This is a genomic window from Hyphomicrobium sp. DMF-1 (assembly GCF_027886585.1).
Classification (GTDB): domain Bacteria; phylum Pseudomonadota; class Alphaproteobacteria; order Rhizobiales; family Hyphomicrobiaceae; genus Hyphomicrobium_C; species Hyphomicrobium_C zavarzinii.
Genome location: NZ_CP115706.1, coordinates 2,220,990 through 2,334,263 on the forward strand (window position 1 = coordinate 2,220,990; position 113,274 = coordinate 2,334,263).

The 113,274-nt window shown below is 64.6% G+C and carries 101 protein-coding genes and 3 tRNA genes (2 of these 104 running past the window's edge); 52 read left to right on the forward strand and 52 right to left on the reverse strand.

Features of this window, described 5'->3' with window-relative positions; all coding sequences use genetic code 11:
• Positions 1–207, reverse strand: partial view of a TIGR01459 family HAD-type hydrolase gene (locus PE058_RS10160; protein ID WP_271030529.1) — the 5' end (the start) only. It extends 666 nt beyond the left edge of the window; only the first 207 of its 873 coding nucleotides appear in the window; its start codon is at positions 205–207; the stop codon falls past the left edge of the window.
• A gap of 93 nt (positions 208–300) precedes the next feature.
• Entirely contained in the window at positions 301–2,094 is a 1,794-nt protein-coding gene (locus PE058_RS10165) for an EAL domain-containing protein (protein ID WP_156827494.1), read from the reverse strand.
• Between the two features lie 347 nt (positions 2,095–2,441).
• On the opposite strand from PE058_RS10165, the gene PE058_RS10170 reads away from it, so the two are divergent.
• A complete protein-coding gene (locus PE058_RS10170; protein WP_020087181.1) occupies positions 2,442–3,191 on the forward strand; it encodes an SDR family oxidoreductase in 750 nt (249 codons plus the stop codon).
• A 28-nt stretch (positions 3,192–3,219) separates the two neighbouring features.
• Here PE058_RS10170 and PE058_RS10175 read toward each other — a convergent pair whose 3' ends face one another.
• The 4 genes from PE058_RS10175 to PE058_RS10190 all read right to left on the reverse strand — a co-directional run bounded on the left by PE058_RS10175 (position 3,220) and on the right by PE058_RS10190 (position 10,059).
• Positions 3,220–6,288: an efflux RND transporter permease subunit gene (locus tag PE058_RS10175; protein ID WP_020087182.1), complete on the reverse strand. Its 3,069-nt coding sequence runs from the start codon at positions 6,286–6,288 to the stop codon at positions 3,220–3,222.
• The gene (locus PE058_RS10180) at positions 6,288–7,451 is read right to left on the reverse strand and encodes an efflux RND transporter periplasmic adaptor subunit (protein ID WP_020087183.1); all 1,164 of its coding nucleotides are present in this window, start codon (positions 7,449–7,451) and stop codon (positions 6,288–6,290) included. Before PE058_RS10180 ends, PE058_RS10175 begins: the two co-directional genes overlap by 1 nt.
• A gap of 267 nt (positions 7,452–7,718) precedes the next feature.
• Positions 7,719–8,762: a polysaccharide deacetylase family protein gene (locus PE058_RS10185; RefSeq protein WP_020087184.1), complete on the reverse strand. Its 1,044-nt coding sequence runs from the start codon at positions 8,760–8,762 to the stop codon at positions 7,719–7,721.
• 127 nt (positions 8,763–8,889) lie between these two features.
• Positions 8,890–10,059, reverse strand: coding sequence for a polysaccharide deacetylase family protein (locus tag PE058_RS10190; protein WP_271030530.1), 1,170 nt, complete (start codon positions 10,057–10,059; stop codon positions 8,890–8,892).
• Between the two features lie 275 nt (positions 10,060–10,334).
• Between PE058_RS10190 and mgtE the strand changes: the two genes are divergently transcribed.
• Both mgtE and PE058_RS10200 read left to right on the forward strand, forming a co-directional pair.
• Positions 10,335–11,711, forward strand: coding sequence for a magnesium transporter (mgtE, locus tag PE058_RS10195; protein WP_020087186.1), 1,377 nt, complete (start codon positions 10,335–10,337; stop codon positions 11,709–11,711).
• 118 nt (positions 11,712–11,829) lie between these two features.
• Positions 11,830–13,470: a hypothetical protein gene (locus PE058_RS10200; protein ID WP_040498760.1), complete on the forward strand. Its 1,641-nt coding sequence runs from the start codon at positions 11,830–11,832 to the stop codon at positions 13,468–13,470.
• Positions 13,471–13,489: 19 nt separating this feature from the next.
• Here the strand turns inward: PE058_RS10200 and PE058_RS10205 are convergent, their stop codons facing one another.
• From PE058_RS10205 to PE058_RS10225, 5 genes are all read right to left on the reverse strand, one after another.
• Positions 13,490–14,182 (reverse strand): MgtC/SapB family protein, encoded by a 693-nt coding sequence (locus tag PE058_RS10205; protein WP_271030531.1) that lies wholly within the window; start codon positions 14,180–14,182, stop codon positions 13,490–13,492.
• Positions 14,183–14,201: 19 nt separating this feature from the next.
• Positions 14,202–15,023, reverse strand: coding sequence for an HAD-IIB family hydrolase (locus PE058_RS10210; RefSeq protein WP_020087189.1), 822 nt, complete (start codon positions 15,021–15,023; stop codon positions 14,202–14,204).
• Positions 15,024–15,228: 205 nt separating this feature from the next.
• Positions 15,229–16,578 (reverse strand): hypothetical protein, encoded by a 1,350-nt coding sequence (locus PE058_RS10215; RefSeq protein ID WP_245257702.1) that lies wholly within the window; start codon positions 16,576–16,578, stop codon positions 15,229–15,231.
• A gap of 110 nt (positions 16,579–16,688) precedes the next feature.
• The gene (locus PE058_RS10220) at positions 16,689–17,477 is read right to left on the reverse strand and encodes a hypothetical protein (RefSeq protein WP_271030532.1); all 789 of its coding nucleotides are present in this window, start codon (positions 17,475–17,477) and stop codon (positions 16,689–16,691) included.
• A 17-nt stretch (positions 17,478–17,494) separates the two neighbouring features.
• The gene (locus PE058_RS10225; protein ID WP_020087192.1) at positions 17,495–17,980 is read right to left on the reverse strand and encodes a methyltransferase family protein; all 486 of its coding nucleotides are present in this window, start codon (positions 17,978–17,980) and stop codon (positions 17,495–17,497) included.
• Positions 17,981–18,224: 244 nt separating this feature from the next.
• Here PE058_RS10225 and PE058_RS10230 point away from each other — a divergent pair, with 244 nt between their 5' ends.
• Both PE058_RS10230 and PE058_RS10235 read left to right on the forward strand, forming a co-directional pair.
• A complete protein-coding gene (locus tag PE058_RS10230; RefSeq protein ID WP_020087193.1) occupies positions 18,225–18,521 on the forward strand; it encodes an SH3 domain-containing protein in 297 nt (98 codons plus the stop codon).
• Between the two features lie 71 nt (positions 18,522–18,592).
• Complete coding sequence (locus PE058_RS10235) at positions 18,593–19,393, forward strand: YdcF family protein (RefSeq protein WP_271030533.1); 801 nt, start codon at positions 18,593–18,595, stop codon at positions 19,391–19,393.
• On the opposite strand, the gene PE058_RS10240 is transcribed toward PE058_RS10235, so the two are convergent.
• Positions 19,394–19,837, reverse strand: coding sequence for a hypothetical protein (locus tag PE058_RS10240; RefSeq protein ID WP_271030534.1), 444 nt, complete (start codon positions 19,835–19,837; stop codon positions 19,394–19,396).
• Positions 19,838–20,152: 315 nt separating this feature from the next.
• Here PE058_RS10240 and PE058_RS10245 point away from each other — a divergent pair, with 315 nt between their 5' ends.
• The 4 genes from PE058_RS10245 (at position 20,153) to PE058_RS10260 (ending at position 22,924) form a co-directional block, all read left to right on the forward strand.
• On the forward strand, positions 20,153–20,614 hold the full coding sequence (locus tag PE058_RS10245; protein WP_271030535.1) for a hypothetical protein: 462 nt from the start codon (positions 20,153–20,155) through the stop codon (positions 20,612–20,614).
• 85 nt (positions 20,615–20,699) lie between these two features.
• Entirely contained in the window at positions 20,700–21,140 is a 441-nt protein-coding gene (locus PE058_RS10250; protein ID WP_020087197.1) for a DUF1489 family protein, read from the forward strand.
• Positions 21,141–21,214: 74 nt separating this feature from the next.
• Positions 21,215–22,327: a pyridoxal phosphate-dependent aminotransferase gene (locus PE058_RS10255; protein WP_020087198.1), complete on the forward strand. Its 1,113-nt coding sequence runs from the start codon at positions 21,215–21,217 to the stop codon at positions 22,325–22,327.
• A 192-nt stretch (positions 22,328–22,519) separates the two neighbouring features.
• On the forward strand, positions 22,520–22,924 hold the full coding sequence (locus PE058_RS10260) for a hypothetical protein (RefSeq protein ID WP_020087199.1): 405 nt from the start codon (positions 22,520–22,522) through the stop codon (positions 22,922–22,924).
• Positions 22,925–23,011: 87 nt separating this feature from the next.
• Here PE058_RS10260 and PE058_RS10265 read toward each other — a convergent pair whose 3' ends face one another.
• The gene (locus tag PE058_RS10265; protein WP_271030536.1) at positions 23,012–23,785 is read right to left on the reverse strand and encodes a DUF4846 domain-containing protein; all 774 of its coding nucleotides are present in this window, start codon (positions 23,783–23,785) and stop codon (positions 23,012–23,014) included.
• Between the two features lie 104 nt (positions 23,786–23,889).
• On the reverse strand, positions 23,890–24,267 hold the full coding sequence (locus tag PE058_RS10270) for a c-type cytochrome (RefSeq protein WP_020087201.1): 378 nt from the start codon (positions 24,265–24,267) through the stop codon (positions 23,890–23,892).
• A gap of 967 nt (positions 24,268–25,234) precedes the next feature.
• On the opposite strand from PE058_RS10270, the gene PE058_RS10275 reads away from it, so the two are divergent.
• Positions 25,235–25,543: a hypothetical protein gene (locus PE058_RS10275; protein ID WP_020087202.1), complete on the forward strand. Its 309-nt coding sequence runs from the start codon at positions 25,235–25,237 to the stop codon at positions 25,541–25,543.
• A 96-nt stretch (positions 25,544–25,639) separates the two neighbouring features.
• Here the strand turns inward: PE058_RS10275 and glnA are convergent, their stop codons facing one another.
• Both glnA and PE058_RS10285 read right to left on the reverse strand, forming a co-directional pair.
• On the reverse strand, positions 25,640–27,046 hold the full coding sequence (gene glnA / locus PE058_RS10280) for a type I glutamate--ammonia ligase (RefSeq protein WP_020087203.1): 1,407 nt from the start codon (positions 27,044–27,046) through the stop codon (positions 25,640–25,642).
• 54 nt (positions 27,047–27,100) lie between these two features.
• The gene (locus tag PE058_RS10285) at positions 27,101–27,439 is read right to left on the reverse strand and encodes a P-II family nitrogen regulator (protein ID WP_020087204.1); all 339 of its coding nucleotides are present in this window, start codon (positions 27,437–27,439) and stop codon (positions 27,101–27,103) included.
• A 399-nt stretch (positions 27,440–27,838) separates the two neighbouring features.
• Here PE058_RS10285 and PE058_RS10290 point away from each other — a divergent pair, with 399 nt between their 5' ends.
• Positions 27,839–29,293, forward strand: a complete 1,455-nt coding sequence (locus PE058_RS10290) for an NAD(P)H-hydrate dehydratase (RefSeq protein WP_271030609.1) — start codon at positions 27,839–27,841, stop codon at positions 29,291–29,293.
• A 5-nt stretch (positions 29,294–29,298) separates the two neighbouring features.
• On the opposite strand, the gene PE058_RS10295 is transcribed toward PE058_RS10290, so the two are convergent.
• Positions 29,299–29,868: a thioesterase family protein gene (locus PE058_RS10295; RefSeq protein ID WP_271030537.1), complete on the reverse strand. Its 570-nt coding sequence runs from the start codon at positions 29,866–29,868 to the stop codon at positions 29,299–29,301.
• Positions 29,869–30,042: 174 nt separating this feature from the next.
• On the opposite strand from PE058_RS10295, the gene PE058_RS10300 reads away from it, so the two are divergent.
• The 4 genes from PE058_RS10300 to PE058_RS10315 all read left to right on the forward strand — a co-directional run bounded on the left by PE058_RS10300 (position 30,043) and on the right by PE058_RS10315 (position 35,057).
• On the forward strand, positions 30,043–31,788 hold the full coding sequence (locus tag PE058_RS10300; RefSeq protein WP_271030538.1) for a tetratricopeptide repeat protein: 1,746 nt from the start codon (positions 30,043–30,045) through the stop codon (positions 31,786–31,788).
• Between the two features lie 118 nt (positions 31,789–31,906).
• Positions 31,907–33,355 carry a cryptochrome/photolyase family protein gene (locus PE058_RS10305; RefSeq protein ID WP_020087208.1) on the forward strand — a complete coding sequence of 483 codons (1,449 nt, stop codon included), beginning with the start codon at positions 31,907–31,909 and terminating at the stop codon, positions 33,353–33,355.
• Positions 33,356–33,545: 190 nt separating this feature from the next.
• Positions 33,546–33,971 carry a L,D-transpeptidase gene (locus tag PE058_RS10310; RefSeq protein ID WP_020087209.1) on the forward strand — a complete coding sequence of 142 codons (426 nt, stop codon included), beginning with the start codon at positions 33,546–33,548 and terminating at the stop codon, positions 33,969–33,971.
• A gap of 114 nt (positions 33,972–34,085) precedes the next feature.
• Positions 34,086–35,057 carry a L,D-transpeptidase gene (locus tag PE058_RS10315; RefSeq protein WP_020087210.1) on the forward strand — a complete coding sequence of 324 codons (972 nt, stop codon included), beginning with the start codon at positions 34,086–34,088 and terminating at the stop codon, positions 35,055–35,057.
• Between the two features lie 91 nt (positions 35,058–35,148).
• Here the strand turns inward: PE058_RS10315 and PE058_RS10320 are convergent, their stop codons facing one another.
• From PE058_RS10320 to PE058_RS10330, 3 genes are all read right to left on the reverse strand, one after another.
• Positions 35,149–36,558: a DUF1134 domain-containing protein gene (locus PE058_RS10320; protein WP_271030539.1), complete on the reverse strand. Its 1,410-nt coding sequence runs from the start codon at positions 36,556–36,558 to the stop codon at positions 35,149–35,151.
• Positions 36,559–36,693: 135 nt separating this feature from the next.
• Positions 36,694–37,641, reverse strand: coding sequence for a polysaccharide deacetylase family protein (locus PE058_RS10325; RefSeq protein WP_271030540.1), 948 nt, complete (start codon positions 37,639–37,641; stop codon positions 36,694–36,696).
• Between the two features lie 128 nt (positions 37,642–37,769).
• Positions 37,770–38,186, reverse strand: a complete 417-nt coding sequence (locus PE058_RS10330) for a thioesterase family protein (protein ID WP_271030541.1) — start codon at positions 38,184–38,186, stop codon at positions 37,770–37,772.
• Positions 38,187–38,358: 172 nt separating this feature from the next.
• On the opposite strand from PE058_RS10330, the gene PE058_RS10335 reads away from it, so the two are divergent.
• The gene (locus tag PE058_RS10335; RefSeq protein WP_156827498.1) at positions 38,359–38,613 is read left to right on the forward strand and encodes a hypothetical protein; all 255 of its coding nucleotides are present in this window, start codon (positions 38,359–38,361) and stop codon (positions 38,611–38,613) included.
• Positions 38,614–38,720: 107 nt separating this feature from the next.
• Here the strand turns inward: PE058_RS10335 and PE058_RS10340 are convergent, their stop codons facing one another.
• The 4 genes from PE058_RS10340 to PE058_RS10355 all read right to left on the reverse strand — a co-directional run bounded on the left by PE058_RS10340 (position 38,721) and on the right by PE058_RS10355 (position 41,649).
• Positions 38,721–39,938 carry an OmpA family protein gene (locus PE058_RS10340; protein ID WP_271030542.1) on the reverse strand — a complete coding sequence of 406 codons (1,218 nt, stop codon included), beginning with the start codon at positions 39,936–39,938 and terminating at the stop codon, positions 38,721–38,723.
• Positions 39,939–40,071: 133 nt separating this feature from the next.
• The gene (locus PE058_RS10345) at positions 40,072–40,674 is read right to left on the reverse strand and encodes a Spy/CpxP family protein refolding chaperone (protein WP_020087216.1); all 603 of its coding nucleotides are present in this window, start codon (positions 40,672–40,674) and stop codon (positions 40,072–40,074) included.
• 121 nt (positions 40,675–40,795) lie between these two features.
• A complete protein-coding gene (locus tag PE058_RS10350) occupies positions 40,796–41,062 on the reverse strand; it encodes a hypothetical protein (protein WP_020087217.1) in 267 nt (88 codons plus the stop codon).
• Between the two features lie 221 nt (positions 41,063–41,283).
• A complete protein-coding gene (locus tag PE058_RS10355) occupies positions 41,284–41,649 on the reverse strand; it encodes a hypothetical protein (protein WP_271030543.1) in 366 nt (121 codons plus the stop codon).
• A 166-nt stretch (positions 41,650–41,815) separates the two neighbouring features.
• Between PE058_RS10355 and PE058_RS10360 the strand changes: the two genes are divergently transcribed.
• The gene (locus PE058_RS10360) at positions 41,816–42,352 is read left to right on the forward strand and encodes an SRPBCC family protein (protein WP_271030544.1); all 537 of its coding nucleotides are present in this window, start codon (positions 41,816–41,818) and stop codon (positions 42,350–42,352) included.
• A gap of 14 nt (positions 42,353–42,366) precedes the next feature.
• Here PE058_RS10360 and PE058_RS10365 read toward each other — a convergent pair whose 3' ends face one another.
• The gene (locus PE058_RS10365) at positions 42,367–43,209 is read right to left on the reverse strand and encodes a DUF72 domain-containing protein (protein WP_271030545.1); all 843 of its coding nucleotides are present in this window, start codon (positions 43,207–43,209) and stop codon (positions 42,367–42,369) included.
• A 269-nt stretch (positions 43,210–43,478) separates the two neighbouring features.
• On the opposite strand from PE058_RS10365, the gene PE058_RS10370 reads away from it, so the two are divergent.
• Positions 43,479–44,480, forward strand: coding sequence for an energy transducer TonB family protein (locus PE058_RS10370; protein ID WP_040498780.1), 1,002 nt, complete (start codon positions 43,479–43,481; stop codon positions 44,478–44,480).
• 69 nt (positions 44,481–44,549) lie between these two features.
• Here the strand turns inward: PE058_RS10370 and PE058_RS10375 are convergent, their stop codons facing one another.
• Together PE058_RS10375 and PE058_RS10380 are read right to left on the reverse strand one after the other, a co-directional pair.
• Entirely contained in the window at positions 44,550–46,622 is a 2,073-nt protein-coding gene (locus PE058_RS10375) for a TonB-dependent receptor domain-containing protein (RefSeq protein WP_271030546.1), read from the reverse strand.
• Between the two features lie 211 nt (positions 46,623–46,833).
• Positions 46,834–47,700, reverse strand: a complete 867-nt coding sequence (locus PE058_RS10380) for a MurR/RpiR family transcriptional regulator (RefSeq protein WP_271030547.1) — start codon at positions 47,698–47,700, stop codon at positions 46,834–46,836.
• 126 nt (positions 47,701–47,826) lie between these two features.
• On the opposite strand from PE058_RS10380, the gene PE058_RS10385 reads away from it, so the two are divergent.
• The 3 genes from PE058_RS10385 to PE058_RS10395 all read left to right on the forward strand — a co-directional run bounded on the left by PE058_RS10385 (position 47,827) and on the right by PE058_RS10395 (position 51,691).
• Positions 47,827–48,132 (forward strand): DUF2218 domain-containing protein, encoded by a 306-nt coding sequence (locus PE058_RS10385; RefSeq protein WP_020087224.1) that lies wholly within the window; start codon positions 47,827–47,829, stop codon positions 48,130–48,132.
• 169 nt (positions 48,133–48,301) lie between these two features.
• The gene (locus tag PE058_RS10390; RefSeq protein WP_271030548.1) at positions 48,302–49,912 is read left to right on the forward strand and encodes a sensor domain-containing protein; all 1,611 of its coding nucleotides are present in this window, start codon (positions 48,302–48,304) and stop codon (positions 49,910–49,912) included.
• Between the two features lie 255 nt (positions 49,913–50,167).
• Positions 50,168–51,691: an MFS transporter gene (locus PE058_RS10395; protein ID WP_271030549.1), complete on the forward strand. Its 1,524-nt coding sequence runs from the start codon at positions 50,168–50,170 to the stop codon at positions 51,689–51,691.
• Between the two features lie 87 nt (positions 51,692–51,778).
• Here the strand turns inward: PE058_RS10395 and PE058_RS10400 are convergent, their stop codons facing one another.
• Positions 51,779–52,540 (reverse strand): DUF2147 domain-containing protein, encoded by a 762-nt coding sequence (locus tag PE058_RS10400; RefSeq protein WP_271030550.1) that lies wholly within the window; start codon positions 52,538–52,540, stop codon positions 51,779–51,781.
• Between the two features lie 215 nt (positions 52,541–52,755).
• Here PE058_RS10400 and PE058_RS10405 point away from each other — a divergent pair, with 215 nt between their 5' ends.
• The gene (locus PE058_RS10405; RefSeq protein WP_020087228.1) at positions 52,756–53,016 is read left to right on the forward strand and encodes a hypothetical protein; all 261 of its coding nucleotides are present in this window, start codon (positions 52,756–52,758) and stop codon (positions 53,014–53,016) included.
• A gap of 87 nt (positions 53,017–53,103) precedes the next feature.
• Here the strand turns inward: PE058_RS10405 and PE058_RS10410 are convergent, their stop codons facing one another.
• From PE058_RS10410 to PE058_RS10420, 3 genes are all read right to left on the reverse strand, one after another.
• Complete coding sequence (locus tag PE058_RS10410; RefSeq protein WP_271030551.1) at positions 53,104–53,568, reverse strand: FKBP-type peptidyl-prolyl cis-trans isomerase; 465 nt, start codon at positions 53,566–53,568, stop codon at positions 53,104–53,106.
• 87 nt (positions 53,569–53,655) lie between these two features.
• On the reverse strand, positions 53,656–54,228 hold the full coding sequence (locus tag PE058_RS10415; RefSeq protein WP_020087230.1) for a TIGR00645 family protein: 573 nt from the start codon (positions 54,226–54,228) through the stop codon (positions 53,656–53,658).
• Positions 54,229–54,488: 260 nt separating this feature from the next.
• A complete protein-coding gene (locus PE058_RS10420; RefSeq protein WP_333780422.1) occupies positions 54,489–54,779 on the reverse strand; it encodes a PsiF family protein in 291 nt (96 codons plus the stop codon).
• 389 nt (positions 54,780–55,168) lie between these two features.
• Here PE058_RS10420 and PE058_RS10425 point away from each other — a divergent pair, with 389 nt between their 5' ends.
• A complete protein-coding gene (locus PE058_RS10425) occupies positions 55,169–55,498 on the forward strand; it encodes a hypothetical protein (protein WP_245257703.1) in 330 nt (109 codons plus the stop codon).
• Between the two features lie 137 nt (positions 55,499–55,635).
• Here PE058_RS10425 and PE058_RS10430 read toward each other — a convergent pair whose 3' ends face one another.
• Positions 55,636–55,866 (reverse strand): hypothetical protein, encoded by a 231-nt coding sequence (locus tag PE058_RS10430; protein ID WP_020087233.1) that lies wholly within the window; start codon positions 55,864–55,866, stop codon positions 55,636–55,638.
• Between the two features lie 218 nt (positions 55,867–56,084).
• On the opposite strand from PE058_RS10430, the gene PE058_RS10435 reads away from it, so the two are divergent.
• A complete protein-coding gene (locus PE058_RS10435; protein ID WP_271030553.1) occupies positions 56,085–56,435 on the forward strand; it encodes a hypothetical protein in 351 nt (116 codons plus the stop codon).
• Between the two features lie 84 nt (positions 56,436–56,519).
• Positions 56,520–56,861 carry a hypothetical protein gene (locus tag PE058_RS10440; protein ID WP_271030554.1) on the forward strand — a complete coding sequence of 114 codons (342 nt, stop codon included), beginning with the start codon at positions 56,520–56,522 and terminating at the stop codon, positions 56,859–56,861.
• A 213-nt stretch (positions 56,862–57,074) separates the two neighbouring features.
• Here PE058_RS10440 and PE058_RS10445 read toward each other — a convergent pair whose 3' ends face one another.
• From PE058_RS10445 to uvrA, 5 genes are all read right to left on the reverse strand, one after another.
• On the reverse strand, positions 57,075–57,344 hold the full coding sequence (locus PE058_RS10445; protein WP_271030555.1) for a hypothetical protein: 270 nt from the start codon (positions 57,342–57,344) through the stop codon (positions 57,075–57,077).
• Positions 57,345–57,726: 382 nt separating this feature from the next.
• The gene (locus PE058_RS10450; RefSeq protein WP_271030556.1) at positions 57,727–57,957 is read right to left on the reverse strand and encodes a hypothetical protein; all 231 of its coding nucleotides are present in this window, start codon (positions 57,955–57,957) and stop codon (positions 57,727–57,729) included.
• Positions 57,958–57,960: 3 nt separating this feature from the next.
• Positions 57,961–60,822, reverse strand: a complete 2,862-nt coding sequence (locus tag PE058_RS10455) for a class I SAM-dependent DNA methyltransferase (protein WP_271030557.1) — start codon at positions 60,820–60,822, stop codon at positions 57,961–57,963.
• Positions 60,823–60,965: 143 nt separating this feature from the next.
• Positions 60,966–61,310, reverse strand: a complete 345-nt coding sequence (locus tag PE058_RS10460; protein ID WP_271030558.1) for a zinc ribbon domain-containing protein YjdM — start codon at positions 61,308–61,310, stop codon at positions 60,966–60,968.
• A gap of 256 nt (positions 61,311–61,566) precedes the next feature.
• Complete coding sequence (gene uvrA / locus PE058_RS10465) at positions 61,567–64,536, reverse strand: excinuclease ABC subunit UvrA (protein WP_083929237.1); 2,970 nt, start codon at positions 64,534–64,536, stop codon at positions 61,567–61,569.
• A 288-nt stretch (positions 64,537–64,824) separates the two neighbouring features.
• On the opposite strand from uvrA, the gene PE058_RS10470 reads away from it, so the two are divergent.
• A complete protein-coding gene (locus tag PE058_RS10470) occupies positions 64,825–65,280 on the forward strand; it encodes an MEKHLA domain-containing protein (RefSeq protein WP_051113867.1) in 456 nt (151 codons plus the stop codon).
• Positions 65,281–65,338: 58 nt separating this feature from the next.
• Here PE058_RS10470 and PE058_RS10475 read toward each other — a convergent pair whose 3' ends face one another.
• Positions 65,339–66,208 carry an AraC family transcriptional regulator gene (locus PE058_RS10475; protein WP_198011221.1) on the reverse strand — a complete coding sequence of 290 codons (870 nt, stop codon included), beginning with the start codon at positions 66,206–66,208 and terminating at the stop codon, positions 65,339–65,341.
• A gap of 474 nt (positions 66,209–66,682) precedes the next feature.
• On the opposite strand from PE058_RS10475, the gene PE058_RS10480 reads away from it, so the two are divergent.
• Positions 66,683–69,286: an autotransporter outer membrane beta-barrel domain-containing protein gene (locus PE058_RS10480; RefSeq protein WP_271030559.1), complete on the forward strand. Its 2,604-nt coding sequence runs from the start codon at positions 66,683–66,685 to the stop codon at positions 69,284–69,286.
• Between the two features lie 19 nt (positions 69,287–69,305).
• Here PE058_RS10480 and PE058_RS10485 read toward each other — a convergent pair whose 3' ends face one another.
• From PE058_RS10485 to PE058_RS10495, 3 genes are all read right to left on the reverse strand, one after another.
• A complete protein-coding gene (locus tag PE058_RS10485) occupies positions 69,306–71,387 on the reverse strand; it encodes a hybrid sensor histidine kinase/response regulator (protein ID WP_020087249.1) in 2,082 nt (693 codons plus the stop codon).
• 793 nt (positions 71,388–72,180) lie between these two features.
• Positions 72,181–72,489, reverse strand: coding sequence for a hypothetical protein (locus tag PE058_RS10490; protein ID WP_020087250.1), 309 nt, complete (start codon positions 72,487–72,489; stop codon positions 72,181–72,183).
• Between the two features lie 244 nt (positions 72,490–72,733).
• The gene (locus PE058_RS10495; RefSeq protein WP_425337470.1) at positions 72,734–73,222 is read right to left on the reverse strand and encodes a c-type cytochrome, methanol metabolism-related; all 489 of its coding nucleotides are present in this window, start codon (positions 73,220–73,222) and stop codon (positions 72,734–72,736) included.
• A 330-nt stretch (positions 73,223–73,552) separates the two neighbouring features.
• Between PE058_RS10495 and PE058_RS10500 the strand changes: the two genes are divergently transcribed.
• Positions 73,553–74,164 (forward strand): hypothetical protein, encoded by a 612-nt coding sequence (locus PE058_RS10500; protein WP_156827502.1) that lies wholly within the window; start codon positions 73,553–73,555, stop codon positions 74,162–74,164.
• 91 nt (positions 74,165–74,255) lie between these two features.
• On the opposite strand, the gene PE058_RS10505 is transcribed toward PE058_RS10500, so the two are convergent.
• Positions 74,256–74,756 carry a hypothetical protein gene (locus PE058_RS10505; RefSeq protein WP_020087253.1) on the reverse strand — a complete coding sequence of 167 codons (501 nt, stop codon included), beginning with the start codon at positions 74,754–74,756 and terminating at the stop codon, positions 74,256–74,258.
• Positions 74,757–74,969: 213 nt separating this feature from the next.
• Positions 74,970–75,329, reverse strand: coding sequence for a YkgJ family cysteine cluster protein (locus PE058_RS10510; protein ID WP_271030560.1), 360 nt, complete (start codon positions 75,327–75,329; stop codon positions 74,970–74,972).
• A 327-nt stretch (positions 75,330–75,656) separates the two neighbouring features.
• Here PE058_RS10510 and PE058_RS10515 point away from each other — a divergent pair, with 327 nt between their 5' ends.
• Entirely contained in the window at positions 75,657–77,711 is a 2,055-nt protein-coding gene (locus tag PE058_RS10515; protein WP_020087255.1) for a pentapeptide repeat-containing protein, read from the forward strand.
• A gap of 323 nt (positions 77,712–78,034) precedes the next feature.
• Positions 78,035–78,577 (forward strand): single-stranded DNA-binding protein, encoded by a 543-nt coding sequence (locus PE058_RS10520; protein WP_020087256.1) that lies wholly within the window; start codon positions 78,035–78,037, stop codon positions 78,575–78,577.
• Positions 78,578–78,778: 201 nt separating this feature from the next.
• Here PE058_RS10520 and PE058_RS10525 read toward each other — a convergent pair whose 3' ends face one another.
• Positions 78,779–79,909, reverse strand: a complete 1,131-nt coding sequence (locus PE058_RS10525; protein ID WP_271030561.1) for a cation diffusion facilitator family transporter — start codon at positions 79,907–79,909, stop codon at positions 78,779–78,781.
• Between the two features lie 134 nt (positions 79,910–80,043).
• The gene (locus tag PE058_RS10530) at positions 80,044–80,709 is read right to left on the reverse strand and encodes a PRC-barrel domain-containing protein (protein WP_020087258.1); all 666 of its coding nucleotides are present in this window, start codon (positions 80,707–80,709) and stop codon (positions 80,044–80,046) included.
• Between the two features lie 368 nt (positions 80,710–81,077).
• Between PE058_RS10530 and gyrA the strand changes: the two genes are divergently transcribed.
• The 3 genes from gyrA to PE058_RS10545 all read left to right on the forward strand — a co-directional run bounded on the left by gyrA (position 81,078) and on the right by PE058_RS10545 (position 87,218).
• Positions 81,078–83,852, forward strand: coding sequence for a DNA gyrase subunit A (gene gyrA, locus PE058_RS10535; RefSeq protein ID WP_040498718.1), 2,775 nt, complete (start codon positions 81,078–81,080; stop codon positions 83,850–83,852).
• 254 nt (positions 83,853–84,106) lie between these two features.
• Positions 84,107–86,677 (forward strand): HWE histidine kinase domain-containing protein, encoded by a 2,571-nt coding sequence (locus PE058_RS10540; protein ID WP_271030562.1) that lies wholly within the window; start codon positions 84,107–84,109, stop codon positions 86,675–86,677.
• Positions 86,678–86,939: 262 nt separating this feature from the next.
• The gene (locus PE058_RS10545; protein WP_020087261.1) at positions 86,940–87,218 is read left to right on the forward strand and encodes a hypothetical protein; all 279 of its coding nucleotides are present in this window, start codon (positions 86,940–86,942) and stop codon (positions 87,216–87,218) included.
• Between the two features lie 85 nt (positions 87,219–87,303).
• Here PE058_RS10545 and PE058_RS10550 read toward each other — a convergent pair whose 3' ends face one another.
• Positions 87,304–88,008 carry a Crp/Fnr family transcriptional regulator gene (locus PE058_RS10550; protein WP_020087262.1) on the reverse strand — a complete coding sequence of 235 codons (705 nt, stop codon included), beginning with the start codon at positions 88,006–88,008 and terminating at the stop codon, positions 87,304–87,306.
• 388 nt (positions 88,009–88,396) lie between these two features.
• Between PE058_RS10550 and PE058_RS10555 the strand changes: the two genes are divergently transcribed.
• The 5 genes from PE058_RS10555 to PE058_RS10575 all read left to right on the forward strand — a co-directional run bounded on the left by PE058_RS10555 (position 88,397) and on the right by PE058_RS10575 (position 91,558).
• The gene (locus PE058_RS10555) at positions 88,397–89,131 is read left to right on the forward strand and encodes an OmpW/AlkL family protein (RefSeq protein WP_026868227.1); all 735 of its coding nucleotides are present in this window, start codon (positions 88,397–88,399) and stop codon (positions 89,129–89,131) included.
• A 194-nt stretch (positions 89,132–89,325) separates the two neighbouring features.
• Positions 89,326–89,829: a pantetheine-phosphate adenylyltransferase gene (gene coaD / locus PE058_RS10560; RefSeq protein WP_026868228.1), complete on the forward strand. Its 504-nt coding sequence runs from the start codon at positions 89,326–89,328 to the stop codon at positions 89,827–89,829.
• Positions 89,830–89,948: 119 nt separating this feature from the next.
• A complete protein-coding gene (locus tag PE058_RS10565) occupies positions 89,949–90,572 on the forward strand; it encodes a peptidylprolyl isomerase (protein WP_333780423.1) in 624 nt (207 codons plus the stop codon).
• A 97-nt stretch (positions 90,573–90,669) separates the two neighbouring features.
• Complete coding sequence (locus PE058_RS10570) at positions 90,670–91,146, forward strand: peptidylprolyl isomerase (RefSeq protein ID WP_020087266.1); 477 nt, start codon at positions 90,670–90,672, stop codon at positions 91,144–91,146.
• 22 nt (positions 91,147–91,168) lie between these two features.
• Positions 91,169–91,558, forward strand: coding sequence for a DUF423 domain-containing protein (locus PE058_RS10575; protein ID WP_271030563.1), 390 nt, complete (start codon positions 91,169–91,171; stop codon positions 91,556–91,558).
• Here the strand turns inward: PE058_RS10575 and PE058_RS10580 are convergent.
• Positions 91,555–91,728: a hypothetical protein gene (locus PE058_RS10580; RefSeq protein ID WP_271030564.1), complete on the reverse strand. Its 174-nt coding sequence runs from the start codon at positions 91,726–91,728 to the stop codon at positions 91,555–91,557. The two genes, PE058_RS10575 and PE058_RS10580, sit on opposite strands and share 4 nt — an antisense overlap.
• A gap of 92 nt (positions 91,729–91,820) precedes the next feature.
• Between PE058_RS10580 and queA the strand changes: the two genes are divergently transcribed.
• Both queA and tgt read left to right on the forward strand, forming a co-directional pair.
• Positions 91,821–92,939 (forward strand): tRNA preQ1(34) S-adenosylmethionine ribosyltransferase-isomerase QueA, encoded by a 1,119-nt coding sequence (gene queA / locus PE058_RS10585; RefSeq protein ID WP_271030565.1) that lies wholly within the window; start codon positions 91,821–91,823, stop codon positions 92,937–92,939.
• Positions 92,932–94,077: a tRNA guanosine(34) transglycosylase Tgt gene (gene tgt / locus PE058_RS10590; RefSeq protein WP_020087269.1), complete on the forward strand. Its 1,146-nt coding sequence runs from the start codon at positions 92,932–92,934 to the stop codon at positions 94,075–94,077. Before queA ends, tgt begins: the two co-directional genes overlap by 8 nt.
• A 24-nt stretch (positions 94,078–94,101) precedes the next feature.
• Here the strand turns inward: tgt and PE058_RS10595 are convergent, their stop codons facing one another.
• Positions 94,102–95,043 (reverse strand): DMT family transporter, encoded by a 942-nt coding sequence (locus tag PE058_RS10595; protein WP_271030566.1) that lies wholly within the window; start codon positions 95,041–95,043, stop codon positions 94,102–94,104.
• 399 nt (positions 95,044–95,442) lie between these two features.
• Between PE058_RS10595 and PE058_RS10600 the strand changes: the two genes are divergently transcribed.
• Positions 95,443–95,517, forward strand: a tRNA-Lys gene (locus tag PE058_RS10600).
• A gap of 112 nt (positions 95,518–95,629) precedes the next feature.
• On the opposite strand, the gene PE058_RS10605 is transcribed toward PE058_RS10600, so the two are convergent.
• Both PE058_RS10605 and PE058_RS10610 read right to left on the reverse strand, forming a co-directional pair.
• A complete protein-coding gene (locus tag PE058_RS10605) occupies positions 95,630–96,067 on the reverse strand; it encodes a hypothetical protein (RefSeq protein WP_020087271.1) in 438 nt (145 codons plus the stop codon).
• Positions 96,068–96,215: 148 nt separating this feature from the next.
• Positions 96,216–96,500 carry a hypothetical protein gene (locus PE058_RS10610; RefSeq protein WP_020087272.1) on the reverse strand — a complete coding sequence of 95 codons (285 nt, stop codon included), beginning with the start codon at positions 96,498–96,500 and terminating at the stop codon, positions 96,216–96,218.
• A gap of 360 nt (positions 96,501–96,860) precedes the next feature.
• Here PE058_RS10610 and sseA point away from each other — a divergent pair, with 360 nt between their 5' ends.
• Both sseA and PE058_RS10620 read left to right on the forward strand, forming a co-directional pair.
• Positions 96,861–97,754, forward strand: coding sequence for a 3-mercaptopyruvate sulfurtransferase (gene sseA, locus PE058_RS10615; RefSeq protein ID WP_051113863.1), 894 nt, complete (start codon positions 96,861–96,863; stop codon positions 97,752–97,754).
• 110 nt (positions 97,755–97,864) lie between these two features.
• Positions 97,865–98,554 (forward strand): vWA domain-containing protein, encoded by a 690-nt coding sequence (locus tag PE058_RS10620; RefSeq protein WP_271030567.1) that lies wholly within the window; start codon positions 97,865–97,867, stop codon positions 98,552–98,554.
• 9 nt (positions 98,555–98,563) lie between these two features.
• Here the strand turns inward: PE058_RS10620 and PE058_RS10625 are convergent, their stop codons facing one another.
• Positions 98,564–100,180: a glucan biosynthesis protein gene (locus PE058_RS10625; protein ID WP_020087275.1), complete on the reverse strand. Its 1,617-nt coding sequence runs from the start codon at positions 100,178–100,180 to the stop codon at positions 98,564–98,566.
• A 273-nt stretch (positions 100,181–100,453) separates the two neighbouring features.
• Between PE058_RS10625 and PE058_RS10630 the strand changes: the two genes are divergently transcribed.
• The 9 genes from PE058_RS10630 (at position 100,454) to PE058_RS10670 (ending at position 113,151) form a co-directional block, all read left to right on the forward strand.
• A complete protein-coding gene (locus PE058_RS10630) occupies positions 100,454–101,602 on the forward strand; it encodes an efflux RND transporter periplasmic adaptor subunit (protein ID WP_271030568.1) in 1,149 nt (382 codons plus the stop codon).
• A 101-nt stretch (positions 101,603–101,703) separates the two neighbouring features.
• A complete protein-coding gene (locus PE058_RS10635; RefSeq protein ID WP_271030569.1) occupies positions 101,704–104,880 on the forward strand; it encodes an efflux RND transporter permease subunit in 3,177 nt (1,058 codons plus the stop codon).
• 238 nt (positions 104,881–105,118) lie between these two features.
• A tRNA-Leu gene (locus tag PE058_RS10640) sits at positions 105,119–105,203 on the forward strand.
• An 83-nt stretch (positions 105,204–105,286) separates the two neighbouring features.
• Positions 105,287–106,642, forward strand: coding sequence for a trigger factor (gene tig / locus PE058_RS10645; RefSeq protein WP_020087278.1), 1,356 nt, complete (start codon positions 105,287–105,289; stop codon positions 106,640–106,642).
• A 438-nt stretch (positions 106,643–107,080) separates the two neighbouring features.
• The gene (locus PE058_RS10650) at positions 107,081–107,728 is read left to right on the forward strand and encodes an ATP-dependent Clp protease proteolytic subunit (protein ID WP_020087279.1); all 648 of its coding nucleotides are present in this window, start codon (positions 107,081–107,083) and stop codon (positions 107,726–107,728) included.
• 425 nt (positions 107,729–108,153) lie between these two features.
• On the forward strand, positions 108,154–109,407 hold the full coding sequence (clpX, locus tag PE058_RS10655) for an ATP-dependent Clp protease ATP-binding subunit ClpX (RefSeq protein ID WP_020087280.1): 1,254 nt from the start codon (positions 108,154–108,156) through the stop codon (positions 109,405–109,407).
• 290 nt (positions 109,408–109,697) lie between these two features.
• A complete protein-coding gene (gene lon, locus PE058_RS10660) occupies positions 109,698–112,121 on the forward strand; it encodes an endopeptidase La (protein ID WP_026868232.1) in 2,424 nt (807 codons plus the stop codon).
• A gap of 273 nt (positions 112,122–112,394) precedes the next feature.
• Positions 112,395–112,775, forward strand: coding sequence for an HU family DNA-binding protein (locus tag PE058_RS10665; RefSeq protein ID WP_198011223.1), 381 nt, complete (start codon positions 112,395–112,397; stop codon positions 112,773–112,775).
• A 301-nt stretch (positions 112,776–113,076) separates the two neighbouring features.
• Positions 113,077–113,151 (forward strand) — tRNA-Val (locus tag PE058_RS10670).
• A gap of 4 nt (positions 113,152–113,155) precedes the next feature.
• On the opposite strand, the gene PE058_RS10675 is transcribed toward PE058_RS10670, so the two are convergent.
• Positions 113,156–113,274: the end of a hypothetical protein gene (locus PE058_RS10675; protein WP_271030570.1), read on the reverse strand. The gene runs 244 nt beyond the window's last position; only the last 119 of its 363 coding nucleotides appear in the window; the start codon falls outside the window, past its right edge; it ends in the stop codon at positions 113,156–113,158.

Consider the following 113,274-nt stretch of genomic DNA (forward strand, 5'->3'; position numbering starts at 1 on the left):
GGGGCGGGGCGCGTTGGAGAGCAGCAGTACGGTGCCGCCGGCCAGCCGGAAGCGCGTGCAGGCTTCGCAGGCGGATGCGAACGGCTCGACGCCGTTGTGAATGACGCCCCAGATGTCCGTCAGCCAGACGTCCCGGCCTGCGGCGAGGCCGGTGATCGAGGGGACGATGGGGATGGCGCGGGCGATGCGTTCAGCGGGTGTTTCCATACCCGCATGGGTAAAGGCTGGCACCTCATTCGGCAAGCGGCGCGCGGGGGTGCCGCGCGCCGCTTGGGCCGTAAAACTCAGACTTGACGGCGATCAGGCCGCAGCCGTCGTGTTGGCGCGGGTGTTCACCACGTCGGCACGGACGGGGCGGGCGCCGCCGAAGAGCTGGCCCTGGCCAAGGAGAACGCCGAAGCCGAACACGCGGGCAAGCTGCTCGTCGTTGTCGATCCGCTCGACCACGAGCGTGAGGCCGTGGGCGGCGAGATGGCGGCAGACGTCGCTCGACGGGATGCGGCCGCTGGGGGCCGGCAGGCCTTCCAGGAACACGGATGCATCAAGCTTGACGAAGGCGAAGCCCTGCTCGGCCAGCTCCTCGAAGTCCATGTCGAGATCGGTGATGGCGGAGAGTGCGAAGCGGAAACCGAGCGCGCGCATGTCGGCGAGGGAATCCCACTCCGGCGTGGAGAAGCCGCGCACGTCGCTCTGCGTGAACGAGAGGACGAGTTGCGTGGCAAGGCTCGCGCGCTGGTGCAGGGTCTCCGCCAGCTCACCGAGGAAGTGCTCGTCGGCGACGGACTCGCCGCTGAAGGACGAGAACACGGAGCCGCCCTTGCCGCGCTCTTCCAGGCGGCGGGCTACGGCGGCGGTGCGCGTGATGCGAACGCCGTCGAACAGCGGAAGCAGGCCGGTGCCGCGCAGGTCAGGTCCGCCGGAAACGTTGAGCGGGTTGCCGTCAACGTCGCGCAGGCGAACGGTCACCTCGTAGTGGCGCGTCTGCTGATCCTCGAGACCGAGGATCGGCTCGAGCGCGACGTCGATGCGGCCGGCCGAGATGGCGTCCGCCATCAGACGCGCGCGGGCATCGGACGGAGAAGACGGGCGCTGCGGAGCCGCGCCGCGCACGAAGGGCGGGAGCGGGGGCGGCTGCGGTGCCGAAGCGCGGGGCGGCGGCGGGGGAGGCGCGCTCATGCGCGGAGCCTCGCGCTCGCCCATTGCGGCGCGCATAGAGCCTGCCGTCATGCGGAGCGCGTCGATGGAATGCTCGACACCCATCTCGGGGGCGGCCGGCGCGCGGGGCGCCTGCATGGGTGCAGGTTGGGGAGCCGGCTGAGCGGCGGCCGCGCGTGCTTCCTGCTGCTCGGCGGCGTTGACCTCTTCCAGCAGCCTCTTGATGGCGTCCTGAATGATCTCGACGTCGGCTTCGCGCGGCGCGGAGGCCTGCTGGGGCGCGGCGTGCCGCGCGGGAGCAGCCTGTGGTGCCGCACGCGAACGGGCGGGCTCTGTCTGCTCGGCGCCGCGGCCGGAGACGCGCCCGGTCACGAACGGCGGCAGCTCCTGCTGGCCCGCGGTGGGACGGAAAGACCAGAAATCCTGGAGATCCTCTCCCTGTGCCACGGCCTCGGCGGACGGGGCGAGGGGGGTCGCCGGCAGCGGCGGCGGAGCCGGGCGCTCCGCCTTCAGCGGCGGCTGGCCCGGATGGGCGGCGTCAGGATAGGAGGGGGCCGCGCCGTGAGGACGCGGAGGCGTGGCGGCGCGCTGCGGCTGGGGCATCGGCGGCGGCGGGACAGCCGGACGGGCGGCACGTGCCGCAGCCGGGGCGGGCGCTGCAAGCCCGGCCGCGCCGGGGGCGGGACGCGGCTCGTCCTTCATGCGGCGAAGCTCCTGCTCACGCCGGTCGAGGATGCGCGCGGGCTTGAAGCCCTCGCGTCCCCCGCGCCAGATGAAGGTGTGAACGGTGAGCAGAAGCAGATAGGCCGCAAGAGCCGCCGTCGCGGCCACCGGACCCGGGAGGCCCGCATGCTGATAGAGCGCCACCGCGCCGGCACCAGCAACCAGGCCCATCGCTACCACCACAACAGTCTGTGAGGCTGTTTGATTTCGCGTCATGTTCTGCTCTTCCCCCAATACCCTTGCGGACGCGACACCCGAGACTCCGGTGCGAATCGCATGATTGAGGTTCGGTCGGTTCCCTACGCAAGGCAATGCGAGGGGCCACAGGTATCACCAGGATTTCGTGAGGCGGTTTCCCGACTTAGGGAGGGGCGTGGCGCGGATGCATCGGCGGGGTGGCGCTTTGGTCAGCAGGTTTCCGGCGGGAGGGCCGCAATGGCGCCACGAGGCAGCCAACAGGCCACCCGAATCGAGCAGCCGTTTAGATGTCGTTAGGCGAATCGGACTGCTATGGTCTTGTCCGGGCCGCCTCTCTGTCCGGCGTACGAAGGAGACCAGCCCTGATGTTGATGAGCGTAATTTCGCGCCAGTGCGAGTATGTTGCCATGCCCGAGCTTTCGGGTGCCCGTGTTCTGATTACCGGCCTGACGTCGTCCTCGGGCTTCGATCTCGCCCGCAGCTTCGCAGACCATGGCGCGCGCCTCATCATTCAGTCGCCGGAGGATACTCCCGAGATGACCGAGCTTGCGGCGGTGCTCGCCGAGAGCTCATCCGACATCAAACTTTTCAACGACCCGCTGCAGAGCGACGAGGAGGCCGCCCGTCTGGTGCAGTCTGCGGTGCAGGAGTTCGGCGGTCTCGACGTGGTCGTCAATCTCGCCTCCGTCAGCTCCACGGCCGTCGCGAAGCTGGAGACGGTCGAGGACGCGGACGCGCTCGTCGCTCATGCATTGCGTCTTCCGCTGCGGCTCACCGAGGTTGCGGCCAATCGTATGCGCCTGGTGTGGATCGAAGGCGCCATCCTCAATGTGGTGCGCGTTCCCGATGTAGGGGGCGGCCGGGCCATGATGCTCTCCGACCTGCTGCGCGCGGAGCTTGCGGACATGACGCGCTCGCTCGCCGCGAGCTGGGCGGAGCACGGCATCCGCATCAATGCGATCGGTCCCACGTCATCGGTGGCGGCGCTCGGCGGACACACGGCGGGGTCTGATGCCGATCTCGCGGCCATCGCTCTTCAGCTCGCGAGCCGCAGGGGCGGCAACGTCTCCGGCCATCTGCTCGATGCGGAAGGCGCGTCGCGCCGCTGGTGCTAGGACGCCATCGCGATCTTCAGCCGGAAGCTCATTCCGCGGGCGTTGCGAGGGGGGTGCCTTCGGGCTCCTCCGCGCGGTGCGATGCGCCGATGTAGCTCAGCACCGTCGGGACGACGAACAGCGTCAGCAGCGTGCCGAGGCTCATGCCGCCGACGATGACCCATCCGATCTGCTGGCGGCTTTCTGCGCCGGCCCCTTCCGCGAGGGCAAGGGGGACCGCGCCCAGCACCATGGCGCCGGTGGTCATCAGGATCGGCCGGAGGCGCAGGCTCGCGGCTTCCGTGATGGCGTCCATGCGGCGGCGGCCCTCCTGCTCCAGGTGATTGGAGAACTCGACGATCAGGATGCCGTGCTTGGTGATGAGGCCCACGAGCGTGATGAGACCGATCTGCGAATAGACGTTGAGCGAGCCTCCCGCATAGTGCAGCGCGCCGAGCGCACCCGAGATCGAGAGCGGCACGGTGAGCAGGATGATCAGCGGATCGCGGAAGCTTTCGAACTGCGCAGCGAGCACGAGGTAGATGAAGGCGAGCGCCAGCACGAACACGAGCGCGAGGCTCTGGCTCGAGGCGCGGTAGTCGCGGCTCTGGCCGTTGACGTCGGTCTGCACGGTTTGCGGCAGAACCTCGTCGACGGTGCGCTCGATGTGATCGAGCACCTCGCCGAGCGCATAGCCGGGGCCGATGTTCGCCGATAGCGTCACCGAGCGGAGCTGGTTGAAGCGCTTCAGCTCCTTCGGCGCAACGCTTTCAACCACGCGGACGATGTTGGAGAGCTGGATCATCTCTCCCGCGGGCGAGCGCAGGAAGATGGTGTCGAGGGCCGCCGGGGTGGAGCGGTCGCGCTCGGCGAGCTGGACCAGCACGTCGTATTGCTCGCCATTCATCTCGAAGCGCGTCACCTGGCGTCCGCCGAGCAGCGTTTCGAGCGTGCGGCCGATGATGTTCACGTCGAGACCGAGGTCGGAAACCTTCGCGCGGTCGATCTCGAGGCGGAACTCGGGCGTGTTGAGCTTGAGGTCGGTCTCGAGGCTTTCGAGGCCTTTGTAGTTGGCGAGGGCGGCGACCAGCTTCTCAGACAGTGCCTGCAACTCTTCGTAAGTGCCGGACGACTGGATGATGAACTCGACGGGGCGGGAGCCGCCGCGCTGGCCGAAGGCGTTCGGGTTCTGCACAAAAGCCTGCATTCCGGCGATGCGTCGCACCTGCGGCGTCAGCTCGCGCGAGATCTCCTGCTGGGTGCGCGTGCGCTCCGACCAATCCTTGAGAGGGGCGAAGATCAGGAAGCCCGAGACCTCGGGATTGCCGTTGATGAGCAGGCGCGACTTGATCTCCGGCACCTTGGCCAGCATGGCGTCGGCTTCGGCGCTGTAGCGGCTCGTGTAGGCGAGCGTGGCTCCTTCGGGTCCCGTGCCGCGGACGCGGATGACGCCGCGATCCTCGACGGGCGCAAGCTCAGATTTGAGGTTCACGAAGAAATACACGCAGGAGCCCGCCACGACGGTGGCAAGCAGGAGAATGACGGGCCGGTTGGCGAGTGCGATCGAGAGCGCGCGCCGGTAGCCGTTCTCGAGGCCGGTGAGAAAACGCTCGATCAGGAGGAAGATACGGCCGGGCTTCGTCTCGTGGCGCAAGAGCCGCGAGCACATCATCGGCGTCAAGGTGAGCGCGACGAAGCCCGAGATGATCACGGCGCCCGCGAGGGTGAGCGCGAATTCGAGGAACAGGCGTCCGGTCTTGCCGGGCGCGAAGGCGATGGGCGCATAGACGGCGGCAAGCGTCAGCGTCATGGCGATAACGGCGAAGCCGATCTCGCGGGTTCCCTTGATGGCCGCCTGCACCGGCTTCATGCCGTTTTCGATGTGGCGGTAGATGTTCTCCAGTACGACGATGGCGTCGTCCACCACGAGGCCGATGGCGAGCACCATGGCGAGCAGCGTCAGCGTGTTCACGCTGAAGCCGAAGGTGAACATCAGCGTGAAGGTGGCGATCAGCGAGATCGGGATCGTCACGATGGGGATGAAGGAGGCGCGGAAGGAGCGCAGGAAGAAGACGATCACGAGCACGACGAGCAGGATGGCTTCGCCGATGGCGTGGTAGACGGCGGCGATGGAGCGCTCGATGAAGATGGCGTCGTCGTTGGCGATGTCGGCCTTCATGCCGTTCGGCATGGTCTCGTTCATCTTCGGCAGAAGTGCGCGGATCTCGCGCGAAACGTCGAGCGGGTTCGCTACCGATTGCTTGATGACGCCGACGGCGATGGCGGATTTGCCGTCGTAGCGGCTTTCGCGCCGCTCATCCGCGGCGCCGAGCTCGACGCGGGCCACCTCTCCGAGCTTCACCTGATGATTGCCGGAAAGCTTGATGACGACGTTGCGGAACTCTTCGGGCGTGACGAGGCCCGTGCGGGACAGCACGCTGAACTCGCGGTTGGCGCTTTCGATGCGGCCCGACGGCAGCTCCACGTTCTGGGTGCGCAGTGCGTTCTCGATGTCCTGGACGGTGAGCGAGAATGCGGCGAGCCGCTCGCGGTCGATCCAGATGCGCATGGCATAGCGGCGCTCACCGTAGATCGTCACATCCGCCACGCCGTTGAGGTTCTTCAACTGGTCGACGATGAAGCGGTCGATGTAGTCTGTGATCTCCAGCGGCGACAGCGTGGGGCTCGTGAAGACGAGCAGCATGATGGGCTGGGCGTCCGCCTCGACCTTGGCGATCACCGGCTCGTCGATCTCGTCGGGGAGGCGGCCGCGCACGCGGGAGACGCGGTCGCGCACGTCGCTTGCGGCAACGTCCTGATCGACCTCGGGGCGGAAGCGCACGCTGATGCGGCTCTGCTCGGAGCGGCTCGATGAATCGAGCACGTCGATACCGGAGATGCCGGCGATGGAGCCTTCCAGAACCTGCGTGATCTGCGTCTCGATGATCTTCGCCGAGGCGCCCGGATAGCGCGTGGTGACGGAGACGACCGGCTCGTCCACGTTTGGATACTCGCGCACGGTGAGGCGCGTGTAGGAGACCATGCCGAGCAGGACGATGACGAGGCTCAGGACCGTCGCGAAGACCGGACGGCGGATGCACAGCTCGAACAGGTTCATCAGGTGCCCCGCGCGGTGGGCTGGCTGCCTGTCACGATCTCAACCTGGCTGCCGTCCTTGAGCTTCTGCTGGCCTGCGGTGACGACGGTGGCGTCGACGGCGAGCCCTTCGAGGATCTCGACAAGTCCGTTGTTGCGGCTACCGAGCGTCACTTTGGCCTCCAGGGCCTGTCCGTTCTCGACGCGGAAGACGATCTTCTCCTCGCCGCGCGGAACGATGGCGCTCTCGGGCACGACGAGCACATTGCGCTTCACCTGTCCCTTGACGCGCACGCGGGCAAACAGGCCCGGACGAAGGATCAGCTCGGGGTTCTCGAGACGAGCGCGGATGTTGAGGGCGCGGCCGTTGACGTCGAGGTGCGGGTCGATGGCGTAGATGGTGCCCGTGAAGGTGCGGCCGGGGAGGGCGTCGACGCTGATCTCGATGGTCTGCCCGGTCTTGACCTGCGAGAGGTAGAGCTCGGGAAGCTTGAAGTCGATTTTGAGGGTGTCGATCTTCTCGAGATTGACGATCGGGGCACCTGCCGCGATGTAGGCGCCGGGCGAGACCTTGCGGATGCCGGCGACGCCACTGAAGGGCGCGCGAATGGTGTGCTTGGCGAGGCGGACCTTGGCGAGCTCGAGCGCGGCGCGTGCGGTCTCGGCATTGGTGGAGGCTTCGTCGCGGGCGCGTTCCGTCACGTTGCCGGACTTGGCGAGCGAGTTGGCGCGGCCGAGGTTGCCTTGCGCGAGATTGTAGCGGGCCTGGGCGTCGTCCAGCTCGGCAACGGCGAGGGCATCGTCGAGGCGCACCATGACGTCTCCGGCGTTAACGTGAGAGCCTTCGCCGAGCGGGATCTCGGTGATGCGCCCGGTGATCTCGGAGCTGATCTGAACGGACTCGTCGGACTGGAGCGTGCCGATGGCGCGCAGGTCCTCGGTGGAGCTGGTGGAGACCGCAGTCGTGGCTTCAACCGCCACGCCTTGCCGTCCTGCCGATCTCTCGGCGCCTTCACCCTTCTTGTTTTTCGGTTCGGCTGCCTTCTCGGGAGGCGCAGTCTTCAGCAGGGCGGACGGATCGATGCCGAGGTGCTGTGGCAGCCCCCAGAGCTTCCCTTCCGTCGCGTAGAACGCGGCGCCGGCCGACAGCAACAGCACGGCGCAGGCGAACCAGACTTTCAACATTCATGCACCTTCTGCGGGTGGCAGCGACGTGAACCGGATAGCGGTGTCTTTTGCGCCTCGGGCTCTGTGGCCCGGTTGCGGTCCGGACATTGGGCGGCAAGCAGATGTCTGCGCTCCCCTCGACACGGTAAACGTGGCAGCCCGTCAAAAGCCGTCGAAATTCGTCTGCTGCGCCGGGGATGGTGCGCACCGGGGTGAGCTTACGCTTGAAATATGGCAGGGGCTACAGCTCTCGCGCCGGATAATGACCGGTTTGCTGCGGCAACCTTAGGCGGCGGGAGAGGCCTGTTTCTGGCGCTTGTGGCGGCGGGTCTTGGCCGGTGTGCTTGCGCGGCGCAGGGGCTGCGCGGAGGACGCCGCCTGCTTGTCGGCCGCCGGCACCTCCGTGACCCTGACCTTGGCGGGAGGGGCCAACTCGGACACGGCCGGATCGAGCCCGTCAGCGGTCTTGGGCGCCGGAATGGGCCCGTAGAAGGGAACCAGCGCCTTGTACGGCGCCTTGGCCAGGATCGGCTGCAATTCCGTCTCGATCGTGGCCAGCGGGACGACGTCGCTCTTAGCCTTCAGGTGAACGACCTTGAAGCCCTTCGCCTTGAGTCCTGCCAGGATTGCGGGCAGCGCCTTGGCCGTGGGCTTCTTGAGATCGTGAAACAGAAGGATGCCGCCGTGACGCGCTTCGACCAGTTTCAGCGTGCGGTCGGCGATGCGCTGGGGGCTGCCGATGAAGCTGTCGTTCGAGATGACGTCGACGGTGAAGCTCGCGATGTTGCGGGACTGAAGATAGGCGAGAAGCTCGTCGCTGTCGTTGAGGCCCGGGAAGCGGAAGAACGGCGCGATGCCGGTGGCGGCGGCGAGCGAGACAGCCGCGAAGCCGCGCTCGATCTGATCCTTCGCCTTCTCGATCGAAAGCCGCTTCAGGTTGTTCGGGTGTGTCCAGGTGTGGGTGCCGACGGTGTGGCCGCGCGCCAGCACGTCCTTGGTGGAGGCGGGATAGGAGAGCGCCATCTCGCCCACTGAGAAGAACGTGGCCTTGGTGCAGAAGGCATCCAGTGTGTCGAGGATGGGCGTCGTGACCCACGGCACGGGCCCGTCGTCGAAGGTCAGCACCACCTCGTTCGGGCCGAGGAAGCTCTGCTCCTTGTCGCGCTGGGTGATCGAGCCGAAGATCGGGCCGCCCTTGGTGTCGATCTCGATCACGCGGGAGACGCCGAGCGCTTTCGCGGGGTCGTTGCAGTCCGACGCGAGAGAGGGAGACACGCCAACTGCAAGCGTGCATACGGCCAATGCCGTCGCTCTGATCCGCAGGCGCATGGCCAATCGCTCCCGTCATCCGCTTCGATGTAATCCGCGCGGACTTTCGGTGATTTTCCAAGCTTGAACAAGCACCTGCCAGGCAAAACGCCGATTTTTCAGGCAAACAGCGGCTTTTGAGTCCCGGTCAGTCGTGTCCGAGGGTCTTGAGTTGCCAGGGATCGTTGGAGGGGTTGGCCCAATCGAACGGCTTGGTGGGCTTTGCAGCCGTGCTCTGCTTGGGGGCCGGCTGTGTCGCCTTGGGAGGCGCGGGAGGCGCCGCGGCGGCAGCGGCGGGCTCCTCGCCGGAGACCGGCCAGGTGACGGAGCGCTTGGCCATCGCGGAATTGGCGGCTGCAACCGATTTGGCCCGCAGCGCCTTCTCGGCGATGGCATCGTATTCGGGCAAAGTGACCGGTGCGTTTTTCGGCACCATGTGCACGACCTTGTAGCCGCGCGTCTTCAGTTCGGCGAGCAGGCTCGCCAGCGCGCCCGCCGTAGAGGGCTGGATGTCGTGGAAGAGGAGGATGCCCTTCTTCTCGCGATCGAGCTGGGTCAGCACGTTGCGCAACACCACGCCGGGGCTCTTCGTGCGGAAGTCAGCGGAATCGACATGGATGCCGAATACGCCGAGGCCGCGGTTCTGAAGATAGGCGAGCGACGCCTTGCCGTGAGCCAGATAGGGGAAGCGGAAAAACGGAGCGATGGGCGTTCCGGCCGCTGCGGCGACGGCTGAGAGGCCAAGCTCGACCTCGCGCTTCATGGCATCTGCGCCGAGCGCCGAAAGCTTCTTATGAGACCAGGTGTGGGTGCCGATGGTGTGGCCGCGGCGCGCAACCTCCTGCAGCGTCGCGGGGTCGGAAATCGCCATGCGGCCGACGGAGAAGAACGTGGCTTTCACGCACTGCTCGTCGAGCGCGTCGAGGATGGGGATGGTGTAGCGGCGCATGGGGCCGTCGTCGAACGTGAGCACGACCTCGCCGTTCTCGAGAAACTTGGTTTCGTCCTTGTGATACTGGTCGCCGAAACGGGGGCCGGAGGTGGTGTCGATCTCGACCACGCGCGAGATGCCGAGCAGGTCGGGCCGATTGGCGCAATCGGGCGCGAAGTAGGTGCCCGGTGAGATGGTCGGATTGGATCCGGCTCCCGGATTGACGGGCGGGGTCTGGTCGTGGGGCGAGCGAATGGCGGAGGACGTGCCCGGCGGCGGTCCCAAAGGCTGTGGAGTCTCGGCCCGTGCCGTCGCGAGGCCGCATGCTGCGCCGACGAGCGCGGTCGCAAACCCCACTGCCAGCCATGTGCACCGACTGGCGCTCATCCTTCGTCTCCTTTGCGCCCGGTCTCAATCCCGATGGGAGCCCGAAGCAATTAAGCCGTATTGAACCACGGTTCGTACGGGAATTTGTAGCTAATTTGCAACCCGCTTCAGGCGCGGCATTTTTTTGGCGCTTCGGAGTGTCGCCGATGTGACGGCTATGCTAGGGGCTTGTCCTCATATAGAGGCCTCAAGGCTTTTTTTATCGCCGGGGTGCGCATCCCGGTGCCGGAGGCCGAGGTTTTTTACACCTTAATCCACGGCTTCTTGGAGCTTTGATGTCGGGCTTGGACGAGCAGGCGGCCCCTGAGGTCGATGCGATCAGTGTGGCAGACCTCGTGCGCGATGTTGCCCTCGCGTTGCACGATGGCGACACCCAACGCGCCGCCCAACTGGTGGTGGGCCTTCGTCCCCGCGATCTCGCCGACGTCATCGAGCTCTTGTCCCCCGAGCACCGCATCGCGCTCATTCAGGCGCTGGGGCCCGCGTTCGATTACGAGGTGCTCTCGGAGATCGACGAGACGGTCCGCGACCAGCTTTCGGAAGCGCTGCCTAACGAGCTTCTGGCCAAGGCCGTCACCGAGCTCGACACCGACGACGCCGCCTACCTGATCGAGAACCTCGAGCAGGCGGATCGCGACGAGATTCTGGCACAGGTGCCGAAGGGTGATCGTCTGGCGCTCGAGCGGCAGCTCGAATACCCGGAAGAATCCGCCGGCCGCCTGATGCAGAGCGACTTCGTGGCGGTGGCGCCCTACTGGACCACCGAGCAGGTCATCGAGCACGCCCGCGAGACCGACGATCTTCCTGACACTTTCTCCGAGATCTTCGTCGTCGATCCCGCCTTTCGCGTGCTCGGCAGCGTGGACCTGTCGCGGCTGTTGCGCACCAAGCGCGACGTTCCGGTGTCCGAGATCATGGAGACCGATCTCAACGTGGTGCTCGACACGTCCGACCAGGAGGAGGTGGCGCGCCAGTTCGAGCGCTATGGCCTGATCTCGGCGCCTGTCGTCGATCAGAACAACAAGCTCGTGGGCGTCATCACGGTCGACGACGTGGTGGAAGTGCTGCAGGACGAGGCTGACGAGGACATGAAGGCGTTGGGCGGCGTCGGTGACGAAAGCCTGACCGACAGCGTGGTTCAAACGGCCCGCAGCCGCGTGCCCTGGCTCATCATCAATCTCGGAACGGCGGTTCTGGCGTCCTTCGTGATCAAGGCGTTCGATGCCACGATCGAGCAGATGGTGGCGCTCGCCGTGCTGATGCCGATCGTCGCTTCCATGGGCGGCAATGCCGGTACGCAGACCATGACGGTGACCGTGCGCGCGCTCGCAACCAACAAGCTCGGCGCCGCCAACTCGCAGCGGATCATCTCGCGCGAGACACTTGTCGGCCTTCTCAACGGCCTCATTCTTTCGGTCATCATGGCCACCATCGTGTTCCTGTGGTTCGGCTCGGGCCGTCTCGGCGCGGTGATCGGCATGGCGATGGTGGTGAACCTGCTGGCTGCTGCGCTGGCCGGCATTCTCATTCCTCTCGCGCTCGACCGGCTGAAGCTCGATCCGGCGCCCGCATCGGGTGTTTTCGTGACCATGGTTACCGACTGCGTCGGCTTCTTCGCGTTTCTCGGGCTCGCCTCCCTGATCCTGCTCTAGCGACCGATTCTCTATGACAGCCTGATGACGGGAACGCCGCAGTTTGCTGCTTGCGGGCGCCCGGCGATGCGTGGTTATCAAGGAGCCGACTGGCCTTCAGAACCGCGAGATCACGCTTATGGCCCCGATCCCAGAGAAGCGCGTCAAGCATTTGCGCCAAATTCTCCTGTGGCCCGTTTATCTTCTGCCTCTCGAGGAAGACGCGCCGATCGATGACCACTGGGAGGCCCTGGCGACGCCGAGCGCGGACAACCCCTGGCGGGAGCTCGACGACGAGTTCGGTGATCCGGCCGAGTTCCAGACACGCCACTACAATGAGTTCGTGACCTTCCTGCCGCCTGTGCAGAGGTTTCTCTACGGACAAGGGCTCGGCCGCTCCGTCAGCAAGGTCTACGGCGAGAGCCCGATCCGTGTCATGCGCCGTTCGGACATCAAGCGCGTGCGGGTGACGCTCGACCGCGACGACGAGCCGATCACGCTCCACGTGGCTCACGTGGACCTCTATTTCTTCTTCGACATCGACATCACGCTCCTCGCCCTCGAAGTCTACGTCGACGACATCGCGTTCGATACGGCGCAAACGCTGATGTTCCGCTTCGGCCGGGCTTATCCAGCCTATTGGGAGGGGAGCGGGCGCGGCGGACACTGCCCATGGAAAGTGGAGTGGCTGGGCGCCGGGGACGAGGTTCTGGCCACGTCGGACTACGAGAACCGCGAGAAGTTCCTGTCTTTCGTCTGCAAGCACAGGGCGCCGACGACGGCTGCCCATTGGGAGTTTCTCATGTCTCCGATGGTGCTTCACCATGGCGACAAGAAGGGGCCCGTGCGCTACCGGCAGCTCGAATACTACCGCATGCCCTACATGGCCTACCTTGCGCTCGATCGCGCCGAGACGATCTCGCGGTCGGATTCGATCCGGCTCGCGCTTGGCAATGAAGCGGGCGACGGCGGGTCGCTTCCCTACTCGGAGAGCTACCTCGCGGATTTCGAGACGCGCTTCTGCTACGACCGCAACTTCACGTCAGGGGGAGGACAGAAGGCCGCCAGCGTTAGGTTCCATGCCTCGGGAGATACGCTCGTCGTGACGGGGGACGCGGACGATGTGTTCTACACCAGCCAGGAGGGCGGCATTCTTTGCCGTTTCCGTCATCAGCATTTTCTGATGTTCCTGATCGCGCATTTTCAGAAAGCGTCGTTGCACATGTTTTCCGACCGCATGGTTGCGGCGGTGAGCAGGCTCGAGATCGCGAACGCGAAGGCCAACCGCATTTTTCGAGGGGACGTGCGCAACACGCACGAGAACTTCCTGCGGTTCGCGCATCGCTACTGGTTCAGCAGCATCTCGCATCAGGCGCAGGTGCACGAGCTGTTCGACATGACGCGCCGCCATCTCAAGCTCGACAGCCTCTATTGCGAGGTGCGTGAGGAGTTGCAGGACATGGGCAGCTTCCTCGACGTCGAGGCGATGCGGAAGCAGAACGAGACCGTGGTGCGCCTGACGGTGGTCACGACCTTCGGTCTCGTCGGAACGGTGACGACGGGCTTCATCGGCATGAACCTGTTCGATTGGACGCAGGAGCCGGCGTGGTGGCGGGTGGCGGCGTTCCTCGCGGTGTTCGTTCCCACTGCCGCTCTTACACTCTACACGGTGGTGAAATCCCGCCGCCTTTCGGATTTCCTCGACGCGCTGTCCGACGAGAAGGTGACGTGGGGCCGGCGCTGGCGTGCGCTGCTCAGGGTCTGGTTCGGGAAGTCGTAGAGCCTGGCTTCGTGCCGTGCTAGTCGCCGCTCGGCGAGATGCGGAACTCCAGCAGGTCCGTGCGCGTGCGCAATTCGCTCGCGAGCGTTTCGATCGCGTGCTTGCTCCCTGTGCGCACCATCATCCGGTACTCGTAGAAGCCGCCCGCCCGGTCCAGGCGATAGCTCATGTTGGCGATCGAGAAGCCTTGCGCTGCGATGAGCGTGCGGACATCGCGCTCCGGCAGCACTTTGTCCTCGGAGAAGCGCAGCACGAGCTGGCCGAAGGTGTGGCTCGGGATCCAGGCCTCGATGCGGCGGAAGATGGCGAGCGTCCCCAGGGTGGCGAGCGTCGCGAGCGTCGCCGGGAAGAAAAAACCCACGCCGTAGAGGATACCGATCGCCGACGTGATCCAGATCGATGCCGCGGTCGTGAGGCCGCGAACGGTAAGCCCGTCCTTGAAAATCACGCCGGCGCCGAGAAAGCCGATGCCGGTCATGATGCCTTGCGCGATGCGCGTGGGGTCGGTGCGCACTGTTTCCATGGGAACGGCGCCCAGCCAATCCCACTGGTAGGCGGTGACGACCATGAGGAGAGCGGCAGCGAGACAGACGAGAGCGTGCGTGCGAAATCCGGCAGGACGGCCGTGAAAGCTCCGCTCGAGACCGATCAGGCTGCCTGCGGCCCAGGCGGCGGCCAGATGAGTGGCGATCTCGACATAGTGCGGATGCATCGCTCTCCAGGTCTGTGGCTCAGTGGCTTTCCGCGCTGCGGGCCGGGAGCGCTTTGGCCGGTGCATCGGGGCGATTGGCGAGAATGGCGTCCGCGACCTCCACGAAGCCCGCCCCGCCGGCGCCCTTGGTGATCCAGGTCGGCGGGTGAGGAATGTCCGCCAGATGGCGGGTGACGGTGCTGACGCCGACGGACTTCGGCATATGGGCGAACATCGGCGCATCATTGGCGGAATCGCCGACGAACAACAGACGGTCGCGATCGAGATCGATGTCGAGGCCGGTGATGGCGGGCAGGAATTTGCGGACCGCGGTCACCTTGTTGTAGCCGCCGAACCAGGCGATCACCCACAAGGAGTTCGCGGTAGCGCTCGCGCCTCTCGCCTCGAACTCGCGGAGCACGGCGCGCGCCGTCGCGCGATCGTCCGGCCTTGCCAGGGCGAGGCTCGTGCGGCGGAAAGGCTGATCATCCGACAGGGTCAATTCGGGGTGCTTTTTCATGATCGTGCGCGCCATGTCCGCGAGGCGGGACTGGGCCGCTTCGAGCATGTCGGGCGTGCTCCAGAAGCGGCGCGTCACGCTCGTGCCCTCGCGGCTGAAGCAGAAGCCGCCGTTCTCGCCGATGACGGCCGTGACCGGCCACATGCGCACCATCTGGTCGCACCACCCCGCGGGGGCCGCCGTGACGGGGATGACGCGCACGCCGGCAGCTTCCAGGCGCTCCAGCGCGTCATAGGTCTCGGCGGACAGCTTTCCATCGAAGGTCAGCGTGTCGTCCATGTCGGTCAGGACAACTTGGACGCCGCGCAGATCGACGGATGCGGCGGCCGAGATCGGCCTCATGGCGCGAGATCCACGGGCCTGCGTCTCTCTTGAGATGTCGCGGGGGACACGTGCGGTGGCGATAGCCAAAGGGGTGGCTCCAGGTCAGTAGGTTTGCGAACGTAATGTGACGGGGTGACAAGTCGAACGACGAAAAGCCGATAAGCTCCGCATCAGAACTGCAATAGGAATATGAGAAGCGGGCATTGCCCCGGTTTCCACCGCGTCAGCTCGTGGGTGCATCCAGCTTGCGGGTGAGGTTCTCAAACTCGCGCCGCAGCTCCTCATTCTTGAAGATCTGCTCGAAAGTCGGTGCCTCGAGCTTCTGGATGGCTTCGAACGAGGTGGAGCTGTCGCGCATCAGGTTGCGCAGCTCGAGGCTGGCCTCGACGGTATCGAAGGTGTTGTCGGCGATGCGCAGATCGTGCGTGGCGCGGGTGCGGGCGGCCGCGATCTGCTCGCGCTGCTGGGCGAGGTAACGGCGATAGCCTTTGGCGGCTTCCTCCGCGATCTTCTGGCTTTCGCGGTTGGCGTCGAGAGCGCGCTTCTGATCGGGGCGGTTCTCGGCGCGCATCAGCTCCTGTGTCTTGCGCTTCGCCTCCGCCAGATCCTTCAGGATGGCATCGAGCTTGGGCATGTACTGTGTGTCGATCTTGGCGATGGTCGCGTCCTGGGCGTGAACGAGCAGCGCGAAGAGGGCCGCATGCATGGCGAAGTACTTGCGTGCCGCGCCGGGGTTCTCGGCGGTTGCCGTCATCAACTTGGCGAGCTGGCCGTCGATGATCTTGGCGGCGTGGAAGGTCGCGACGAGGCGGACGAGATCGCCCGAGAGCACGCCGTCGAGCAGCAGATCGAGCTGGTCGGGCGCAAGATCCACGCCCGATTTGGTGAGTGCGTCCTTGATCTCCCCCTTGGCCGCGGCGATGGAAGCTTCGTTCTCCTTGATGCGCGTCTTGTGCTCCGCGATCTTGGTGCCGAGGCTGTCGACGGTGTCGTTCAACACGCCGGGCAGCATGGCGTCCTTCGGCGCGGTGAGTTGCTTTTCCTTCAGGGTGACGATGTTGGTTTCGAGATCGCGGATGTTGCGGCGGTAGCCCTCGATCTTCTTCTGCACCTCCACAACGGGAGCATCGGTCACGATGCCGAGCGCGGCGTCGAGAAGCTGGCGGATGCGGGCTTCGCGATCCTCTCTGGTCTCGGTCCAGAGCGGGGTAACCAGAAACTCGTCCTTGCCGGGGAGCTTCTTGGCTTCCGAGCGCTGCTCGGCCACGTCCTTCAGGAGTCCGTCGATGGCGTTCATCAGAAGGCGCGCCTGCTCGTAGGCGGGATCGCCTTCGCGCGGATCGCGGGGAGCGGCGGGTGTGTCTGCGGCAGTGCCGGTGGGCGCGGGCGCCGCTTTCGGGTTTCCAGCCGCCTGCGTGGAGTTGAGGATCTCGGCGATGCTGTCCTTGGCGCGCGCGGACTGAGCCAGGGCAGGAGGCGCAAGGCCGTTTGCGATCACGGCCGCGAGGGCTGCTCCGGCGACTGCGGTCATCCGGCCAACAATGCGTAGCGACGAGTTCGAGTGGGGTGCCAAATCTGCCTCCTCAGGGCCGCCATGCAGCACCGGAATTCAGGCAAATCGATGATTTGCGACAGGCGTCCCGTGGACAGCCTGCGCCTGCCGCCCGCCTTGGTCCGGCAGAGCTAGCCGCCTTTGGCTGCGTGCGTGACGGCTGCCAGCAGGGCAGGGGTGATCTGGCGCGCATCGGTGAGCACGGCCATGTGGCTCATGGCAGGAGCACCGCGCAGGGCGAGCTTCGACGCTTCGAGGGGCGCATCCTGCGGCCGCTCCTTCAGCGCAAGGCCGAGGCGCAGCTCCTTCGCGGTGATCGTCAGGACGCCGAAAGTGGTGCCGCCGAGGTGGAAGGTCAGGTGACTGTCGAAGGGCGTGGTGACGGTGCCGGGCACGGCCTTGCCGACCTCGGCGATCACGTAGTTCGCCAGGGGGCGGAAGGCCTTCGCGCGGGCCAGCAGGGCCTCCAGCGTGACCGGGTCCGGCGCCGGGGCGGGCGTGAGCGGTACCGTCGCGGCAGGGGCGCTCACGGCAACGGGGAGGGGTGCAACGGCGAGGGGTGCCGCTGGCGGCGGGGGTGATGACGGTGCAGTGGCCGGCGCCGGGTTCTGCGTCTCGCGCGGTGCTTCGGGCGGGGCTGCGGGGCGCTGGCGGGGTGGAGCAGGTGTGCGCCGTGCGGTCGCGGGCCGGGGGCTTCCCGCCCCGGCGTAGATCGGCCGGCCGCCGTTGTTGTGGATGCGCTCGATCCAGGAGGCCTTCGAGAACATGAAGCCCTGGCGGCGCAGCCAGTCGATGATGTCGTTCCTGTGGGTCAGGCCTTCGGCTGCGATGGCCGCCAGCCAGTCCTCGAGCGCACGGCCGGTGTCGGCCTTCAGCGTTTCCAGAAACTGGCGCTCCTTCTCGCCATAGTCGGTGCTCACCAGAAGTCCCCCACGTGTCAGATCCAGCGCCGGGTGCGGGCTTTGTAGTCCCGGTAGGCGTCTCCGAAGCGCTCCTCCAGATGGCGCTCCTCCGGCAGGATAGCGAGCCACGTTACAAGGACAGCGAAGGGCAGCGCCAGGATCACGAACCAGACATTCTGTGTCAGCTCCGCGATGCCGAACAGGATCAGGATGTCGGCAACATAGATGGGATTGCGCCGGAAGCGGAAGGGTCCATCGGTGACCAGTACGTCGGCGGCTTTGTCGGGCAGAACGGTGGTGCCGTGACGGCGCAGCGTCCAGACTGCCCAGACGAGCAGAGCGAGACCGGCCGCGCCCAGGCCGCGCCCGACGATGTGGCCCATCGTATCGTCCTCTCCCGGCCAATCGAGGGGGAGCATGTGTCCAAGCGCGATCGCGGCGGCAACCGTCGCGACGAGCAGGATCGGGGGCCAGGGGATGGTCGAAGGCGGCGTTGCGGCTCTGCTTTCCGTTCCGGACATGTGTTTCGATCTCGGGTTTTTGATCTCGGGCGGTATCGTGAGGTGTCTGCCACGGGAGATAGGGTTAATCTCATGCGCAGGGCCAGGCAAATGTCCGGCTCCGTCGTTTAGGCCATACTTTTATCCGTAATCGGCATTACCAGCGCCCCGTTCAGATCTGGTTCAAATCCGGTTCATCAAGCCCGGTGTATCAGGCGCGTCGTGCTGGGCGCGCGCGCCGCGTATTTTCAAGGAAGGAAACCCCATGACATCGAAATCTCCTCTCATGCTCGCGCTGGCCGGGCTTGTGGCGCTGTCCGGCTTCTCGGCCGAAGCGCAGGCCGCCACCAAGTACGGCTGCTTCAAGGTGACGGTGCCGAGCCTCAACCTTCGCGCCCGCCCTTACAGCACGGCGGATGTGATCGGCGTCGCACACAAGGGCGACATCCTGGAGAAGCGGAAGCTCTTCTGCACGCCGCGCGGCTTCTGGTGCGCGGTCCGCAAGGGCTCGCTCGAGGGCTATGCCGACAAGTCGAACATGGCGAAGATCGCCTGTCCGTAAGAGCCGAAGCGGCGGAGCCCGCGCGACGCGCGGCTCTGCCGGTCTCCTTGCTTTCGACCGACCGGGGCTAGATGCCTTTCACGCTCTCCAAAATCCTGGCGCTCCTCGCTCAGCCATCGTCGGTGCTCGTGATTTGCGTGCTCGCCGGCCTATGGCTGATGCGGCGTGACGGAAGCCGTCTCGGGCGCCGCCTTGCCTGGGGTGGAGCGCTGGGCTTGCTGGTGTGTGGCCTCTTCCCAGTCGGCAACCTTTTCATTCTTCCGCTCGAGCAGCGTTTTGCCTCCGTCCCTCGTCCGGCGCAAAGCGACCGGGTCGCGGGGATCATCATTCTCGGCGGGTTCGAGGATGGATGGGTCTCGGCGGGACGCGGCGGTCTCGGTCTCAACGAGGCGGCGGAGCGCGTGACGGAAGCCTTGCGGCTCGGCCTTCGGCATCCGGAAGCCAAGGTGGTGTTCACGGGCGGAGTCGGCGGATTGCTTGCACGCAACACGGGCGCGGCCGAGCCCGTGGCCGCGTTCCTCATGGACGGGGGCATCGCGCAGGATCGCCTCGTGCTCGAAGGCCGGGCGCGCAACACCTACGAGAATGCGGTGTTCACGCGCGACCTCGTCGAGCCCAAGCCCGGCGAGCGCTGGTATCTGGTGACGAGCGCCTATCACATGCCGCGCTCGATGGGGCTCTTCCGCAAAGCCGGGTTCGATGTGATCGCCTATCCGGTCGACTATCGCACGCGCGGTGCGGAAGACCTGATGCGCTTCTTCGAGCGGATTCCGCAGGGGCTGATGCGGCTCGATCTCGCGGTCAACGAATGGCTGGGGCTTCTTGCCTATCGGGCGCTCGGCCGGATCGACGAGCTGTTTCCAGGTCCCTGATCAGGGCTGCTTTACGAGACGTGTGCGCGGCGGATCCTTGGCGGCCGGATTCAGCTCCGCTTCGAGATCGAAGCTCGGGCATTTCTTTTCCTCGAGCCGCTTATTGTAGGCTTCGAGCTGTGCGCGGTCGCGTGCGTAGCGGCCGTCGGGATCCGCGCCCACGGATGTGCCGCCGAACACCGGCGTCGTCGCCGACTGAATGCCTCGCGAGAGCGCGGTGGTCTGACGGCGCGTCTGGAAATCGCGGATCTGCACGATCCGCACGGCCATGCGGCCGGTGAGCTTCCTGCAGTCGAGCTCAAGATCGGCGTCCGTGAGCTGATAGCCGCCCGGCGGCGGCAGCTTGCTCACCGTCTCGCCGGCCGGCAGCGCGGATGTGATGGTCGGAGCAAGGCTCTCGCTCTGCGAGGCACAGGCGCCGAGCAGCAGGGCCGCGAGGGCCACACATCGTTGCGGTTTGAGGCTCAGGAGCATGCGAGGCGGAAAGCCGGTCTGTCTGGGTTCAATGGCGAACCTTATCTCCCAGCGGGGCGATTCCCGCGAGTCCCCCAAATGCCGGAGGCTGAGGTGATCATCGTCTAAAAAGCGGCATGACAAAGGCTTATGTCCCGTGCGCAGGGCGCGGGCAAGGGCTAGGGTATCGATTGGCGCGGGTGTTCGCGGAAAACCGCTTCACAGCCGTCCGGAAGCGCTCTAACCCTCTGGCTTGGTTCGAGTTAGACGGCCGCTCGGGTGGGCGGCCAGACGGAAGGGGCGAGTATGACGCGGTGTTCGAAACTCGTGTTTTTGGATCTCGGTGTGGTGCGGGGGCTTACGGCTGCGGCCGGGCTTTGCGTTCTCGCGGGTGCCGCAGCGGCCGAGGACGTCCCCAAGAATCTCGTCTGCTCGTTTACGTCGGGCGCTTCCTGGAGCTACGACGCGGGCGTTTTCCATTCGAAGCCGCCAAGCCCGCTCTCGTTCAGCATCGAGGAGATCGACCTCGAGCAGCAGAAGGCCACGTTGCAGACGGAAAACGGGTCCACCGGTGGCAAGCTCAGCGTGGTACGCGCCATCAACGCCAACCATTTCATCGAGATCGTGAACGAGGGTTTCATGAACCTCACGACGATCTACGACAAGGATGCGGCGTCCGGGAAACATCCGGCCGTGCATTCCCGTCACTTCGGCATTCTAGGACAGCCGGTTTTCAGCCAGTACACGGGCTTCTGCAGCGACAAGTGACTTGTGGATTGCCTCGTCCGGACGGCCCGTTTCGGAGTAGAACACGGGTGCCGGCCGCCGGGCCGCGCGATGACCGGATCTCATCATGTCGCTTCACATCGTCAAGCTCTGCGTCGGCGTCTCCTCGATCGAGGAGCTAGCGGCGTGGCAGAAGGGCTGGGTGAAGGAGCAGAAGGCGCGCGGTGAGAAACCGCGCATCTATCACCGCACGCTCCAGACGCCCAAGAAGCAGGAGGCGCTGCTTCCCAACGGCTCGCTCTACTGGGTCATCAAGGGTGTCATCCAGGCCCGCCAGAAGCTGATCGGTTTCGAGGAGGGAACGAGGGACGACGGCACACCGTGCTGTCTCATCCTGCTCGATCGCAAGCTGGTGGCGGTGCGCCCGGTTCCGCGCCGCGCCTTTCAGGGCTGGCGCTATCTGACGGAAGAGGACGCGCCGGAGGATCTGGCGGGCGGCAGCGGCGGCGATTTTGCCGCGCTTCCACCCGACATGCGCCGCGCGCTACTGGATCTGGGACTTATCTAGCAGGGACCACGCTTCAGGCGCCGCCGGAGCATCGGTCTTGCCAAGGCACATTTGAGAAGACCGCCGGGGAGCACATGGGACGGCCGCCGATCACTCGCATTGTTCGAGACTTGCCGAAGCTCGTTCCGTTCGTTGGCCCTGAAGCCCAGGAACGGGCACGCGGCAGGCCGTTCGCGGCCCGGCTCGGCGCCAACGAAAGCCTGTTCGGTCCGAGCCCCGCTGCGATCCGCGCGATGCGGGATGCGGCTGCGGAAAACTGGAAGTACTCGGATCCCGAGAACTACGATCTTCGCCATGCGCTCGCCCGCCACCACGGCGTGGCGGCGGACAACGTGGTGATCGGCGAAGGGATCGACGGGCTGCTCGGGCTCGCGGTCAAGATCGCTGCGGAGCCCGGCGAAGTGGTGGTCACTTCGGATGGCGCGTATCCTACGTTCAACTTCCACGTGGCGGCGCAAGGCGCGACGCTGGTCAAGGTGCCCTATCGCGACGACAGGGAGGATCTCGGCGCGCTGCTGGATGCGGTGAAGCGCCATGACGCGCGGGTGGTGTACGTTTCCAATCCCGACAATCCGATGGGATCGTGGTGGCCTGCTTCCGAGCTTCTCCGCCTGATCGACGCCTTGCCGGATGGCGTGCTGCTGCTGCTCGACGAAGCTTATTGCGATACGGCGCCGCTGGATGCGGCTCCGCCGATCGATGTCGCCAATCCGCAAGTGCTGCGGCTGCGGACGTTCTCCAAGGCGTATGGGCTTGCCGGGGCGCGGATCGGTTATGCGGTGGGCGAGCGGGAGTTGATCTCCCTCTTCGAGAAGGTGCGCAATCACTACGGCATCAATCGCGTCGGGCAGATCGGTGCACTGGAAGCGTTGATCGATCAGGCCTACCTCGCTGATGCGGTGGGCCGGATTGCGCGGGCTCGCGACAAGATTTCCGACATCGCCCGCGCGCAGGGCCTCGTTCCGTTGCCGTCGGGCGCGAATTTCGTCACCATCGATTGCGGCGTGGACGGCGCATTCGCGCGTGCCGTGCTGGATAAGTTGCTCGCGCGAGACATCTTCGTGCGCAAGCCTGCCGTTGCGCCGCTCGACCGCTGCATTCGTGTTTCCTGCGGCCGCGACGAGGATCTGGCGTTGTTCGCCGCCGCTCTGCCTGCCGCCTTGGCGGCCGCGCGGGAACAAAAATAAATTTGCAGCGCTCTTCGTCGTGAAGATCGGGTTTCCGACGTATACTTTCGGCGTCAGGCCGGGTCAGCCTGAAAAGCGGGCCGGAAAACAGCGCAATAGGGGTGTTCCCGCTCTTGTTCGAATCGATTTCGCACCCAAATCTTTGCGTGATCGTGCTTCCTTCGTGAGAAGCACATTTTGAAGGGGAGACTGATGCAGAAATCCGCACGGGGCATGTTTCTCTCTTTGGGACTGGGCGCGCTTTGTCTCGCCGCCGTAGCCGCGCCAGGACGTGCCGACTCTCCAGGGCTTGCGGGCTCCTGGAAGGGTGGGGGCACGTGGACTTATACGTCCGGCGCGACTGAGCGGGCGCGCTGCCGCGCAACGTTCAGTCCAAGCGGCAAGGCGGCATACGACGTGAGTGCGACTTGTGCCACGCAGTCCGGAACGGTTTCACAGACCGGTTTCGTGCGCGGCTCGGGCGGCACATTCCGCGGCACGTTCTACAATCCGGAATTCGACACATCCGGAAAGATCGTGATTTCCGTTAGTGGAGGCAGCCAGGTCGTCAGGCTCTCCAGCTCCAAGGGTTCGGGCGTCATTCGCCTGTCACGCTAGGCGCTGGCACAGACCGCAGAGAACGCTCACGCCGGTTCGAGAGATCCGGCGTGATGCTTTTTGAACTCGCGGTTTCGGACTTGCCTTTCAGGGCCAGCGGCGCAGAGCGCTTCTGAGGAACACCCATTCCGGCGTGACGAGCTGGCCGCCGATTTCGGTCGAGTACCAGGGTGTGCCGTCTGCCGATTTCGGGTTCTTGAGAACGTGGATGTCCTGGGCGGGCATGTAGCTCTGAAGCAAGAGGAAGCGCTTCTCGCCGGTTACCCTGTTCTCGACCATGTCGGCAACGAGGACGGCGTGGCCGGGGAAGCCGCCTTTGATGAAAACGTCGCCGATCGCCATTTGCTCGGGCTTCACCGGCTTCAGCTCCCGCTCGAGCGAGTAGGTGCCGGCGTAGGCGAACACCAGATCCATGTACTTTCTGAAGCCGGCGTGATCGCTGCTGCGGCTGCTTGAGAAGCGGCGACGTTTTCCGTCGGTGTCGTTGAAGGCGATCTCCTTGTCGCGGTTCTGGCTGTAGAGCCATTCCGCGCGCAGGCGCATGATGGCGTCGGCGCACTGCTGGAGGTCGCGCTTGCCGATGTCGATATTGACGACGGCGACATGGACATCCTGCCGCCATTTGGGCGCACCGGTGTAGGTCATCACCTTTGCGCCTTCGGGACGCATCGGAAGACCGCGCAGCCAGGCGGCGAACGAACCTTCAGGGGCCGCAATCCGCTCGAAGCCCGGAGGCGGCGTAATGCGCTCCGCGAGGCTTGGCGCAGGCAAGGCCTGCGACGGCAGCCAGCCGTAAGGCGCGCGCGCGTAGGCCGTACCAGACAGTGTGAGAGCGATAAAAAGAAGACCGAGGCGCATCATTGCGTCTCGGTCGCATTCAATCATGGCGGCGCAACGACGAGATGCGCCGCCGGTTGTCTTATTTCACGCGCCCGATCAGTTGGCGCGCTCGATCACTCGCTGGATCACTTGGCGCATTGGGCCTTCACGTAGGCGAGCAGGTTGGCGCGGTCGGTCTCATTCTTGACGCCGGCCGGGAAGATCATCTTGGTTCCGGGCACGAGCTTCTTGTTGTTCTCCACCCATTTCAGAAAGTGGTCATCGTCCCAGGTGGTCCAATCGGTTTTCTTCAGGCCCTCGGAATACTGAAATCCCTCGACGGACGCGACTTTGCGGCCGATCACGCAGGTCAATTCGGGACCGAGCCCGTTTTTCGCGCTTGGTCCGATCTGATGACAAGCTGCGCACTTTTTGAATACTGCAGCGCCTGCTTCGACGTCCTGAGCTGATGCTGCAGTCGGAATGACTGCTGCGAGAACCGCCGCCACCGTCCACTTCCACATATTACGAGCTCCATCCTTGGATCCAGCCTGTTCCGGCTGTGTGCCTACGTATAAATACTTCCGTAGGTTAAATCCAGATCGCTTGACGGGAGCTCCGTCCAGATTCCTTGACGTGGTTTGGTTGGTTTTTGCTGCAGTGCGCTACGCCGCAAGGTGCGCAGCGTTGCGCTGGCGACCTCAACGGGGAGCTATACGCGTGGCAAAAAATCTTGAGCCCGCCGGAGATTGCTCCAGCGGGCTCGCGAGATCGCGGACAAGGACTCTTTCAATTGCGCTGCGGGGCGTCACGAACTTCCGTTACGAGAGATCTGCCTTCGTCGAAGGATCGCGTCTCTCCGGAGCCGCCTGCCGGTTCCGCATTTCGTCCTAGCCGTCTGATCCTTTTTCGTGGGTGCTTGGTGGCTATGCTGCTTTCCTCATCGGGCCCTGCATCGGTCCGTGTCGGGAAAGGGCCGGATACGGCCTCTCTTTCTCCCTGTCGATCCCTCTGGCCTCCGATCCCTGGCGCCAGGTCTGTCGATCGAATTCACGGCCTTCCGCCGCGATGCTTAGAAAGCTCGCAGTCTTACCCAAGTTTCCACGTGCAATTTCAAATTGTCTGTTTGGCGCCGCTCGCCAATTGCTCTCTTAAACAGAGCAATCCACTCAGTTCGCGAGCGGTCTCATCTGATCCGGTGGTGACATTTTCTTAGACCTCCTTTCGAGGAGTTTTGAAAGTGTGCGCCTGAGACCCAGAGCTGTCAATATCCGAAGTATGCACAAGTCGCGGGCCGCTCCGGCTCCGTCGCGGCCTTGGTTAACCGAACGTTGAGGCGGGCGGCTTAAGCTCGGGATGCGCCTGAGAAGCGGTCAAGCCGCCCGGCGCTTTCGGTGTGCTCCAAGTTCTGTTCGAGCCTGCTTTCCGTTTTCGATGCGAGCGCGTCTCGCTCGCACCCCACACGGTCAGGCCAAGCCTCGCGAGGCTCACATGAGATCGGCGATCGGGTTTCTTTCGCTTCTGGCTTTCGGATTTCTCGCTGCCGGCGTGCTGGTGGTGATCGGCTCGGCGCCGGTCCCCGATTTTTCGTTCGACAGTCTGTTCACTGGCGATCACTCGGGCGTGCAGCCGGGCTCGCTGCTTTTGGGCCTGGTGCTCGGGTTCGTGCTGTCGGCGCTCGCGCGCGTGTCGTGGAGCGAGCTGCCGCGCCGCTTCGTGGGCTGGCTGATGCAGAACGAGCGCAGCTTCTACCGGCTCGCGCTGGCCTCGATCTTCATCGGCGTTCTGCTGTTCTACTGAGCGCTTGTCTGCTGAGTGCTCCGCAGAGATCCATAACGAGAAAGGCCCGGCATCGCTGCCGGGCCTTTCCTTCCCCCGTCGTGATCGGGGTGTCTCTCAGACCGAGTAGTACATGTCGTACTCGACCGGATGCGGCGTCATCTCGTAACGCATGTTCTCTGCCATACGCAGCTCGATGTAGGCGTCGATCATGTCGTCGGTCATCACGCCGCCAGCCTTGAGGAACGCACGGTCCTTGTCGAGCGAGGCCAGGGCCTCACGCAGGCTGCCCGCAACGGTCGGGATCTTGGCGAGCTCTGCCGGCGGCAGGTCGTAGAGGTTCTTGTCCATCGGGTCGCCCGGATGGATCTTGTTCTGGATGCCGTCGAGGCCGGCCATGAGGAGAGCCGCGAAGGCGAGGTAGGGGTTGGCGCCCGGATCGGGGAAACGCACCTCGATGCGCTTGGCCTTCGGGCTGGTCACGACCGGAATACGGCAGGAGGCGGAGCGGTTGCGCGCCGAGTAGGCGAGCAGAACGGGGGCCTCGTAGCCCGGCACCAGGCGCTTGTAGGAGTTGGTGAGCGGGTTGGTGAAGGCGTTGATGGCCTTCGCGTGCTTCAGGATGCCGCCGATGTAGTAGAGGCAGGTATCCGAAAGGTCGGCGTACTTGTTGCCGGCGAAGGTCGGCTCGCTGCCCTTCCAGATCGACTGGTGCACGTGCATGCCCGAGCCGTTGTCGCCGAAGATCGGCTTCGGCATGAAGGTCGCGGACTTGCCGTAGGCCTGAGCGACCTGATGGACCACGTACTTGTAGATCTGCATGTGGTCGGCCATCGTGATCATCGGGCCGAACTTGACGCCGAGCTCGTGCTGAGCGGCCGCCACCTCATGGTGGTGCTTCTCGACGGTGACGCCCATTTCGGTCAGCACCGAGAGCATCTCGGAGCGGATGTCCTGGCAGCTGTCGATCGGGGGAACCGGGAAGTAGCCGCCCTTGACGCGCGGACGGTGGCCGAGGTTGCCCATCTCGTATTCGGTGCTGGTGTTGGTGGGCAGCTCGGAGCTGTCGACCTTGAAGCCGACGTTGTACATGTCGGTCGAGAACTTCACGTCGTCGAAGATGAAGAACTCGGCTTCGGGGCCGAAGTAGACCTTATCGCCGATGCCGAGCGAGAGCATGTAAGCCTCGGCCTTCTTGGCGATCGAGCGCGGGTCGCGCTCATAGGGCTGGCCGGTCAGCGGCTCGATGACGTCGCAGAAGATGGCAACGGTCGTCTGAGCGAAGAACGGGTCGACGTGGGCGGAAGACGGATCGGGCTTGAGGAACATGTCCGAGCTCTCGATGCCTTTCCAGCCGGCGATCGAAGAACCGTCGAAGGCGTAGCCCTCGAACATGGCTTCGTCGACCGTGCTCACGTCAGCGGTGACGTGCTGCATCTTGCCCTTGGTATCGGTGAACCGCAGGTCGACGAACTTCACGTCCTTGTCCTTGATCAACTTCAGGACGTCACTGACCGTTTTCATAAACACTCCCCTTTGGATTTGAGTTTGCGTATCACGCGTGAGACGCAGCGCAGATCAGATTGCTTCTGCGCCGGTCTCGCCCGTGCGTATGCGAATGGCTTCCTCGATCGACGAGATAAAGATCTTGCCGTCGCCGATGCGGCCGGTTTTGGCCGCTTTCTGGATCGCCTCGACGGCCTTGTCGAGCATCTCATCGCCCAACACGACCTCGATTTTCACCTTCGGCAGGAAGTCGACGACGTACTCAGCGCCGCGATACAGCTCCGTGTGGCCCTTTTGACGGCCGAACCCCTTCGCCTCGATCACGGTGATGCCCTGCAGGCCGATCTCCTGGAGAGCTTCTTTGACCTCGTCGAGCTTGAAGGGCTTAATAATGGCCTCGATCTTCTTCATGCGCCCTTGTCCTCCAGCAGTCCCGATCGCAAAGCCAGATGCGCCGGACCGGCCATCGGGTAGCACGGGATATGCCAAGTCGATTGATCCAAATTAACTTGTTTGTTTTCAGAAGCTTGGTTGATTACTGCCTTTCGGATGGGCAGTCCAGCTGCCCTTAATAGCTCAAAAATTGTGCGTTATGCGCGCTTTTTGTGCACGAAAGTCCGCCAGAGCCGTCCGTGGTGCCGCTGCCGTAGGCGGTTGGTCAAAGTATCCGTCCCGCGGCCGGCATGGCCAATGCGCCCCGATCTCTCTACGGTCGGGGTCGAAGGTTTCACGAATAGGACGAGGCACGGCGTGGCGACGCAGACGATTTGGCTGGACGGGGGGCTGCCGGAGCTCCTGACGCCGAGCGAGATGGGGCAGGCGGACCGGCTGGCGGTCGAGCACGGGGTTGCAAGCCTCGCGCTGATGGAGACGGCAGGACGCGCGGTTGCGGATGCCGCGCGCCGTCTCGTGCCACCCGGCTCGCGCGTGGCGGTGCTGTGCGGCCCGGGCAATAACGGCGGTGACGGGTTCGTCGCGGCGCGGCTTCTCAAGCGCGCGAGCTACGACGTGCGCCTGTTCCTGCTCGGCGAGAAGGCGGCACTCAAGGGTGATGCGGCCGAAATGGCGCGCCGGTTCGACGGTCCCGTGCGGCCGCTCGACCCTGACAAGCTCGAGAGCCTGCATCTCATCATCGACGGGTTGTTCGGGGCCGGTCTCTCGCGGCCGATCGAGGGTGTTGCGGCGGAGGTGATCGCGGCCGTCAACGCGTCCGGCACGCCAGTTCTCGCCATCGATGTGCCGAGCGGGCTCGACGGTGCGACGGGTGAGGCGCTAGGCCCGGTGTTTCGCGCCACGGAGACCGTGACGTTTTTCCGCCTCAAGCCCGGGCATGTGCTCTTTCCAGGCCGGGAGCTGTGCGGCACCGTGCGGCTCGCGGACATCGGGACGCCGCCGGATGTTCTGGCGAAGCTCGACATCAAGGCGCGGGTGAACGGGCTCGCTCTGTGGCGCGAGCCTTTCCGCTGGCCGTCTCACACGGGCCACAAGTATGCGCGCGGCCATGCCGTCGTCGTGTCGGGTGCGCCTCATGCGACGGGGGCGGCCCGGCTGGGCGCGCGCGGCGCGCTCCGGGCAGGCGCGGGGCTGGTGACAGTGGCGAGCCCGCTCGACGCGGTCGAAGTCAACGCGATGCATCTCACCGCGATCATGCTGCGGCCGTTCGAGGGACCGGAGGGGCTTTCGGCGATCCTTGATGACGAGCGGAAGAATGCGCTCCTGATCGGCCCCGGCGGCGGCGTGGGAGAGGCCATGTGCCGACTGGTGGAAGCGGCTCTGCGCTCGCCAGCGGGTGTGGTGCTCGATGCGGATGCGCTGACGTCCTTCTCGGGCGACCTCGCGCGCCTCGTGACCGCTATTCGTGGCCATGCGGGCCCCGTCGTGCTGACGCCGCACGACGGCGAGTTCGCTCGCCTGTTCGGCGCGGGCGGGGGCGCGCGGCTCGAACGGGCGCGGGGCGCGGCCCGGGAGACCGGCGCGATCATTCTGCTCAAAGGGCCGGACACAGTGATCGCGGAGCCTTCGGGACGCGCGGCGGTGAACGTGAACGCGCCGCCGTGGCTCGCGACGGCGGGCTCGGGCGATGTGCTCGGCGGGTTCATCACCGGGCTTCTGGCGCAGGGGATGCCCGCATTCGAAGCGGCCGCTGCGGCGGCGTGGCTGCATGGCGCAGCCGCCTCGGATTTCGGGCCTGGCCTGATCGCGGAGGATCTGCCGGAGCGTCTTCCTGCGGTTCTCGCGCGGCTGATGCCGGCCGCGGCGCGCTAGGCGGATCAGGCGCCGGGCTGGGCGGACCGGCCGGCTTCGCGCATGGAGCGATCAGCGGCAAGGAACGCTTCGACCTCGGGCGACATCGGTGGGCTTTCCGCCGGGCCGCCAATCAGCCCGAACAGGTCTGGTATGGGGACGTAGCGCTGTTCCTTTCGGTCGTAGATCGCGCCTTTGACCAAGGCCTTGGCCGCCACCTGTCCTTCACGATCTCCCGCGGCGAAGACGAACGTCTGCTCCATGACGACGGCCTGCTCCGTCCACGCTACGGCACGTGTTTCCAGGCGATAGCGCTCGAAGGCGCGCAGCTCGCGGCGAAAGCGGATGACGACGGCGTTCGCGACCGGGGTCCAGCCGTTGCGCCAGACTGCCTTTCCCAAGCCGCCTCGGATGATGAGATCGATGCGCCCGAGGTCCATGATCGTGAGATAGCGCCCGTTGTTCATGTGCAGGCTGAGATCGAGATCGTTCGGGAGCACCCGGAGGGTGAGCGCGGAAAAGCCGTCGGGGACCGAGATTTTCGGGCGGAAGGGTGCCGTCAAGAGCAGCCACACCAGGCGCAGCCAGAGGTTCATGGAATTACCAGGGGACTACCGGGGGCCTATTGCGGAGATTGCGGGGCGTTCGCTGCCGTATCGTGCCCGGGCCACAATCTGCCTTTATTGAACGTTGCGCTATATTGGGAAGAAGATTCGCGTCTTCCATCCGTCTACTATGCCGGCATTTCCGGCACGTGGCCAAGAGGTTCGATGGTTCGCCTGCATCCCGTTCGCGCCGTGCTCGCGCTCGCCCTTCTCACGGGCGGGCTCAACGCGCCTGCGCAAGCGGCACCCGGCGAGCCTCAGATCGCAGAGGAAGCGGCGGGCGCGCTGGTGCGCGGCGAGGTTCAGCAGGCAGTCCAGAGCTATACCGAAGCGCTCAAGGACACGGCGCTTCCGAACGACCGTCGCGCCGCCATCCTCAACGACCGCGGCGTCGCCAACATCAAGCTGGGCCTCACGCGGCAGGCATTCGAGGATTTCAATCTGGCAGCGCAGCTCTTTCCGGAGTTCGCTGCCGTCTACAACAATCGCGGCAACCTGCTCTTGTCGCTGGGGCTCGCCAAAGAGGCGGTGAAAGATTTCGACCGCTCGATCGTGCTGGCCCCGGGCTATGCCGCCGCCTACAACAACCGGGCGGGCGCCTATGTACGCCTCGGCGAGCTCGACGACGCGATCGCCGACTACACGAAGGCGATCCAGCTTCTTCCTTCCAATCCCGCGCCGCTCAGCGGCCGCGGCCTCGCCCATCTCGCATTGCTGCGTCCGCACGCGGCGATCCGCGATTTCACCCGCTCGGTGAAGGCGGATGCGCGCTTCGCCGCCGGATACCGTAACCGCGCGGAAGCCAAGCTCGAGGTGGAGCACTACGACGAGGCGATCGAGGATCTTTCTCGCGCCATCGCGTTCGATGTCTCTCATGCCGAGAGCTACGTGCTGCGCGGCAAGGCTTACCTCGCGACGCGCAATACCGCCTCGGCGATCAAGGATTTCACCAAGGCCATCGAGATCGATCCGAAGAACGCGATCGCCTATGCGGAACGCGGGTTCGCCTTTGGTCTCGCCGAGGCGCAGGACGACTCTTTCGGAGATCTCAACCGCGCCATCGAGATCGATCCGCGCTCGGGGCTCGCGTTCGCCTATCGCGCCTATGCCTACAAACAGGCCGGACAGATCGATGTGGCGCTGCGCGATATCGAGGTTGCGCAGAAGCTCAATCCCGAGACGGCCGAGGTCTATTGGGTGAAGGCCGAGATCGAGGAAGCCCAAGGGCAGACCGAGCAGGCGATCGCCGATCTCAAGAAGGCGCAGACGCTGCGGCCCGGCTATCGTGACGCGACGGAGTCGCTGCAGCGGCTCGGCAGCGTGCCGTCTCGCGCGGAGGATACGGTTCTTGCTGATGCGGGGATCGATACGTGGCGTGTCGTGTCACGCGGTCAGCGGTTCGTGGCCATCAACGATCTGTATCCGCGGCTCGCCATTCCGCTGGAGATGATGGGAAGCGGGCAGCCGAAGCTGCTCGAATGGGAGCTCAAGCAGCCGCCGTTCAAGGGGATCGGCACGCTGCGCTTCTTCGGCGGCTCCGTGACGACGAAGACGGGTACGGAGGATCTCGAGCAGGTCGCGGTGGTGGATGTGGAGGCGGGCGTCGTCGTCGCCATCGAGCCTCACAAGCAGGGCGAGAAAGTCGCGACCTGGACGTGGGAGAACGGCAAGGTGACGGTTGCGAGCGTGGACGGCGTCACCGACGAATTCGCGTTGCGCGCGGATCGCCCCGAGATGGCCGGGCAAGGACTGGCGGGTGACCGGCGCTTCACGAGCACCAGCCAGACGGGCGGATGGGCGCCCTGGGACACGCCATTCGGCGGCGCTTTCGGCCAGCAGCAGCCGCCTCCGGCCAAGCGCGCCACCGTGAAGAAAAAGCCCAAGACGATCTTCGATCTGCTTTTCAACTAGAGGCTCGATCCGAGCCGCATACCGCAATCGCGCGCCGCCGTGCGTGATTTCCGAGTGATCCGTCGCGCGCGAAAGCTCGTTTTGCGAGGGACGTCTTTTCTCGATCGCGCGGGTTTCTATGACGGACAAGCCGATTATCGTCTGGTTTCGCCGGGACCTTCGGCTTGGTGATAACGCAGCGCTCTGTGCAGCGGTGGAGACGGGCTCTCCCGTGCTCGCGGTCTACATCCTGGATGACGCTGCTCCCGGCTCCTGGCGTGCGGGTGCGGCTTCGCGCTGGTGGCTCCACAACAGCCTCGAAGCGCTCGATCGTTCGATCTCGGGGCTCGGCGGATCGCTGGTGCTGCGGAGAGGCGCCAGCGGGGATGTGCTCTCCGCCTTGGCGAAGGAGACGAAGGCCGAGGCGGTGCATTGCTCGCGCGCCTACGAGCCCTGGGCGCAACGGCTCGAGCGTGAGGTGCGCGACAGGCTCGACGCGCAGGGCGTGGGGCTGCGGCGGTTCGCGGGAACGCTGCTGCACGAACCCGAGCAGCTCACCACTCAGGCGGGGGGACCGTTCAAAGTCTACACGCCGTTCTGGCGCGCGTTGCGGTCCAAGGTCACGGTTTCGAAGCCGCTCTCCGCCCCCACTCAGCTTCGCGCACCCGCCAAGCTGCCGAAGAGCGAGCGTCTCCAGTCGTGGGGTCTTCTGCCGGAGCGGCCCGATTGGGCGGGTGGCATGAGAGACGCATGGACGCCGGGCGAGGACGGCGCGCGAGCGCGCTTCTCGTCTTTCCTCGACGAGGCCATCGCCAACTATACGGATGAGCGAAACCGGCCGGATCTGGAGGGCACTTCGCGCATATCTCCGCATCTCGCATTCGGTGAGATCAGCCCGCGCCAGTGCTGGTGGGCCGCGGAAGCGGCGGGAGCGCGCGAGCGGAAGGCGGCCGGAGGTGTCGAGACCTATCTCAAGGAGCTGGCTTGGCGCGAGTTCTCCGCGCATCTGCTGCATCACTGGCCCGATCTTCCCGAGGTGCCGTTCCGGAGCGAGTTCTCCGGTTTTCCGTGGCGCAAGAGCGCTGCTCACCTGAAAGCCTGGAAGAAGGGTGCCACCGGGTATCCGATCGTGGATGCGGGAATGCGGGAGCTGTGGACCACGGGCTGGATGCACAACCGTGTGCGCATGATCGTGGCATCCTTCCTGATCAAGCACCTTCTCTTGCCTTGGCAGGAGGGCGAGGCGTGGTTCTGGGATACGCTGGTGGATGCCGATCTCGCGAACAACGCGGCGAGCTGGCAGTGGGTGGCGGGGTCCGGCGCGGATGCCGCTCCCTATTTCCGCATCTTCAATCCCGTGCTTCAGGGCGAGAAATTCGATCCGGAGGGCGAGTATGTGCGCCGCTGGGTGCCGGAGCTGGCGGGGCTTCCGGCCTCCGTCATCCATCAGCCCTGGCAGGCCTCGGCGGCTGTTCTGGAGGCGGCTCAAGTGAAAATCGGGTCCACCTATCCGGCCCCGATCGTCGCGCACGCGGAGGCGCGTGCAGCGGCGCTGGGTGCGTTCGAGGCGATCAAGACCCAGGCGTGATGGCTCCGGCGCTTGCGTGGGGCAGCCCGGGGACTGCTGCTCCAGAGGTAAACGGCCGATAACGTGTTTACCTGGGTATCCGTCGGCCTTTGAAAGTCTGCTTGGGAAACGATATCCTAACGGAATTGCGGTTTCTTTTTCCTGATGCCGCTCTCGCGGCCGCCCTCTTCTGTGTCTGGAGTAAAGAGTGATGCGCCCTCTCGTCCTCGCGATCGCCCTTGCGGTCGCGTCGGCCCTCGTGCCTGCCACGGCCTCGGCCAACGTCCACGCCCGCATCAGCAAAAGCAGCCAGACCATGCAGGTCTATGTGAACGGCCAGCTCTACTATAGCTGGCCGGTGTCCACGGGCCGGGGCCGCTACGCCACGCCGTCGGGCAACTTCCGGGCGCAGCGCCTGGAGCGGCGCTGGTACTCTACGAAATACAGCGGCGCGCCGATGCACAACGCCGTGTTCTACAGCGGCGGCTATGCCATTCACGCCACCAACGAGGTGAGCCGGCTCGGACGTCCCGCGTCGCACGGCTGCGTTCGCCTGTCGCCGGGAAATGCGGCCGAGTTCTTCCAACTCGTGCGCAGCTACGGCGCGGGGCGGACACGCATCACCATCACGCATTAAGGTCGGGTTTTACGGGCGGTCCCGGTGCTGCCCCGTTCATGGTCCATCTGTACGAGTTAGGTCTCTGTGCTCGTCATTGTTACCTCTCAGTTTGTATCGCGTTGGAGAGTTGTGATGAGGTTGAAGGTTCTGGTCGGTGCGCTTGCCGTCTCGTTGGGAGCGGCGGTAGCACATGCGCAGACCGCGCCCGAGAAGCCAGCCGCGCAGGGTGGCGTTCCGACTGTGACGATCATCAACAAGTCGGCTGCCGGCCCGGCTGAGCCCGCGCCGCCCACGCTGACGGTTTCTCCTGCGCCTCAATCCATTCCGAAGGCGCCCGAAGCGAGTGTCGAAGCGGCCGCCGCGCAGGCGCCTTCGGCCACGCCCGCCTCCGAGACGGCTGCCGAGCGGATGAGCGCTCCGCAGCCTGCGTCAGGCACGGCACCCGCTTCCGCGATGGCGGAGGAGCCCAAGACCGCAGCCGTTACGCAGGAGCCTCCGCCGGAGCCGACGCTTGGCATCAACATCGATCTGACGCGGCAGGTGATGACCGTGTCGGAGAACGGTACGCCCCGTTACACATGGAAGATCTCGTCGGCCCGCTACGGCTACCGTACGCCGACCGGCACGTTCCAACCGACGTGGATGTCGAAGATGTGGTACTCGCGCCAGTACGATTACGCGCCGATGCCGCACGCGATCTTCTTCCACAAGGGCGTCGCGATCCACGCCACCTATGCGATCAACCAGCTTGGGCGCCCGGCCTCGCACGGGTGCGTGCGGCTTGCGCCGAAGAACGCGGCGGCACTGTTCAAGCTGGTCAACGATCACGGCAAGGCGCGCACGGAGATCGTGGTGCACGGAACCCCGGATCATTCCTATTCGGAGCGTGTGGCCTCGCGCGAGCGGGATGAAACATCGACGCGCCGCGCCGGATACCGCTATCTGCCGCCGAGCTATGCGCAGCGCGGCAATTACGCCTATGCGCAGCCGCCGCCTGGCTACTATGCGCCGCCGTCTCGCAAGCGCCGGTACTACGCCGCGCCGCGCCCGTACTATCAGCCGCGCGGTTTGTACAACAGCTACTCCTACGGTTACGGCTTCTGAGCTCAGCTTCCGGCTCCGAAACAAAAAAACCGCGCCGGATTTCGTTCAATCCGGCGCGGTTTTCTGTTTCGCGGGCGTTCGATGTCTCGTCTCAGAACGGGTTCCAGGTCGGGCGTGGCGTAAACCGCACGTAGCCGATGCTTGCGCCGAGCCTCAGGCCGAGACCGGAGCGGATCGGTGCCATCAGGACGGGGCCGCCCTTGAGCAGCGTCATGCCGACGCCTCCGACGAGATAGGCGGAGCCGTCCACGCCGGTGAAGCGGCGGAACAGGCTGTTGGCCTCATCGAGATTGTAGATCAGGAACAGTGTGCGCGATCCCTCGGCGCCGACATCGTAGCCGATCGACGGGCCGTGCCAGAACACTTGCTGCGTGCCGCCGGAGCGCAGGTAGAGCGTGCCTTCGCCGTAGCGGAGGCCTGCGAGGAACGCGCCGCCGCCTTCCTTGCCGAGCACGTATGCGGTGGGTCGCCCCGCCTGCTTGAAGGCGTGCTCGATGACGCTCGCGAGCGAGGTCGAGATTGTGCCGAAGAAACCCTGCGTCGCCGCTCGGATCTCGTCGATGGTGTAGCCGTCCTGGGCATGCGGGATGCCGTCTGCAGGGGGCAGCGCATAAGGCGCGCCCGGCGGATCGCCAGGTGCCGGAGGCTCGAAGGCGGGCGGGAGATCGTGGTTGGGCGACGGCGTGCGCACCACAGGCGGCGGCGGGATCACGGCCTGCGCGGTGGTGGTGCTCCAGCTCGACGATTTCTCCGTCTCCTCCTTACCCTTCGAGGCCGCGGCCGGAGCCGACGCGGGAGGCGGTGAGGTGGCGGCCGGCTTCGTGGTCTCGGTCTTGGGGGCGTCGGTTTTGGCGGTCTCGGTCTTGCGGACCGGAGAGGCAGGCCCAGCGGGCTTCTCGGGCTGTGCGTCTGCCGACGCAGCCGGTGGCGATGCGGGTGGGGGCGACGCGGGCTCGCGCGACAAGGACGGTGGCGGAACGGCCGGGGTGGGAGCGGGGACCGGCTCGCTGGTCGCGACAGTGGATGGCGCCGCGGCGGCCGGTGCGCCGATTTCCTTGTCGATCTTGGCAATGAGATAGGCGGACTTCGCGCGCATCACGGCCATCAGCTCGCTGGAAGCGGCTTTCAGCTCCGAGAGATTGGCGCAGCTGCCTGCCGCCGCCGCCTCGGTCTCCGGTGTGCCGAGTGTATCGATCTTACCCAGAAGCTCGCCCGCCTGGGCGTCGAACTCGTCGAGCTTCTTGTCATGGACGAGCGCGAGCCCCTTGGCCTCGAAATCCGGGTCGGTCCACTTCTTGTGGTCCCGCAGGGCCTGGAGCTTCTGCTTGAGCCGGGGCTGCGTCTCGGCGCTGAAGGCGCGCAGCTCAGCGGCCGACTCGTCGACGGCTTCGCCGAAGCTTTCGGCAGAGCAGGTCTCGGCGGCAGCTCTCTGGGCCGGCATCAGCGCAAACGCCAGCGCAAGGCCCAGCAGAGCCGGGCGCAGGATTCGTCTCATGTTCATCAAAACTCTCTCTCGCCCAGTTTTGGCGTTTTTGAGGAGTTTACCGATGAAGCGGGCGTGATGTGACTACTTTTTCGTGTCGATACATGTCGGAGGCCCCTGCGGTTAACCAATCGGGAGGGCTTCCGGACCGTGTTATTGGCCCGTCGGGACCGTTTTGATCACGCTCGACATCGGCCGCTCGGCGCCGACCGCCGGAAGGCCCTTCACGTCCTTCTCGATCATCGCGTCGTACTCGGCCAGGGTCTTGAGGTCGTCCTTGGCTTTCATCTGCACGATCTTGTAGCCGCCAGCCTTCAGCGCTGCGAGCAGGCTCGGCATGGCCTTGGCCGTATGGGGCTGAATGTCGTGCATCAGCAGGATGCCTTTGCCCTTCTTGTCCAGCCGCTTCATGATGGCTTGAACAAGCTGCTCCGGCGTCTGGCGCTTGAAGTCGAAGCTGTCGACGTCGGTCGAGAACACGGCGATGTTGCGGCTCGCGAGGTGGGCGAGCGTCGCCTGCGAGTCACGGAGGTAGGGGAAGCGGAAGAACGGCGAAATGGGACCGCCGACAGCGCGGCGCACGCCGCTGATGCCCTTCTCGATCTCGTCCTTCGCGTCCTGGTCCGATTTCTTTCTCATGTCGGCGTGCGACCACGTGTGGGTGCCCACGGTGTGGCCACGATGGGCGACGTCGCGAATGATCTCAGGCAGGCCGATCGCCATTTTGCCGAGGCTGAAGAAGATCGCCTTGGTGCACTGCTCGTCGAGGGCGTCGAGAATGGCGCGCGTGGTGTTGACCTGCGGGCCGTCGTCGAAGGTCAGGACGACCTCCTTTTCCTGCAGGAAGTCGTAGGCCTTGTAGTGATCGAGGCCAAAGCCGGGGCCGCCGGTGGTATCGATCTCCACTGTGCGGGCGACGCCGAGCGCGTCCGCATTCGCGCAGCTCTTCTTCGCGGGATTGTCGGGAAGCGCGGATGTTTCCGTTGCCGCCGCGCCGGCCGCCTTGGCCGCTGCGCCCGCAGCCGGCGGAGCTTTGGATGCGTCTCCAGCGGTTGCCGCGGTGGCAAGCAGAATGAGCAGCGTGGACAGCGTGAAGCGCATTGTGTCTCTCCCCGATTCTTGCACCCTTTCTAGCAACAAAAGCCGTCCGCGGGGAGGCCCGCTGGCCACACACTGCGGAGAGTGGGGATAAAGGGGGCAGTGGGACGGGGACGAGGACGAGGGGGACGTCAGGCGGATTTTGACGCGATCCTGGCCTTGAAGCGTTCCGCATCGACGACAACCCGGGTGTGCCGCGCCGTGCCGATCTTTTCCTTCGAATCGCGGGCTTCGATCTCGAACGTCAGCTTGCGTCCGTCCACGGCGACGAGGGTGGCAGTGGCGTAAATGGCGAGGCCAACGGGCGTGCCCGCTGTGTGACTGACCTCGATCTGAACGCCGAGGCTCGCCTGGCCAGGCGCGAGGCGATGCTCCACGCACGCCACGGCCGCGGCCTCCATGAGAGCGACCATGCTCGGCGTGGCATAGACCATGATCGCGCCGCTGCCGACGGCGGGAGCGCACAGGGCTTCCGTCACGCGCACTTCCGCGTGCCCCGTGAGGCCGGGTGTCAAGACAGGGGAGGCGCCGGGCGTACTGGTGCTCATGGAATGCTCATTAGCTGGCTTTCTCGCTGGGCGAGGAGACTGCGCGCGAGATTTTTCACGAAAAGCCGCGAGTGTCACGCCTGGAACAGCGGGCGATGGCGGAGCCGTTTAGGTTCACGGCATCAGATCACTCAACCCGCCCTTGACCGAGGGGCACAAGATGGAGGCTTCGATGACCATTGCTCGCACCAGCGCTCTCGCCGTTCTCGCTGCCGCAGCTCTTCTGTTCCCGCTCATCGCCAGCAGCGATGCGGATGCGAAAGGCGGCAAGGAATACTTCGCCCAGACCTATCAGTTCGACAAGCCGATGAACGGCTACCAGGGTTTCTCGGGCGCTTATCACTGCTCGTACGTCAAGACGCCGAAAAACGTGTGCGTCGCCGGCAAGTGCAAGCGCGTCTGGGAGCTGCTTCAGACCTGCCAGTAACACCCCGAAACGACCTTCACGTTCTGGATCCCTTCTCCTCCCACACTCCTGGCCCCGGCCCGCACCGGGGTCCTTTTTTTTGCGCGAGTGGGTGGAGATGCGGGCGCTCAGCGTGTCACGCGCAGCTCGACGCGGCGGTCGAGCTGGTAAAGCGCCTCGCCCTTGTAAGCCGTGCGATCGACGCCCATGAACGGCTCCGTCTTGCCCTTGGGCGTGAGTTTCAGCTCGCCGGTGTAGCCGCCGTTTCTCAGGATCTCCGAAACCGTATTGAGGCGGTCGCGCGAGAGATCGAAGTTGTAGTCGTTGGTGCCGCGCTCGTCCGCGTGGCCGGTGAGCTCGACGGCCGAGAGGCGCTTCAGCGTCAGGTATTCGAGGAGCAGGCGGGCCGCGCGCTCGCCCTCGGGCGTCAGCACCGCCTCGTTATAGACGAACATGATGGGCACCGGGATGACGGTCGTGGTGCGATCCGTATCGGCGGCGGCCGTCTTTTCGCTGGCGGCGGTGCTCGTGCTTGCACCGGCAGCTTGCTCCGTGGTCGTGCTTGTGGCGTTGGCTGCGACAGAGGTTTCGGCTGCGCTGCTGGAGGACGACGCCGTGGTCGAGGATGAGGCGGGCGCGTCCGGCGTCGCAGGTGCTGCCGTTGCGGCAGGCGTCTCGCCCTCGCTCTTCTTTCCGGTTTGTTGCGTGTCGTGCGCGTTCTTCTCCGCTTCCTCACGTGCTTCGGAGACGAGGTTCTCGAATTTGCGCATCACGTCGCTCGCGACCGCGGAGGGCGAGGCGGGGCTGGCCGGGACGGGTGCGGCGGCCGCCACTTGTGTTTTAGGCGGTTCCGGCGCGGGGGGCGGTGTCTTGCTGGTCGAGAAGGTGAGGGTCGGGTCGGTGCTGGCGAACCTATGATCGGTGACAAGGCTCCACTCGCCCTGCTCGTCTGATTTCACGGTGCCTGCCGGCTTTCCGTTTTCCATGACCGTTACATAAGTATCCGGCTCGGCGCGTCCGGCGAATACCGACGAGCCATCCGGAGAAATGCGGGAGATGTCGATCTCGACGTTTCCGGACGCGGGTTTTGGCTCGTCCGATTTGCCGAGCGCCGTGACGGTCTGGTCGATGACGGTTTCGGCCGACTTGGCGGCCTGCTCTTCCTTGGCAGCGGGCGCCTGTTCACGATCTTTTGAGACCGGTGCGGCCGTTTTCTGCGCGGGATCCGGCGCGGTGCTGCTCGCGATGTCCCACGGCAATGTCACGCCGAAGCGGCCCGCGGCGAAGATCGCCGCAAGGCCGGATGCTGCCAGCAAAAGCAAAACGAGTGCAACGCGCCGCAGCATTGCCACCTCAACCTGTGTCATGATCCGGAAAGACCACGATGATCCAGGTTTGGGGAGTTATCAAGGCTCCGGCGGCAATTCTTCGAGGAGAATGAGGCGCGGAGGGTTAACTCCGCCCGCGCCTCTTGCCGGATTAGCCCTTGTCGCCGGGAGCGGGGCCGTCCTTCTGATCGTCGGGGCCGTGGCCGCCCTTCTGGTCCGGACCGTGATCGCGCTTCCAGTGGCCCTTGCCGCGACGCTCCGTAAGCTTGGCTTTCTGCTCCTCGGTGAGGCTCGCGTAGAACTTCTCGGCCGCCGGGCGGTAGGTCTTCAGCGCCTCGAGAGAGGCTTCGAGACCGGCCTGCGTCTGCGCGAGGCGCTCGATCGGCGTCTTGCGCGGGGTGTTCTCGTCGCTTGCTTCGGGCTTCTTGGGGCAGCCTTCGCGCAGCTTGTCGGCGGCGGCGCGGGTCGCGGTCTTGAATTCCTCGAAGGCGGGCTTCTGCTCGTCCGTCACTTTCACGCGGTGCTCGAGACGCACGAGCATGAGGTCGGCGAACTCGGCGCTGTCGCCGCGGCAGATGCGGCCATGGGGACCGCCGAAGCCGAGGCCCAGGAGACCGGCCGAGGCGCCGGGGCCGAAGTGATGACGGCCTTTGTGGCCTTCCCAGTGTCCGCGCTGGGCGATAGCGCCCGCTGCGGCGAGACCTACGGTTGCGGCGGCGATGCCGGCGAGAATGTACTTACCCTTACGTGTCATATGTCCGTTCTCCTTGCTCGACCGGCGCTCTCTCTGGGTCTCTTCCGGTGGGGGACCGGATGCGCCGTCTTGTAGGGAAGAACGGGGAAGGCGCGAGTTTCCGTCGCGCCTTCCGGCGGTGCTACTGACAAACTTTCTGACGCGCGTGGCAGTCGGTGGCGATCATGCCCGTCTCGCATTTGTAGGTGGTGGCCCCGGCAGCCTTTGCGTACCCCTGGTTCTCGCGGATGTTCTTCAGCGCGGCATCGGCCATGAACTTCGCGATGTCCTGCGTGACGCCGGTTCCGACCGCGCCGATCTGCTTGCAGGCTGCATTGGCGCCGCCGCTCATGACGGCGAGCGTGCCTGCGGCCAGCGCGAACGCTGCGCTTCTGGCGATCAGTTTCATCTTGTTGTTCTCCCTGATGTGACGTCCGTCTTGCGTGCCGGTTCGCGGCCCATCTCGGGACCGCGGGACACGGCGCGCGTGGACGCTGCTCCCCGGGCGCGGGCGAAATGTGGCGCAGATCGGGCAAGCGCGTCGAATGATGGGGACGTGTGGCGCGAACGCAGGCGCCCCGGACCGATAAGTCCGAGGCGATCAGGGTTCAGTATCGGCGGTGTGAACGCCTACCGGCAGGCGAGCAGATCGCGGGAGCCGGCCTCGTCCGTCACAGTCAGCGTGTCGCCGGAGACGGTGAGCGTGAAGTTGTAAGGTTCCGCGCTCCCTTCGATCGTGCACTCCGAGCTGACCTTCCACTCGCCATCCGCGCCGTCGACGGATTTGAACTTGCAGTGGGTCTCGTGTTGATCGTAGCCGTCCTTCGAGAGAAGGAGGGGGGCTTCCTGGCGATCCTGGCCCACTTTGCACTGAGCCAGATCGGAGGCCCACGTCCCCACGTAGGAGGGATCAGCCGCGCGCGCGGGGGCGGTTGCCGCCAGGACTGCCGCCAGTGCGGCGAAGCCGAGCGAGAGTGTTGTCGTGGTCGTGCGCATGATCTCTGTTCTCCCGTTTCTTTGGGGCCCGGCAGGCGGACCGCTCATGTCAGCAAGGCAAGCGTGTCGGGCGTAATCATGTCAAGAGGGGGCGCTAGACTGGTTTGTAACGCGCCGGGGTGATATGCGCCCTGCGTCGACGAGGCTCTGGTTCGGGGAAGACACGATGTTGAAGCGAATTGCCCTTCTGGTTGTCGCGGTGGTGGCCGCGTTCTGCGTCTACGTGGCCTTGCAGCCCTCGGCGTATCGCGTCGAGCGGTCGGCGATCGTCGTCGCCACGCCCGAGCAGACGTTCGCGGAGGTGAACGACTTCCACAACTGGGACGCGTGGTCGCCGTGGGCAAAGCTCGACCCAGCGGCCAAGGCAACGTTCGAGGGGCCGGCGTCGGGCCAAGGCGCCGTGTTGCGCTGGTCCGGCAATCACGAGGTCGGCGAAGGCAGCATGACGCTCGTCGAGAGCCGCCCGAGCGAGCTCGTCCGCATCCGCACCGATTTCGTCAAGCCGTTTGCGGGATCGGCCAACAGCGAGTTCGTCTTCAAGGGCGATGGTCCGCGCACGATCGTGACGTGGAGCATGTCGGGTGAGCGCGGGTTCCTGGAGCGCGCGATCTGCACGATCATGAACGGCGACAAAATGATCGGCGGGCAGTTCGAGAAAGGCCTCGCCAATCTCAAGAAGGTGACGGAAGGCAAGGCGGGCTGACGCAGCCGATCCCGTCACTTCTTCGGCTTGCTTTTGGGAGCGCTCGGTTTTGCGAGCGCTTCCGTGAAGGCTTGCGCGGCGGCGGGAGCGCGGATCTTGCCGCCGTGAATGAAGTAGACGAAGACGTCACGCGGTTTGCCGGGTTTCTTTGATGGCTCTCCGGCGAGATCCGGGGCGAGCGCCTTGGGCAGCTCGCCTGCGGCCCACGCGTTTGCCGTTGAAGCCCAGGTAGCGATCTCCTTGGCCGGATAGGCCGTGGGGTTTTCGTCCTCGCCTTTCTGCAGACGCGCGTAGACGAAGTCTCCCGTGAGATCTGCGATGGCGGGATAAGTCGGGTGATCGGCATAGCAGACCGGGATCTCGAAGTGGCGGAGGAGCGTCACAAACTCGCTGTCCTTGAACGAGGGATGGCGTACCTCGACGACGTGGCGCAGAGCGTGGCCGTCGAATGTTTTTGGCAACAGCTCGAGAAAGGCGCCGAAATCCGCCGCATCGAATTTCTTGGTGGGCGCGAATTGCCAGAGGATGGGGCCAAGCCTGTCCCCCAGCATGGTGGGGCCGGAATCCAGAAAGCGCTTGATCGAGTCGCCGGCTTCGGCGAGCACGCGCCGGTTGGTGGCGAAGCGCGGCCCTTTGAGGGAGAACACGAAGCCGTCCGGCACCTCGCTGGCCCATTTCCCGAATGTGGCGGGCGTTTGCGAGCGGTAGTAGGTGCCGTTGATCTCGATCGTGCTCAGCGCGCGGCTCGCATAGTGCAGCTCTTTGGCGTGCGGGAGTTTTTCCGGATAGAAGACGCCGCGCCAGGGCTCGAAGGTCCAGCCTCCGATCCCGGCTCTGATGGTTCCGCGTTGGCTCATGGCTGCCGTCTCCTTTTGGCGGACTATAGGGCGGAGAAGCCACGGCGGGAGGGGAAATGTCGAGCGCCCCGATAGCGGAGCACGCCCTGCCCGCGTAGTCTCGGGCCGGGTGAAAGCTTCGCGGAACGTAGATGGCACCGCCGGGGTGAGATATCGAGGCGGGTGACATATCGGGAGCGACAACCTGCCGGTTGTGAAGGCGGATGTGGGGCGCCATGTGATGCGAAATGCCAGGATGGGCGCCGCACCTCACGTTGACAGATGAGCTCATGCAAACTGCCGATGAAACGTTTGCGCTGACTGAGCGGCTTGTTCCACCTCTGGAGAAGGGGCAGCGGCCGTTTCAGGTTGCGCTTGCGCTGGCGTTTCTTTTTCATGCGGCGTTGTTCATCGAGATCGGCCGTTCGGTTCCGCGCACAATGGGAGACCGGTCGGGCTCGAACGATGCGATTGCGGTGGAGCTCGTCAGTGCCGCCGATTTGCGCAGCCTCGAGTCGGTTGCGATGCCGCCGCCGGGTGCTGCGCCCCCGGTGAGCCCCACGCCGCCGGTTCCACCGCAACCAGAGCCACCGCAACAAGAGCCGCCGAAGCCTGAGCCGAAGCAGGCAGAGCCAGCACCTCCGCAACCGGCTCCGCCCGAGCCCGCGCCGAAGGCCGCGGAGCCGCAACCTCAGCCGCCGCCGCAAGAGGCGAAGCAAGCGGAGCCTAAACCGGAACAGAAATCGGCGCTGCCGGACTTCGAGACGCTGCTTCCCGATCTCGCGACCATCCCGCAGCCGGCCGATCCGCCGGAGAAGCCAGCCGAGCCGCAAAAGCAGGAGGAGGCGAAGCCCGTCGAAAAGAAAGCGGAGGCCGCCCAGCCTGCGGAGAAGAAGGCCGAGCCCGCCCCGCCCAAGAAGAAAGCCCAGCAGCAGGCGCGGCTCGAGCCTTCGCCGAAGGATGCCGCAGTCGCGCCTCCGGGACGCTCGTCCTCCGTCTCGCGCCCGCCCGGCATCACACGCTCGGGCGAGAACGACGAGTTCGGGCGGGGCGTGATCCGCGCCTTGCGCGCAACCATGCCGCCGCCGAGAGGTGTGTTCGGACGTGTCACGGTCCGGCTCATTCTGACCGAGAACGGAGACCTTGCGGAAGTGCGCGTGGTCGAGCCATCGGGGCGCGACGGGCTCGATCAGAGCGTCGTGTTCGCCACCAAGCAGACCTATTTTCCGCTGCCGCCCTACAAGTCGACGATTGCGGACCGGACCTTCGTCATCACCTACGTGTACCGGTGACGGAGCGCTGCTAAAGGAAGGGAGCGCCGCAACGCCTGCAGCGCTCCCCAAGGACAAGCTCGCGATCCGTCAGAACTTCGCGGTGGTGCTGAGAAGGAACGAGCGGCCGGGTTCGTAGAGCGGCGTCACTTCGCCGGGGAACTCGTGGCCGTAGGACGCTCGATCCGAGTAGGTCTCGTCGAAGATGTTCTGCACGTCGAGGCGGAACGTCAGATCGTAGGTGGAGAGCTGCGGCTTGTACTCCATGAACGCGTTCACGACCCGATAGGACGGGTAGGGCGGCGAGCCCGCGATAACGCGATCATACTCGGGCGCGAACTCGGCGTCTGCGCCGACGGTGAGGCCGGTTCCGGCGAACGTGTGAGCGGCGGTGACGGTGATGATTTCGCCCACGGGTGTCACGAGGTAGTTGCCGGTGTAGGAATCGGCCGGCAGGCCATCGATGGTGGCATCGATGTTTGCGTACTTCACGCGCAGGAAGCCCGAGCCCCAGTTGTAGCCCGCGCCGATCTCAAAGCCTTCGCTTTCCACGTCGCGGGAGATGAGGGCGATGCGGGCGCTGTCGATCTCGGTGCGGAAGATCGTTCCTTCGAGCGTCCAGCCGCCGTAGCGTGCGACGAGGCCCGCGGTGTAGTTGTCGGCCGTGGTAGCTTCGAGGCCGTTCGGATAGGTCCAGGCGGGGCTCATGATGAAATTCTCGGCGAGGGGCACCCCGGCCCAGACGTGCGAGTAGCCCGCCTTCGCGGTGAGGAAGCGGCCGAGCAGATCCTGCTCGCCGGAGATGTTGCCGCTGAGGCCGCTGTCGTTCCACTTCGAGCCGTTGACGCCGGTGAACCACTGCTGGTCTGCGCGGCCGCCGAACGAGAGGCGCGTGCCGAGAACCGGCTCGATCCTGGCCTGCGTATAAGCGCCCGCGACCGTGCTTTTCTCGCGCGGGTACTCACCGGGAAAATCGAGAGCGGCGCGGCTCTTGCTGAAGTCGATGCCGGCGATCACGTTGCCGGTGTCGAATGCGAACTTGTTCTCGGCCTTTCCGTTGAAGGTGTCCGTCTCGCCGAGGGTTGGCGAGACGCGCCCGTTGCGGCGATTGGTGAAGGGCGTGAAGACCTCGGTCTTGCTGTAGGCGAGCACGACCTTGGGGTCCCACCAGCCCTGGGGTGTCGCGTCGCTGTAGTTGAATACCGTCGTCTGCCGGTCGAGCCTGTACTCGCGCAGCGCGGGCTCGAGACCCAGCGGGGGAATGATCGCGTTCGCGCGATAGGGACGCAGCCCTTCGTCGTTCAGGCGCTCGTGGCTGATCTCGAAGCGATCGCCGCTGGTCGCCTGATAGGCGAGCTTGCCGATGCCGCTCAGGAAGTCGGTCTCGCTTCCTTCGACGGTCTGGCCGTTGCCTGCTTCGAAGTCGTCGCCATCGCCGAAGCTGAAGTAGCCGAGCGCTTCGAAGCCCTTGGACATGCCGTAAGCGGCGAGGTTGCTGGTGAAGACGTTGCCGTTGGTGTTGAAGGACGATTTCACGAACCCGCCGAGGCCGTCACGGTCCAGCAGGTCGCCGACGTCTTTCGTCTCGTAGGCGATGGAGCCTGCGAGTGCGCCGAATCCCGCGTCGGCAGGCGCCACGCCCGCGTCCACGCGAGCGGCCTTCAACAAGCTCGGGTCGATGAGATTTGTGCCGTTGTGGTGGAACACCTTGTTGTTCTGGCGGGCGCCGTCGACGGTGACGGAGAGGTTCGTTTCCTCGATGCCGTTGACGTACACCTTCTGCGACATGGGCAGCGAGCTGCCGACGAGGATGCCGGGCTGGCCGGAGAACACGTCCTTGATGTTGCTCGGATTGATCCTGGCCAGATCCTGCGAGGTGATGTCGGTGGTGTTGGTGCCGATGCTGGGCTCGGCGGAGACGGTTGTGGCCGCGGGTTTCGCCGCAGGCTGGGTTTCGACGGGCGCGGATGCGGCGGCTGGTGCGGGAGCCGGGTTGGCCACCTTCTTTTTCTTTTTCGCGCTCTGTTTGGCGGTCACTTCAAGGGGCGGCAGCTCGGCTGGCTGCTCCTGCGCGAATGCGGGGCCGAGCCCGATCCAAAGCGGTGCCCCCGTGCCGAGCATGAAGGCCGCGGATCGCGACCGAATTCCACTTATGTGACGCATAAATCTTCCCCAAGTCTGTCAGCGAAACGGAGCTGCGCAGATGCTCTGGCGGCTTCCAGCTTCAAAGGCGGCTGGCTGGCTAACGTCGCGGCGGGCGCGGTGGCTGGCTGGCTGATAGGGTTCAGATTTTAATTGCTGACTGTAGTAGTAAATAAAATGATCGGGCAGCCGCGAGAAGGGAGGGCGAGCGGTGCAGAATGGTCACAGGGGCCTATTTGTGCACGGCACTACGCAGCCTGGTCAGCCGCTCGAGCGTCGAGATGGCCTTCGGCGGGTTCTCGGCGGCCATCGCGAAATTTATTGCTTCGAGGCATACGAACGTTGCGCCGTGCAGAGCGATACGTCCCGCAAAGCCGCGCAGAACCGGGACGACGGCGGTTGCGTGACGCGTGAGCGCGACCTCTTTCGAATCTGTGATGAGGACGACCGGCGCCTTCAGGCGCCGCGCTTCGCCAAGTGTCGAGATCGCTTCGCGGAACGGCTTTCCGTAGGCGAGCATCACCAAGGCGTCGACGTTGCGCATTTCCAGGAGTTGCTCGGGAAGCGGCGACAGGCATCCGTCGAACACGAACGTCGGGTAGCCGATGCGGTTCAGCGACATTGCGAAATAGCGCGCCAGAAATGCGGTTGCACCAATTCCGAACACGCCAATTCTCTTGGCCGGTCTCAACTGCGCGACCGCGGCGAGAATGCTCGCTTGCGTCTCGGGTGCGGACAGGTTGTTGAAGGTTTCCTGGTGGTCGGCGAAGACCTGCTCGACGGCCGTTGCCGATCTTGCTTTTATCGAAGCGACGGTGCGGGCGATGGTGTCCGCAGGGGTTTGGCCGACGCCCGAGGCCGTTGCCACCACCCGCCGCAACTCGCGCAATCCGCTGAAGCCGAGCGCCTGGACTGCGCGGACGACAGTCGCGTCGGATGTCCGCAGGGCTGCTGCGATTTCCAGCGCCGACTGGGTCATGACCTCGTGCCGGTTGTTGTCGATGAACTCAAGCACCCGCGCGATCGCGGGAGAGACGTTGCGCGCGCGGACGCGGATGCGGTCGCTGAGCTTGTCGTTGGGCCTGCCTGCCGCCAGCATGTGTGATCCAGAAAGTACACTACTACAATCTAGTATTGAGATGTAGTGGATGTTACGCGTTGCGTTCAAGATCAATTCGACTGCGCCGCCCCATCCCGCTGCGCTGCATCAGTGTCATGGAAGTCTATGCTCGCAGCAGAAGCCCGCGTCAGCTCGGAGAAGGCCAGCCGCTATCTGGTGCAGCTCTGTAAGCACTTTGCTCACAAGACGACGGCCGAATACGACGCGGATCAGGGCCGCGTCGATTTCCAGCCGGGCGCATGCCTTTTCAGAGCTACCGAGGCCCAACTCCTCCTCATGTGCGAAGCGGAGACCGCCGAAGATCTTGAGCGCATCAAGCTCGTGGTCGCTGACCACCTTGTCCGGTTTGCGCGGGGCGAAGACCTCCGCGTGGAGTGGGCGGATCGACCGACAACGTCCGGCGACGGTTGAGATTTGTTTAAAAAGTCTCAACGGCAACAGATAATTAAGCATAAGCGCTAAGCAGAATTTCACGCGTCCGCGGCATTTTGAGCTGCTTTGTATGGAACGCCACCGGACATGGTCCGGGTGACGAAAGGGCGTTCCTGTCGAAACTGGTTCATTGCGATCGGCCGAGCCCATGACACGGACCCTGCGCCTTCCCACGATCCCCAAAGAGCTGGTTGGGCTTACAGCTCAGATCGCTCTGACCATCTTCGTGGTCGAGCTCTTTCTCCTGATGGCGATGCGGACGCAGCAGGGCGCACCGGCCAGCGTGATCGATCATCTCTGGGACGCGGCTTTCGTAACGGTCGTCAGTGCGCCTCTCATGTATTTCTGGATCGTCCGGCCGTTCGTCAACGCGGCGCTCGCGGCCAATGCCGAGCTGCAAAAGGTGGCGAGGACGCTCGACGATGCGCTGCAAGCCAAGAGCATCCAGGCGGAAGCTCACGCTTCGGCGCTCGCGCGGCTCAAGCTGCAGCGGGTGATCCTCGATCGCCTCGCCATTCTCTCCGAGACGGACGTGCGCGGCACCATCACCGAGGTCAACGACAACTTCTGCAAGATCAGCGGCTATTCGCGTGACGAGTTGATCGGGCGCACGCATTCGCTCGTCAATTCGGGCCTCCATCCCAAGTCCTTCTGGACCGAGATGTTCGCGACGATGGCCAGGGGCGAGGTGTGGCAGGGCGATGTTCGCAACCGCGCGAAGGACGGCAGCTATTACTGGGTCCATTGCATCAACTCCGCCGTGCGGAATGCGGATGGCAAGCTCAAGGGCTACATGAGCCTTCGCATGGACATCACCGAGATCAAGACGATCCAAGCCAAGCTGCACGATCAGAACGTGAAGCTCGATGCCGCCCTCAAGCACATGTCGCAGGGGCTTGTCATGTTCGATGACGAGCAGTGTCTGGTCATGTGCAACGAGCAATACGCGAAGATGTACGGTCTGCCGGCGCAACTCTGCGTGCCCGGAACCCCGCTCGCCGATGTGATCAACAACCACGTCATCACCGATATCTACCGGGACGGGATGCCGGCCGATTATCTGCCCGAGCGTGTCGCGGGCATCGCGCATCTCAAGGAAAGCGTTCATGCGCTTTCGAATGGCAACTCGATCGCGGTGGTGCGCAGCCCGATGCCGGAGGGCGGCTGGGTTTCGACGCACGAGGACATCACGCATCGCTTGCGTCTCGAGGACCGGATTACCCATCTCGCGCTGCATGACGGCCTGACCGACCTTCCCAACCGCACGCTTCTTCGTGATCGTCTCGATCACGCGCTGGCGAAGCTTGCGCCCGGCGACAGTGTCTCCGTGCTCTATCTCGATCTCGACCGCTTCAAGCAGGTGAATGATACGTTGGGGCACGCCGTGGGCGACGCGTTGCTCAAGGCCGTTGCCGAGCGGATCCGGGCTTGCATCCGGAAGACCGATACGGTTGCGCGTATCGGCGGCGACGAGTTCATCGTCGTGCAGGTTTCGGCGGATGCGATCAAGGATGCTGCCGTACTTTCGGAGCGCTTCATCGACGAGCTTTCGGCGCCTTATGAGGTCAAGGGCAATACGGTGAGCATCGGCGTTTCGATCGGCATCGCAATCGCGCCTCGCGACGGGGCGAACCAGGAGCAGTTGCTCCACAACGCCGACCTTGCGCTTTATCGCTCCAAGGCGTCGGGCCGGGGCACCTATCATTTCTATGAGCCGGATATGGCCGATCGGGCGTCCGAGCAGGCGAGCGCGGCCTGATCCGGCGCTTTCGGCCGGCGAGGCTGATAACGGCTTGCGTCGCCACAGGGCCCGGTGCGTTGCGCCGCGGGAACCAATCGTGAGCGAGGTGCCGCGAAACCTGCGTTCCCGATCTCCAACGCGTGGCCTCCCGTGACATTTCCCGAGCTTGACGTTAAGAGGCGCAGTCCTGACGGGGCTGTTCGGGCCTGGGCGTGCGCTTTGCCGTCCGGCCGGTTCCGATGAAGGCTGATCGGGTGGAGGCCCCGCTTACTCATGTCACAAGACGCCGCGTTCAACGCTGCGAAGGCGACGCGCCGCGAGTGGATCGGGCTTGCGGTGCTTGCGCTCCCTTGCGTGCTCTACTCGATGGATCTCACGGTCCTACATCTCGCCGTACCGCAGATCACCGCTGCGTTGAAGCCGAGCTCGGCGGCCTTGCTCTGGATCGTCGATATCTACGGCTTCATGGTCGCGGGCACGCTGATCATCATGGGCACGCTGGGTGATCGCATCGGCCGGCGGCTGTTGCTGCTGATCGGAGCGGCGGCTTTCGGCGTCACCTCGCTGCTGGCTGCCTTTTCCACGAGCGCCGAGATGCTGATCGGGGCGCGGGCGCTGCAGGGGCTTTCCGCCGCCACGCTCGCCCCTTCGACACTCTCCTTGATCCGCAACATGTTCCATGACGACGACGAGCGGGCATTCGCGATCGGCGTGTGGGTCGCGAGCTTTTCGGCGGGCGCTGCCGTGGGGCCGCTCATCGGTGGCGTATTGCTCAGCCATTTCTGGTGGGGCTCGGTGTTCGTGATCAACGTGCCGATCATGCTGCTGCTGCTCGCGCTGGGGCCGTTTTTGCTGCCGGAGTTCCGCGATCCCAACGCCGGGCGCATGGATCTCATGAGTGCGGCGCAATCCCTCGTGTCCGTGCTTTCCATCATCTACGGCATCAAGCGCATCGCCGAGGACGGCTGGGCCTTGGGGCCGGCCGCGGCGATCGGCGTGGGGCTCGTCATCGGTCTCTTTTTCTTCCGCCGCCAGATGCAGCTCGCCGATCCTCTGATCGACGTGGGTCTGTTCCGGGCGCGCGGTTTCAGCGCCGCGCTTGCGACGAACATCATTGCGCTGTTCGTCGTTTTCGGCACCTTCCTGTTTATCGCGCAGTATCTTCAACTCGTGCTCGGCATGGGGCCTCTCGAAGCGGGTATCTGGACGGCGCCCTCTGGGATCGTGTTTGCGCTCGGCTCGATGGCCGCGCCGTTTCTCGTGCGTGCGTTCCGGCCCGGCACGGTGATCGCGTGGGGCTTTCTGCTGTCGTCGCTCGGCTTCGCTTTGTTGACGCAGCTCAGCGCGGCACACAGCCCGTGGCTGCTGTTTGCAGGCATGATGATCTTCTGTCTGGGGCTTGCGCCGATCGGAGCGATCACGACCGATCTCGTCATGGCCGAAGCACCTCCCGAGCGAGCCGGAGCTGCGTCCGCAATTTCCGAGACGAGCTTCGAGTTCGGCGGCGCTCTCGGCATCGCGGTGCTCGGCAGCATCGTGACGGCGCTCTACCGCAGCGCGATGGGCGGAGCCGTGCTGGGCGACATGTCTCCGCACTCCGTCGAGGTGGCGCGCGACACCCTCGGGGGCGCGGTCTCTGTCGCTCATCAGCTCGGGGGAGACGGCGGCGAACGGCTGTTGGCGACGGCGCGCGAGGCGTTCGTCTATGCGTTCGAGGTGACGTCGGCAGTTTCCGCCGTGGGGGCGATCGTGGCAGCCGTGATCGCGGCGCTGCTCCTCAAAAAAGTTGAGCGGTGACGATGCATGGGAGGCGCCCTGCATCGTCACCGCGCTTTCGTCGGCAGGATCTAACGTGCTTCTCGTTGGGGACGAATGGAAAGCACGCTAGTCGCGGCAAGGGACCGAGATGACGCGGCCGACGTAGGGGATCTTGTATTTGCAGGTGCGCTTCGGCTCGGCGTCGAAGCTCTCATCCTGCGACGCAGCAGGCGCGGTGGCTGCTTTTGCCGGTGCCGCTTCCTTCGTCGCGACAGGTTCTGCTGTTGCAGCGGGTGCTGCAGCCGGGGTGACCTCTGCGACGCGTTTCTTCGGCGCGCCCATGAGGGCAAGCGAAGCGCTCGATGCTCCAAGCGAACGTGTTGATGAAGGCTCACGCGCGGGCTCTTGCGTAACGGGCGTGACGTCCCGCGTGGCGGCGGGCTCCGCCTTGGCTTCGACCACCTGCTTCGGGGCTGCTGCCGTCGTCTCGCCGCAGCGTGTGATGGTGTCCGGCGCGCGGTTCCAGGTGAAGGTCTTGCTGAAGAACGATCCGGCGTTGCCGACCACGCGGAGGGTGCTCTCTCCGGTGCGGGCGAGCTCGACGCTGTATTTCTTTCCGCGATCGGGGCTGTAGATCCAGCCGCCGCCGTCCGGCGTGACGTTGCCGAGGATCTGCATTCCGCAGCGCTTCGCGTTTTTCTCGTCCTTGATGTGGACGACATAGCCGCACAATCCAGCGCCCGTGGCGCAGGGCGCGATCTCGACCGCGCCGCGCCCGTTGTGATCGAACCAGATGCCGGTGGGGTCGGAAGCAGCTTGCGCGGAAGCCGACCAAAGCATCGCTGCCGCCGCAGCGGCGAGCCTCAGGGTACGGGTGTTCATCTGCATGACGCGCCTTCCTTCTCGGGGGTGTCCATGGCCGGGAGTTTGGCGGTGGCCCAGGCGGGGGGCTATTCCCTGGGGAACAGGTGACGGTCTTTGCTGATTGGTGAGGCGTAAACCTTGGGTTTGCCTTGCGGGCAGCTTGTCTCCAGGATGCGCGATCCCGCGTGGAGGCCCGCCGGAATCTGGGCTAGACTGGCCCCGAAATCGGAGATGCGATCATGAAACGCCTGATCTTGCCCGTTCTCGGAATTGGAGCGCTCGTCGCGCTCATGCCGGCAGCGGTTCGCGCGGATTCCTATTGGGAGGTGGAGCACGCCCGTGCCAATGCGCGGGCTGGCGGCCCCGTGAGCGAGCGTGACGCCGAGTTGCTCGAACGCTATGGCTGCCTGAGCGGAACGCGCAGCGCGTTCTGTCAGAAGCTCTCGGGCGAACCCAGCAAGAAGGCGCGCTACCGTGCGGAGCGTCGCGCTCGCCGCTAGCACGCGTTTGCGCCTCTATGGAAGCGAACGGCGCTCCTGGCCTTTGCGGTCCGGAGCGCCGTTCCTTTTATGTGCGTCTGCCGCGGGCTATTTGACGTCCAAGAGCTCGACGTCGAAGATCAGCGTGGCGCCGGGCGGGATGACGCCACCCGCGCCTCTCATGCCGTATCCAAGCTCCGAGGGAATGACGAGGGTGCGCTTGCCGCCGACCTTCATGGAGGCGACGCCGAGATCCCATCCCTTGATGACCTGCCCCATGCCGATCTTGAACGGGAACGGCTCGCCGCGGTCTAGGGAGCTGTCGAACTTCGTGCCCTTCTTGCCGTCCTCCAGGAGCCAGCCCGTGTAGTGCATGATGCAGGTCTGCCCCTTCTGGGGCGAGGCTCCGGTGCCGATCACCGTATCGGTGATCTGCAAACCGCTTTCCGTTGTCACAGTCTCTCCTACCTGTTGGGCCGTCGCGGCGGCGGGGGCGACGAGGATCGCCGTGGCGCCAAATGCGAGGGCGGTTGCCGCTGCCGCGAGGGTATTGGCGGGCCTTGCTGTTTTCATCTTTTTTCCTGCTCCCTGGGTTCGATGTCTCGAATGCCGGGGCCGTATGTAGCCTAACACTATGGCGAGAGGCAGAGGAACATTGCCTCAGTGCGCCGCGCCGGCCTTGGCGGGCTTCGCCCCGTTGGCGGCATGGCTCAAATGATCCACGTAGGCGATGCCGATGGCCGACAGGATGAACGTGACGTGGATGATGGTCTGCCACATGACGCCCGCCTCCGTGAACTTGGCGCTCTCCATGCCGAGATTTCCGGCCTCGATGAAGGTCTTCAGGAGATGGATCGAGGAGATGCCGATGATGGCCATGGCGAGCTTGATCTTGAGCACGCTGGCGTTGACGTGATCGAGCCATTCGGGCTGGTCGGGATGGCCTTGAAGCCTCAAGCGGGACACGAAGGTCTCATATCCGCCGACGATCACCATCACGAGCAGGTTGGAGATCATCACCACATCGATGAGGCCCAGCACGATCAGCATGATCTGCTGCTCGCCGAAGGAGCCCGCATGAAAGAGGAGGTGGATGAGCTCTTTCATGAACAGGAAGACGTAGACGCACTGCGCGATGATGAGGCCAAGATAGAGCGGCACCTGTAGCCAGCGCGATCCGAAGATGAGCGACGCGAGCGCGCGAAGCGGGGAAAAGGCGGGCTGTGCGGACATGGTGCGTACCTCTGCGGGTGAGCTTGCTCTGCGAAGACGCTGTGTCTTCCTCGTGAAAACGAGGGGCGCTCGATAGCATCCGCGATTGCAATTCTAAATGCGGCATGCAGGAAGCCGCGCACGCACGTAGTTCTCCTGAAGGGGTGCATTTTGGCGTTATTTTACGGGGTTTGAATGGGGTTCAATGGCGAAGCCGCGACGCTGGCGCGCCGCGGCCTCATCCGCCATCGAGGGGAGATCGCCGGATCTGTGGCTGTCCGTCAGCTCTTGTGCACGTCCGGAATCGGCCTGTGTGCCCTGAGCGCGGTCTTGCAGGCCGAACGGAATTTCACGCGGTCCTTGCCATGCAAGCCTTTGGCGTCTGCCTCCTGCGAGCACTGGATCGAATCCGGGCTTCTCGCCTTCGCCGTCTTCGTAGCCGGCGCCGATTTGTTGGTTGCGGCGGGTGCGTTCGACTGCGCGTTCGAACCGTAGTTCGCCGCCATCGCTCCGCTGCTCGCGATCAACATGGCCGAGGCGGCAAGCGCCGGGAGATATTTCAAAGCCTTCATCGGGGTCATTCCTTCCTTGAAACCTACATTTCAAAAACGGGCTGGGACATGCCGCCCGGCCCGCTTTCGGGATGGGGCCGGACGGCCTTCTTGCGGGGGAGGCTACTGCCTTCGCCCACTCCTAGTGATGGGGGTGAGCCCGGGGCTTCGCCAGCGGTGCGGCGTATACAAATCGGTAAAGCGCTTGGGGCGTCGCGGGGAGCAGGGACTGGTGGGGGGCGGGCGGGATTAAGCCTGTTAGCGCCCGCGAAAACACGGCGCTCCCGCGATTTTCGGCCGGTCGCGGCTTCATGTCCGATGTTCACATTTGAATCCGGCCGCGCTCTCGGATTTTATGGGGCGGGTGAGTCCTGCCCGGGCCGGCCAGGCCCGGACGACGATGATCTAAGATGAGCAAGAGCCGCGAAGGCGCGAGAACGGAGTTTGAAGTTATGGCGGACACGACGGATACGACCGAGGCGATCAATCAGCTCAAGCGCGAGAACGCGGAGCTTTCCGGTCTGGCTCTCGCCACGGGCGTCATTCTCACTCAGCTTCTGCAGACCATCTGCAAGCGTGAGATGAATCCCCAGCAGTCGGCGGGCAAGATCATCGCCAACGCGCGCGATGCGGTGGAGGGCTTCACGGCGCAGTCCGGGGCCGATCCCGTGATGAAGGCGCGGGCGCTCGAGGCGGTGAAACAGTACGAGGATCAGATCCGCTCCGTGCTGGCCGTGTAAGGATCGCCTGATCCTAGGGCCTGATCTCAAGACATCTGAAAGCGCCGGGAGTTTTTCCGGCGCTTTCTCTTTTATCTGCGTGAGATTTCATGTGCCGCGCTGGGCTGCCTCGACCCGTGCAACTCGCGGACGCTCGCTCAGCAGCCGTGGCGCACCACGCAGCGGCGGAAGCGCCAGCCCCATCCCCAGCGAGCGCGGCATTCGCGATACCAGAAGCGGCAGGAGCGGCGAACCTGCACGGTTTCCACCATGCTGGGCTGCGACAGGGATTTTCCGAGGGCGGCGGCGTTGGGGGCGGCACTGGAGGACGGGATTCCGATACAAATCATCGCGCCGGCGGCGAAGGCCGCGGCAGTGAGCTTGTGCATGGAGTTGTCTCCTTCAAAATTCGACCCGGCTTCACTCAATGTATGGGTGCGGATTTTGTTCCGGAAGGCAGGCTGCGGGCAAAGGGGAGCGGGCTGCGTCCTTCACAGCGCGATTACCGTCTCGCGTGTGTTTCGAGATGCGAGCGGCCGCCGGTGCCCGATGTGCATGGCGGCCGCTGGTCAGGGTGTCTCGTTGTGGCTGAGGATCAGAGATTCATGTGCGTGCAGATCAGGACGCCGCCTATTTCCGTGCACAGGCGGACGCAGCCTTTGGTTTCAATCGCGGTGACGTGGAACTTGGCATCGATGGTGACGGCGTCGGCCGAGCTGGTTCCGATTTTCGTGACAGCTTCCGCCAGCGCGCGCTCGGCGATAGCGCGAGCTCAGGAATCATTGGTGTGAATGTTGGCCATGTGGTCTTTGATGTACTGCGCGTTCAGGCTTGCCATGTACGGGTCCTCCAAAAAGTTACGCAACTTAAGATTGCATTACTTTCATGCGAGTGGCAAGCACTACTCCGTTGTCTGTGCTTTTGCCTCCGGGGCCGCGGCTTCTCTTCGCGCCCATGATCCCGCTGGAACAGACGGCCTGATGCGGGCTCTCTAGCGTTCCGTGCGACGGCGGAATGCGCTGCGAGAGAGAAGGGTTTCCCCATGATGCGCATCTTCGATTGGCTGTTCGTGAACCAGTTGTTCCGCACTACCGAGCGCGGCGATGCAGTGTTCTATCCCAACGGCGTCACGGGCCGCGGCTACCTCCTGCCGCCTTCGCGCGAGGCGGAGGTGCGCGGGGGCGTGCGGCGCTTGGTGCTGCTCGCGCTCGCGAGTGTGCTGGCCGTCGTGGTGATCGCGCCGCGCCTCATCGAGGGCTGGATGGGTGCTGCCATTCCGCTCGGCTGGTTCGTCGGCGGCGCGCTGGCTGTGCTTGTGATCGAGACCGCGCTCATCATCCGCGCCCTGGCGCGGCTGACGGAGGGGCTTGAGCCTCTTCCCTGATCATAGCGAGCTGCATCCGCGCGCGGCGCGCGCAAGCCTTTCCGAAAGCACGGGCCTGTCTGAAACGGGGACTGTCGCCGCCCTATGCCGGCGACAGCCCCGCTCCGCGTGGCAAGCGAACGCGTGTCTTGCCGCTTTCGTGGACTCGCGGACAGACGCTCGCTCTTTGACTGGACGTGCTTCTGATCGGAAAATCGCTTTTCCGGAAAGGCTCTAGAACTCGATCCAGATGCCGTTGTGCCAATAGCCGCGGCCGTGGCCGACCTCGCGCCAGCGGTAGCGATGGGCCTCGGCCTCTGGCCATCTCCAGTCGTCGGCGTAAACGCGCAGGCCGAACTCAGGCTTGTACTCGTGGCGCTCCTTGACGCGCCAGCAGTCGCCTTCGGCGTTGCAGACGACGGCGGCCGAGGCGGTGGTGGCCATGAGGGCGAGCGTGCCGGCGAGGGTGAGGCCAACAGTGGCGATACGCATGGTGACGTACATGGGCTCCTCCTGTGTTGGGGGCTTCTCGTGTTGGCGCGCCGGAAACGCTCCGTGGGCCGATTTGGTTCAGGCGCAGCGTCGAGGCGTGTGCGCGGGGCGAACGGCGCACCGGGGAAGGAGCGGGATTTGGGTTGCGAGTCAGGGGGTAGGCAGTGGGCAGTAGGCAGTAGGCAGTAGGCAGTAGGCAGTAGGCAGTAGGCAGTAGGCAGTAGGCAGTAGGCAGTAGGCAGTGTTGAGGGGCGGTCCCGCTCGCGTTTTATCTGCGCTCAGCTCCGGCAAGACCTGCCCAGCTCGCGTCATGCCGAAGGCATGCGCCAAGAGAGTGCCGCCGGATGAGCGGGATGGGGAGAGGGTAGGGGCGAGCGGAGAGGGCGGGATAAGATTAGTCGCGTGCGCGGAAGAATCGGAGCCAGAACAGCCATATCAACAGGGCAATCTGCGATGCGACGGCGGCCCACATATGCCACGGCACAGCGGTCTCCCGCGTGGCGACGTCCCACGACACGAGCGCGAGGATCACCGCAGGTAGAGGCCACATTGCCGGCAGAACAGCGAATTCAAACTCCTTGTTGTCTTCCCAATATTGCCGCAGGGCTCTCCACCATCCGATCATGCTCTAAGCCTCCTGCTTCGCCGCGCGCTCCTGATTCAGCGCGAACAGGCGTTCCAGGATTTGATCATCGGACAGATCGTTTGGCCAGCCGTAGGCGGCGGCTACGGCTGTGTCGAGATCCTTGTGGGCGAGATCGAGCCAAGCGGGGCGCTCATTGTAGAGCTTGGTCAAGGTGCGGTTTTTCAGGATGGCGGCGGCCTTGTCGTCGACCGGCAGGATGCGGTCGGGGTAGCCGGGGACGACTTCGGGGACGCGCTGGACAAGGTCCGGCGGGTTGAGCCAGTTTTCGCGCAGCTCGTTCAAGCGCGCGGCGGCTTTGGCGATTGCGATTGCGCGCGGGTCGCTCGCGTAGTCGGCCGCCGGGATGTTCGGCGTCAGGCCTTCGGGAAAGGGGAAGGTCTCGAAGCCAATCGATGGAGTGTATTGGGGGTCGTTTCCAACGCCGTGTCGCCCGCCTTGGCGAAGCGACCAAGTCTCATGATAGCGGGATTGCAAGATTCCGAACGTGGTGTCATCTTCCCGCGCAATTACGACAAGGCGCGTGTCTGGCAGCACAGATTTATCCAGCCAGACAAACAGTCGATGCTTAGACACGCGCGGAGTGACGATGAATCGGCGGGTAATTTTCTCGATTGCACGCCGCAATCCGGGCCGTGCCTCGGCATGAATCCACCAAAACTTGCGGTAGGCTTCGCGCCGTAAATTCGATCGTCCCGGCTGGACGTTCTGCTGAATAAACTTGAAGGGCAATTCATAAGCCGCAGCTTCCTGCTCACTCATACAGACGCCGAAATCTATGATCCATCGGTTTGTTGAGCGATCGGTGATGTCCGCGCCGTTTGCCCATGGTCTAAGCACATCAGAGTTGGGCCTGTTGTTTGGATTGCGGGGGGCCAACAACCACTTTTCTGCTTGTTCGCGTTCGATTTCGAACTGTCCTGCTTTTGTAATTCCTTGATAGGCGCAGCCCCCGTTTCTAGCTAATGGGGAAGCTGAGCCTATGTCGATTGAGCTTGATAGATCCGAACTAATGCTGGCGACTGGCGATCCATCTAGCTTTATCGAAATGCTCTCGTCGATCCGGAAGCAGACCATTGATACGCGAACAGCTGCACCGTCAACGACCCATGGTTCATCTTGCCAAGCTTCGAATATCGAGCCTTCTCGCAGTATCTTGGCCAACAATTCTCGGCTGTTTCCGCGCCGGATGGACTGGGTTGCTACGAAGCCGGTCGCCTCTGAAAGTCCCGACGTCATCGCTTTCCAGGCTTTTAAGAACCAATAGGTTACGAGATCTACCGTTCCCGAAAGCTGCGGATCAAAAACACTTCTAATAGAGTTGGTGTAGCGTTCTCCTAGGATCCCGATCATTAGTTGGGTCCCTAGAAAAGGTGGATTGCCGATGATGACGTCGGCTTCGGGCCAACTGGCTTCGGTGCCGTCCGCGTTCAGGAGGGCGTCGCGGCACTCGATGGTTTCGAGCGACTTGAGGATGGGATTGTCGGACACGCCGAAGTTCTTTTCGCGCATCCACTGAATCTCTCCGATCCAAACCGACACGCGCGCCAGCTCGGCCGCGAACGGGTTGATCTCGATACCCTTCACGCACTCGGGGCCGACAGCAGGAAACTCCGGCGGTAGTCCAAGCTCCTGGGCTTCGAAGTTGACGCGGAACTCGATGTCCTTCAGCGCCTTCAAGGCCAGATAGAGAAAGTTGCCGGACCCGCAGGCGGGGTCGAGCACGCGAAAGTTCTTCAGGCGCTCCAGGAACTCGCGGCGCAGCGTCACCGCCTCGTTGTAGACTTTCGTCTTCGCGCTTGCGGACTTGGCGGTTTTCGACTGAGCAAGTTTCGCCTCGATCTCAGTGCGCTTATCGGCCCATTCGCGCAGTAGCGGCTCGATGATCACGGGCTTGACGATCATCATGATCTTTTCGGCGTCGGTGTAGTGCGCGCCGAGTTGCGACCGCTTCGACGGGTCAAGCCCGCGCTCGAACAGCGTGCCCATGATGGAGGGGTTGATCTCGGACCAGTTGGCGCGAGCAGCTTCTAGGGCGACGCGGATGTCGTCAACGGTCAACGGTAGGGCGGTGCCGTCCTCGAACAGACCGCCGTTGAACCATTGGATGGCATCGAAGCCCACGCGGCCGTTCTTGTTGGCCATTGCCCCGAACAGGCCTTCGGCATTGGCGACGAACTGGCTTGGGTCGTCAAGGCTCGCCTGGAGCATGCGCTCGAAGAGGCGCTTTGGCAGAAGATCGACGTCCTCGGCGAACATGCAGAAGACCATGCGATTGACGAAGTGGGCGACTTTCTCTGGGTTGTGACCGCGGTCGCGGAGGTTCTGAGCCAGCGCGACGAATTTCTTGGCGACCTCTTCGGTGGTGGCGTTGGCCGAGCGCTTGGGCTTCAGTTGCTCGACGTTGGCTTCGTCGAACGCCCATTTCAGCTTTTGGCGCAAGCGTGCATCGGCGAGGTCTTCGAGCTGCAACACGTGCTTCTCCTGGACCATGCTGGTCCAGTTGGTGTGCAGCTCGATGCGCCGCATATCGGAAACGATCAGCAGCGGAGGGTTTTCGAGATCGCTGGCGTAGAGGCGGAGCTGCTTCAGCGCTTCGCCGAGGTCCTTGCCGGGGCTTTTGTACTCCCAGGCGAAGCAGTTGCGTTTCCAGGCGTCGGCGTAGCCACCGCCGCCGCCGGTCTTGTCGACGTTGATCTCGAAGCCGTAGCCCTGATCCATCAGCGAGGTGCCGGTGGGCTTCGGCACGCCGAGAAGATCGCACAAACCATTGAAGTGGATGTGCGCGCCCTGCTTCTCGTTGAGGTCGGAGTTTTTCCAGTTGGAGATGAATTCCTCAGGCGTCACGTTACCCCACCTTCTCGACTATTTTTATGTATATGCCCGCGGGGAGAACAAGATCAGTTCTCTGTTTAAATTCAAGCGCGAAGCTTACATTTCGCCGCCGACATTGCCCTCTCTATGACCTCTTGTGGGGATCATGCCCCCACTCACGCCTTCTTCACGAACTCGGACTTGAGGCTCATGGCGCCGATGCCGTCGATTTTGCAGTCGATGTCGTGATCGCCGCCGACGAGGCGGATGTTCTTCACCTTCGTGCCCATCTTGATGACTTTGGACGAGCCTTTCAGCTTGAGGTCCTTGATCACGGTGACGGTGTCGCCGTCCTGCAGGACGTTCCCCGCGGAGTCGCGGATCATGGTTTCGTCCGCTGCTTCGGACGCTTGCGGGGCGTCAGCGCTCCATTCGTGCGCGCACTCCGGGCAGATGAGGAGGCTTCCGTCCTCATAGGTGAAGGTGGAGTTGCACTTGGGGCAGGGAGGGAGCGTGCTCATGTCTGTGTTCCGGTTCGTGGTCCGTGATGCGGGGTGTTGTGGGCAGTTGAGGTCGCGACGATGAGGTGAGCCTGGGAATCGCGAGCATCCGGCGCTAACCTCATGCGCGGTTATAGAGCATGGAGACAGCCGTCATGTCGAAAGGCCAAAGAGCACAGAAGGAAAAGCGCAAGCCGAAGAAGGAGAAGCCGAAGGCCTCTCCCGGCGGCAAGTGAGCTGGTTGGAATGACCGGGCAGGCGGCCGGCGCGCGGGTCGCTACTCCGCCGCCTGCTTCTTGCCGCCTGATGACTTGGAGCGCCTGACCAGAAGTTCCTTGAGATAGCGGCCGGTGTAGCTTTCCTTCACGGCTGCCACGTCTTCCGGCGTGCCGGCCGCGACGATCCTGCCGCCGCCGTCGCCGCCTTCGGGGCCGAGGTCGATGATCCAGTCGGCGGTCTTGATGACCTCGAGGTTGTGCTCGATGACGACGACGGTGTTGCCGGCGTCGGCCAACTCGTGCAGCACCTCCAGGAGCTTCGCCACGTCGTGGAAGTGAAGGCCCGTAGTCGGCTCGTCGAGGATGTAGAGCGTGCGGCCCGTGGCGCGGCGTGACAGCTCCTTCGACAGCTTGATGCGCTGCGCCTCGCCGCCCGAGAGCGTCGTCGCCTGCTGGCCGATGTGGATGTAGCCCAAGCCGACGCGGGCCAGGGTCTCCAGCTTGTCGCGGATCGGCGGCACGGCCTTGAAGAAGTCGGCGCCTTCCTCGACCGTCATGTCCAGCACGTCGGCGATGGACTTTTCGCGGAAGGTGACCTCCAGCGTCTCGCGATTGTAGCGCTTGCCCTTGCACTGGTCGCAGGTGACGTAGACGTCCGGCAGGAAGTGCATCTCGATCTTGATGACGCCGTCGCCCTGGCAGGCCTCGCAGCGGCCGCCCTTCACGTTGAACGAGAAGCGGCCAGGTCCGTAGCCGCGCGCCTTCGCCTCGGGCAGGCCCGCGAACCAGTCGCGGATCGGCGTGAAGGCGCCGGTGTAAGTGGCCGGGTTCGAGCGCGGCGTGCGGCCGATGGGCGACTGGTCGATGTCGATCACCTTGTCGAGGTGCTCGAGGCCTTCGAGCTTGTCGAAGGGGGCCGGGTGCTCGCGCGCGTTGTTGAGCTTGCGGGCGACGGCCTTGAAGATGGTGTCGATCAGCAACGTGGACTTGCCGCCGCCCGAGACGCCGGTGATGCAGGTGAGGAGCCCCAGAGGGATCTCGGCGGTGACGTTCTGCAGATTGTTGCCGCGCGCGCCGGTGACTTTGAGCGAGCGGCCCTTCTCGGGCTTGCGGCGCTGTTTCGGCAACGGGATCTGGCGGGCGCCCGAGAGATACTGGCCGGTGAGGCTCTTGGGATCCGCCATGATGTCGTCAGGCGTGCCCTGCGCGATGATCTCGCCGCCGTGGACGCCCGCGCCCGGGCCGATGTCCACCACGTGGTCGGCGGTGAGGATCGCGTCCTCGTCATGCTCGACGACGATGACGGTGTTGCCGAGGTCGCGCAGGTGGCGCAGCGTGCCGAGCAGGCGGTCGTTGTCGCGCTGGTGCAGGCCGATGGAGGGCTCGTCGAGTACATAGAGCACGCCGGTCAAGCCGGAGCCGATCTGCGAGGCGAGGCGGATGCGCTGGCTCTCGCCGCCGGAGAGGGTGCCGGAGGAGCGGGATAGCGTGAGGTATTCGAGGCCGACGTCGTTCAGGAAGACGAGGCGCTCGCGGATCTCCTTCAGGATGCGCGTCGCGATCTCGGTCTGCTGCTTGGTGAAGGTCTTCGGAACCTCGGCGAACCACTGGTTGGCGGCCTTGATGGAAAGATCGCAGACCTCGCCGATGTGCTTGCCGCCGACCTTCACGGCGAGGGCCTGCGGCTTGAGGCGGTAGCCGTGGCAAGAGTCGCACGGGTGGGCGCCCTGGTAGCGGGAGAGCTCCTCGCGCACCCAGTCGCTGTCCGTCTCGCGCCAGCGGCGCTCGATGTTGCCGATGACGCCTTCGAAGGCCTTCGAGGTCTTGTAGCGGCGCAGCCCGTCCTCGTAGGTGAACTCCACCTCCTCCTCGCCGGTGCCGTAGAGGATGGCGAGCTGCACGTGCTTGGGCAGGCGCTCCCATGGCATCGACATCGGCACCTTGTAGTGCTTGGCGAGGGCTTCGAGCGTCTGCTCGTAGTAGGGCGAGGTGTTTCCGGTGCGCGACCACGGGTAGACTGCGCCGTCCTTGAGCGAGAGCGTCTGGTCGGGCACGACGAGGTCGGGCTCGAACTGCAACTCGGTGCCGAGGCCGTCGCATTCCGGGCAAGCGCCGGCGGGCGCGTTGAACGAGAAGAGGCGCGGCTCGATCTCCTCGATGGTGAAGCCGGAGACGGGACAGGCGAAGCGGGCCGAGAAGGTGATGCGCTCGTGCGTCTCGTTCTTGCTCTTGTTGGCGCCTTCGGTCTCGGCCTTCGAGAGCGGCTTGTCGGCGAACTCCGCGACGGCAATGCCGTCGGAAAGGCCGAGGGCGGTCTCGAAGCTGTCGGCCGCGCGCTTGGCGATGTCGGCCTTCACGACGAGGCGGTCCACGACGACGTCGATGTCGTGCTTGAACTTCTTGTCGAGCTTGGGCGCGTCGGGGATCTCGTAGAAGCTCCCGTCGATTTTGACGCGCTGGAAGCCCTTTTTCTGGAACTCCGCCAACTCCTTCTTGAACTCGCCCTTGCGGCCGCGCGCGATGGGGGCCAGCAGGTAGAGGCGCGTTCCCTCGGGCAGTGCGAGCACGCGGTCCACCATCTGCGAGACGGTCTGGCTTTCGATGGGCAGGCCGGTTGCGGGCGAATAGGGCACGCCGACGCGCGCGAACAGCAGGCGCAGGTAGTCATAGATCTCGGTGACGGTGCCTACGGTCGAGCGCGGGTTCTTGGAGGTCGTCTTCTGCTCGATGGAGATGGCGGGCGACAGGCCGTCGATGTGATCGACGTCCGGCTTCTGCATCATCTCGAGGAACTGGCGGGCGTAGGCCGAGAGGCTTTCGACATAGCGGCGCTGGCCTTCGGCGTAGATGGTGTCGAAGGCGAGGGACGATTTGCCGGAGCCCGAGAGGCCGGTGAACACGACAAGGGCGTCGCGCGGGACCTCGAGGTCCACGTTCTTCAGGTTGTGCTCGCGGGCGCCCCGGACGTGGATGGTTTTCATCAACTCGGAGCCGGGGCGGGGGGCGGACTTCTTCGGGGATTTGCTCATGGCGCCCTACGTAGCGCGCCGGCTGGGCGGCGGCAATGCAACCCAACGGCGCGGCGGCAAATATTGGCGTGAATGCCGGGATATAGGATGCCTCGGTCGATCTTCACATCCCGGTTTGGCACGGGATGCCCGGCGGCACCCGCAGAGGGTGTGCTGGAGGAGTGGTCTCTAAGCTTAGGCGGGACAAGCAGAAATTCAGATTTTCTGGCTCGCCCTGTTGCTCTATGTCTGCTGCAATCGCTCTTGTCTGCTCAAGGCTGTAGCTCGCCACGGATGGCTGTCTCCACGATGCAAATGCCCGATCTCGACGACGCGCAGCGTGCCCACGTCGCCTGCATCGCCGACAGCTACGCCCGGCTGACGGGGCAGCCGCTGGTCGCGGGCGGAAGCGGCTTGGCGGCCGCGCTGTGGTCGGCCCCGCTTGCGATCGTCGCGCATGGCACCGAGGCCGATCCGATCTTCTTCTTCGGCAACCGAACCGCGCTCTCGCTGTTCGAAATGAACTTCGACGCTTTCACGCGGTTGCCGTCGCGGCTCTCGGCCGAGCCGCTTCATCGCGACGAGCGCGCGCGTCTGCTCGAGCGGGTCACGCGCGACGGCATCATTACGGATTATGCGGGCGTGCGGGTGTCCGCGACAGGCAAGCGTTTCCGCATCGCCAACGCCGCGGTGTGGAACCTGACGGATGCCCAGGGAGCGGCGGCTGGCCAAGCCGCTGCGTTCAGCGAATGGCATCCGCTCTGAGCCTGCCGGGAAGCCGGATAGACCCCGTCGCGACGCGGGGCATGTGTCCGGAACACGCTCAGCGGCGCCAGCGAACCTCGCCAGGGGTCATCCCGTATTCCTGTCGGAACGCGCGATTCAATGCGGAGGCCTCGGGAAACCCGCATTCGAGCGCGATCGATAGGATCGATCGGCCGGCGTTGTGCGGGCTCTCCAGCATCGCGCGGGCACGTGCGACGCGGGCCTGGCGCACGAAGTCCGAAAAGCTCGTGCCTTTGCGGGCGAGTAGCCGTTGCAGATGGCGAGGGGTGACGTTCTGGCGGGCGGCGATCCATTCGAGGCTTAGGTTGGTGTCTCCCAGGTTGGCGAAGACGTCGGCTTCGAGGGCTTTCAAACGAATGGAAGCGAGCGAGGTTTGTGCCGCTTCCTGCTGAAATTCCGCCGAGGCCCCGACCGCCAATGCCAGCATGTCCTGCAGGTGGCGCGCGGCGATGGCCTGGACCGCAGTGCCCGCCAGCGGATCGGCCTCAAGCAAGCCCCCGTAGCGGGCGAGCAACGAAAGCATGGGGACGTTCTTGCGGATCGCCAGGATGGGCGCGGAGCCGATCTGCGATGTCAGGCGCGCGATGTCACGATGGGCTACGCTCAATGCCCAGCATGAGCTGCGCTCGTGAAGTACGAGCCGCATCTCCCTTGCCTTTGACAGAAGCACCGCATCGCCGGGCTGGAGAATGATGTCGTCTCTGCCCGGCGCGACGACCGTCATGCGTGATTGTGGCATCACCAGCATGAGGTCGTCGCAGCCGTCCTTGACGAGCGACGCCGTGCGCGCGGTTGCCACCGCTGACGAAATCGCGGTTCCCCAGCTGGCTCCGGGAACGATCCGCAGGCCGGCCGTGTATTCGAACGGCGCGTCGGGCGCCAGGGCCTCGACCTCGGTCTTCATCATGTCGGAAAGGTAGTCTCGCAGCGCGGAGAGGCGCTTGTGGTCCGGGACGCTGACAGCGGAGAAGCCGAGCGACGGTGCCGGTTGCGAGGTGTCTGGTTCCATTGCGCATCTCAGAGCTTCGGTATGCCGACTATGAGCACGGAGGGTTCGCCCGATCAACCCGCACAGCGAATTTCTCTTTGAAACTGCAACGCTTTTAGCACATCGGCAGGAATTCGCGCGGGAGGTCGCCTGGCGTCAAGCCCGAGGTCGCCGGGCGTCAATACGGATAGGGGGCAATCCTTATCTTGCATCCGGGCGGGTGCGCGAGTCGGTGGCCGCGCTGGGTTCATAGAAGAGGGCAGGATGAAGTCGAGGTCGTCAGCAAATCGCGTGGCGTTCAAACGTGAAGGCCGCCCGGCTTGGCCGAAAGGGGCGGGGCTTCGCTCTGTGTCCGTGCTTGTCCTTGCGGTTGCGGGGATGGCACGGCCGTCGGTGGCAGACGAATGGACCGGCGCGTTTTCTGATGTGTGGCACAGCGCCGCCAACTGGGACACGAATACCGTTCCGACGGGTTCGACCTCGGTCTTCATCAACACCGAGGGGGCGGGCTGGCCCGTCATCAACGGTGCCAACGCGTATGCGGAAGTGGTTCGTATCGGTGTTTCTGCCGCGGGTGGAAGTCTCTCCATTTACAACGCCGGAACGCTCACGAGCTTGTCTGCGGATATTGGGCTCAACGATACCGGCTCGGCCACTGTGAGCGGGGCCGGGTCGCTGTGGGCGGTTGCGACCTACATGGAACTGGGGTTTGTGGGAAGCGGAACGCTGACGATCCAAAGCGGCGGCGCCGTGACGAGCCAGGACGGTTATCTCAGCAATCGGGCTGCCGGCAGCGGCACGGTCGATGTCACCACCGGCGGTTCGTGGACGAATTCGCGGGAGTTGTTCGTCGGATATCAAGGTGCGGGCGCCTTGAATGTGAACACCGGCGGTACAGTTTCTTCGGTGATTACGACGCTCGGCTTCTATGGTGCGTCCACCGGTACGGTGATCGTGGACGGGTCCGGTTCAGCGCTCAGCAGCTCCGGCAACCTGTTCGTCGGGCGAGAAGGCACGGGCACTCTCACCGTGACCAACGGCGGCGTTGTCAGCAATTCCACAGGTCTAGTCGGCAGGTACGCTGGATCCCGAGGCTCGGTCAGCGTGGATGGCGCGGACTCGAGATGGGACAACGCAAACAACCTGGCAGTCGGTGTGGAGGGTCAGGGTACCCTGTCCGTTACCAATGGCGCCGCGGTGACCAACTATCGCGGCTTCATTGCAGAAGGTGAAAACTCGTCGGGTTCGGTGACGGTATCCGGCTCCGGTTCGACGTGGACCAACTCCGGCGATCTGTGGGTTGGTGGGGCCGGCGACGGCGCCCTCACGATCCAAGACGGTGCACAGGCCGTCAGCAATGGCGGTATCATCGGTCGCTATGGAACAGGGTCGGGTACGGCGCTGGTGACGGGCGCCAACTCCGTTTGGGATCTGGGTAGCGAACTTCTCCTTGTCGGACTGGGCGGGGAGGGACAGCTTACTGTTTCGAACGGCGGCCTTGTCGACGGGCGGATCAGCATCGGAAGCTATGGCGTTCTAAATGGTAACGGAACGGTTGGACGCACGTTCGTGTCCGCGGGCGGTGTGGTGGCGCCGGGGCTTTCGATCGGAACGCTCAACATATCGGGTGATATCGACTTCGCCGCTGGTTCGATCTACGAGGTGGAGGTAGATGCCGCAGGCCAGTCAGATCGCATCGACGCGACGGGAATTGCAACTCTCGACGGCGGCCACGTGCGGGTGCTCGCGCAAGCAGGCCTCTACGCCGCTTCGACGTCCTATACGATCCTCAACGCCGCAGGAGGGCTTGCGGGATCCTTCGACAGCGTCAGCTCCAATTTTGCCTTTCTCAATCCGTCGCTGAGCTATGATGCCAACGCCGCCTACCTCACGCTGACGCGCAACGCGTTCAGTTTCGGATCGGTCGGCGCAACACCGAACCAGATTGCGACGGGAGCCGGTGTCGACAGCACCGGTTTCGGAAACCCGATCTATGATCAAGTTCTCTATCTGACGGCGCCCGAGGCGCAGCGCGCGTTCGACCAGTTGTCCGGTGAGGTCTACGCGTCGGTTCAGAGTGCGTTCGTGGAAGATAGCCGTTTCGTGCGTGCGGCAGCTCTCGATCGCCTGCGTCGGCTGCTCGATGATGGCGCCCCGGCCGGAGGCGGTAATGCGCTGGCTTCATGGGGGCATGGCTTCGGATCCTGGGCGCACACCGATAGCGATGGAAACGCGGCGAAGCTGGATCGCGTGACGGGGGGCGTCATCGCCGGCGTGGATGCGCGCGCGTTCGACGCGTGGCGCGTCGGCGCGATGGCCGGTTACAGCCGCACCGATTTCGATGTTGACAACCGGGCTTCCTCCGGTGAAAGCGAAAACTATTCGCTCGGCTTTTACGGCGGCCGCCAGTGGGCTGCGCTGGCGTGGCGGTCTGGCGCCGCGTACACATGGCATGATGCCGACGTTTCGCGCGCCGTGGTGCTGCCAAGCTTCTCCGATCAAACGACCGGGCGTTTCGATGCCGAAACGCTGCAGATTTTTTCGGAACTCACCTACGGGTTCAGGGCCGGAGGTGTGCGTTACGAACCGTTCGGAAATTTTGCTTACGTCCGTGTCGACGCTGATCGCCTGCGCGAGGCTGGCGGAGAGGCGGTACTTGTGGTTTCCAGCGGAAGCATGGATACGGGGTTCGCCACGCTCGGCCTGCGGGCGGCTGCGGATTTCTCCCTTGCGGGTCTGTCGGCGACGGCTAAGGCAACGATCGGCTGGCGGCATGGCTTCGGTGATACTTCGCCGTCGTCGTCGATGCGCTTCGCGGCCGGCGGGGACACTTTCGTGGTCGGCGGCGTGCCGATCGCGGACAACGCGTTCGTCGTGGAAGCCGGTCTCGATTTCAAGCTGTCGCCCTTCGCTTCGTTCGGCCTGTCGACGAACGGACAATACGCGTCCGGCTTCGTCGATCAAACGGTGCGCGCCAATCTCGACGTCCAGTTCTAGGCCGGCGGCGGGTGTGGCTTTATTTGGTGTGTAGAAGCTTGGTGATCTTGGCCGACATGCTTTCCAGCGAGAACGGCTTGGGCAGCAGCTCGACCCCCTCGTCCAGCACGCCGTTGTGGACGATCGCATTGCGGGTGTAGCCGGTGGTGAACAAGACCTTGAGGCTGGGGTGCCGCCGCAGGGCCTCCTCGGCAAGCTTGCGTCCGTTCATGCCCGGCATGACGACGTCGGTGATGAGGAGCACCACCTCCGGGTGCCGGCCGGCGAGGGCCAGAGCCTCGTGACCGTTGCTCGCCGACAGGACGGAGAAGCCGAGCTCGGTCAGCATCTCCGTGGTGAGGCGGCGCACGTCGTCGTCGTCCTCCACGACGAGGACGCGCCTGCCCTGTCCGCGGATGGGCACGACCTCCTGCTCGATAGCGGGGGGACTGGTGACCCGTTTGTCGGCCAGACGGGGGAAGTAGAGCTTCACCGTCGTGCCGACGCCGACCTCGCTGTAGATTTTGACGTGTCCATTGGACTGCTTGATGAAGCCGTACACCTGGCTGAGGCCGAGCCCCGTGCCGAGGCCGACCTCCTTGGTCGTGAAGAACGGATCGAAGGCGCGCCGGATGACCTCGGGCGCCATGCCATGGCCGGTGTCGGTGACGGCGATGAGCACGTACTGGCCTGCGGTGATGTCGGCATGTGCTGCGACGTAGGGGTCGTCGAGATAGGCATTGGCGGTTTCAAAGGTGAGCTTGCCGCCTTCCGGCATCGCGTCGCGGGCGTTGACCGCGAGATTGAGGAGCGTGCTTTCGAGGCCATGCTGATCGACGTGGATGCTCCACAGCCCACCCGCTCCCACGAACTCCATGGTGATGTTTTCGGGAATGGTGCGCCGGAGAACGTCGGCGATGCCGCCGAGCAGCTTGTTGGCGTCGGTCCGCTGTGGCGAGAGCGGCTGCTGGCGTGAGAAGGAGAGGAGGCGCGAAACCAGTGTTGCGGCGCGTTCGGCGCCTTTCACGGCGCCGCCGATGAACTCCTGGATTTCGAAATCGCCCCGCTCCATGCGCCGCTCGGCGAGCCTGAGGCTGCTCAGGATGACGGCCAGCATGTTGTTGAAGTCGTGGGCAATGCCGCCAGTGAGCTGGCCGACGGCTTCCATCTTCTGGGACTGGCGGAGCGCTTCCTCGACCGTGCGCAGACGCGCCTGCTCGTTGAGCCGTTCCGTGACGTCGTATACGAACTGATAGGCGCCGATCAGTTCGCCCGTGGTGTTGAAAAGAGGGTTGAAGCGCATTTCGTAGAAGGTGCGCTGCTCCAGATCTCCGAACTCGGCGATCTCCATGAACGGCTCCCCGGAGAACGCCCGCTGCCAAAGTGCGTGCGCGGCCTTCTGCTGCTCGGGAAAATCGCGGAGGAGATCGATAAGATTGTCGCCGACGCGGGGCTCCATGCCGAACAGGCGCTCGAACTCTCGGGCGGCGGCGCCGTTGAGCGCGATCCAACGGTAATCCGTGTCGAGGACCTGGACGAAGGCGTCGGTCGCCTCGACGATTTCGGCGAGCACCTTGCGCTCGGCGAGCGCCTGGGCAACGCGTGCCTCGAGCGTTTCGTTGAGCCTCTGAAGCGCCTCTTCCGCTCGCTTGCGGGCCGTCACGTCCTGAAAGAGGACGGCTACTTGCTGTAGGCCCGCGGGTTCGATGCGGAATGCCGAAAGAGCGAGGTGGCGTCCGGTCGCGATCAGCTCGCGCTCGAAACGGATCGGCTCGCCGGTGACGAGCACGCCGCGGTAGAGCTCCACCCAGCCGTCGGCTTCGTCCGGGACCATATCGCGCACCTTCTGCCCGACGACATTCTGGATGCCGGCGTGGAGTGCGTAAGCGGCGTTGGCTTCGATGTGGATGTAGTCGCTGAGCGGGCCGTGCGGGCCGTCGAAGAACTCGATGATGCAGAAGCCTTCGTCGATCTTCTCGAAGAGGGTGCGGTAGCGTTCGGCACTGAAATCGAGCGGGTCTCTCGTGTCCCCCTCGGCGGCCGTAACCGATTTCAAGCGCGCGTTCTCGTCTTCCAGGATTGCGATGCGGCGCTGCAGGTCTTCGAGGTGTTCGGATGTCACGCGGGCGGTCCAGGGATGTTGCGATCTAGGCGTGCTCGCACCGCGGGCTGGCGAAAGTCGCAAAATGCTGGAGGCGCACGCAAACATTAATGGCCGTCATGGCGTGGAGTTCCATGGGATGGCCGATTTTGTGCGTGGTGGTGCGAGCGCGGCGCTGGGTGGCGCCGGCACAGGATGCGCGTCTCAACGCCTTTGGCTCTTGACAGACGAGGCTATCGGACCAACTCTCATAGGTGACGGCTATCGCTGTCGTGGCTTCCCTGGGACGGATCCGGATGGTCCGTTTCGCGTGGCGGACAGCACCCCCCGGTTGCGAGGATGGTCGTCCTTCGTTCAGATCATGTGTGCCGCGTCGGATTGACTGGATCCTCCGCTCTCATGGTCCTCGGAGTGCCGGATCAACAGCGAATGGAGGGAGCATGACGCCACCTGGTTACATCGCCGGACCCCGCGCTGAAGCGAGGTCCAAGCTTGGGTGGTGAGAGCCGCTGCAGCATAAGCTCCGCGCATCCAGGTTTTTCAAACCTCATTGCTGATCATTTTCATGCGAGGGCGGAACGCCGGTCAAGATCTGGACCGATGCGCCAGAGCCTCGCCTCATAAGCCCGGCTTAGCTGGGCAGGTTACCGAAGACAAAAAGAGCCCCGGTCGGCTGAAGGCGCGACGGGGCTCAATTTTTTTGCCGACTGCTATGTTCCGGCCGTAAGGAGGGGCCGGGCGCGCGAGAGAGACCACACGTTCGCACCCGGCCCGAAGCCGCGGGGGGAGCGCGGCTAACGACTTCATGCCTTCGCTATTGGGTCACGGTGCCTTCGACGACGGTGGCGCCGTTCAGCTTGCCGTCATTGAAGGTGAGCTTGTCGCCGGACTTGGCCATCCAGGAAAAGCCCCAGGGGCCGGTGAGGCCACAGCCGTCCTTGCACTTCGCGGAAAGATCCGCGGACTTGCCGCCGGCGACGGTTTCCACGTGCTCGACGTTGCCTTCGTCGATGCCGACCTTCAAGTCCGCCTTGTCCTTGTTATCGATGGTGAGCGCCATTGCGGGAGACGCGATGAGCGCGAAGGCAGCGGCGGCAAGCCAGGAGGCTTTGGGATGGTGCATGGTTCCTCTCCAATTGTTTCTTGGTTACCCTCTCGCCAGGCGCGCCACCTGTCGCTCGCGCAGACACGGAAGGTGTTTCACGTCAGCGTGTTAGCGCGCGCCGGCGATTGTCATGTATCTAGGAGCAGGAAGAGCACGCACCATTGCGGACGGCACCGTCCGCGTGCGCCATTACGGGATCGCGACTACGCGATTTTGCGTGTTGAAATGGAGGCTTTGGCTTCTATTTAAAAGCCTTTTGGGCTCATGGTCCCATGCACGCGTTTTCATTGTCGGCTGCCGTTTTCGGTTTCGGCGCGTTGGCGGCCGGCCGGCCGGAGCCGAGAGCGCCGTTGGCGCGGGCGCGCAGGTAAACGTAGATGTCGTCGAGGTAGCACATCACGTTCTTGTTCGTGCCGAAGGCGGGCATGACGAGCGCCTGGGCGGTGTTCACGGCCTGCTTTCCGCCGACGACGGTCTTCACGAAATCGTCGTACGACATGGACTTGAGGGAATCCGTGAGGTCCGGGGCAAAACTCGATCCGGAGCCGTCGAAGCCGTGGCAGACCTCGCATGAGCCATTGAAGCGGCGGTAGCCCGAGAAGGTGTACCAGTCCACCTCGCCGTTCTTGCCGATCTTGTACGTAGGATTGCCCGCAGCGTCGAAATACTTGCCGTCGTCCGAGGAGGCGACGGCCGGATCGTTCGGGACCACGGGGGCGGCGACCGCGGGTGGAACCGCTGGGGCGAGCATCAGAAAGAGGGCGAGGCATGACATGGATGTGCGCATGGACGAACTCCCATTCGGTGGCGGGCCTGTGGGGTGATCAGGCGAGGGGGAACCGTGTTTTTCAGGTATGCGCGGACGAGGCGCCTGCAAGGCGCCTTACGCTTAAGTAAACTCGATGGTAAGGGCGCGCCGCGCGCGCTAACTTCGCCTGCCTAGAGGCGGGCTGAACGCCAGATGAACTTTCCGCTCAACGGCGGTTCAGGGAGCCTGTGTCACATCCCGGCGTGAGACTTCGCGTAACGAAGCAGGCCGTGCATGACGTATCAAGCAACGATATCCGAGGGAACGATACCGATGACAGAGCGAGCTATGGGCGACGATCAGCATCTTGGCCCGGTGCAGCGCTTCGTTCCGTTTCTCAAGACGGCGGCGCTGGTGGTGACGATCGTGGGCGCGGTCCCGACCGCAATCACCGCCTATCATGCCTGGCAGTACAAGGTTCCGTTCACGCAGGTCTCGCACCGCTTGCAGCAGTACGAGATCTGGGAACGCAACATCGACTGCAAGATCGACTACAAGGCGCTTTCCACCTCGCAGGGAACGAAGGTCGATGCGGGGGCGTGTGCGAGCACGGGCGACATCTCGCTCAAGGTCTCGACGCCTGATGGAAAAGCGACCTACGAGTGGATTGCCTACAATCAGCTTCAGAAGCCGGGCGAGCCGCCCTCATCGAGCTTCATCGATCTCTTTATCGGCGCCGCGCGTGCCGATGGCGCTTTGCCGCAAGGCGTGCGCGTTGCGCAGAGCCTCGAGGTCGTCTGCCAGTCGCTCGTGAGCAAGACGCAACTCGTGCGCGTGGTGAAGGAAGGCGGCAAATGCTATCGCGAGGTCATGTCGCCGATGCGCGGCACGGTGGACAAGCGCGAGGAGGTGCCGTGCGAAACGAAGTGCACGGCCGCGGGCTAGCCTCGCGGTCTTCCCCACCATGAAATGAAAAATCCGCGGACCGGATACCGGTCCGCGGATTTGTTTTTTATGCGGTGCTCGCGGCGCGCGCTTACTTCTTGGGGCCCTCGAAGAGCATCTGGAAGCTGCCGGCGCCGGGGCCTTTCTGGGCCTGCTTCGAGGAGCGCGGCTTGTTCGCGCGCTTGCTGCGGGCCTTCGCGGGGGCGGCCTTGGCGGGCGCGGCATCGGGCGCCGTAGCGGCCGTGGCCTGGGCGTCTGCCGGCTCGGCGACAGGGTTCTGCGGAACCAAGCCCTGGGCGGGCGGCGCGGCGGTGGCGGTGACGAGCGAGTCACCATCGGTGGAGATGGTGGCGTTCTGGGCGACGAGGCGCGAGAAGCCCCACGGGCCGGTCACGGCGCATTCGGAGCTGCAATCCTGCGTCACGTCCACGGAGCCGCCGGCCGGGATCTGATAGACGGCCTCCTCGGATCCGTTGTCGACGCCGACCGAGACCTCCTTGCCGGAGGTGTTCTTGATGGTGAGTGCTGCAACCGGAATGGCCGCGACGGTAAGCACGGCGAAAGCGGCTACGGCGCGCGTCATGAGGCTCATGGTCGTCTCCCTGGTCATGCGGCGGGGCCGTTGCTCACTCAACCGTTGGCCTTCCGCGGGCGCGGCCGCCAGATACCATTCTGGGGCGTAGATGGCATCATAAATAATGTATGTTTAACAATTTACTTAAAATTGCTCCTATGCAGAGTTATCTCTGTAATTCATTTGCTTGATTTTCCGTGTTTATTTTCTGTTGTCCCGACGAAGCAAGCTTTAACGGTTCGTTGTTACGGCAACCCAGGTCGGGTCTTCCTGTGAGCGGCGCTCGAAGGTGAGGAAGTCGTAGTAGCCGCAGCGGCCCTTGCCGGGGAACGAGCGGCAGACCGAGGGGCGTGCCTCGTAGATGGTGCAGCGGCGCTTCATGGTATCGAAGAAGCGGCAGATGGCGCCGAAGTGGCGGTCCTTCTTGCGCTTCATGGCGTACTTGCGCCCGTGGGCCTCGCGCGTGAAGGCGCGGCGGGCCTCCTCGAACTCCATGCCGTGATGACGGGCGAGACGCTCGACGTCTCGCTTGTCGAGCGCAATGAGCGGGTAGGAGCAGCAATACCCGGGGCACTTCTTACAGTCGTACACGCGAGAGATATCCGTTTCGAGGTTTGTGGCTTGACGGGTGAGCGGGGGCGAGCGGCCGGCGTGCTTGGCTTCCTCTGCGCGCAACCTCGGGCGCCCCGCATCCACCACCCTTCTCTTCCTGTTATCGCCCCTTCTCGCCCACGGCAACGGCCAAAGCCTGTGTTGCCAAAGGACTAGGCACTCGAGGTGCGTGCTTTTTGCGTCCAGGGGGCAACAATCCGAAAGAAAAGTGCTGCAGGCCGGGACCTGGTGCCCTGGCCTCCGGACACACTTTCTCCTTTAATGTCGGCGCATGTCAGTACCCGTATCTTATCGAGGGTTCCCGGAATGACGGATTTGGCTCGTGGCGCGCCAGAGGGTGAAACGCCGGTCAACCCGTACAGTCTGCTCGAGGCGGTGAACAGCTCGAGCGACACCGCGCATACGGGCTGGCTGATCTTCCTCGCCATAATGGCCTACCTGGTGATCGCTGTAGCAGGCGTCACGCATAAGGATCTGCTGCTCGAAACGCCGGTTTCCCTGCCGATCCTTCAGGTCAATATTCAGCTCAAGCAGTTTTTCCAGTTCGCGCCGATCGTACTCGTGCTGATGCACCTGGGGCTCGTGTCGCAGCTCACGCTGCTCGCACGCGAGACGCTGGAGTTCGACTACGCCATCCGGCTGCTCGAAGCGACGGACAAGCGCACGCATCCGCTCCGGCTCGAGCTCAACAACTTCTTCTTCGTGCAGGCGATCGCGGGGCCGTACCGGAGCCGCGTGATGAGCGCGTTCCTGCATGGCATGAGCTGGCTGACGCTGGTGGTGCTGCCGGTGGTGCTGCTCATCTACATCCAGGTGGTGTTCCTGCCGTACCACGATGTGGCCATCACGTGGACGCATCGCGTGGCGCTTCTGGTCGACATCGCCATGCTGATCTCCATCGGCGTGTTCCTGATGCGGGCCGAGACGTCGTTCATGCAGGCGTTCCTGCGGACCACGTCGGCACATCCGGTGAGCTTTGTCGCCACCATCGTGGTGCTTCTGGCGGTGTGGATCTTCTCGTTCTTCTTCGCGACGATCCCGGGCGAGCAACTCGACCGAACCACGCAGCGCATGCTCGGCTTCAACAACGAGGACGAGGTGGGCGAGCGGCCGCGCTACGTGGCTGGGTATGCGGTGCCGCTGCTGACGTTCGGATCCGAAGGATCGCTGCTCGGCATTTTCAAGCGCAATCTCGAGGTGATCGATACCGATCTCGTGGTGGACAAGGAACAGACGCCGGGCGAGCCCAGCATCAGCCTGCGCGACCGCGATCTCCGTTTCGCGAAGCTCGACCGCTCGGACCTGCACCAGGCGGACCTCACGGGAGCGGATCTGCGCGGGGCGTCTCTCATCGGCGCCGATCTTCGCGGCGCGTGGCTCGCGTGCGCGGATGCGATGCAGCTCATCCTCACCGAGGATCGGCAGGCGGCGAATTGCACGACGGCGCGGCGGGCGGTGTTCACGCGTGCGCGGCTCGACGGCGCACACATGACCGGCGTCGACCTTCGCGGCGCAAAGCTCGACGAAGCCCGCCTCGAAGGGGCCGAGCTTCCCTATTCGCTTCTGCAGGGCGCGAACTTCTCGTCGGCCCGGCTCGACAAGGCGGATCTCACGGGCGGCGTGCAGGCGCAGGGCGCTAATTTCCTGGTGGCCAACCTGCAAGGGGCGGATCTCACGGGTGCGCACCTGCTCGCGGCGGATTTCTCGAGCGCCGACATGACGGGCGCGGTGCTGAGCTACGCGCATCTCGATCTCGCGGAGCTGCGTGACGCCAAGCTCGACGGGGCCGTGCTCTATCGCGCGTCTCTGCGCGGGGCCGATCTCATCGGCGCCAGCATCACCGGCGCTGACTTGCGAGAGGCCAAGGTGTGGCGGACGGTGCCGCCGACCGTCGACCCGGAAGGGCTGGCGGACCTTTCGGGCGTTGCCGTCACGGCGATGACGGAGACCGACGTCTCTGACATCAAGTATTCGCTGGAGCGCATCCTGAGCCGGCGTGTGAAGGCGCGCGTCGCGGAGCAGGTGGAGCCGCTGGTCAACCTGCCGGAGGTGGCCAAGTGGGAGTCGACGCCGGATTTCGCGCAGTGGCAGGGGCTCGCCTCCAACGGCGCCCAGCCCGTGGCGGATGCCTACCGGACGCGTATCACGGACTACCTGATGCGGCTGCAGTGCCGCCCGCGGTGGAGCAACGGCTCGGTGGCGACGGGCGTCGCGCGGCGCGCGCAGCGGCAGGAATTCCGCGGCGACCTGACGGCGATCTACGACCGCCTCAAGACCGAGGACTGCCCGGCTTCGAAGACGGTGGCACCGAAAACGCTGAAGGATCTTTCGGCGGCCGCCGACATCGCGCGCGGAGGCTGACTGGCGGTCGCGGATGGGCTGCGCTGTTGCCAAGACGCCGTTCGGGATGTAGAACGTAACAAGAACTGTGGCGATTTCGCCAGCGCGGGTGGTCGAAAAGCGACGGCGAGCGCGGAACTGGTGCGAACGTTTCCGTCCTAACTTCGTGGCACCAGTGGAGAAAGCTTTGGGGACAACCGCCGACGGGTTTCCCGGCGGGTCACTATTACGGGTAGGGTGCTGCAACTTGAGTCGCCGGTCGCGGGCAGAGGGTGCCGCGGCGAGGCGGCCATCGATGCGCCGGCTCTGCAGGCGTTCGCAAGCGAAAGAACAAGGAGTTCGATATGGCTGGATCGGTCAACAAGGTGATCCTGGTCGGAAACCTCGGGCGTGATCCCGAGATCCGCCGCACGCAGGACGGGCGTCCGATCGCCAACCTCCGGATCGCCACCAGTGAGACCTGGAAGGACAGAAACAGCGGGGAGCGCCGCGAGAAGACCGAGTGGCACTCGGTCGTCATCTTCAACGAGAACCTTTGCAAGGTCGCCGAGCAGTATCTGCGCAAGGGATCGAAGGTGTACGTCGAGGGCCAGCTTCAGACCCGCAAGTGGCAGGACCAGCAGGGCCAGGAGCGCTACTCCACGGAAGTCGTGCTGCAGGGTTTCAACGGCCAGCTCACCATGCTGGATGGCCGCGCAGGCGGGAGCGGCCTCGCCGAAGGTGGCCAGTCTGACTACGGCGGGGACAGCGGCGGCTTTGGCGGTGGCAGCAGCGGCGGCGGGTTCGGTGGCGGCGGCGAAGCCAAGCGCTCGCCCCGCAGCAGCGGCGGCGGCTCCAAGGGCGGTGGCGGCATGGACAAGCCGTTCGACGACGAGATTCCGTTCTAATGGGACGGCAGCGGGCAGCCGGAAGCAGGCAGCACGTGTGAGAGTGTAGGGCACGGGGGCTGATACGCCGCTTCCGAGGCTCCGAAGATGGTCGAAACGGTGCAGGAGCGTGCGAACCGATGAGCTCGGATCGCGCGCTTTCGTTTTTAGATCGGCCGCTATTGCTTTCGACGAACCGGCATCCCCTTCGCCGGAGCGGCGCTAGTGCCGCTTCTTCTGGCGCTTGCGCTCTTTGCGGCTCAGCGGTTTTGCGGGCGCCGGATCGCTCGCGAGGGTGAGTGTCGCGGCAGGTGCCTGTGGCCGGGCGGCGGGTTGCTTCGCCGGCAAGGTTTGGGCTGGCGAGGCTGGAGCCTGAGCGGTCTCGGCTGGTGAGCCACCGGGCGAGGTCATCGCCCTCTCGGCGCGGGCGTGATCCTGCATCGACTGGCCTTCCAGGAAGAAGCGCCGAACGGCCGGGTGCTGCGCCTTGATGGTGCGCTCGATGCGGGAGGTCGCCTCCTCGATGGCGGCCGCGGTCGCCTGATCCTCGAAATCGACGCTGGCCACCACCAGGATATCGGTGGGACCGAGATGCATGCTGCGGATCTCGTTGATGGCGCTGATGGTGCGTCCGACGCCACGCTCGGCCGCGATGGCGGCGCGGATGTCGTGCAGCACGGCGGGAGAGGCCGCCTCGCCCACAATGAGGCTGCGGATCTCGATGCTCATGAAGGCGGCGACGGCGCCGAGCAGGAGGCCGATCGCGACGGAGGCGTAGCCGTCGGCCGTGGGCGAGCCGGTGAGATGCGAGATGGAGATGCCGAGGGTCGCGATCGTGAGGCCCGCGAGCGCGGCCGCATCCTCCAGCAACACCGTGAAGAGGGCGGGGTCCTTCGAGCCGCGGAGCGCGCGGAATACGGGCGTATCGCCGCGCCGGCGGTTGAACTCCTTGATGGCACGCGCGGCGGAGATGCCTTCGAGGAGGAAGGCGACGGCGAGAACCACGTAGTTGACGATGGGGTCGGTGATGGGGTGCGGGTCGAGCAGCTTCTCGACGCCCTCGTAAATGGCAACGCCCGCGCCCAGCGAGAACAGCAGGATCGCGACGACGAAGCTCCAGAAATAGAGCTCTTTCGAATAGCCGAAGGGGTGGACGGCATCGGCGGGCCGCTCGGAGCGCCGGATGCCGTGCAGGAGCAGCACCTGGTTTCCGGTGTCGACGAGGGAGTGGATCGCCTCCGATAGCATGGCCGACGAGCCGGTCCAGGCGGCGGCTGCGAATTTCGCGACGGCGATCCCGAGATTGCAGACCAGTGCAACGACGACGACGCCTGTCGAGCCACCCGCTGCCACGTGCCTCTCCCTCGATCCCGTGCTCTCGCTCGTGTTTAGGCCGGTTTGTGCCGGCCCGGAAGGCGCCTCATGCAAAAGCCTGCCGCATGGTTACACGCGGCAGGCTTCGCAAACCTTAAAGGCTCAAGTGCCGATCAGGGTGCCGGAGTGGCCGGAGCTGGCTCGCTCGGTGCCGGGGTTGCCGGAGCCTCGGGAGCGGGTGCAGGCTCGCTCGGCTTGGTGGCGCTGTCGACCGCCTCCTTGGCGGAATCGATCGCGCCCGAGACGGCCTCCTTGGCCTTCTCGATGGCGGGCGCGGCTGCCTCCTTCGCCTTGTCGAGAGCCTCCTGAGCCTTCTGCTTGGCGTCGTCGAGCTGGGGCTTCGACTTGTCGGAGAACTCGTTGACCTTCTCCTTCGCGCGCTCGAGCAGCGACTTCGCAGGCTTCTTGCGCTGGAATTCCGGCGCGGTGTCGAGCGTTTCCTTGGTCAGGTCCGGCAGGGATACGAAGAGCTTTCCGTCCTTCTCCTCGAACTTCAGGGAGGAGAGGTCGACGCCAACCTTCTTCTCGGCCCATCCGAGATAGCCGCCGGTGCCCATAACAACGCCGACGACCTGATTCTGGTCGTTGATGATCAGATCCTCGACGTCGCCGACGATGGTGCCTTCTTTGCCGTGAACCTTCGCACCGATCAGGTGATCCTTCGCGAGGTATTGGGCATCGGTCTGGGCGGGGACGAAGACGGTATCGGCCCAGGAAAGGGTGGCTGCCAGCGGGGTTGCCACGAGAAGGCCGGCAGCGAGAAGCGAAATGTGTTTCATGCGGTTTCAGGTCCTTGGAACAGTATGCGTCTTGTACGTGATGGGACGATACGCGTCTTACAAGCACGGGTTCCAAGAAAGCACCACTTTTTGGCAGGCGTGCGTCCAAACGCACAGGGGAGAAAATCCTGCCAAGGCGCTCGAATCACGGACATAATTGGGGAGGAGACGTGCCTTTCGCCGCGCCAGGATTGCAGGGGCGGGGATCGGTCGGCTAAACTCGCCCCTATCGTCGAATCTGCACGCGGACGGGCGTTTTTGGGTAGTTGCTCGATGGCCCCGGGGTGCTTTGTGAAGTGGGCTCGCGCCTGCCTCTCAAACGACCGGGGTTTCGCCGCCGTCACGTCACCGCTTCTAGGACACCGACATTGACAGACAATAGTGACCGGCCCGGCGCCTCAGGTCCGAGCGACATTCGTCCCGTTCTCATTCAGGACGAGATGAAGCGCTCGTATCTCGAATACGCGATGAGCGTGATCATCTCCCGCGCGCTGCCCGATGTGCGCGACGGCCTGAAGCCCGTGCACCGGCGCATCCTCTACGCCATGCAGCGGCTGGGGCTCGACTGGAACAAGAAGCACATGAAGTCGTCCAAGGTGGTGGGCGACACGATGGGCGACTTCCATCCCCACGGCAACCTCGCCATCTACGACGCGCTCGTGCGCCTCGCGCAGGATTTCTCCATGCGCGTGCCGCTGATCGACGGGCAGGGCAACTTCGGCTCGGTGGACGGCGATCCGCCCGCGGCCGAGCGCTATACGGAAGCGCGCCTCTCCAAGATCGCGCAGTTCCTGCTCGACGATCTCGACAAGGATACGGTCGACTTCAAGCCGAACTACGACGACCGTCTCGAGGAGCCGTCGGTGCTGCCGGCGAAGTTCCCGAACCTGCTCGTCAACGGCGCGGGCGGCATCGCCGTCGGTATGGCGACGAACATTCCACCCCACAATCTCGGGGAAGTCATCGATGCCTGCATTCTCATGCTCGACAATCCCGAGACGAGCATCGACGATCTCACGCAGGTGATCCCGGGGCCAGATTTCCCGACGGGCGGCCTCATTCTCGGACGCGCGGGTGCGCTTGCCGCCTATCACAAGGGCCGCGGCTCGATCATCATGCGCGCCAAGGTCGAGGTGGAGGAGATCCGCAAGGACCGTGATGCGCTCGTCGTCACGGCCATCCCCTATCAGATCAACAAGCGTGTGCTGATCGAGAAGATCGCCGACCTCGTGCGCGAGAAGCGCGTGGAGGGCATTTCCGACATCTGGGACGAGAGCAACCGCGAGGGTATGCGGATCGTCATCGAGCTCAAGCGCGACGCGATTGCGGACGTGGTTCTGAACCAGCTCTGGCGCTATTCGGATCTGCAGACCACGTTCGGCGCCAACATGCTGGCGATCAACGGCGGCAAGCCCGAGCAGCTCAATCTCCGCGACATCATCGAGGCGTTCACGACGTTCCGCCAGGACGTCGTGACGCGGCGGACGCGGCATCTTCTGTTCAAGGCGCGCGAGCGGGCGCACGTGTTGGTGGGCCTCGCCATCGCGGTCGCGAACATCGACGAGGTAATCAAGCTGATCCGCTTCTCGCCCTCTCCGGCGGAAGCCAAGACGCAGCTCATGGCGCGCGACTGGCCTGCGAAGGACATGGCCCCGCTGATCGAGTTGATCGCCGATCCGCGTCACGGCCTCGCGGCGGACGGCACCTACCGGCTCTCGGAAGAGCAGGCCAAGGCGATCCTCGAACTGCGTCTCTCGCGCCTCACGGCGCTGGGCCGCGACGAGATCGGCGACGAGTTGAAGAAGATCGCCGAGGAGATCAAGGACTACCTCGCCATTCTCTCCTCGCGTGCGCGCATCGTCGACATCGTCAAGGGCGAGCTCATCGCCATCAAGGACGAGTTCGCGACGCCGCGTAAGACGGAGATCGTCGATATCGAAGGCGAGGTCGAGGACGAGGACCTGATCCAGCGCGAGGACGTGGTCGTCACCGTCTCGCACAAGGGTTACATCAAGCGCGTGCCGCTCTCGACCTATCGCGCGCAGCGGCGCGGCGGAAAGGGGCGCTCCGGCATGTCGACGCGGGACGAGGATTTCGTCACGCAGATCTTCATCACGTCGACGCACACGCCGGTGCTCTTCTTCTCATCGCGCGGCATGTGCTACCGCATGAAGGTGTGGCGGCTTCCGGCTGCGACGCCGCAATCGTCGGGCAAGGCGCTGATCAACCTGCTGCCGCTGGCGCAGGGCGAGGTGATCACGTCGATCCTGCCGCTGCCCGAGGATACCTCGACGTGGGCTAACCTCGAGCTTATCTTCGCGACCCGCAGCGGCAACGTGCGCCGCAACGCGCTCACCGATTTCGAGAACATCAATCGCAACGGCAAGATCGCGATGAAGCTCGACGCCGACGAGGCGGGCGAGGTGGATCGCATCGTGTCGGTCGCCATCGCCTCTCCGGAGGACGACGTGCTGCTCACCACGGCGCGCGGGCGTTGCATCCGCTTCCTGATCAAGGACGAGGTGCGCCTGTTCAAGGGGCGTGACTCGAGCGGCGTGCGCGGCATCCGGCTGGAGGACGACGACGAGGTGATCTCGATGGCGATCCTCACGCACGCCGAGGCCTCGCCTGCGGAGCGTGCGGCCTATCTCAAGCAGGCCGCGCAGATCCGCCGAAGCGAGACGGGGGAGGAAGCCGAGCAGGCACCCGAAGCCGAGGTGGAGGCCGAGGAGGGCGAAGAGGCTGCGGCGGAGCTTTCGCCCGAACGGTACGCCGAGCTTTCCGCCAAGGAGCAGTTCGTGCTCACAGTCTCCGAGAAGGGCTACGGAAAGCGCAGCTCGTCCTACGAGTACCGGACGAGCGGGCGCGGCGGCAAAGGCATCGTCGCCATGGTGGTGAACGATCGCAACGGCGATCTCGTCGCCTCGTTCGCCATCGAGCATTCGGATCAGATCATGCTGGTGACGGACGGCGGCCAGCTCATCCGCTGCCCCGTGCACGACGTGCGCATCGCCGGGCGCAACACGCAGGGCGTGCGTATCTTCAAGACGGAGGCGGAGGAGCGGGTGGTCTCGGTGGAGCGCATCCCCGACGACGGCTCCGACGGCGAAGCAGGCGAGAACGGCGGCGCGGCCGACGCCTGAGCGGCGCCTCGTCCAGCCGCGTCAGGGCGCAGGTATATCTTGCAAAATCAGATGGATGCGGGCCGGGTAGCGAAAGCTGCGCGGCCCGCATCCGTTTGGGGCTCTGGGTCGAGGAGGTCTTGCAGAGTAAACTCGTGCTGGAAACCCGAACGGGTGCGATTGCGTTTAGAGTGCACGCCCAAAGGGTCGAGTTTCCGTGATTTGCGTGGCGGCGGCGACCTTCGAAGATGCCGGAGAATCCCTCCCGAGTTTGGATGATGACAAGCCCCGAAGGCGTTACCCTCACCAATTGCGATCGCGAGCCGATCCACATCCCCGGCAGCATTCAACCTCATGGCTGCCTGCTGGCCTTCGATGCGGAGCTAAGGTCGGTCGAACGGCACTCGGCGAACGCCGCGGTGCTGCTCGGCCGCGAGGCAGACTCGCTGATGGGTGCCAGCCTCGACACGCTGGTGGGGCCGCGCTGCGCACATGACATCCGCAACGTGCTCACCACGTCGACGAATGCGGCGCGGCCGGGTCTCATGATGGGCGCGGCGGTGCCGGATGGCTCCGCCTTCGATATCGCGGTGCATCGCTACAAGGGCAATGCCATCGTCGAGCTCGAGCCCGCGCGGAGAGATCGCGCCGGAAGGCCGCTCGAGCTGGCGCGCGCGCTGATCGGTCGCCTCAAGGATCTGAGCAGCGTGGACATGATGATGATGCAGACGCCGCGTCTGCTGCGCGTGCTGCTCGATTACGACCGGGTGATGATCTACCAGTTCGCCCACGACGGGGCAGGGTGCGTGAGGGGTGAGGCGAAGCGGGAGGATCTCGAAAGCTTTCTCGGCCAGTATTTTCCGGCGAGCGACATTCCCCGGCAGGCCCGTGAGCTCTATCTCAAGAATACGATCCGCATCATCTCGGATGCGAGTTGTGAGCGTATTCCGATCCTGCCGGATCTCGATGCTTCCGGCGAGCCCTTGGACCTCAGCTACGCGCATTTGCGCAGCGTCTCTCCGATCCATTGCGAGTATCTGCGCAACATGGGCGTCGCGGCCTCCATGTCGATCTCGATCATCGTCGGAGGCGAGCTTTGGGGGCTGATCGCATGCCATCACTATTCGCCGCGCTCGCTTTCCATGGCGGAGCGTGTGGCGGCGGAGATGTTCGGCGATTTCTTTTCGCTCCACCTGGAGGCGCTGCACCAGAAGAACCGGCTGGAAGCGGCTGTCGCTGCGCGGCGCGTGCTCGACGGCCTGTTGCGCGAGGTCAGCTATCATAGCGACATCGAGAGCTTTCTGCGTGAGCGGATTGCGACGTTCGCCAATCTGATACCCTCGGACGGCGTCGGGCTCTGGATCAACGGCGCCTATACGGCTCATGGCACCACGCCGCCCGCTGCCGCGATTCCTGCGCTTGCGCGGCTCGTCGCGTCCGTTTCCGAGGGGAAGGTGTGGGGAACGCACGAGCTTTCGTCGCTGCTGCCCGCGGCGGAAGCCTATCGGGCGGATGTTTCGGGAGTGCTGGCCGTGCCGCTGTCACAGGTGCCGCGCGACTATCTCCTCTTCTTCCGCAAGGAGGTGGTGGAGACGGTGTCGTGGGCCGGCAATCCCGACAAGGAGTATCAGACGGGACCGTCCGGCGACCGGCTGACGCCGCGCAAGAGTTTCGCGATCTGGAAGCAGACGGTGGAGCGGCAATCCCTGCCGTGGATGGCGAGTGACCGGGAGAGCGCAGAAGCGGTGCGCACCGCGCTGCTCGAAGTGATCATGCGGCAGACCGAGCTTCTCTCTGCCGAGCGGCGCAAGGCAGATGTGCGCCAGAAGGTGCTGAACGAAGAGCTCAATCACCGCGTCAAGAACATCCTGGCGTTGATCAAGTCGCTCGTTTCGCGGCCGGTGGAGGATGCGCGCTCGCTCGACGAGTACGTCGTGTCGCTCAAGGGGCGTATCATGGCGCTCGCGTTCGCCCACGATCAGGTGATCCGCAGCGACGGAGGCGGCAATCTTCGGGATCTGCTCGAGGCGGAGCTCGGACCCTACGGGGGTGGCAAGGCTCGGATCACGATCGAGGGGCCGAGCGTGGGGCTCGATGCGCGCGCCTATTCGGTAATGGCGCTGGTGTTTCACGAGCTGGCAACCAACGCTGCCAAGTATGGCGCGCTCGCGGTGGATGGCGGGCACCTCGATGTGCGCTGGTCGCTTACGGAGACTGCTGACTGCGGGGTGCGCTGGCGCGAGACAGGCAAGGCGGGGATGTCGGCGCCCGCGCGCCGCGGCTTCGGCATGGTTTTGATCGACAGGAGCGTGCCGTTCGATCTCGGCGGTGAGAGCGAGCTGGTGTTCGAGCCGGGCGGTGTCTCCGCGCGCTTTCTCATTCCGAGCAAGTTCGTATCGGCGGTCAGCGTCGAGCGAGGAAAGACGGGTGCCGTGCGGGCTGGAGCGGGCGAACAATCGGCTACGCTCGAGGGCCTTCGGGTGCTGATCGTGGAGGATCAGCTCGTGATCGCCATGGACGTAGAAACCGTGCTGTCGCGTTACGGCACACAGTATATCGACACGGCAGCGACCTCCGCCGAGGCCCTGCGGATCGTGACGCGGACGGCTCCAGACGTCGCGATCCTCGACATCAATCTCGGCATCGGCACCTCTCTTCCCGTTGCGGAAGAGCTGACGAGGCGCAAAATCCCGTTCGTCTTTGCCACCGGATACGGGGACTCGCTGATCATTCCCCGCAGCATGGCGTCCGTGCCGATCGTGCGGAAGCCGCACGACGAGGGGCTGTTGGTGGAGGCTATCAACGTGGCTCTCTCACGTGCACGGGCGGACACCTCGCACGGCTAGATGCCCTTTGGGTTACACTCGCGGAAATTATTACGGGCGGACGTTCGGGCTTCGCCGTTCTGACTCAATGCAGCCGTTTGCTGTGCGAGACGGGGCGAGTCGCGCGGGGCTGTCGTGCGAGCTGTCCGCTCACAGGGGCGGTCGTTTTCGATTGAAACGCGATCGTGCTCGGCGTCTCTTGTGTGTTCTTTGATTCACGCTTGGGATCGCCAGCGATTCCGGGGACTTGCTTGTCGAAGTTGGTTCGCAAAGGGGAAATTGGATGAAGGGTCTATTCGTAGTGGCCGCGTTGTCGCTGTCGATGTCCGCAACGGCCGCGCTGGCCGTGAATGACGCGGTGAAGAACGCCTGTCGCGACGACTATCACAAGCATTGCGACAAGCTCGAAGTCGGCAGCGACGAGCTGCGCTCCTGCATGAAGTCTAAGGCGACCGAGCTGTCGAAGGAGTGCCTGCAGGCGCTCGTCGACAACAAGGAAGTCACTGAAAAGGACGTCGAGGAGTACCTGAAAGAGGTCGAGCAGAAGAAGGCGGCCCAGTAAGGCCCGCAGTCTGCGATCGAATTACGAAGGCGCCGGCCCCGTTATGCGGGGCGGCGCCTTTTTTCGTGAGAGAGGAGGGTCTCGGTCAGATAGCCGGTAGCGGCTGGCGGACCGCGGTGCCGTGCATGCGCTCGAGCGTCGTGGCCAGCGGGCATTCGCTTTCGAGCATCTCAATGCTGCGGCAGACCAGACGATTACGGCCAGCGACCGCGATGAGCCCTTTGGCGCGCATGCGCGAGACGATGCGCGAGACCGTATCCGCATTGAGCGCCAGGTGCTCTGCGATGTCGGTACGTGAAAGGGGCATGTCGAACACGAAGCCCGCCGGCGTCTGCTTGCCGATGCGGAGCACGAGTTCCGTGATGAGTGCTGCGACGCGCTCTTCGCCTGTGAGACCGGCGATGATCGCGTTGTGCAAGGCGAGGCGCGCCGTCTGGTTCGCGACGCGATCCGAAACATAACGTGCGAGGTTGGGATCGGTCTCCATGGCGGTCTTGGCGGCCGACCAGCGGACGCGCCAGACCTCTCCGCTCTCCGTCGCCGCCGTAATCTCGGAGCCGTCGAGTGGCGGCATGGCGGCCGAACGCACGCAGTCTCCAGGATAGAGGATGCTCATGATCTGGTGACGCGCATGGGGCATGGATGCCCGTGCGAGAAACAGCCCTTTGCGGACCAGATACAGGGTCTCGTCAGGCTCTCCTGTGAGAGCGATCTTCTGACGCTTGCGCGTAGCAATGCGAACCGCGTGCGGTTCCAATTGCTGCAGGATGAGGTCGGGTGCGGGTTTCATGTCGGATTAGCGGATCCCGTCCGTTTCGATTCTGGTTGTTGCACCCGCCTTGCGGCGGGGCGACGGTCACGATGAATCCGGTGCGGATCCTCCTCCCTCGACCGTCTGAACCACATCTACATCTTCGGGACGGAGCGCCTTGACGGCAGTCAAAAGGGGGCATTTCGGAGCCTGGCGCCGTTGCCGCATCCAAATTGATCCAGGTCAACACTCTCGTGGCGGCGCAGCAACGCAGCGAGTGGATTGATTTTCCTCCTGACGCACGTCAGCTCGCCCAGCGAATTGCCGCTTAAGGTCAGTCCCCGACCCAGCACAAAGTCAAGGCATCAGGTGCCGGCGCGTCGATTGAGTCGGTTACGGGGGTTTCAGGCGGAAGGACGCGATTATCATGACGATGAAGTTTTTGGGGGCTATGGCAGCCGTGGCCACGGGATTGGCCACGATGGCGGCGGGTTCGCTTCCGGCTGCGGCGGGAGACAGCAACGGCAACTTCCAGATCAAGGCCGGCGTCTCCGGCGTGTGGACCGATGACGATACGACCAGCCTGGTCACGTCGGGGGGTGTCAATCTGCTGGCCGCGGGCGCTCATGCCTCGACCGACGACATGGTGCTGCCCACGCTGACGCTCACCTATTTCTTCAACCGCAACGTGGCGGTGGAGCTGTTCTGCTGCTTCGGCCAGACCAGCGTTGTGGGCGAAGGCATTCTGCGCGGGAACGGCGAGCTGGCGGAGACGTGGATGTTCCCGCCGATCCTCACGCTGCAGTATCACTTCGACGGATTTGGTGCGGTTCGCCCGTACGTGGGCGCCGGCGTGGAGTGGATCCACTACTTCGACAGCAAGGTCGGCAAGAACGGTCTCGGTGCGGCTTCGGTGGATCTCGACGACAGCTTCGGGTTTGCGCTGCAGGCGGGCGTCGATTTCGACCTCGGCGGCGGCTGGTCGCTGGGTCTCGATGTGAAGAAGGTGTGGGAGGACACCGAGGTGACCTGGAAGTTCGCCAACGGCACGTCCATCAAGGCCGATCACGACATCGATCCGCTGATCGCGACCGCGAATCTCGGCTACCGCTTCAATCTCGACGACCTGTTCGGCCGGCGTGAAGCCGCGCCTCTCAAATAGACAGCAGGCTGCTCCGGCCTTCCGGAGCAGCCCCGCATTCCTTTCCGTTGTCCGTTGCGACGGAACACTTGGGCCTGGCGCAAGCTGGGCCTTTTTTTACCATCTGCAACTTGGGACGCGCCGGCCGGGCTCTTTCACGAGACGGTTCTGCTGGCTGCTTGCTCTCGCCTTTGGCGCCCGGCTACAGTGAGTCCATGAGCAGAACCGGTTTCTATTCGGGGTCGTTCGATCCCGTCACCCTTGGGCACACGGACATCATCGCGCGCGCGAGCCGGCTGGTGGACCGGCTGGTGATCGGCATCGGCGTGCACCCCGCAAAGGCGCCACTGTTCTCCGACGAGGAGCGCGTCGAGATGCTGGAGGTGGAGACGCGGGCCATTGCCACCTCTGCCGGGATCGACATCGACGTGATCACCTTCTCCGATCTCGCGGTCACGGCGGCGCAGCGGGTGGGTGCGAGCGTCATCTTTCGCGGGCTGCGCGACGGGACGGACTTTGACTACGAAATGCAGATGGCCAACATGAACGGGGAAATGGCGCCCGCGGTGCAGACCGTGTTCGTGGCGGCCTCGCCGGAGGTTCGGCATATCGCCGCCAATCTCGTGCGCCAGATTGCGCTGATGGGCGGCGACGTGACGCCGTTCGTGTCCACAGGGGTTGCGCTGCGGCTCGTGGACAAGGCAAAGGCCAAGCGGTAACGCTCTGGGATAGATCAACTTTCCAGCATCGGGTTGCCGCGAGGGCCGCAAAAGGCCATAACGGCGGCTCGGGCAGCGGCGGTCTTGCCGCGATAGGAAACCGGATTTGGGGAGCGCGCATGGGAACGATCAGGTGGCTCGTCTCGCTGAAGGGCGCGGCCTTGATGGCGCTGGCCTTCGTCATGACGGCCTGCAGCGGCAACAGCTCTCAGATCCAGGTGGTCGACAAGACGCAGCCGGCGACGGCGGGCAGCATGGTGACGACGGGGGCCGTCGCCGCGGATCCCTCCAACACCCTCATCATGGAACTGAAGACCGGCAAGGTCACCATCCGGCTGAGGCCGGATCTGGCGCCGAAGCATGTGGAGCGCGTCAAGCAGCTCACGGCCCAGGGCTTCTACAACGGCCTCAAGTTCCACCGCGTGATCCCGGGCTTCATGGCCCAGACGGGCGATCCGCAGGGAACCGGCGCCGGCGGCTCGAACCTGCCGGATCTGCCGGCCGAATTCACGCCGACGCCTTTCGAGCGCGGCACGCTCGGCGCAGCGCGCACCTCGGACCCCAACAGCGCGAACAGCCAGTTCTTCATCTGCTTCACCTATGCGCCGCACCTCAATGGGCAGTACACGGTGTTCGGCCAGGTGGTTGACGGAATGCAGTTCGTAGACCAGATCGCCAAGGGGGAGCCGCCGCCGAAGCCCGACGTCATCGTGAAGATGTATCTGGCAACGGCCGCACCCTGATCGACGTTTCGATCGCAGCTCCTCCTCCCGGGTGGCCTACGGGCGCCGGGCGGTGGACGCGTTTTTTCCTTTCACCCTTTCAAGTGGAGCTTTCCCAATGGCCGAGATCAAGGATCCCGAGAACACGCTGATCATCGATACGACGCAAGGGCGCGTCGTCATCGAGCTTCGCCCGGATCTGGCGCCGAACCACGTGGCGCGCATCAAGCAGCTCGTCCGCGAGGGCTTCTATGACGGCATCGTGTTCCATCGCGTGATCGACGGCTTCATGGCGCAGACGGGCTGCCCCAAGGGAACGGGCACGGGCGGGTCGAGCTATCCGAACCTCAAGGCCGAGTTCAACGCCGAGCCGCATGTGCGCGGCGTGTGCTCGATGGCGCGCGCGGCATCTCCCGACAGCGCCAACAGCCAGTTCTTCATCGTGTTCGACGATGCGACCTTCCTCGACCGCAAGTACACGGTGTGGGGACAGGTGATCGAGGGCATGGAGAACGTGGACAAGATCAAGCGCGGCGAGCCGGTGCAGAACCCCGACAAGATGGTGTCGGTGAAGGTGGCTGCGGACGCGGCCTGAGGCGAGACCGGAAAGGGCTCATATGTCGGACGGGCGCTGGGCTTATTGGAACGCGGGGCTTGCTCCGTTGCTGGGTGCGGCGGGCGTGGCGCTCGCCGCAGTCGCTGCCCATCGCGTATCCGACACGCAGCTCGCGACGGCCTCGCAGTTCCTGATTGTCCATGCGGCGGCGGCGTTGGCGTTGACGGCGTTCGGTGCGGGGGGCGAGCGGCGTACCGGCTTTCTAGCCGCCGCCTCGCTCATGATTTTTGCCGTCTCGCTGTTCTCAGGCGACCTCGTGGTGCGCGCGTTCACCGGCGAGCGCCTGTTTCCGTTCGCGGCGCCCACGGGCGGCTCGCTGCTGATCCTGTCCTGGGTGGTGGCAGCGTTCTGGGGTCTGCGCGGGGCTTTCTCGGCGCGCGGCAGGGGCTAGACCCACTTCGGTGGCGGCTCGGATGGCCCCACGGGCGGCTCGATCTTGGGCTCGGGCTCCTTGTCCGGTGGCGGCACCGGCTCCTTTGTCGGATCCGGGTTCATCGGCTCCGGCGGCTTGTGCGGGTCCGGATCGCCGGGGGATCGCGTCGGTTTGTTCGGGCCGGGCACGGGCGGGTCCTCGCTGGACAGAGATGTACTTAACGAACGCGTCGTCGTCGCAGAGGGTTCCGCCCCGGGCCGGGAGCCTCTATGAGAGCGCGATGCGCACCGACCTTTTCGATTTCGACCTTCCTGACGATCGCATTGCCCTGCATCCGGCCGAGCCGAGGGATGCGGCGCGGATGCTCGTGGTCGATCCCGGCCGCGTGCCGGTGCTCGCCGATCTCGGGGTGCGGGATCTGCCGGATCTCTTGCGGCCGGGCGATGCGCTGGTGCTCAACGATACGCGCGTCATTCCGGCTGCGCTTGAGGGCGTGCGCATCAGGGGAGAGTTGCGCTCGCGCGTTGCCTTCAATCTGCTGCGCCGCGTGGACGGGGCGCGGTGGCGGGCGCTCGCGCGTCCCGCCAAGCGGCTCGCCGTGGGAGACCGGGTGCGGTTCGGCACGGAGGCGGAGGGCATGACCTGCCTGCTGGCGGCGCTCGACGCGACCGTGACGGAGCGACTGGACGCTGGCGAGGTGGAGCTGGCCTTCGATCTTTCGGGCCCAGATCTCGACCGGGCGATCGAGAGCGTGGGCGAGATGCCGCTTCCGCCCTACATCGCGCTGAAGCGCGGGCCGGACGCGCGGGATCGCGCAAGCTATCAGACCATTTACGCGGCGCAGGAAGGGGCGGTGGCCGCGCCGACGGCAGGGCTGCATTTCACGCCGGAGCTGTTTGCGGCGCTCGATCAGCGCGGCATCTCCCGCCATTTCGTGACGCTGCATGTGGGGGCGGGCACGTTTCTGCCGGTCAAGGCGGACGACACGCGCGAGCACAAGATGCACTCCGAGTACGGGGTGGTTTCGACGGAGACGGCGGCAGCGCTCAACGCGGTGCGCGCCTCGGGCGGGCGCATCGTTGCGGTCGGGACGACGTCGCTCCGCATTCTCGAAAGCGCGGCCACCCCGGACGGCGTCATCCATCCCTTTTCGGGTGATACCGCGATCTTCATTACGCCGGGCTATGCCTTCCGCGCCATCGACGTGCTGCTCACCAATTTCCATCTGCCGCGCTCGACGCTGTTCATGCTGGTTTCGGCTTTCGCCGGGCTCGACACCATGAAGGCCGCGTACGCGCATGCGGTGGCCTCCGGATACCGCTTCTATTCCTACGGGGATGCGTCGCTGCTGTTCAAAGCGGCACCGGCTCCCCCCGACCACAAGGACAGTCATGACTGAGGCATTCTACTATCGTCCGCTCGGGCGGGACGGACTGGCGCGCCGGGGCGAGATCGTGACGCCGCGCGGGATCATCCGCACGCCCGCGTTCATGCCCGTTGGCACGGTGGCGACGGTGAAGGCGCTCTATCCGGAGCAGGTGCGCGATGCAGGCGCCGACATCCTGCTCGGCAACACCTATCATCTGATGCTGCGGCCGGGCGCGGAGCGCGTCGCGAAGCTGGGCGGCCTGCATAAGTTCATGCGCTGGGAGAAGCCGATCCTCACGGATTCGGGCGGCTTCCAGGTGATGAGCCTCTCCAAGATCCGCAAGATCACGGAGGAGGGGGCGCTGTTCCAATCGCATCTCGACGGATCGCGGCACATGCTTTCGCCCGAGCGGTCGATCGAGATTCAGTGCCTGCTCGGCTCAGACATTCAGATGCAGTTCGACGAGTGCATCGAGCTTCCGGCGGAGCGGCGCGAGGTGGAGCGCGCGATGGAGCTGTCGCTGCGCTGGGCCGAGCGGTCTCGCACGGCGTTTCTGGGGCAGCGCGCGAGCGGCGGCGCTGGGCCGGGCCAGGCGCTGTTCGGCATCGTGCAGGGTGGTACGGACACGGACCTGCGTCGGCGCTCGGCCGAGGCGCTGGTCGGTCTCGATCTCGAGGGCTATGCGGTGGGCGGCCTTGCGGTCGGCGAGGGGCACGACCTGATGCTTGCCACGCTGGAAGCGACGCTGCCGTTCCTGCCGGAGAACAAGCCGCGCTATCTGATGGGCGTCGGCACGCCGCTCGATCTCATCGAGGCGGTGCGGCGGGGCATCGACATGTTCGATTGTGTGCTGCCGACGCGGAACGGGCGCCATGGGCTCGCCTATACGTGGGGCGGCCCCGTCAATCTGCGCAACGCGGTCAACGCCGACGATGCCGCGCCGCTCGATCCGGAAAGCTCGTGCCCTGCGGCGCGGGACTATTCGCGCGCTTATCTGCATCATCTGATCCGCTCGGGCGAGTATCTCGGCGCGATGATCCTCTCGTGGGTGAACACGGTGTTCTACCAGGACCTGATGGCGCGCATGCGAGCCGCCATCGAGGAGGGCCGGTTCGCGGATTGGGCGGAGGAGACCAAGGCGCGCATCGTCACCAAGCCTGCCGCGTAGGTTTCACTGCCAGGGAAGGGCGGATCAGGACGGCGGAGCGGCGTCCACCATCTCGCGTGCGATGCTGCGCTCGCGGTGGACGAGATAGACGCCCGAGCCCACGATCAGCGTTGCGCCGGCCAGCGTCCACAGATCCGGCAGGTCTCCGAACACCGCGTAGCCGAAGGCCACCATGGTGAGGAGCTGCATGTAGATGAAGGGCGCGATGGAGGAGGCGGGCGCGAGCCGGTAGGCGTGCAGGAACAGCCAGTGGCCGACGCCGCCGAGAATGCCGAGCGCGCCGAGCAACACCCAGGCGATCGCGTCGGGCGGCGTCTGCCAGCCGGCGTATGCGATGGGTGCGCCAGCGAACGTGCCGACGAACATCGAATAGAACAGCGTGACGAGCGGCGGATCGAAATGCGCCATGTGGCGCGTGAGCAGCATGAATAGCGCATAGACTAGCATGGCCGCGAACGCATAGAGCACGGCCGGATGGATGACGCCGAAGCCGGGCCGGACCGCGATCAGCACGCCGATGAAGCCCACCAGGATCGCGACGAGCCTGCGGCGGCCGACCCATTCGCCGAGCAGCGGGCCTGCGAGCAGCGCCACCATGAGGGGCGCGAGGAAGACGATGGTGATGGTCTGGTCCAGGCGCATGTATTGCAGCGCAAGGAAGTTGAAAGCGGTGGTTCCTACCATCAGCACGGAGCGGACGAGTTGAAGCCCAAGCCTGTTGGTGGTGAAGAGCGCTTTTGCGCTCATGATACCGAACGCTGGCACGAACAGGAGCAGCAGCACGAACTGGCCGATGAAGCGTGCCCACACCACCTGGCCGACGGTGAGACCGTCGCGCGTGACGAGATACTTCGCGGTGGTGTCGAGACCCGAAAAGAGCACGACGGCGGCCACCATCAGGCCGATGGCCTTGAGCCGCTGGCGGGCGGCATCGGTGTCATTAGAACTATCGGGAGCGTCTTTCATGGCGGGCCGGGTTCGATGCGCGCTTCTCTCGTCGCCGAAGGGCCGAGTGCCGGTGGCGGCTGTCGCGCTCGGCGCGCCTCAGCGCATCGCGAACGATCAGGCTTTAAGCATGTGCCCCGTCTTAATGCACGGAATTGCGGAGGAGGCGCGGCATTTTCGCTGTGCGTCGTAACTGGTCCTGCCCTGCCCGAGGCAGGCTTGCTTTTGCGATGCCCGGGAAGCCCTGTGGCGCTCACGCGCGTTTCCCGAGCGTTTTTTCCGGGACTGGGCGACCGACGCCCCGTTTGCTGCGTTAATTCTCGTGCTTCATGTCGGAAAAGCGCTTCACACTGGTCCGGAACCACACTAGAAAGCGCTCTCTCCATGAGGCCGTCCGCACGCACTGCGTGAGACGGCTTGGGGCCGGTAGCTCAGAGGTAGAGCACGTGACTTTTAATCATGGGGTCGAGGGTTCGATTCCCTCCCGGCTCACCAAAATTTCTCAATAGCTTTAATCGACTAAGAACCAGCGCGGGTCTCTGGGACGCGTTTGCGTCCGGCTGTTGCCGGACGCAATGGGGACGCGGGGGACGGCGTACTCTGGCGTTTACTCGCAGGGGACGGTCATGGTCTTGCCGACGGCGGGGAAGAACTTCTTGCAGCCGACTTCCGCCGCGGGTTCGGGGGTAGCGTTCGTGGTTTGGCGGCCGGTCTCCAGGAGCATCGCGGTCGAAACCGGGGTTTCGCGCTGGGGCTGGGCTTCCTCGGCAGGGGCCTCCGCGGTGGCGACCTTGGTGGGCGCGGTTTTGGCGGCAGGGGCGGGATCAGCCTTGGCAACGCGGGTTTTCTGGGGTGCGGGGAGGCGCTTCTGCTGCGTCTCAGCGACGTAAACGCGCTTCTTTTGCGGGCGCTTAGCCTGGTTCGTCAGGTGGGGCCGGACGACCTCCGGGGTGTATTCGCAGGAGATGCAAGCCTGAGCGCCCGAAGCAAAAAGCGTTGCCGAAGCGATGAGTGAGGTGGCGATGGCCAGAATGGTCCGTGTCATTGATGCCTCCCGAGGTTTCGCGCCCTAACCTGGTATTCGTCCCGGGATTGATCATGCGCGTCCGGCCCCTGCGGGGCTGTTCCAGCCGGAACAGGCTCCGAAATTTCTGGAGGCCAGGGTGCGCGTGAGGCCTTTTCGGCGCTTGGACCTACCTGAGGCGGTAGCAGTTCGAGTAGGTCCGGGGCGTGCGGGTGACGTCGTAGCCCGACAGGCACTGGACGAGCGAGGTCTCCGTCGGATGGCGGAAGAGGAGCAGCGCGGCGCGGTTGTCGTATCCGCTGGTGAAGCCTGCGACCTGCCAGCCGGACTTCAGGAGCTCCTCGATGGAGATCTGCTCCTCGTCCGGCTGGGAGCGAGCGTCCGGCGGCGGGAGAAGGAAGGCCGCCGTGAGCGCAAGGGCGCCTGCAAGGGTGGTGCGATAAGGGAAAGTCATCACGTCCTCCTGTGCCTCGAAGGAATACCGGACCGCGCCCTCTCGTCCTGATCCAGAACGGGGGCATCATATCGCTTTTTTGCCGCATGAGGGGGTGGTTTGCCCGGAAACGCCGCGGCTGGGCGCGACCTGCCTGAAGGACGGGCGAAAGCCACGGACGACGCTCGGAAATCCAGGCCCGCGCGCCCTTGCCGCCACTTGCGGGCGTCACACGGCGCCATTAGGGTACGCTCCGCTGGGTGGTTCGAGTGCGACGCAGGGCAGGTTTTGCCCTCCGGGCCACACTATCCCGTAGGTTCTCGGGTTCGTCCCTCACAGCCAAGATCTTCGCGGCTGGCACTCCGCTTGCCTCAGAGCCGCATGCCACAAGTGTCCAAGGAGGATTTCGTGCCGGGTAGCGCCAAGAACTGGATTGTCGAGACGGACTGGCTGGCGGATCATCTCGATGCGCCCGACCTCATTGTTTTCGACGGCTCCTGGCATCTGCCGAACTCGGGCCGCGACGCGAAGGCGGAGTATCTCGCCGAGCATATTCCGGGTGCGCTGTTCTTCGACATCGACGATCTGGTCGACGAGAAATCGCCGCTGCCGCACATGCTGCCGCCCACGCCGAAGTTCGCGTCGCGGATGAAGAAAATGGGCGTCGGCGACGGCATGCGCATCGTGATCTACGATACCTATGGCCTGTTCTCCGCCGCGCGCGTGTGGTGGACGTTCCGCGCCATGGGGCACCAGGACGTGGCGGTGCTGAACGGCGGCCTCAAGAAGTGGAAGGCCGAGGGGCGTCCGCTCGAGGACATGGCGCCGGTGCCGCGCACGGCGCGCCACTTCACGCCGCTCCTCAACAACTCGCTGGTGCGCGATCTCGACGACATCAAGGGCTATGTCGCCAAGGGCGGCACGCAGATCGTCGACGCGCGGCCGAAGGCACGTTTCGAGGGCACGGAGCCCGAGCCGCGCCCGGGCCTGCGCGCCGGACATATCCCCGGCTCCAAGAACGTGCCGTCGTCCACCATCCTGAATGCAGACGGGACCCTCAAGTCCAAGGCGGAGCTCGAGAAGATCTTCCGCGACGTTGGCATCGATCCCCAGCAGCCGGTGGTGACCACGTGCGGATCGGGCGTGACCGCCTCAATGCTGTCGCTGGCGCTCAGCGTGATCGGCCAGGACAACGCTGCCGTCTATGACGGCGCGTGGGCAGAGTGGGGCCAGGAGGCGCTCGATACGCAGGTGGAGACGGGGCCCGCGAAATAGCTCAAGGGCGCGTCTGTTTTCCGTTTCGGCTGTTCCGTTTAAAGTGAGAAGCGCGCGGGCTCCCAAGTCCGCGCGCTTTTTCGGTCCTGGCCCGGTCGAAGGACGGTCTCATGCGCAGTCTCTCTGTTGCTGCCGTTTCAGCGTTCGCCTTGTTCGCATCCGGCCCTGCCTCGGCTGCCGGCGAGGTGCGCTGCCTGGACGATGCAATGCTCGTGTTCGACGCCTCGGGCTCGATGGCAGGAACCGACATGAATGCCGTGCGCCCGCATATCGCCAAGGTGCGCGAGGCGCTCGCGAGCGTGCTGCCGGCGGTGACGCCGCGGCGCCATCTCGGGCTCATGGTCTACGGTCCGGGCCCGCGCGCGAAATGCAGCAACATCGACCTGCGCCTCAAGCCCGGCCCGAACAGCGCCGAGACCATCATGGGTGAGGTCAACAGTGTGGTGCCCGCAGGCGAGACGCCGCTCACGGCGGCTGTGAGAGGCGCGGTGGAGGAGCTCAAGTTTCGCGAGAAGCCCGCGGTCGTGGTGTTGCTGACGGACGGTGAGGAGACGTGCGGCGGCGATCCCTGCAAGCTTGCGCGCCAGCTCAAGGCCGAGGCGAGCGCACTCACTATCCATGTCATCCAGTTCAAGATCAGCGGCTCCACGTGGCTGCAAAGCGGGACGGGATCCGCCTGCATGGCCGCGGAGACGGGCGGTGTGTCGCTCACGGCCGGTACCAAGGACGAGCTGATCGAGGCGCTTCAGAAAACGCTCACGTGTCCCCTGTTCTCGAAGAGAGCGGCGCGGCTTCGTTGAGCCCGGCGGCTACGCCTCGGGGAAAAACTGGAAGACCCACGTCTCGGTGAGGGCGCGCTCGCCCTGGCGGAGGAAGACGCGGATGTCCACGGGCTCGGAGCCTTTCGCCTCGATGTCGAACAGTGCGCGCCAGCGTTCCCGCTGATCGACGACCGGATGGCTGTAGGCGTTGCTGATCTCTCCGCGCGACGGGGTGACGACCAGCTCCACGCCATCGTTGCGGCCGATGCCGCGGAACACGGTGCCCTGGAAGTCGATGACGAACTTCGTGACGCCTTCGGGGCGCTTGTGTCCCGGACGGCCGCCGAGGCCGGTCCAGGTTGCCGTTGCCTTGGCGAGCGCGCTCGGGAACGGAATCTCGTCCACCCACTTGAGGCGATAGTGATAGCGCCGTTGCTCACCGGCCCGGAACGGCTCCTTGGGGCACCAGTAGGCGGCGATGTTGTCGTGGATCTCGTCGTCTGTCGGGATTTCGAGAAGCTGCACCTCGCCTTCGCCGAAGCTCTCGATGGGCTCGATCCAGACCGACGGACGGCGCTCGTAGAAGACGCTGTCGTCGAGATAGTGGACGAAGTCGCGGTCGCGCTGCAGAAGGCCAAAGCCGCGGATGTCGCGGTCGACGAAGGCGTTGACCATGACGCGAGGCGGATTGTTGAGGGGGCGCCAGATGCGCTCGCCCGCGCCGGTCCAGATGGCGAGGCCATCCGAGTCGTGAATCTCCGGGCGCCAATCGACCACCTGGCGGCGGCTCGTCTCGCCGTACCAGTACATGCTCGAGAACGGCGCGATGCCGAGGCGTGCGATATCGCGGCGGGCGAACAGCTCGGCCTCGATCTCCATGTCGATGCGCGCGACGTCGCGCTTGTCGGTGGTGCGCCGCGCCTTGATGCGGTAGGCGCCGGTTACGCTCGGGCTGTCGAGTAGAGCGTAGAGCGTGAGGCCGTCGTCCTGGGGAGCGCTGCTGTCGAGCCAGAACTCGGTGAAGCGCGGAAACTCCTCCGGCGTCTGCATGCCGGTGTCGATGGCGAGGCCGCGGGCGGAGAGACCGTACTGGTTGAAGGGCCCGGACGTGCGGAAGTAGGACGCGCCGAGGAAGGCGAGCCAGTCGGTCTTCTGGTCAGGGGCCATGACGCGGAAGCCGGCGAAGCCGACGCCGTCGGGCAGCTCGCGGGCCGGATGATCGGGCGGGCTGTCGAAGAGGCTCGCGCTGTAGAGCACCTCCTGCGCTTCGCCACCGCGCGCCAGGTGGATCTTCACCGGATCGGGCGACATGCGGCTCAGGTGGAAGAGCTGGACGGGCAGGCGATGCGCCGGATCGAGCATCAGGCTCATCTCGGGGCGAAAGCGAATGGCCTGATAGGCGTCGTAGTCGATGCGGTAGAGGATCTCGGGCACGACCTTCGGCGTCGGCTCCCAGGCCGCCTTTGCCATGTCCTTCGCGCGGTCCTGGAGGATCGCGAACGAGAACGGTTTAGGAGCGTCGAGGCTCAAGCCGTTGTTTGCTGTGCCTGCGTCGGCTGTTCCGGCGCTGGCCGTGCCGACGACATTCAGTTTTGCGGTCAAACCTGCCGCTGCCACTCCGGCAAGGATCTGCCGCCGATCGAGCTCCGAGCGCTTCACAGTCATACTTTCTTATTTGTGTCGTCGTTGAGCGTTTCCCCCGGCTTCCCTACCGCAGAACGCGGAGGCTGGCCAGCGGCGGCCGCGGCATTTGGCCCTCCGCCGCCTGCCGCCGGGGAGGGGCGCAGCCCGAAAAATGTGCAGCCGGACGTGGCGAGACCGAGGGTGCACGGACGACTAAGACCTTGCAATCGCCTGTGCATCGCAGCACTGGACTGTTTATAGATGAAGACCGTAAGGATAGAGAAACCGACGGGTTGGGGGGCAACGAGGGGAGTCATGGGCCGCTACTTCAAGGTGCTCCGCGCAGTCTTGGTGCTGACTGTGGCAAATTTTGTGTGCGCCGCACCGCTGTTCGCCCAGGGGCCGCCGGCCCCTGCCGTGACCGTTGCAACGCCACTCGCGAAAAGGACGACGACCTGGGACGAGTATTCCGGCCGTTTCGAAGCGGTGGAAACCGTCGAGGTGCGCCCCCGCGTCTCCGGCTTCGTCGACAAAGTACATTTCAAGGACGGACAGATCGTCAAAGCGGGCGATCCGCTGTTCACCATCGATCCCAGGCCGTTCGAGATCGCAGTGGAGAGCGCGCGCGCCGAGATCTCGCGCGCCAAGGCGCAAGTCGCGCTGGCGTTGAGCGAGGTGGAGCGCGCGGCGCCGCTGGTCAAGTCGGGCGCGGTGACCGAGCGTGACTTCACGCAGCGCAGCGCCAACCTCAACGTGACGGAAGCTCAGCTTCAGGTCGCGGAAGCCAATCTCAAGGCGGCCGAGCTCAATCTCGAGTGGACGGTTGTGACGGCGCCGATCTCGGGACGCATATCGGATCGCAAGGTCGACATCGGAAACCTCGTGATCGGCGGATCGCAGGGCACGACGCTGCTCACGACCATAGTCTCGCTCGATCCCATTCACTTCGTGTTCGATACGTCGGAGGCCGACTATCTCAGGTATGCGCGTCTCGGCCTCGCGGGCGAGCGCACGTCCTCGCGCGACACGGCGAGCCCGGTTCGCATCAGGCTCGCCGACGAGAGCGACTGGGCGCACGAAGGCCGCATGGACTTCCTCGACAACCAGTTCAATCCGCGCTCGGGAACGATGCGCGGACGCGCCATCATCGCCAACAAGGACCAATTGTTCTCGCCCGGCATCTTCGCCCGGCTGAGATTGTTCGGCGGCGAGATCGACGCTCTATTGCTGCCCGACAGCGCGGTCGTGTCCGACCAGATGCAGAAGATCGTGTTCGTGGTGGGTGACGACGGGGTGGTGAAGGCCGCGCCGGTGACGCTCGGTCCGCTGGTCGAAGGCTTGCGGGTGGTGAAGGGCGGCATCAAGGCGACGGACAAGGTCGTGCTCGACGGGCTCGCGAGCCCGTTCGTAAGGCCGGGTGCGAAAGTCGTGACGCAGGCCGGGGAGATCAAAACCGTTCCGTAAGGACACGGCCTTCGTCTTTTTTTCGTCATTCCGGCGCGTTGCGAAGATCCTTCGGGGGATCGGCGAGCAGATCTAGGGGCGGGTGCCCGCGGAAGAGTTTCATGCGCTTTTCTCACTTCTTCATCGATCGACCGATCTTCGCCACCGTGCTCTCGGTGATCCTCACGATCGTGGGCGTGATCGCGGGTGCCGCGCTGCCGATCGCAGAATATCCCGAGATCGCACCACCCACGGTGAACATCTCGGCCTCCTATCCCGGTGCGTCGGCGGCGGTGATCGCGGAGACCGTGGCCGCGCCCATCGAGCAGGAGGTGAACGGCGTCGACAATATGCTCTACGTCGTGTCGCAATCGACCGGTGACGGGCGGCTGTCGATCAGCGTGGTGTTCAAGCCGGGCACCGACATCGACCAGGCCCAGGTGCTGGTGCAGAACCGCGTGTCGATCGCGGAGCCGCGCCTGCCCGAGGACGTGCGGCGCCTCGGTCTCACGGTGCTCAAGGCCTCGCCCGACCTGATGATGGTCGTGCACATGATCTCGCCGGACGGCTCCCGGGATCAGCAGTACATCTCGAACTACGCCACGCTCTACATCAAGGACAGGCTGGCGCGTATCGACGGCATCGGCGACAGCCGCGTGTTCGGCGCGCGCGACTACTCGATGCGCGTCTGGCTCGATCCGGCGAAGGTGGCCTCCCGCGATCTCACGGCCTCGGAGGTCGTGGCGGCGATCCGGGCCGCGAACCTGCAGGTGGCGGCGGGCTCCATCAACCAGCCGCCCGCGTCCTCGCCGGGCGCCTTCACGCTCTCTGTGCACACGCTCGGGCGTCTCTCGACGGTCGAGGAGTTCGAGAACATCGTCGTGCGTGCGGAAGAGGGCGGCGAGGTGGTGCGCGTCAAGGACGTGGCGCGCGTGGAACTCGGCTCGCAGGACTATACGGTCAACGCCTATCTCTCGAACAAGGTCGCGACGGCGGTGGTGCTATTCCAGCGTCCCGGCTCCAACGCGCTCTCGACGGCTGCTGCGGTGAAGGCCGAGATGCAGACGCTGGCGAAGGATTTTCCGCCGGGCGTGGGTTACACGATCGTCTACAACCCGACAGAGTTCATCCAGTACTCGATCGACGCCGTGGTGGCGACGCTGATCGAAGCGCTGATCCTGGTGGTGCTGGTCGTCATCCTGTTCCTGCAGACCTGGCGCGCGGCGGTCATCCCCATCATCGCCATTCCGGTGTCTCTCATCGGCTCGTTCGTGGTGATGGGCGCGCTCGGGATCTCGTTCAACTCGCTCTCGCTGTTCGGGCTCGTGCTCGCGATCGGCATCGTGGTGGACGACGCGATCGTCGTTGTCGAGAACGTGGAGCGGCGGCTCGCGGAAGGCCTCGCGCCGAAAGAGGCCGCGCATCAGACGATGGACGAGGTGGGTGGCGCACTGATCGCGATCACGGCGACGCTGATCGCGGTGTTCCTGCCGACGGCCTTCATCTCCGGATTGCAAGGCACCTTCTACAAGCAGTTCGCGATCACCATCGCGGCTTCGACCGCCATCTCGTGCTTCGTGTCGCTCACGCTGTCGCCTGCGCTCGCGGCGCTGCTGCTCAAGCCGCATTCCTCGCATCATGAGAAGCAGGGACTTCTCGCGCGCATTCTGGGCGCGCCGGTGCGCCTCTTCTTCCGCGGCTTCAATGCTGCATTCGACGGCCTTTCGCATGGGTATGCGGGCCTCACTGGCCGGCTGATCCGGCTGCCGCTGATCCTGCTCGCGCTCTACGGCGGGCTTCTATTCCTGACCTACGACCGGCTCGCGAAAACGCCGACGGGCCTCATCCCGCAGCTCGATCGCACCTACTTCATTACGGTGTTCCAGCTTCCGCCGGGATCTACGCTCGATCGTACGGACGCGGTGGTGCGCAAAGCCTCCGAGCTGATGCTTAAGCGGCCGGGCGTCTCGGATGCGGTGGCGTTCGCGGGTTTCGACGGCGCGACATTCACCAATGCGCCGAACACGGCTGTGATCTTCGTGCGGCTCGCTACATTCGAGGAGCGGCTCAAGGCGGGCATCACCAAGGATCAGATCCTGGCCGACCTGCGCGGGCAGATGGCGACGATCAAGGAAGCCTTCGCGTTCGTGCTCGAGCCGCCTTCGGTGCCGGGCATCGGCACGGGCGGCGGCCTCAAGGGCTATGTGCAGGACCGCAGCGGGCGCGGCTATCACGCGCTCGAAGGCGCGGCCTGGACGGTCGCGGGCGGCGCCGGGCAGGTGCCGGGCATCGTGCAGCCGTTCACGCTCTTCAACACGCGCACGCCGCAGATCTGGGCGGATATCGATCGCACCAAGGCCGAGCAGCTCGGCGTGCCGATCGGGCGCGTGTTCGATGCGCTTTCGATCTACATGGGCTCGGCGTTCGTGAACGACTTCAACATCCTGGGGCGCACCTACCGGGTGACGGCGCAGGCGGACAATCCGTTCCGCGAGACGTTGCGCGACGTGGCGAACCTCAAGACGCGGAGTGCCTCCGGCGACATGGTGCCGCTCGGCTCCGTGGCGACATTCTCCGATACGACGGGTCCCTACCGCGTTCCGCGCTACAACCTGTTCCCGGCTGCGGAGGTGCAGGTGGGGCTCGCGCGCGGCTACTCGTCCGGCCAGGGTATCCAGGCCATCGAGCACATCGTCGACTCGGCGCTGCCGTCCGGGTTCGGCTTCGAGTGGACGGAGATCGCGCTGCAGGAGAAGCTCGCGGGAAGCACGGCGGTGGTGGCGTTCGGCCTTGCGGTCGTGTTCGTGTTCCTGGTGCTGGCCGCGCTCTACGAGAGCTGGCTGTTGCCGCTCGCCGTCATCCTGATCGTGCCGATGTGCATTCTCGCGGCGATGCTCGGCGTCAACTACATGGGCCTCGACCGTAACATCCTGGTCGAGATCGGCCTCGTGGTGCTCGTCGGTCTCGCTGCCAAGAATGCGATCCTGATCGTCGAGTTCGCCAAGCAAGCCGAGGACGCGGGCATGAGCCGCTACGAGGCGGCGGTGAGCGCGGCGCGGACCCGCTTGCGGCCCATCCTCATGACATCGCTCGCCTTTATTCTCGGCGTGGTGCCGCTGGTGCTGGCCACGGGCGCGGGCGCGGAGATGCGCCAGTCGCTCGGCACGGCTGTGTTTTCCGGCATGCTGGGCGTGACGCTGTTCGGCCTGATCTTCACGCCGGTATTCTACGTGGTGACCAGCAAGCTCGCCGGGCGGGGGAGCAAGGCGGACGAGGCGGCGGGTGCGGCGGCCGAGTGACCGGCGCCTCCTGGCCGGGCGGGCGAGGGGAAAGCTTGATCTCCGACCGCGGCCCCTAGTATATGTGCCCATCCTGGCGCGGCCTTTGGCTCCCGAACCGGGCCGGCATCCCTGTTAACGCTGGTCCTTCCGGGCCGGGCCGTGAGGTTCCCGGCGCTCGGTTGACGTGAGCTACGCGATTGATTTTGCGTAGACTTCATGTTCGAGGTCGCTACGATCTCAGGCGATCAAGCTCTAGGCGGGCGTGGCGGAATTGGTAGACGCACTGGATTTAGGTTCCAGCGGCGAAAGTCGTGGGGGTTCAAGTCCCTCCGCCCGCACCAGGGTCGGAAGCGAGGATTTTGAGGGTTTCGCCCCGCGAGGGGCATTCGAGAGTTGAACGAGCGAGCGAAGGCAGCAGGACGTCATGCAGGTTACGGAAACGAGTTCAGAGGGCCTCAAGCGCAAGCTCAAGGTCGTGGTCGGGGCCGATGAGCTCGGCGAGCGCTTCAGCGCACATCTCGACAAGATCAAGGATCAGGTGCAGCTCAAGGGCTTCCGCAAGGGCAAGGTGCCGATCGCGCACATCAAGAAGGTGTTCGGCCGCTCGGTGATGAACGACGTGCTGCAGGAGACGATCCGCGAGACCTCGAACAAGGCGATCGTCGATCGCAAGGAACGCCCGGCCATGATGCCGGACATCGCGCTCGCCGAGAACGCAGCAGCGATCGAGAGCGTGGTCGAGGGCAAGGCCGACCTCGCCTACGAGATGAGCTTCGAGGTGCTGCCCGAGGTGGCGCTCACGGATCTCAAGTCGCTCAAGCTCGAGCGGCTGGTTGCAGATGTCGACGACGAGCAGCTCGACAAGGCGCTCGGCGAGCTGGCTGAGCGCAACCAGACGTTCGCCGCCGAGGAAGGCCGCGCCGCCGAAGAGGGCGATCGCGTCACCATCGATTTCAAGGGCACCATCGACGGCGTTGCCTTCGAGCGTGGCGAGGGTGAGAACCTGCAGCTCGTGATCGGCAATGCCGGTTTCATCCCGGGCTTCGAGGAAGGCATCAAGGGCGCCAAGAAGGGCGAGAGCCGCGACGTGAAGGCGACGTTCCCGGCCGAGTATCCGGTGGCGGATCTTGCCGGCAAGGATGCCGTGTTCGCGATCACGGTCAAAGAGGTCGAGAAGCCCGTCAAGACCGAGATCAACGACGAGTTCGCCAAGGCTCTCGGCACCGAAGGGCTCGACAACCTGAAGGAGCTCATCTCGGCGCAGATCAAGCGCGAGCTGGATCAGGCCTCCCGCATGAAGCTCAAGCGTGAGCTGCTCGACGCGCTCGAGACGGCGCACACGTTCGAGCTGCCGCCGACGCTCGTCGAGCGCGAGTTCGAGGCCATCTGGAAGCAGGTGACCGAAGGGCTCGCTCGCGAGAACAAGACGTTCGCCGACGAAGGCAAGACAGAGGACGAGGCGAAGGCCGAATACCGCACCATCGCGGAGCGCCGCGTGCGCCTCGGCCTGGTGGTCGGTGAGATCGGCGACAAGAACAAGATAGAGGTCACGCAGGACGAGATGCGCCGCGCGCTCATCGAGCACGCCCGCCGCTTCCCAGGCCAGGAGAAGAACGTCTACGAGTACTTCGAGAAGACGCCGGGCGCGCTACAGGAGCTGAGAGCGCCGATCTTCGAGGACAAGGTGATCGATTTCGTCATCGAACTCGCGAAGCCGGCCGAGAAGAAGGTGTCGCGGCAGGAGCTGCTCGACAGCCTCGAGAAGGTCAGCAACGCCTGAGGCGGAATGTTCCGCGCGCCGAGGCGAGCGGGAAATAGGCTGTGACTTGATTGCAGGCGCTACGTTCCGGACGGTCCCGTCCCGAGCGTTGCGCCTGTGATTTTGAGGTGGTTGCCTCCGTGAGGCGCGTGTGCCTTCTGCGTGGGTTACCGTTGCGCACACCACATGCCGCCGGGGGGCTTGAAGTCACGCTCCGCTATGCTGATCTGATGTCTCTGCTGCCGGCCGATTCGGCGGTGCCGGGCCTCGACTCGTCCTCGAGCGGGGCCTAGTCTTTTGTTTGATCGGGCTTCTTGTCGGAATGCCGGGCTGCCTCGAGAGGGGCTGGTGTTCTGGAAGCAATCTGAGTTTGATCGTGCTTCTTGTTGGAAAACCGCTTCCATTCCGGTCCTTGCCGGGACAGGCTTTTCCCGAAGCACTCTGAGGAGCTAAGACCCCATGCGCGATCCCGTCGCTACTCTCACCGGTTCCTTCTGGCCCATGGTCGTCGAGCAGACGGCTCGCGGCGAGCGGGGCTATGACCTGCCTTCGCGGCTTCTCAAGGAGCGCATCATCTTCGTGACGGGTCCGGTCGAGGATCAGATGGCCGCGTCGATCTGCATGCAGCTTCTCTTCCTGGAGGCGGAAAACCCCAAGAAAGAGATCTCCATGTACATCAACTCGCCGGGTGGCGTGGTGACTGCCGGCATGGCGATCTACGACACCATGCAGTTCGTGAAGCCGCCGATCGCGACCCTGTGCATCGGCCAGGCCGCCTCGATGGGCTCGCTGCTGCTCTGCGCCGGCAACAAGGACATGCGCTATGCGCTCCCGAACGCGCGCATCATGGTTCACCAGCCCTCGGGCGGGTTCTCGGGCCAGGCTTCGGATATCGAGCGGCATGCCGAAGACATCATTAAGATGAAGCGGCGTCTGAACGAAGTTTACGTCAAGCATACGGGGCAGCCGTATGAGACGATCGAGCGGACGCTGGACCGCGACTACTTCATGACTGCCGATCAGGCCAAGGATTTCGGTCTCATCGACCGCGTGCTCAACAAGCGCGACGATGTGGACACCAAGGCTGACGAGGCCAAGACGACCTGATAGTCTTTGTTTGCAGGGGTTTGGGAGCGGCGGTGTGCCCCACCGTCGCACCCGGCCCGGTTTCCGGCCACCCCTTGCAGACTTTGCTATGCTTGGTCGAGACAGGCCCACCGGCCGCGGCGACCGTGCCGGGCCCCGGGTTGGGTCCACGCAAGGTTGGCAGGATATTGTTGCCCCCTTAACCGGTTTGATCCGTTCGACTTTTCGGCATCAACTCTGTGGTAATCAGGCCGAAAGGTTCAGACGGGGACGGGAGAGGCATTAATCGAATCTTGATCTCGGGAACGCTAGCGTGTTGAGATCGGGTGTAACAGTTTCGTGTACCTCGCGGCGGGCTACGCCGTAGACGCTCCGAAAGGCCTTTGCCGGCCTTAATTAATCCGGATCTTCCGGGCGTACTTCCTGACTGCGGGTGAGAGAACAGAATGGCTCAGGAAAAGAACACCCTTTACTGCTCTTTCTGCGGAAAAAGCCAGCACGAGGTCAGGAAGCTGATCGCCGGCCCGACGGTATTCATCTGCGATGAATGCGTCGAGCTGTGCATGGACATTATCCGCGAGGAGAACAAGAACACCCTCGTCAAGTCGCGCGACGGTGTGCCGACGCCGCAGGAAATCTGTACGGTGCTCGATTCCTATGTGATCGGTCAGTTCCACGCGAAGCGCGTGCTGTCGGTGGCCGTCCATAACCACTACAAGCGCCTTAACCACGCGGCGAAGAACAACGACGTCGAGCTCGCGAAGTCGAACATCCTCTTGGTCGGCCCCACGGGTTGCGGCAAGACGCTGCTCGCGCAGACGCTCGCGCGCATCCTCGATGTTCCGTTCACGATGGCCGACGCTACGACGCTCACGGAAGCGGGCTATGTGGGCGAGGATGTCGAGAACATCATCCTCAAGCTTCTGCAGAACGCCGACTACAACGTCGAGCGGGCGCAGCGCGGCATCGTCTACATCGACGAGATCGACAAGATCAGCCGCAAGTCCGACAACCCGTCCATCACGCGCGATGTCTCGGGCGAGGGCGTGCAGCAGGCGCTTCTGAAGATCATGGAAGGCACGGTTGCCAGCGTGCCGCCCCAGGGCGGCCGTAAGCATCCGCAGCAGGAGTTCCTGCAGGTCGATACATCGAACATCCTCTTCATCTGCGGCGGTGCGTTCGCTGGTCTCGAGAAGATCATCGCGCGTCGCGGCAAGGGGACGTCGATCGGCTTCGGCGCGCGGGTGATGGGTCCCGACGAGCGGCGCACCGGCGAGGTGCTGCGCGAGGTGGAGCCCGAGGATCTGCTGAAGTTCGGCCTCATTCCCGAGTTCATTGGCCGTCTGCCCGTCATCGCCACCCTCGAGGATCTCGACGAGGCGGCTCTGGTGCAGATCCTCAACGAGCCGAAGAATGCGCTCGTGAAGCAGTATCAGCGCCTCTTCGAGATGGAGGACGTGAAGCTCACGCTGACGCAGGATGCGCTGCGGGCGATTGCGCGCAAGGCTATCGAGCGCAAGACGGGCGCACGCGGTCTCCGCTCGATCATGGAAGGCATCCTGCTCGACACGATGTTCGATCTGCCGGCGCTCAAGGGCGTCGAGGAGGTCGTGATCGGGCCGGAGGTCGTCGAGGGCGGCGCGCGTCCGCTCCGGATCTATTCGGACAGGGCCGAGGAGAAGGGCTCCACAGCCTCCTAAGCCGGCGGGCTGCCCTGAAACAAGGCGTCTGACGTGGATATGTGGCCGCGGGCACCTCTGTGCCCGTGGTGCGGCGGGGGAGGCGAGGCTCATTATTGATTAGGCCGGGGACCGTCCCCATCTTTCCTCAGCGACGCTTCCCATGGGCCGGCTCGGTTCTGGGGATTTCAAAATGAAAGATGCGGCGTGGGTTTCCCGGTTTCGGCCATAATGGCGCGAGCCTTGGGGACTACAGTGGGCTTCGAAGGCCGGTCAACGGCCGCGCAGCGCAACGCGAATGGGTGACGATGATGAGCGAAGAAAAACAGACAAAGGACAAGCCGGGCGCGCGGGATCATTATCCCGTTCTGCCGCTGCGCGACATTGTCGTGTTCCCCTACATGATCGTGCCGCTGTTCGTCGGGCGCGAGAAATCGATCAACGCGCTCGAGGAAGTGATGCGCGCCGACAAGCACATCCTGCTTGCCGCGCAGAAGAACGCGGGTGACGACGATCCGGCGACGGATGCGATCTATCAGGTCGGCACGCTCGCCTCGGTGCTGCAGCTCCTCAAACTGCCCGACGGCACGGTGAAGGTGCTCGTCGAGGGCACGGCGCGCGCACGCGTGCTGCGCTACACCGACAACGCCAACTATTTCGAAGCCGAGGTCGAGCGCATCTCGGAGACGATCGGCACCAAGGCCGAGATCGAGGCGCTTGCGCGCTCGGCGGTCTCTCAGTTCGAGAACTACGTCAAGCTCAACAAGAAGATCTCGCCGGAGGTGCTCGGCACCGTCGCGCAGATCGAGGACTACTCGAAGCTCGCCGACACGATCGCCTCGCATCTCGCAGTCAAGATTGCGGACAAGCAGGACGTGCTCGAGACTACGGTCGTCTCCGACCGGCTCGAGAAGGTCTATACGCTCATGGAGAGCGAAATCTCCGTGCTGCAGGTGGAGCGCAAGATCCGTTCGCGCGTGAAGCGGCAGATGGAGAAGACGCAGCGCGAGTACTATCTGAATGAGCAGATGAAGGCCATTCAGAAGGAGCTCGGCGACACTGAAGAGCGCGACGACATCGCGGAGTTCGAGGAGAAGATCGACAACACCAAGCTGTCGAAGGAGGCCAAGGACAAGGCCACTGCCGAGCTCAAGAAGCTCAAGCAGATGAGCCCGATGTCGGCCGAGGCGACGGTGGTGCGCAACTACCTCGACTGGCTGCTCTCGATCCCGTGGGGCATCAAGGGCAAGGTCAAGAAGGACCTCGAAGAGGCCCAGCAGGTGCTTGATGCCGAGCACTACGGTCTCGGGAAGGTCAAGGAGCGCATTCTCGAGTATCTCGCGGTGCAGGCGCGCACCAACAAGCTCAAGGGTCCCATCCTGTGCCTCGTCGGCCCGCCCGGCGTGGGCAAGACCTCGCTCGGCAAGTCGATCGCCAACGCTACGGGCCGCGAGTTCGTGCGCATGAGCCTCGGCGGCGTGCGTGACGAGGCGGAGATCCGCGGTCACCGGCGCACCTACATCGGCTCCATGCCGGGCAAGGTGATCCAGTCGATGAAGAAGGCGAAGCGGACCAATCCGCTGTTCCTTCTCGACGAGATCGACAAGATGGGCCAGGACTTCCGAGGCGATCCGGCGGCGGCTCTGCTCGAGGTGCTCGATCCGGAGCAGAACGGCACGTTCAACGATCACTATCTCGAGGTCGACTATGACCTTTCGAACGTGATGTTCGTGACGACGGCCAACACGCTGAACATTCCGCCGGCTCTCATGGACCGCATGGAGATCATCCGTCTTGCGGGTTACACCGAGGACGAGAAGGTCGAGATCGCCAAGCGCCATCTGCTCACCGAGCAGCGTCAGGCCCATGGCCTCGAGGACGGCGAGTGGGAGGTCGAGGACGGCGCGTTGCTCGAGATCATCCGCCGCTATACGCGGGAAGCCGGCGTGCGCTCGCTCGAGCGCGAGGTCGCCAAGCTCGCGCGCAAGGCGGTGAAGGAGATCCTGACGTCCGACAAGAAGAAGGTCGTCGTGACGGCTGCCAACGTCAGCGATTATCTCGGCGTGCCGAAGTATCGCTTCGGCGAGGCCGAGGTCGAGGACCAGGTGGGTATCGTCACGGGCCTCGCTTGGACGGAAGTCGGCGGCGAGTTGCTCACGATCGAAGGTGTCATGATGCCCGGCAAGGGCAAGATGACGGTCACGGGCAACCTGCGCGACGTGATGAAGGAGTCGATCCAGGCCGCGAACGCCTACGTGCGCTCGCGCTCGGTCGAGTTCGGAATCCATCCGAGCCTGTTCGAGAAGAAGGACATCCACGTGCACGTGCCGGAAGGCGCGACGCCGAAGGATGGTCCCTCGGCCGGTGTCGCGATGGCGACCGCGATCATCTCGGTGCTCACCGGCATCGCAGTCCGCAAGGACGTGGCGATGACGGGCGAGATCACGCTGCGCGGACGCGTGCTTCCGATCGGCGGCTTGAAGGAGAAACTGCTCGCGGCACTGCGCGGCGGCATCAAGACTGTGCTGATCCCCGAGGACAACGTGAAGGATCTCGCCGAGATCCCCGAAGAGGTGAAGAAGAAGCTGGAGCTCGTGCCTGTGGCGCGCATGGAGGACGTGGTGAAGACCGCGCTCGTCAGCGTGCCCGAGCCGATCCAGTGGGACGAGCAGGCGGAGGCGACGACGGTTCCTTCCGACGGCTCGACCGGCGGACCTCGCGTGACGGCGCATTGACCGGCGTCGCGCATTGATCCGAATGCCGATGCTCTCTTTGAGGATAAATTTGTCCTAGCGAGCAGACGCAAATTTGAATGAACGGCGTGCGGGTGTTTTTCGATGGTTCACTCCTCGAAAGCGCCCGCACTTCTTTGGTTAATCGTGTGCGTATTTTCTACGCAGTGCGCTGCCTCAGCGATGCTCGGATGCGCCGATTTTTAAGGCCTAAAGGGGCGTTTTGCCCCTTGACGCGCCCTGTCATTAGGGGCTTTTGTGCGGCCACTATCGCCGATGCAACGGTCTCCAAAAGTAAGAATTGAACCGCATCGGTGTGCGCCAGCGGCGCGAGATCCAGAGACCAAGCCAATCCAAATTTATTCCAGTCACGAGGACGGAAAAATGAGCAAGAAAGATTTGATCGACGCCGTTGCCAAGGAAACCGAGCTGACCAAGGAGAAGGCTGGGACGGCAGTCGATGCAGTGCTCGCGCACATCAGGAACTCGCTCAAGAACGACGAGGAAGTGCGCATTCCCGATTTCGGCACGTTCAAGGTGACCAAGCGCAAGGCGCGCGAGGGCCGCAACCCCGCGACTGGCGCCACGATCAAGATTCCCGCTTCGCGCGTTCCGAAGTTCAGCCCCTCGAAGGGCCTCAAGGACGCGCTGAACTAAGCGCGTTCGAACCGGTTTGAGGAAGCGCGTCGCGGTCGGTCTGCGGCGCGCTTTTCATTTGCGGCAGCAGACAACGGCAGCAGGCGGCAATTCGAGCTTGCGGACCGATTGGCGATTGCCGATTGCGTCGCGTGCCGTTATGGAATGCGTGTCGGGCGGTTAGCTCAGTGGTAGAGCGCTGATCTTTTATCGCTCACGCGCGCTGATCCGTTCGCTTTCGCGACCGGGCGCGCTCCGCGGGGGCGGCGCTTGCGCCGAGCCGCCTTGCGGCCAAGGCCCTTGGCCTGTAGGAGATGAGTTGGGGCGGTTAGCTCAGTGGTAGAGCGCTTCGTTTACACCGAAGATGTCGGGAGTTCGACCCTCTCACCGCCCACCATTCCCTACTTCGCCTGCTTCAAGCGAATACGATAGGATGCGTTCGCCGTGGCCGACGCGAACTCCTGAGCACGTGATCCCCGTAGCGCGTTGACCTGCACATTCAGTCGCGCGAGCTCGCATG

Coding starts and splice junctions, on each gene's coding strand:
- PE058_RS10495 (WP_425337470.1), bottom strand. CDS start 73,222: ATGCTCGCCCCAGCGGTTCCACCCGCGGTCGCCGCCCCCGTGGTCCCG.
- PE058_RS10230 (WP_020087193.1), top strand. CDS start 18,225: ATGACATCGAAATCTCCTCTCATGCTCGCGCTGGCCGGGCTTGTGGCG.
- PE058_RS10260 (WP_020087199.1), top strand. CDS start 22,520: ATGCAGAAATCCGCACGGGGCATGTTTCTCTCTTTGGGACTGGGCGCG.
- tig (WP_020087278.1), top strand. CDS start 105,287: ATGCAGGTTACGGAAACGAGTTCAGAGGGCCTCAAGCGCAAGCTCAAG.
- PE058_RS10200 (WP_040498760.1), top strand. CDS start 11,830: ATGGCCCCGATCCCAGAGAAGCGCGTCAAGCATTTGCGCCAAATTCTC.
- PE058_RS10335 (WP_156827498.1), top strand. CDS start 38,359: ATGACCATTGCTCGCACCAGCGCTCTCGCCGTTCTCGCTGCCGCAGCT.
- PE058_RS10540 (WP_271030562.1), top strand. CDS start 84,107: ATGATGACAAGCCCCGAAGGCGTTACCCTCACCAATTGCGATCGCGAG.
- PE058_RS10375 (WP_271030546.1), bottom strand. CDS start 46,622: ATGCGTCACATAAGTGGAATTCGGTCGCGATCCGCGGCCTTCATGCTC.
- PE058_RS10555 (WP_026868227.1), top strand. CDS start 88,397: ATGACGATGAAGTTTTTGGGGGCTATGGCAGCCGTGGCCACGGGATTG.
- PE058_RS10290 (WP_271030609.1), top strand. CDS start 27,839: ATGGGGCAGGCGGACCGGCTGGCGGTCGAGCACGGGGTTGCAAGCCTC.
- PE058_RS10470 (WP_051113867.1), top strand. CDS start 64,825: ATGCAAATGCCCGATCTCGACGACGCGCAGCGTGCCCACGTCGCCTGC.
- sseA (WP_051113863.1), top strand. CDS start 96,861: ATGCCACAAGTGTCCAAGGAGGATTTCGTGCCGGGTAGCGCCAAGAAC.
- queA (WP_271030565.1), top strand. CDS start 91,821: ATGCGCACCGACCTTTTCGATTTCGACCTTCCTGACGATCGCATTGCC.
- clpX (WP_020087280.1), top strand. CDS start 108,154: ATGGCTCAGGAAAAGAACACCCTTTACTGCTCTTTCTGCGGAAAAAGC.
- PE058_RS10405 (WP_020087228.1), top strand. CDS start 52,756: ATGAAACGCCTGATCTTGCCCGTTCTCGGAATTGGAGCGCTCGTCGCG.
- PE058_RS10515 (WP_020087255.1), top strand. CDS start 75,657: ATGACGGATTTGGCTCGTGGCGCGCCAGAGGGTGAAACGCCGGTCAAC.
- PE058_RS10350 (WP_020087217.1), bottom strand. CDS start 41,062: ATGAAACTGATCGCCAGAAGCGCAGCGTTCGCGCTGGCCGCAGGCACG.
- PE058_RS10210 (WP_020087189.1), bottom strand. CDS start 15,023: ATGAGGCCGATCTCGGCCGCCGCATCCGTCGATCTGCGCGGCGTCCAA.
- PE058_RS10190 (WP_271030530.1), bottom strand. CDS start 10,059: ATGAGCGCCAGTCGGTGCACATGGCTGGCAGTGGGGTTTGCGACCGCG.
- PE058_RS10170 (WP_020087181.1), top strand. CDS start 2,442: ATGTTGATGAGCGTAATTTCGCGCCAGTGCGAGTATGTTGCCATGCCC.
- PE058_RS10345 (WP_020087216.1), bottom strand. CDS start 40,674: ATGACACGTAAGGGTAAGTACATTCTCGCCGGCATCGCCGCCGCAACC.
- PE058_RS10570 (WP_020087266.1), top strand. CDS start 90,670: ATGGCCGAGATCAAGGATCCCGAGAACACGCTGATCATCGATACGACG.
- PE058_RS10180 (WP_020087183.1), bottom strand. CDS start 7,451: ATGTTGAAAGTCTGGTTCGCCTGCGCCGTGCTGTTGCTGTCGGCCGGC.
- PE058_RS10185 (WP_020087184.1), bottom strand. CDS start 8,762: ATGCGCCTGCGGATCAGAGCGACGGCATTGGCCGTATGCACGCTTGCA.
- PE058_RS10270 (WP_020087201.1), bottom strand. CDS start 24,267: ATGTGGAAGTGGACGGTGGCGGCGGTTCTCGCAGCAGTCATTCCGACT.
- PE058_RS10545 (WP_020087261.1), top strand. CDS start 86,940: ATGAAGGGTCTATTCGTAGTGGCCGCGTTGTCGCTGTCGATGTCCGCA.
- PE058_RS10295 (WP_271030537.1), bottom strand. CDS start 29,868: ATGAACCTCTGGCTGCGCCTGGTGTGGCTGCTCTTGACGGCACCCTTC.
- PE058_RS10340 (WP_271030542.1), bottom strand. CDS start 39,938: ATGCTGCGGCGCGTTGCACTCGTTTTGCTTTTGCTGGCAGCATCCGGC.
- PE058_RS10390 (WP_271030548.1), top strand. CDS start 48,302: ATGACACGGACCCTGCGCCTTCCCACGATCCCCAAAGAGCTGGTTGGG.
- PE058_RS10425 (WP_245257703.1), top strand. CDS start 55,169: ATGAGCAAGAGCCGCGAAGGCGCGAGAACGGAGTTTGAAGTTATGGCG.
- PE058_RS10395 (WP_271030549.1), top strand. CDS start 50,168: ATGTCACAAGACGCCGCGTTCAACGCTGCGAAGGCGACGCGCCGCGAG.
- PE058_RS10235 (WP_271030533.1), top strand. CDS start 18,593: ATGCCTTTCACGCTCTCCAAAATCCTGGCGCTCCTCGCTCAGCCATCG.
- PE058_RS10365 (WP_271030545.1), bottom strand. CDS start 43,209: ATGAGCCAACGCGGAACCATCAGAGCCGGGATCGGAGGCTGGACCTTC.
- PE058_RS10285 (WP_020087204.1), bottom strand. CDS start 27,439: ATGAAGAAGATCGAGGCCATTATTAAGCCCTTCAAGCTCGACGAGGTC.
- PE058_RS10630 (WP_271030568.1), top strand. CDS start 100,454: ATGGGCCGCTACTTCAAGGTGCTCCGCGCAGTCTTGGTGCTGACTGTG.
- PE058_RS10175 (WP_020087182.1), bottom strand. CDS start 6,288: ATGAACCTGTTCGAGCTGTGCATCCGCCGTCCGGTCTTCGCGACGGTC.
- PE058_RS10225 (WP_020087192.1), bottom strand. CDS start 17,980: ATGTCCGGAACGGAAAGCAGAGCCGCAACGCCGCCTTCGACCATCCCC.
- PE058_RS10360 (WP_271030544.1), top strand. CDS start 41,816: ATGTTGAAGCGAATTGCCCTTCTGGTTGTCGCGGTGGTGGCCGCGTTC.
- mgtE (WP_020087186.1), top strand. CDS start 10,335: ATGTCGGGCTTGGACGAGCAGGCGGCCCCTGAGGTCGATGCGATCAGT.
- PE058_RS10575 (WP_271030563.1), top strand. CDS start 91,169: ATGTCGGACGGGCGCTGGGCTTATTGGAACGCGGGGCTTGCTCCGTTG.
- uvrA (WP_083929237.1), bottom strand. CDS start 64,536: ATGAGCAAATCCCCGAAGAAGTCCGCCCCCCGCCCCGGCTCCGAGTTG.
- PE058_RS10165 (WP_156827494.1), bottom strand. CDS start 2,094: ATGACGCGAAATCAAACAGCCTCACAGACTGTTGTGGTGGTAGCGATG.
- PE058_RS10520 (WP_020087256.1), top strand. CDS start 78,035: ATGGCTGGATCGGTCAACAAGGTGATCCTGGTCGGAAACCTCGGGCGT.
- PE058_RS10255 (WP_020087198.1), top strand. CDS start 21,215: ATGGGACGGCCGCCGATCACTCGCATTGTTCGAGACTTGCCGAAGCTC.
- PE058_RS10550 (WP_020087262.1), bottom strand. CDS start 88,008: ATGAAACCCGCACCCGACCTCATCCTGCAGCAATTGGAACCGCACGCG.
- PE058_RS10500 (WP_156827502.1), top strand. CDS start 73,553: ATGACAGAGCGAGCTATGGGCGACGATCAGCATCTTGGCCCGGTGCAG.
- PE058_RS10605 (WP_020087271.1), bottom strand. CDS start 96,067: ATGACACGGACCATTCTGGCCATCGCCACCTCACTCATCGCTTCGGCA.
- PE058_RS10275 (WP_020087202.1), top strand. CDS start 25,235: ATGAGATCGGCGATCGGGTTTCTTTCGCTTCTGGCTTTCGGATTTCTC.
- PE058_RS10430 (WP_020087233.1), bottom strand. CDS start 55,866: ATGCACAAGCTCACTGCCGCGGCCTTCGCCGCCGGCGCGATGATTTGT.
- PE058_RS10650 (WP_020087279.1), top strand. CDS start 107,081: ATGCGCGATCCCGTCGCTACTCTCACCGGTTCCTTCTGGCCCATGGTC.
- PE058_RS10205 (WP_271030531.1), bottom strand. CDS start 14,182: ATGCATCCGCACTATGTCGAGATCGCCACTCATCTGGCCGCCGCCTGG.
- PE058_RS10530 (WP_020087258.1), bottom strand. CDS start 80,709: ATGAAACACATTTCGCTTCTCGCTGCCGGCCTTCTCGTGGCAACCCCG.
- PE058_RS10505 (WP_020087253.1), bottom strand. CDS start 74,756: ATGAGCCTCATGACGCGCGCCGTAGCCGCTTTCGCCGTGCTTACCGTC.
- PE058_RS10250 (WP_020087197.1), top strand. CDS start 20,700: ATGTCGCTTCACATCGTCAAGCTCTGCGTCGGCGTCTCCTCGATCGAG.
- PE058_RS10665 (WP_198011223.1), top strand. CDS start 112,395: ATGCAACGGTCTCCAAAAGTAAGAATTGAACCGCATCGGTGTGCGCCA.
- PE058_RS10595 (WP_271030566.1), bottom strand. CDS start 95,043: ATGAAAGACGCTCCCGATAGTTCTAATGACACCGATGCCGCCCGCCAG.
- PE058_RS10325 (WP_271030540.1), bottom strand. CDS start 37,641: ATGCGCTTCACGCTGTCCACGCTGCTCATTCTGCTTGCCACCGCGGCA.
- PE058_RS10385 (WP_020087224.1), top strand. CDS start 47,827: ATGCTCGCAGCAGAAGCCCGCGTCAGCTCGGAGAAGGCCAGCCGCTAT.
- PE058_RS10355 (WP_271030543.1), bottom strand. CDS start 41,649: ATGCGCACGACCACGACAACACTCTCGCTCGGCTTCGCCGCACTGGCG.
- PE058_RS10315 (WP_020087210.1), top strand. CDS start 34,086: ATGAGGTTGAAGGTTCTGGTCGGTGCGCTTGCCGTCTCGTTGGGAGCG.
- PE058_RS10635 (WP_271030569.1), top strand. CDS start 101,704: ATGCGCTTTTCTCACTTCTTCATCGATCGACCGATCTTCGCCACCGTG.
- PE058_RS10245 (WP_271030535.1), top strand. CDS start 20,153: ATGACGCGGTGTTCGAAACTCGTGTTTTTGGATCTCGGTGTGGTGCGG.
- coaD (WP_026868228.1), top strand. CDS start 89,326: ATGAGCAGAACCGGTTTCTATTCGGGGTCGTTCGATCCCGTCACCCTT.
- PE058_RS10450 (WP_271030556.1), bottom strand. CDS start 57,957: ATGATCGGATGGTGGAGAGCCCTGCGGCAATATTGGGAAGACAACAAG.
- PE058_RS10625 (WP_020087275.1), bottom strand. CDS start 100,180: ATGACTGTGAAGCGCTCGGAGCTCGATCGGCGGCAGATCCTTGCCGGA.
- PE058_RS10330 (WP_271030541.1), bottom strand. CDS start 38,186: ATGAGCACCAGTACGCCCGGCGCCTCCCCTGTCTTGACACCCGGCCTC.
- PE058_RS10410 (WP_271030551.1), bottom strand. CDS start 53,568: ATGAAAACAGCAAGGCCCGCCAATACCCTCGCGGCAGCGGCAACCGCC.
- PE058_RS10380 (WP_271030547.1), bottom strand. CDS start 47,700: ATGCTGGCGGCAGGCAGGCCCAACGACAAGCTCAGCGACCGCATCCGC.
- PE058_RS10620 (WP_271030567.1), top strand. CDS start 97,865: ATGCGCAGTCTCTCTGTTGCTGCCGTTTCAGCGTTCGCCTTGTTCGCA.
- PE058_RS10400 (WP_271030550.1), bottom strand. CDS start 52,540: ATGCAGATGAACACCCGTACCCTGAGGCTCGCCGCTGCGGCGGCAGCG.
- PE058_RS10475 (WP_198011221.1), bottom strand. CDS start 66,208: ATGATGAAGACCGAGGTCGAGGCCCTGGCGCCCGACGCGCCGTTCGAA.
- glnA (WP_020087203.1), bottom strand. CDS start 27,046: ATGAAAACGGTCAGTGACGTCCTGAAGTTGATCAAGGACAAGGACGTG.
- PE058_RS10415 (WP_020087230.1), bottom strand. CDS start 54,228: ATGTCCGCACAGCCCGCCTTTTCCCCGCTTCGCGCGCTCGCGTCGCTC.
- PE058_RS10490 (WP_020087250.1), bottom strand. CDS start 72,489: ATGCACCATCCCAAAGCCTCCTGGCTTGCCGCCGCTGCCTTCGCGCTC.
- PE058_RS10420 (WP_333780422.1), bottom strand. CDS start 54,779: ATGAAGGCTTTGAAATATCTCCCGGCGCTTGCCGCCTCGGCCATGTTG.
- PE058_RS10310 (WP_020087209.1), top strand. CDS start 33,546: ATGCGCCCTCTCGTCCTCGCGATCGCCCTTGCGGTCGCGTCGGCCCTC.
- PE058_RS10320 (WP_271030539.1), bottom strand. CDS start 36,558: ATGAACATGAGACGAATCCTGCGCCCGGCTCTGCTGGGCCTTGCGCTG.
- PE058_RS10445 (WP_271030555.1), bottom strand. CDS start 57,344: ATGTACGTCACCATGCGTATCGCCACTGTTGGCCTCACCCTCGCCGGC.
- PE058_RS10565 (WP_333780423.1), top strand. CDS start 89,949: ATGGGAACGATCAGGTGGCTCGTCTCGCTGAAGGGCGCGGCCTTGATG.
- tgt (WP_020087269.1), top strand. CDS start 92,932: ATGACTGAGGCATTCTACTATCGTCCGCTCGGGCGGGACGGACTGGCG.
- PE058_RS10300 (WP_271030538.1), top strand. CDS start 30,043: ATGGTTCGCCTGCATCCCGTTCGCGCCGTGCTCGCGCTCGCCCTTCTC.
- PE058_RS10265 (WP_271030536.1), bottom strand. CDS start 23,785: ATGATGCGCCTCGGTCTTCTTTTTATCGCTCTCACACTGTCTGGTACG.
- lon (WP_026868232.1), top strand. CDS start 109,698: ATGAGCGAAGAAAAACAGACAAAGGACAAGCCGGGCGCGCGGGATCAT.
- PE058_RS10610 (WP_020087272.1), bottom strand. CDS start 96,500: ATGACTTTCCCTTATCGCACCACCCTTGCAGGCGCCCTTGCGCTCACG.
- PE058_RS10370 (WP_040498780.1), top strand. CDS start 43,479: ATGCAAACTGCCGATGAAACGTTTGCGCTGACTGAGCGGCTTGTTCCA.
- PE058_RS10440 (WP_271030554.1), top strand. CDS start 56,520: ATGATGCGCATCTTCGATTGGCTGTTCGTGAACCAGTTGTTCCGCACT.
- PE058_RS10305 (WP_020087208.1), top strand. CDS start 31,907: ATGACGGACAAGCCGATTATCGTCTGGTTTCGCCGGGACCTTCGGCTT.
- PE058_RS10460 (WP_271030558.1), bottom strand. CDS start 61,310: ATGAGCACGCTCCCTCCCTGCCCCAAGTGCAACTCCACCTTCACCTAT.